The organism is Streptomyces malachitofuscus (assembly GCF_055571035.1).
This window is the reverse complement of sequence record NZ_JBVIGA010000001.1, coordinates 342,222-454,243: the sequence shown is the minus strand read 5'-3', so window position 1 is coordinate 454,243 and position 112,022 is coordinate 342,222. Positions and strand designations below refer to the sequence as shown.

The following is a 112,022-nucleotide window of genomic DNA, read 5'->3' as shown; positions in this document are numbered from 1 at the left end:
CAGTCGGCCTGACCACGGGATCCCTGAGCCTGATCTACCCGATCCTGCTGGTCGCGGCCTGGGCATGACGTGGCGGAGCCCGGGAGTCGTATCCAGCTCCCGGGCCCCTGGGGATGCCACCCAATTGCGCACGCCGGTGGCGTTTAAGAGGACGGATCAGTCATCAAGCCGTCGTGTTCTTCCTTTGAACTACCGCACCGTGAGAGAGGTGCAGACGAGATTCGAACTCGCATCCGATGGCGTTGTCCGTCCCCGGTCGATCCGGCGATCGGCGGCAATGCTGAGACTGGAGCGAGAGTCTGAGATTGACCGCGGCCGCCGTCTCGGCGAGCCGCGTTTTCAGGCTGAACTTCAGTTTCAGCTTGCGCTCCTGGCACGAACCGGTCCTCAATCCGGCCCGTGCCCCGTAGCGCACCCCCGCGCTCGCACGCGGGGGCGTTCTCGGTCGCGGTACCCGCGTCCGGCATCAGCCGAACAGGTACCCGAACACCGCGTCCCCGACCCGCTGGTCGGTGACCTCGGCACTGTTGGCCTCCTCGCGGGCGAACTTCACCGCCTGCTGGAGCTTCTCGACCCGCTCGACGAGCTCGTTGACCCGCCGCGCGGGGAGCGCCCCGGAGAACTTCACGGTCGTCCAGTACCCGATGGGCACGTCCTCGTAGTACACCTCGACCTGCGCCGGGTGCTTGTCGGTCGCCTCCGCCTTGACGTGGTTGCGCGGGACCTTCTTGGTACGGATGGTCCGCACCGGGTCCGTCTTCCACCAGTCCGTGGACGGGTCGTGGGACCAGGACTCGGCGGCGTCGAGGGTGGGGAGCTTCTTGACGAAGGTGTGCAGATCGGTGAGCTGCTTCTCCAGGAAGAGCAGGTAACTGACCGGCACGTCGGCCACGACGGTCCGCCCGTCGACCGTGACGTCCGCCCGGGCCGTGCAGTTCGCCCAGTCCTTGGTCGCCGTCACGTCGAACAGCCGCGTGAGCGAGGCAGCCATCTCCCGCAGCACGTCCTCGGCCTGCACCTGCACCCGCGTGGACTCCGGCGGCAGCTGCTCGCCCTCCTCGTCCTTGGGCTGGTAGGTGCGCGAGATGCCGGCCAGCAGCGCGGGCTTCTGCACCTTGTGGTGCGCGGCGGTGATGTCCTGGAGCGACTTGCTCTTGACACCCTTCTCGACAGCGATGATCTGATTCAGCTTCGCCACGTGGCTCCCCCTTCGAACACCAGGGAACCTACCTGTCCGGGGCCCGGACGTCCGACGAATTTTCCCGCCCCGCCCTCACCGACGGCCGTTGACCGCCAACGGTTCCGCGTGGGTACGGTACCCACGCATCGGGGAACGCCTTAACCTGACAGACCCGGGCAGTGGGGCGGTACGGCACACGGCCCGGCGTACGCGTGAGGGGGCACGTGGACATGGCAGGAGAAGGACCGGGGTTCTCGGACCCGACCGCCCGCGGGGCGGGCAGGGCGCCGTGGCGGATGCGGGTACTGGCCGGCCCGGACACCGCGGAGGCGGGAGAGTTACCGGAGCTGCGGCCGGCCGGCGGGAGCATCGTCGCCGATCCGTCGAGGCCGGGGACCGGCACCGTTCCCCGGCAGCTGACCGGGCCGGCCCGGACCGCCGTCGCGGGCGCCGCCGTACTGCTCACCGACCGGCTGGCCGTGACCTGCGCCCATGTCGTGGAGAGCGCGCTGAGGTGCCGTCGGCTGGAGGAAGCCCCGAAGGGTGCCTTCCCGGTGGACTTCCCGGCGTCCCCCGGACACCGCGTGACCGCGCGCGTGGCCCCGGGCGGCTGGTTCCGGCACCCGCCCGCCGGGGACCTGGCCGTACTGGTGCTGGACGGCGCACCGCCCCCGGGCGCCGGCCCGACGCCCGTCGCGGACGGCCCGGCCGGTGACGGCGCGGCGGTCCTCGTGTACGGGCACCCCGCCACCGTGCCCGACGGAGTGTGGGCGCGGGCCAGGACGGTCGCGGTCGGCGGGACGCATCCGGGCTGGATGCAGCTCGAGGGCGACGACGGCCGGGGCGCCCGCATCGAACGCGGTTTCAGTGGGGCGGGGGTGTGGGACGAGGCCCGGGGCCAGGTCGTCGGCGTGGTGGCGTCCGTGCTGAACGCGGTCGGACCGGCCCCTACGCGCGTCGCGTGGATGATCCCCCTCGGGCTGCTCTCCGGCACCCCCTTCGCGCCACCGCCCCCGGCCGCTCCGGCCGGGCCCGTGTCCGTGGACGCCTGGGACCTCGTCGACACGCTCATGACCACCGGGTCCGCCGCCGCCGACGCCCGCCGCCTGCTGTCCGTACTGCCCGTCGGCATCTCCGGCACGGTGCCCCGTGACGACGTACCGCGGTTGCAGCTGTTCCACCTGGTGCGCCGATGCGGTGACTATCCGGACGGACCCGCCGAGCTGGTGCGTGCCGTGCGCAGGCTCGAGGGCGACTCCGTCACCGCACGGGACTTCGCCCGGGCGGCACACGCCCTCTGGCCGGACCGGTTGGGCGGCGATGCCTGACATGTCGGAACGCCCCTGGTGGAGCCCGGGTGCGGGTGACCCGGTCTCCCGCACCGAACGTGCCGCACAGCTCGTCGACGCGCTCATGAAGGTGCCCGTGCTGGACACCGTGCGCTCGCGCCGGCTGTGCGTCGAAACCGCCCTGGAGCGCCTGGGACAACGGCTCTCCGTCGCGGAGTTCGACGAGAAGAAGCCCCATCTGGTCGAGATGGTGAAGGTCTTCGGAGGTGTCCCCGAGGGCTGGCGGGAACTGACGGGTGCGGTGCGGTTCCTGGCCCACTACGACCTGCCCTCGGAGCAGGCGGCCGCTCTGGCCGGCGGCCCCGCCCCGCACCTGGGCGACTCCAAGCAGCGGCGCGAACTCGCCTCGCTCCTCGCCGGACTTGACCGGCAGAACGTCCCCGAGCTGGACCGGATCTTCGCCTTCGCCGCCGGGGACGGCTTCGGACCGCTGCCCGCGAGCGTGCGCACGGCCTGGGAGGCGTACGAGCTGCTGGAGAACTGCAATGTGCCACCCGACGGCGTCTCCCGGAGCGTGCGCTTCGTGCAGGAAGTCGCCTACGTCGTCGGCCCCGAGCCCGGTGACGCGCTGCGCCAGTGGCTCAGCCGGGACGTACGCGCCTCGGTGGACGAGGGCGTGGAGGCCATGCGTCTGCTGGACAACGTCCGTCGCACCACCGGTCGTTGGCGGGATGCGGCGGACGGGACGGCCTATCTCGTGGTCCGGCTGCATCCGTGCGAGGACTCCGCCGAGCAGGTGTGGCTCACCTGCTGGACCAGTACGGGAGGCTCCTGGGAGCCGCGTCAGCGCGACGACCGGAGGCTGTCGCTGAGCGACGTGCCGGCCCGGGTGGCCGCCCTGGTCGACCAGGAGGAGGCACGGCTGCGGCATCACCGGGGAGGCGTCGTTCTCGAGTTCATCCTTCCGGTGGACATGGTGAACACCCCCGTGGAGGAGTGGCCGCGCGCGGCTCCCTTCGGCTCGGTGGCGGAGGACGCGGCTTTCGCCGCGCCCTTCGGGATGGAGTACAAGGTCGTCATAAGAAGCCTGGAACGGATGGACGCCCTGCATCTCCACCGCGTCTGGAACGAGCGCTGGCAGGTGCTCACCGGTGACGGCGGGGCGAGCGTGCACCGCTGCGAGCAGGGCGACGGCGACCAACGTCGGCTTCTGTACACGAAGTTGAAGCAGAACCCGTCCATCGCCCTGATGACCCTCGGCTCCCCGCCCGACGACGAGGCGGGCCGCCGAGAGCTGGTACTGGGGTTGCAGGTGGGCCTGCCGGTACTGCTGTGGGCGCACGAGGGGGCGCTCAGCGACCGGGAGCACGCCGTGGTGCACACACTGTCCGACGCGGGCGGCTGGGATGCCCTACTCGACCATGTGACGCGCTTGCACTTCTCTCCCGGAACACGGGACGATGGGCGCGAGGGTGCCATGCGCTCTCGCATAGCTGTGCTGTGGGACGATCCGAGCCGCCTCCCCGAGGTCCCGGAATCGGCGGGTTGAGCTCCCCGTGCGTCCGGGTGGTACGTCAACTCGCGGCAGTGCGGGGGGTGTTGGACGGGAGGTGGCTCGGTCGTACGGATGTGCACCGCTCCGCGCACGACTCAGGTTTGGGGGGACGGTCGATGGCCGACAGGGGTCTGCACGATCCGGCAGCGGCCGACGGCACCGTCGTCGATCCCGGTGCCTGGCACATCTACCGGGGCACGGGCCGGCCACGCGAGGACACACCGGGAATCGACCTGCTGCCGCCTCCCCCGCCGTGGCGGCGTTTCTCCGGCGGACCGCTCATCGAGGAGCCGGCGCCGCAGGACGAGGCGGAATTCACCCGACGGCTGGGACCGGCTGACGGCCCGGTGCCGCGCAGCGCCTCCGTGCAGGAGAAGGACCTGGTCAACGCCGCACTGATGCTGCGCCGCCCGTTGATCGTCGCGGGCCCGCCCGGCATCGGGAAGTCCAGCCTCGCCCATTGCGTCAGCCGTGAGCTGGGCCTTGGCCGAGTGCTGCGGTGGAACATCACCAGCCGCAGCACCCTCAAGGAAGGCCTCTACTCCTACGACGCCATCGGCCGGGTCCAGGAGGCCGCCGCCCGCGGAGCCCTGCTGGGTCCCGCCGTCGGGGCGTTATCCGGCGAGGCTGCCGGGAAACCGCCCGCCGAGCTCGGCGCCGACGGACTGCACAACATCGGCGACTACATCCAACTCGGGCCTCTGGGAACGGCGTTACTGCCTCGCGTCGTACCGCGGGTGCTGCTGATCGACGAAATCGACAAGGCCGACGTGGATCTCGTGGGCGACCTCCTGAGCGTCTTCGAGGAGGGCGAGTACCGGATTTCCGAACTGGCCCGCATGCGCGCCCGGATGCCGGACGCCGAGGTGCACACCGACGACCCGGACGGCACGGCGTTCGTCCACCACGGGCTGGTGCGCTGTGCGGCGTTCCCCGTCGTCGTGATCACCAGCAACGGCGAGCGGGTCCTGCCGCCGGCCTTTCTGCGCCGCTGTCTCTACCTCGAACTCCCCCCGCCGGACGCGGACCAGCTCGCGGCGGTGCTCTCCGCCCACCTGGCCGCCGGGGACGACGAGCACCGCGCCGTCATGATCCGGGACTTCCTGGCCCGCTCCCGCACGGGCGGCACACTCGCCGCCGACCAGTTGCTGAGCTCGGAGTTCCTCCGCACCACCCCGTCCGGTCCCGGCCGGCATTCCTGGAACGAGCTGCTGCACGCCCTGTGGCGGCGGCTCGACGGGGCAGGGACTGGAGGATGAGCCACTCGCCCTTCCAAGGCGGCGGGGCGCGTGACGGTGTCAGGCCGGGTGCCGCTTCGCGGTCCGGGCTGCGCGCCGGCCAGGATCGTACGACGCCGCTCTGGGACGAGGCCGGGGACGTCGTCTGGCTGGCGGTGCAGCGCGAGCGGCTGATCCTCCGGGCCGCCGCGGCACCCCCGCCCGGGCCGCCGGCGGGTGACACCGGACCGGCCCCCTCCCCGCCCACCGACGACACACGCCCGCCCGGTCCGGTCCCGGGGCCGGACCCCGGCCCCGCTCCACGGGAGACCGCCCGTCCCGACGGCCCCGACCCGTCCGAGGAGGCCGGCCCCGCGCCCGCTCCCGTGGGGAGCATCGCGGAGCCCTACGGCACCTCCCCCCGGCCCGATCCCGGATCCGCCGGCCGGCCGGCGGAGCGGCTGGAGAGTCTGCTGGTGGAGCTGGGCAGAAAACTGGCCCTCGACGATTCCCGGTCCATCGAGAAGTCGGTGCTGCCCCTCAAACAGCGGGTCGGCTCGCTGCACCGGCAGGAGCTGGACGAGGAGCGCACCGCCGAGAGGGCCGCCGAGCAGGGAGTCTGGCTGCCGTTGCAGCGTCCCGCCGAGGAACGCTGGCTGACGCTGACGCTGCTGGTCGACTCCGGGGAGTCGATGCGGCTGTGGGCGCCGACCGCCGAGCGGCTCCAGGAGACACTGCACGGCTCCGGCGCGTTCCGGGACGTCCGTCTGCTCCACTGGCCGACGGGACCGCGGTCCGCCGGTCCGATGCCGCCGGGCGACGGGCGTCACGTGTTGCTGGTCCTCACCGATCTCCAGGCCGCCCGCTGGGCCGACGGCAGCGCCCACCGCGCGCTCGCCCGGTGGGCCCGCGCCGCTCCCACGGCGATCGTGCACGTCCTGCCCGGCCATGTGTGGGCCCGTACCGGCACCCGCACCCACCGGCTCCGGATCACCGCGCCAGGTCCGGCAGCCGCCAACGGCACCTGGTCCGCCCGCCACGACGACCTCGCCCTGGGCCCCGCCGACTTCCCGGACGGCCCGGCGAACGGTCTCGCGGACGGCTTCACGCCGGGGCCGGGTCCGGGACCCGGCGCTCCCGGGCAGGGCATCGCCGTACCGGTGGTGACGCTGACGGCCGAGGGGCTGGGCCGGTGGGCACGCTTCACCGCGGGCGAAGTGACCGGGGCGTGGGCCACCCGGGCCCTGTGGGTGTCCCCGACGGCCGGCGGCCCGCCCCTGGCGGCACGGCAGGACCCGGCGCACCTCATCGCACCGCCCGAGGTGGCGGCCCGCACCCTGCGGGCGCAGCTGTCCCCCACCGCCTACCGCCTGGCCCGGCTGTGCGCGGCGCTGCCGCTGCTGAACCTCGCGGTGCTGCGCATGGTGCAGGCCCGGCTGCTGCCCGAGGCGCGCACCTGGCACGTGGCCGAGCTGCTGCTCTCCGGCATCCTCCGGCGGGTCCCCGGCGATCCCGAGACACCGGCCCTGGCCCGGTCCGAGCTGGAGCTGGGCACCGAGCTGCGCAGGGAACTGCTGTCCGAGGGGACCAAGGGAGAGACGGCATGGGCGATGACCCTCATGTTCGATTCCCTGGCCGCCGCGGTGCAGGGCCCGTTGGGCCAAACCTTCGGTCAGCTCGGGGGAATCGTCCGCGATCCGAGTCGCGCTTCCCGTTTTCCCATGGAAGCTTTACCACCATGGATTTCCTCTGTTTTACCCGCATTCGCGGCCATGTCCGGCCCCTATGCGACGGCCTTGAACGAGCTCAGTCGCCGCCTTTCCGCGGCCGCTGAGCCCTCCTCGCCATCACTCGCCGAGGTGTCGGAGAACTCGGAGAACGCAACCTCCGACGACAACGCCCCGTTGGTCGTGGCGGCCGATGTACCGGATCCCGAAGAAGAGAGGAACGCCGAAGTGACCGGCTTGCAGTCCGCCGAAGTCGGGCAAAGGAGTGACGGGCTGCAGAAGCCGCCACCCGTCTGGGGCAATGTCCCTCCCCGAAACCGGGCCTTCACCGGCCGTGTCCAGCTCCTCGAGGATCTCCACCGCAGGTTGCAGGAGGGCACCACGGCAGTGCTGCCCGAAGCACTGCAGGGAATGGGCGGCGTCGGCAAATCCCAGCTGGCGGTCGAGTACGTTTATCGCCACCTCCACGAGTATCAGGTCATCTGGTGGATTCCCTCCGAGCAACCGCAACAGATCCGCCAGTTCCTGGTGATGCTGGCCGCCCGGCTCGGAGTGAGCGTCGGCAGCGGGGAGGCGAACAGTGCCGTTCCCGCGGTGATAGAAGCACTGCGTATCGGCGAACCTCACAAGAACTGGCTTCTTGTCTTCGACAACGCAGAAAATCCCGAGGCCGTGCGCGAATTCTTTCCGACAAACGGACCGGGCCGTATTCTCGTCACCTCCCGCAACGCCCAGTGGGCCGCCTCGGCGCGCCCGCTGGAGGTCGATGTGTTCACCCGCGAGGAGAGCAGGGCACTGCTGCAGCTGCGTGCCCCCACACTGGACGACGAGACAGCGGACCGGCTCGCCGAGACACTGGGCGACCTGCCCCTGGGCATCGAACAGGCGGCCGTGTGGCTGTCCGAGACCGGTATGCCCGCCGACGAGTACCTCCGCCTGTTCGAGCAACAGGCCAACGAGCTGATGAACAGCGACCCCCCGGCCGACTACCCGCTGACCGTGGCGGCCGCCTGGAACGTGTCGCTGGAACGGCTGCGCCGCAACCACCCCGCGGCCCTCCAGCTCCTGCAGGTGTGCGCGTTCTTCGCCCCCGAGCCGATCTCCCGGCGGCTGCTGACCGGCGTACGGGACGCACCCGTACCGGCGGAACTGAGCGCGGCCCTCAGCGACCCGATCAAACTGGGCCGGGCCATCCGCGAGATCAACCGCTACGCGCTGGCCCGCATCAACCACAACACCAACACGGTCCAACTGCACCGCTTGGTCCAGCGGGTGCTCATCAACCAGATGTCGGATCCGCTGAAGCGGCAGATGCGCGAGGGCGCCCACCGGCTGCTCGCCAAGGGCGACCCGGACGAGCCGGAGGCCTCGCACCAGTGGCAGCAGTACGGCGATCTGCTGCCGCACGTCCTGCACAGCCGCGCCGTCGAGTCGACCGACCCCTGGGTGCGCCAACTCGTCCTCAACGAGGTGCAGTACATGTTCTCGTGGGGCGACCACCAGGGCTGCGCCGATCTGGCGAAGCTGACCTACGACACCTGGCGGGCCCAGGACGGGGAGAACGCCGAGCACGTCTTCGCCGCCGCCAAGCCGTACGCCGACGCGCTGCGCATCCTGGGCCGCTACTCGGAGGCGTACGAACTGGACCAGCGGACCCTGTCCGGCATGACGGAGGTACTCGGTCCCGAGCACGAGTCCACCCTCGAGGTCACCAGCATGCTCGCCTGGGACCTGCGTCTGCGCGGTGACTTCTCCCGGGCCCTGGAGCTCGACAAGCACGTCTTCGACACCTGCACCCGGCTGTTCGGGCCGAACGACGTGACCACACTCGTGGCGGCGCACCGGCACGCGCTCAACCTGCGGTTCATCGGCGAACTGGGTGAGGCGCTCGCACTGGACCGGGAGACGTACCGCCGCAGAGTGGAGGAGTTCGGCGAGAATTCCCTGAACACCTTGTCCACCATGGCGGCCGTCGCCCTCGACCTCCAGGAGGGCGGGCAGTACCTGGCCGCCCGCGACCAGGCGCGGGACGTGGCGGACCGCTACCAGTACAACTACGGCGAGGCCCACCCGCACACCATGGCCGCGCTGCGCCTGCTGTCGGTGACCGAGCGCCGGGCCGGCAACCACTCCCGGGCGCTGGAACTGTCCGGCCGTGCCCTCAACCTGTTCCGGACCCGGTACGGCGACAAGTACCCGCTGACCGTCTCCACCCTGGTCGCCCACGCCATCGACGTACGGCAGAGCGGTGATCTGGACCGGGCGCTGCTGCTCGGGCAGCAGGGGTACGAAGGGTTCGAGGCGCTGCTCGGCCACGACCACCCGCACACCGTCGCCGGGCGCGTCAACCAGGCGATCTGTCTGCGGCTGTCCGGCCAGGTCGAGGCGGCGCACGCGATCAACACCCAGGCGCGGCAGCGTCTGGTGGAGACACTGGGCGAGGACCACCCCAACGCGCTCGCCTGCTCCTCCAACCTCGCCGTCGACCTGTACGAACTGGGCGAGGTCCAGGCGTCGGTGGACCTCGCTCGGCGCAGTCTCGAACAGGGACGGGCCCGCTTCGGCACCGACCACGACCACCCGGTCGTGCTGGCCACCGCCCTCAACCTCGCGCTCGGACTGCGGCAGTTGGGCCGGCACGAGGAGGTGGAGGAGCTCTACACCGACACCCTCACCCGCTACCGGACGTCCCTGGGCGAGGACCACCCGGCCTGTCTGGCGGCGGAGGAGAGCCGCACCGCCAACTGCGACATCGACCCGCTGCAGATCTGATGCCGGGGCCGGCACCGGGGCCGCGCGCGTGCGGTTCCGGTGCCGGGCGCCCGGCGGGCGTCACTCACTCAGCCAGGCGCACAGCTTCACCGGATCCACCGGGGAGGCACCGTCCGCGTGGAGTTCCAGCGCGAGGGCGCGGACCAGTTCCGGCCTGCCCAGCAGACAGGGCGTGGCGGCGGTGGCGTCCGCCGCCCGCAGGGCCAGCGCCAGCCCCGCCCAGGCGGCGTGCGCGCCCGGGTCGTCGGCGAGAACCGCTTGGTACCCGCGCAGTGCGTCGGCGGTGTCCCCGCCGACGAGGCCACGGTCGGCGGCCAGCAGATCGGCACGTCGGTCGTGGTCCAGGCGCGCCGCCTTCAGGGAGCCGTCGGCGAGGAGCACCCGGCGCAGTTCACCGCGCGGCTCACGCCCGCCGCCGCCGGACGCCCGCGGCACCGGCTCCGCGTCACCGCCGACCCCCCGCGCCGACAGACCCGACCGCCACCGCTCCGCCAGCGCGCGGACCTCGTCCGGGCGGGCGGGCACATGGTGCAGCCGCCAGGTGATGCGCAGGTCGGCGCTCTCCTCCCGGGCCAGCGCGAGCGGGTACGGCGGCACCCGCTCGCGTGCCCAGGGAGCGGTCCAGGAGGCGAGCCGGTCGACGAACCGGCGCCCCCAGTCGGTCAGCCACGCCTGGGGACCAGGGGCGCTCAGGGAACGCAGTGCCTGCGCGACCGCGTCCCGCCACACCGCGAACTCGAAGTGGGCGAGATCGGCGCGGTGTCCGCTCAGCGCGTGCCGTTCGACCCGCCAGAAGTCGGCGACCCCGGCGAAGGCGTACACCCCGTGCACCAGACCCGGGGTGGGCCGCGGGTCACTGCGCCACGGCGCGTACAGCAGCGGTTCGCCCGGCTCCCTCCCGGCCGGATCCGGATCCGGCCGCCGGAACAGCCCGACCTGGTGGACGAGGCTGTTGAGGACGGAGTGCCGGGCCTCGTGCACCAGTGTCGCCGCGAGTTCGGTCGCGTCGTGCGGCTCGGACAGGACGACACCGCCGACGGCCTCCGAGTACGAGGCGCTCTCGGCGCGGAAGCGGGGCGTGCGGGGCAGCGGCGCGAGGGTGCGCAGCGAGAAGGACAGCAGTCCGGCGGCACCGCGATGGCGTGCGGCCAGCACCTGCCCGGCCTCGGCGAACAGCCTCCGCCACGTTTCCTCCTCGGCGCCGGCGAGGGGTCCGCGCGTGGGGTGGAGCTCCCGGAAGTCCCGGTACGGGTCGCAGTCGTCGAGAGCGAGGGTGTGCGGCCCCCCGTCACCTCCCGGGTGCCAGACGAGCGTGCGCACGGGGTGCCAGCGCTCACCGGGCAGCCCTGGCTCCCCGGGCAGCCGCAGTACGCGCGTACCGAGCGTCAGCGTGGCCCCCGCGCCCGGGGCCGTGTCGAGTACGGCGGTGGCGTACTCCATGTGCGGGCCGGGGAACTCGGCCCGTCCCAGGGTGGGCAGGCACACCGTGCCGGCGTGGGCCGGCACCCGCACGAGGGCACCCACTCCCGCGCGTACGGCCGCGGCGCCCGCCAACGCGTGCAGATACCCCGTGTCCTGCCACAGGGGCCGCCCGCCGGGCGCGTCGGCCGCCCCTTCAGAACGGAGCCGGGCCAGCAGACCGACCGCCCACACCCCGACCGCGGGATGCGTGATGATCTCCGACACGACCCGGGCATCGGCGGCCTCCGCGCGCAGCAGCAGTCCGACCGCCTCGGTGACGGGCGGCAGCGGCCCGGGATCCCCGGCGGCGACGACCGCCGCGGTCACCCCGCGCAGCATCAGCATCCGCCGGCTGCGCTCGCCGAGGCTCAGCCGCCCGGCCGTCCCCTCTCCCACGCGTCCGGCCGCCACGGCATCGAGATCGGCCACCGGAAGGCGATGCCGTGAGGTACCGCCGGCCTGTCCCGATGTCGTCCCGGACATCGAGCGCTCAGTCCTCGGGGGCGTCGCACCGCGCAGGGGAGAACGGGCTGGGGTACGGGCCGCCGGCGCTCTGTCCTGCCGCTTCCCTGGCGAGCTCCGCGAGCAGTGCCTCCTGCGCCTTGGCCATCGGATCGCCGGACAGGGCCATTGCCTCCCGAAGACCACAACCGCTGAGATCGACAAGTCCGCTCTCTATGTCGGTCGTAGAAGTCCTCACGTCAGGCTTCCCCCTGTCGGCTCCTGCTGGTGACCCGGCGCGCGCGGACGCACCTCTTCCCATAGTGGCGGGCCCGCAGCCATGCCGAAAGGGCTCCTGGCGGCCACGAAGGCCGGAATCTTTCGATCAGCCGCCGCCGTGCGGCCGACGGTGTTCCCGTCCGGTCCCCCTGATCGCTACGGTGGGCCCCGGCGCGCCCGGCGGCCGAGGGGGAGGCAGCATGCTGGTCCGATTCGACCTGGGTGACGGCGACTTCGTCATCGCGGACATCACACGCGCCGACGGCGGAGTGGTGGACGCGGCCACCCCTTCCGACCTGGTGGCCCGCGCCACCGGCTCCTTCACCACGGCCCTGGAACAGGTCCGCAGCGCCGCCGCCCTCACGGTCCACCGCATGCGCGACCTCCCCGAGCGCCCCGACGAGGTCACCGTGGAGTTCGGGATCCAACTGGACGCGGAGGTGGGCGCGGTGCTGGCCCGGACGGGGGCGCAGGGGCATCTGCAGGTGCAGCTGACGTGGCGGAACGAGGACCGCGGCTGAGGCACTGGCACTGGCACGCGAACCTTGTCCGCCCTGCGATTCACTCACCGTCGTCCTCGTCGAAATCAAAGGCCAGCTGCATGGCGGCAGGCTCCGCCGGCACCTGGGGTGCCGTCGCATCCACGGCGGGCCGACCGGCGGCGGGCCGTGTCGGGGTTGTCGTAGGACTCCAGGCACAGGTGCCGGGCGGAGGGGCGTTGCCAGGTACCCCGGGTCACCTTGCCGGGCAAGGCGGCCGCGGGGCCGGACGGGTTTCTGATGTTGGTGACTCGGTCAACTTGCGTGCGTATTATGCGGGTTCAATCCGCGTGTTTCGTGGGACAGGAGTCAAGCGACATGATGATGCCCTCATCGGGGCCGGCCCGGCCGACGCCGGATATCGACGCCTCGGTACCGCACTCGGCGCGGATGTGGAACTACTGGCTGGGCGGCAAGGACAACTACGTGGTCGATCAGGAGGCCGCCGAACAGTTCCAGGAAGCCTTCCCCCAGATCGCCGAGAACGCCCGCGCCTTCCGGGCGTTCCTGGGCCGTGGTGTCACCTACCTCGCGGCGGAGGCGGGGATACGGCAGTTCGTGGACGTCGGTACCGGCCTGCCCACCGAGAACAACACCCACGAAATCGCCCAGCGGGTGGCGCCGGAGTGCCGCATCGTCTATGTCGACAACGATCCGCTGGTCCTGGCCCACGCCCGAGCCCTGCTGATCGGCGCCCCGGAGGGAGCCACCGACTACCTCCACGCGGACCTGCACGAACCCGAGACCATCATGCAGGCCGCCCGCCGGATCCTCGATTTCGAGCAGCCGGTCGCCGTCATTCTCAGCGGTATCCTGGGCCACGTCATGGACGACGACGAGGCCCGCGACCTGGTCCGCCGCCTGCTCGCCCCGCTCCCGTCCGGCAGCTACCTGTTGGTCTGCGACGGCACGGACACCAACGAGGAACTGCGCTCCGCCCAGCAGGAGCACAACGACCGTACCCCGGTCCAGTACCGCCTCCGCAGCCCCGAGGGGATCGCCTCGTTCTTCGAGGGCCTCGACCTCGTCGCCCCCGGCGTCACCCCGTGCACCCAGTGGCGCCCGGAACCCGGCGCCCCGGCCCCGCACGTCGACTCCTACGGAGCCATCGGGCGCAAGCCCTAGCTCGGGGTTCGACCCCGCCGGCTTTGGGTGGTGGCGGCAGACGAGTCGGGCTGTACGCCGGGTTCTGTTCCCGGGGTTCCTCGCGGAGCCCCGGGCGACGGCCATCCATCTAGGGCCGGTGTTGCCACCGGCCTCCTGCGGTCTACCCGCGGACTCGGGCGGGCAGCCCTCGAACGTCCGCGCAGAGACGCTTCCGAAGAGGCGTCTCCTCTTGACCTTGCTCCGGGTGGGGTTTACCTAGCCGCCTGAGTCACCTCAGGCGCTGGTGGTCTCTTACACCACCGTTTCACCCTTACCCAGCGCCTGAGCACTGGGCGGTTTGCTTTCTGTGGCACTGTCCCGCGGGTCACCCCGGGTGGCCGTTAGCCACCACCCTGCCCTGTGGAGCCCGGACGTTCCTCGGGAAGTCCCGTGAGGGACTCCACGCGGCCGCCCGCCCGGCTCGTCTGCCGTGTGGACCATGGTACCCGGCGGCCGGCGGGCTTCCGTTCCGCGTTGGCGAGGACCGAGCCGGTGAGGATCGGGGCGAAGGCGGCCAGGACGGTCGCGGTGAGGGGTTCGTCCAGGAAGAGGGCACCGGCCGCGACCGCGATCGCCGGGTTGACGTAGATCCACCCCCGCCCACCGGGGATCAGAGGAAGTCGGCGGTGTCCAGGTCGAAGGCGAAGGGCTCGGGGAGGGTCAGCGGCTTGCCCAACGGGCGGGTGCACCGCTCGCGGTACTCGTCCTTCTCCGGGTCGCTGAACAGCGTGATCGCGGAGGCTTCGCGGTCGATGAGGAGGTAGAGGGGGATGCCGGCACGGGCGTAGCAGCGGCGTTTGGTCTCGCGGTCGGCCTTCGGTTTGGTCGACGTCACTTCCAGGACCATGGCAACGCCGTCGCAGGGCATCCAGGAGTCGGCGCCTCGGTAGAGCCGCAGCTCCCTGGGGGCGAAAGTGCCGTCCGGGATCACGCGGTCCTTCGGGCATGCCCCGCCACTTTTCAGTTGCAGCCCTTTGTTTCCGGAGAACTGCATCCTCCTGCGGGAACGCTCGTACACCTGCTCCACGATCAACCCGATGTAGTCCTCGTGATCCCCGTCCGGCGGCGGCGTCACAACGATCTCCCCCTCGATCAGCTCAGCCCGGAAACCCTCCGGGGTGTCCAGGGCGAGAAAGCCCTCGAGCAGGACATCCGCCTGCGAGAGCGGCTCATGGGCCATGGCAGTCATGTCACGCCCCTCCTTCGATCGCTCGCCAGACTGGGACATCGGGTGATCACCTGTCCGTGAGATCGGGAATCCTTCCCTCGATCGTGGCACAGGGACACGAGTCCCGGCAGGCGCCACGACATCTGCTTGACCCTGTCGCAGCGGCAACGTTTCTACTGGGGGCATGCGGATCGGAGAACTCGCCGGCGCCGTCGGTGTGACCACGCGGGCGGTGCGGCACTACCACCATCTGGGGCTGTTGCCGGAGCCGGAGCGGCTGGGGAACGGGTACCGGGACTACACGCTGCGGCACGCCGTCGTGCTGGCGCGGATCAGGCGGCTGACCGAGTTGGGGCTTGGGCTGGCCGAGGTGCGGGACGTGCTGGCGGACGACGCCGGCAAGGACCTCGCCGAGGTGCTGACGGAGCTGGACGAGGATCTGGCACGGCAGGAGGAGGCGATCCGGGAGCGGCGGGCGCGGTTGCGGATGTTGCTGGAGTCGGAGGACGGGCTGACCGCCGAGGGACCGCTCTCCCCGGAGCTGGCCGCGCTCTTCCGGGACACCGGCGGGCTGTCGGACTCCCCCATGGCCGCCAAGGACCGTGAACTGCTCGCGCTGATCGGGACGTCGGCGCCGCCGGAGGAGCGGGAGCGGATGACGCGGCTGATGGGCGAGGTGGTCGGGGGTCCGGGCGGGGCGGAGCGGACCGTGGCCGTGTACCGCCTTCTCGATGAGCTCGCGGACGCCGGACCGGAGGACCCGCGGGTGGAGGAGGCCGCCCGTGCCCTCGCCGCGTGCGTGCCGGCGGAGCTGGTGCCGGAGGGGGCGGGGCTCGACGGGAACGGCAGCTTTCTGCGGGCCTTCTACGCCGACTTCGCCCCGGCGCAGGCGGAGGCGATCCGGCGGGCGCTGCGGATCGTGGCGGAGGGCCGGTCGTGAGGGCGGACCGGTGGTGAGGGGCAACCCGGTCGTGAGGGGCGTGCGGGTGGGATGGGCGCTGGCCCGGCACGAGCTGCGGCTGATGGCGAGTCTGGGGCTGTGGCTGGCGCGGCGGACGCACGGCACCGGCGGGGGTGCCGCCTTCGGGTACGCGGGCGGGCAGGCGGCCGTGATGTTCGGGTTCGCGTTCGTGTGCGCGGTCGAGACGGTCGCGATGTCCGTGCTGCTGAGCGACCGGCCGACGGTGCACGCGGTGGTGCTCCTCCTGGACGTGTACACCGTCGTCTTCGTCATCGCGTTGCACGCCGCGTCCGTCGTCCGTCCCCATGTCCTGGACGCGGGTGTGCTGCGGGTCCGCCGGGCCGTCCACGTGGACCTGCGGATACCGCTGGAGCGGATCGCCTCGGTCCGGCGTGAGCTGCGGATGACCCACGAGAAGACCGAGGGCGAGCTCGACCTCGCCATCGGCTCGCAGACGACCGTCACGGTCGAGCTCACCGAGCCGGTCGTGCACGTCACCTTCCTCGGCCACCGCCGCGAGGTCCGCGTGGTCCGCTTCCACGCGGACGACGCCGACGGCCTCGTACGTGCCCTCGGCGCACGGCCCGCTGCAGGCCCTCTCTTCGGTGATAGCGTCTAACCGGACAGCTGTCGAAGGGACACGGCACGTGACGGCCAGGAGCAGGGAGGGGCGCACGCCCCGCGAGCGGTACCGGAGCCAGGTGCGCGCGGAGATCAAGGAGCGCGCCTGGGAGCAGATCGCCGCATCGGGGGCGCCAGGGCTGTCACTGAACGCCATCGCCAAGCAGATGGGCCTGAGCGGCCCCGCGCTCTACCGGTACTTCTCCGGTCGCGACGAACTGATCACCGAGCTGGTCCGGGACGCCTACCGCAGCCTCGCCGACGCCTTCGGGGCCGCCGTGGAGTCGGGCGCGGACCTCGCGGGGCTGGGCCGCACCCTGCGCGCCTGGGCGCTCGACGACCCGCAGCGCTACTTCCTCGTGTTCGGCACACCCGTCCCCGGCTACCACGCCCCCGACGACATCACCGTGATCGCGCGGGGCGTCATGGCGCACATGCTCGACGCCGCCCGGCTCGTCGAGGGCCCGGCGGACGGCACCGTCCTCGAGGCGCATCTGGCGCAGGAGGAGCACCGGCGGTGGGCCGGGGACCACCCCGCGGACCCGGCCGCCCTGCGCCGCGCGCTGACCTTCTGGACCCGGCTGCACGGCGTCCTCTCCCTGGAACTGGCGGGCCACTTCACGGGCATGGCCTTCGACCCCGCCCTGCTCTACGGCGCCGAACTGGACACGCTGACTCACGCCGTACCCTGACTGGCGAGCTCTACCGAAGGAGTACGTGTGCTTGTCCTGCTGCCACCGTCCGAAGGCAAGGCCGCTTCCGGCCGCGGTGCACCGCTGAAGCCCGAGTCGCTGTCGCTGCCCGGGCTGACCGCCGCGCGGGAGGCGGTTCTCGCCGAGCTGGTGGATTTGTGCGCCGGTGACGAGGACAAGGCACGCGAGGTGCTCGGGCTGAGCGAGGGACTGCGCGGTGAGGTCGCCAAGAACGCGGAGCTGCGGACCGCCGGGGCGCGGCCCGCCGGGGAGATCTACACCGGTGTGCTGTACGACGCCCTGGACCTGGCGTCCCTCGACACGGCGGCGAAGCGGCGGGCCGCGAAGTCGCTGCTGGTCTTCTCCGGGCTGTGGGGTGCGGTCCGGGTCACCGACCGGATCCCGTCCTACCGCTGCTCGATGGGGGTGAAGCTGCCCGGTCTCGGTGCGCTGAGCGGGCACTGGCGCGCGCCGATGGCCGAGGTGCTGCCCGAGGCCGCGGGGAAGGGGCTGGTCCTCGATCTCCGGTCGGCGGCGTACGCGGCGGCCTGGAAGCCGAAGGGCGAGGTGGCGGCGCGGACGGCGACCGTACGGGTGCTGCACGCGCCGACGCGGAAGGTGGTCAGCCACTTCAACAAGGCGACCAAGGGGCGGATCGTACGGAGCCTGCTGGCGGCCGGGGCGGCGCCGAAGGGGCCCGCCGAACTGGTGGAGGCGCTGCGCGACCTCGGTTACGAGGTGGAGGCGGCGGCGCCGGCCCGGGCGGGGACGGCGTGGTCGCTGGATGTACTGGTGAACGAGGTGCACTGAGGCACGCCGAGGCGCATCTCGCATATTGCAACATACGCAACACCCTTTGCGCGCTCTGCATCGATGAGGGCAGGATGACGGCATGAGTTCTTCCCTGCCCTCGTCCCCCTCGCCCTCGGTCCTCGACCTCGCGCCCGTCGTGCCCGTCGTCGTCGTCGAGGACGCCGCCGACGCCGTACCGCTGGCGCGTGCGCTGGTGGCCGGGGGGCTGCCGGCGGTCGAGGTGACGCTGCGGACGCCCGCCGCTCTGGAGGCGGTTCGGCGCATCGCCGGTGAGGTGCCCGAGGCCGTGGTCGGCGCCGGAACGGTGATCACGGCGGAGCAGGTGGGCGAGGCGGTGGCGGCCGGGGCGCGGTTCCTGGTCAGCCCGGGGTGGACGGATGCGCTGCTGGCGGCCATGCGGACGTCCGGGGTGCCGTTCCTGCCGGGGGTGTCGACCGCCTCGGAGGTGGTGGCGCTGCTTGAGCGCGGGGTGCGGGAGATGAAGTTCTTCCCGGCCCGGGCCGCGGGCGGGACGGCGTATCTGAAGTCGCTCGCCGGGCCGCTCCCCCAGGCCCGCTTCTGCCCGACCGGAGGGATCGGCCCCGACTCGGCGCCGGACTATCTCGCGCTGCCCAACGTGGGCTGTGTGGGCGGGAGCTGGATGCTGCCGGCCGACGCGGTGGCCGCCCGTGACTGGGCCCGGGTGGAGGCGCTGGCCCGCGAGGCGGCCATGCTCAGGGTGTAGTGCCTAGCGCAGGTGCGAGGTGTCGTTGAACAGGCGGACACTGGCGTTGCCGTCGGCGTAGTAGGCCACCGCGGAGAGTGAGGCCGCCGACAGCTCCATGCGGAACAGAGCCTCGGGCGGGGCGCCCAGGGCCAGCCGTACGAACGTCTTGATCGGTGTCACGTGGGTGACGAGCAGGACCGTACGGCCGGCGTACGCGGCGATCAGCTTGTCGCGGGTGGCGGCCACACGGGCGGCGGTGGCCGCGAAACTCTCGCCGCCGCCGGTGGGTTCGGCGTCCGGGGACGCCAGCCAGGCGTTCAGGTCCTCGGGGTGGCGTTCGCGGACCTCGCCGAAGGTGAGGCCCTCCCAGGCGCCGAAGTCCGTCTCCCGCAGACCGTCGTCCACGCTGACGTCGAGACCGAGGCGGGCGGCGACGATGCCGGCGGTCTCGCGGGTGCGGGCGAGGGGGGAGGCGACGACCGCCTGGACGGTGCCGCGCCGGGCGAGCGCGGCGGCGACCCTCTCGGCCTGCTCCCGCCCGACGGCGGAGAGGGAGGGATCGCTTCCGCCGCTCCCCGAGAAACGCTTCTGCGGAGTCAACGGCGTCTCTCCGTGCCGCAACAGCACGAATGTGGCCGGCTGCCCCATGTCGGGCCCCGCCCAGCCGACCGCGGGCGTGGCCACGGCCTGAGCGGCCCGCACATCCGCGGCCGCCGCACCGGCACGGGTGGTCTCGACGGCCCGGGCGCCGTCCGCCGCGCCCGCTGTCGCGCCTCCGGCCGCACCTGCCGCCTGCGCGGGCCGGAGGTCCGCGTCACCCCCGGCACCGGCGTCCCCCGCAGCTGCCGCACCGGCACCCGCGGTCTCACCACCCCGAGCGCCGCCGCCCGCGCCCGCCTGCGCGTCACCGGCCCTGCCCGCCGCGGACAGGGCCGCGCGGGCTCGGGCCGCGCCTGCCTTCGCGTCGCCGGGTGGGCCCGACGGCTCGGGCGTCGCCGGGCGCGTCGCCGGGGTGTCCAGGTCGGCGCGGGAGGTCGTGGGCGACCACTGCTCGCCCCGCTTGCCCGCGTCCATCGCCTCGTTGGCCAGGCGGTCGGCGTGCTTGTTCCGCTCGCGCGGGATCCACTCGTAGGTGACCCGCTCCGGCGGGAGGACGCGGGCCGCCTCCGCCGCGAGCGGCTTCATCGCCGGGTGCTTGATCTTCCAGCGGCCCGTCATCTGCTCGATGACGAGCTTGGAGTCCATCCGGACGTGCACCCGCGCCCCCGGGTCCAGTTCGCGGGCGGCGGTGAGGCCGGCGAGCAGGCCCCGGTACTCGGCCACGTTGTTCGTGGCGACGCCGATGTACTCGGCCGCCTCCGCCAGCGTCTCCCCCGTCGCCGCGTCGCTCACCACGGCCCCGTAGCCCGCCGGGCCCGGGTTGCCCCGCGACCCGCCGTCCGCCTCGACGATGAACTCCCGCACTGCCGGACGCCCCCTACAGCCCCGACTCCGACGTACGCACCAGGATGCGGCGGCAGTTCTCGCAGCGCAGCACCGCGTCGGGGGCGGCGGACCGGACCTCGTTGAGCTCGGTGATGGCGAGCTCCTGGCGGCAGCCCTGGCAGGTACGGGCGTACAGCTTCGCCGCGCCGATGCCGCCCTGCTGCTCGCGCAGCTTGTCGTACAGGCTCAGCAGCGGGGCGGGCACGGAGCCGGCGACAACCTCGCGCTCCTTCGTGATCGAGGCGACCTCGCCGTCGATCTCCTCGACGGCGGAGTCCCGGCGCGCGGTCGCGTCGTCGATCTTCCCCTGCACGGAGCCGACCCGCTCGGTCAGTTCGGCGACCCGCTCCTGCGCGGACTCGCGGCGCTCCATGACCTCCAGGACGACGTCCTCGAGGTCGCCCTGCCGCTTGGCGAGGGAGGCGATCTCGCGCTGGAGGTTCTCCAGGTCCTTGGGCGAGGAGACGGCACCGGAGTCGAGGCGCTTCTGGTCGCGGGCGGCGCGCTGACGCACCTGGTCGACGTCCTGCTCGGCCTTGGTCTGCTCGCGGGCGCAGTCGCTCTCCTCGGTCTGCGCGGCGACGAGCAGGTCGCGCAGCTGGGCGAGGTCCCGGTTCAGCGACTCGATCTCGGCGTGCTCGGGCAGCGACCTGCGCCGGTGGGCGAGCTGCTGCAGCCGGACGTCGAGGTCCTGGACGTCGAGGAGTCGGATCTGGTCGGCGGGCGCGGCGTTCAGTTGGGGGCTCCAGAGGGTTCGGTGGTGGCGGTGGACGCCGCGTGGGCGGTCCAGGGGTCGGTGACCGTCCTCGAGACATGGACCCGCAGGCCCCATCCATGGCGGTCGGAGATCTCGTCGAGCTGGGCTGCCGCCAGCTCGCACCAGGGCCATTCGGTGGCCCAGTGCGCCGCGTCGAGCAGCGCGAGGGGACTGTGGGCGCGCGCCTCGGACACCGGGTGGTGGCGCAGGTCCGCGGTGAGGAAGGCGTCCACGCCGGCGGCCCGGACGTGGTCGAAGAGGCTGTCCCCGGAGCCGCCGCTGACGGCGACCGTGCGCACCAGCGCCTCGGGGTCGCCGGCCACGCGGATGCCCTGCGCGGTGGCGGGGAGCCGTTCGGCGGCGCGGGCGGCGAGGTCGCGGACGGTCAGCGGGTGGTCCAGTTCGCACACGCGGCCCAGTCCCCGGCGGCCTTCGGGGTCGGCGGGGTCCGGGACGAGGGGCCGTACGACCCTGAGGTCCAGCGCGCCGGCGAGGGCGTCGGAGACACCCGGGTCGGCGGTGTCGGCGTTGGTGTGGGCGACGTGCAGCGCGATGTCGTTCTTGATGAGGGTGTGCACCACGCGGCCCTTGAAGGTGGAGGCCGCCACCGTGGTCGTCCCGCGCAGATAGAGCGGATGGTGGGTGACCAGCAGGTCGGCGCCCAGCTTCACCGCCTCGTCGACGATCTCCTGGACCGGGTCGACGGCGAACAGGACCCGTGCGACCTCCTGGTCGGGGTCGCCCACGACGGTGCCGACCGCGTCCCAGGACTCGGCCCGCTCGGCGGGCCACAGGTTCTCCAGCGCGGCGATGACTTCTGACAGACGGGGCACGCCTGCAAGGCTACCTGGCCGTTTCGTACGACAGTACCGGCTCCGTGGAGCACACCTCCCTCCCCCTCCTCAGGAGAATCGTTCCTGGAGCACCCTTACGTGTGAAGCGGGGGCCCACCCGTCCACCGTCCGGGCAGGCGAAAACTACCGTTCGTCACCGGAGGTGACCGAACGATGACGGTCTGTGCCATCGAACCTGCGGCGGGACACGAGGACGGAGCCGGGCGGGCGGGCTGCACCATCACCGCGGACGGCTGCTACGCCGCACGCCTCGCCCTCGCCGGTGAGTCCTTCTTCCCGGAGCGCTGGACCCTGGACGGCCCCGAGCCCTACGCCGTTCCGCTGCCCGGCAACCAGCCCGAGGAACCCGGCACCGAGGTGCAGCCGCTGAACGACGGGCGGGTCCTCATCCACCGGCTGACGGACGGGCGGCACGCGTTCTCCCTGCTGTATCCGGCCGGTCCCGGCACCGGCGAGCTGCCGCTGGGCGCGGTCGAACGCCCGGACGAGGCCACCCGGCTGCGGCTGCTGCCGCCCGCCCCGGACGGGGAGCGGGCGTACGCGCTCGCCGTGGGCCCGCGCTCGAGCACGGTGTGGCGGGTGGCGGGCGGCGCGTTCGGGCCCGAGCCGGTCGCGGAGGTCCCGGGCCGCTGCTCGGGCGGGGCGTGGCTGGACCGGGCGGGGCGGATGCTGGCGCTGGACCGGGAGAGCGGCGGGCGCACCAAGGCGGTCGTGGTGGATCTGGAACGCGGCGGGGAGATGTCTCCGCTGCTGCAGATCACCGAGGGGAGCGACGACCGGGTGCTGCTCGCCGACCCGGACAGCGGGCTGCTGCTGCTCCGCTCGGACGCGCCCTCCCCCGGGCAGGACCGGCTGGGCTGGGGGGTGCTGGGCAGCACGCTGCCGGTGCGTTTCCCGGAGTGCCTGCGGCTGCCGGACTGCACGGTGACGCCGTTCGCGATCCAGCCGGGGCAGATGCTGACCCCGGAGGGCTGCGCGGTGGCGCTGCGCATCGACGGCGCGCTCGGCAGCTGGGTCGGGGTGTGGCGGCCGGCGGAGCGGCAGGTGCTCCACTTCCCCGCGCCGGCCGGGTGGTTGACGGGTTCCGGGCTGTGGACGGCGGACGGGGAACTGCGGCTGCCGTATGCCGACCGGTCGGTGCCGTGCGGTGTGGCCGTCCTGAGGATGCCGGGGCGGGAGCGGCAGCCGGAGGGTCTGGACGTCCGTCCGCGTCCCGGTCGCGTCCCGGAAGCCCGGGGCGCCGGTCAACCGGCCTTGGGCAGCGGCGAGTCGACGACCCCTCCGGGTGAACTGCCGCCCGCCGAGGGGACCGAGGCGGCGGACGACCTTCCCGAGGACTCTTCGGCGACGCGTCCCGTGCCGTTGCAGCAGGCACCTCTGGGGCGGCTTGTAACGAAGTAGTGGCGGTCGGCGTGGCCGCCTGGATTCGGGGCGTGGTGCGCCGGTTAGACTCGCCCGGCTGTAGGAAAGATCATGTTTACGGGGTGAATTCCTTCCGATGAACGACGTCAGGACGAACGAGGCGCAGTCCGTCGAGGACGGGCAGGCCGCTGCCGGGCACGGCAGGCACCGGGGACCGGTTTCCACGCAGGATGCCGAAACGTCGCCGCGTGGCCGTCACCGCAGGCCGGCGCAGGAGAACCAGCCTGCGGAGTCGGCTGCCTGACGCTCCGTCAGGCAGCGGTTCGCGCCGCACCGCACCATGAACGGCCCCGCCCGTCGCACGTCGACGGGAGGGGCCGTTCGCCGGTTCAGGAGAAGCCGACGACGGTGTCCGTGAGCACCGGGGCGTGCCCCCGCTCGACCGCGCTCACGGCCACGCGCACCTCGCCGTCCCCGCGCCACATCCCGACCCGCAGCGTCTCGCCCGGGTACACGACCCCGGCGAACCGGGCGGCGTAGGAGCGCACGCGGGTGACGTCACCGTCCAGCAGCGTGTCGACGACCGCCTTGAGTGTCATGCCGTAGGTGCACAACCCGTGCAGGACGGGCCGGTCGAATCCGGCGCGGGCCGCGAACTCCGGGTCGGCGTGCAGGGGGTTGCGGTCACCGGTGAGGCGGTGGAGCAGCGCCTGCTCCTCCCGGACGGCGAGGTCGAGGGTGCGGTCCGGCGGGCCGTCGGGCGGCTCGCGGCGCAGGGACGGGCCCCGGTCGCCGCCCCAGCCGCCCTCGCCGCGTACGTAGATCTCCGCGTCGCAGGACCACAGCGGGCCGTCGGCGTCGACGGCCTCGGTGCGCAGGACGAGGACGGCCGCCGTGCCCTTGTCGTGCACGGCGACGATCCGGTCGGTGGTGGTGGCGGTGCCCTCGGCGGGCAGGGGGCGGTGCACGGTGAGCGACTGGCCGCCGTGCAGGACACGGGCGAGGTCGACGTCGACACCGGGCATGGACAGTGCGCCGATCACCCCGGGCGGTCCGCCGCCGGCGACGGTGGCGAAGCTCGGCAGGACGTGCAGGCGGGACTCCAGGGTGTAGCGCAGTTCCCGTGGGTCGGTGGCGGAGCGGCCCGCGCCGACGGCGAGGTGGTAGAGCAGGACGTCGGAGGCGGTCCAGGAGACCGCGCCGGTCCGGGGCGGGGCGGCGAGCGCCTTGGCTGCGTCGACGGGCATGTCCCTCCTGGTCACCGGCGGGCGCGGACGCGCAGAACGGCCCCGGTCCACACGCCGGCCCGGGACATTTGTCCTGCCGGAGACCGTACAGGCAGCTCTGTCGGGCCGTGCGGCACCGGCCGTACCGTCGGGTGGGACGACGGACGAAATGGGGAAAAGCATGTCGACGTCTTGCGACACACACGCGTGGTGGCACTTCGCGCGGCGCGGATCCGGGAAGGAGAGGGGAAGCGCGCCGGGCGGATCCCGGCTGCTGCCGTGGCTGCTGCTGGGGATGGGCGCGTTCTCCAACCTCTTCCAGGGCACCACGCCGAACCCGTGGATCGGCGCCGCCGGTCTGCTGGCCTTCAACTCGCTCTACGTCTTCCTGGCGTTCAGCGCCCACCCCTGCCGGCGGTACGACGTGCGCTCCACCCGGGTCGCGCTCGGTCTGCTGGCCGCGGTGACCTGTGCGCTCGCCATCGGGTACGGCGGCAACTGGCTGCTGTTCTTTCCCCTGCTCGGGCTCGCCACCGGCGTGGTCCTGAGCGGGCGGCAGCTCATGGTCACCGCGGCCGCCGTGACCGTGGTCGCCGGGGCGGTCTCCTTCGCCCACGACGGCTGGGGCGGCCTGACCATCCTCTACGTGACCGCGATCTCGACGACGGTGTCGGCCACGCTGCTGCGGCTGGCGGAGACGGTGCGGGAGCTGCGTGCGGTGCGGGAGGAGCTGGCCCGCCGGGCCGTGGAGAAGGAGCGGCTGCGCTTCTCCCGGGACCTGCACGACCTGCTCGGGCACACCATGTCGGTGATCGTCGTGAAGTCGGAGGCGGCGCGCCGGCTGGCGCCGCGTGACCTGGACGCCGCGCTGGCCCAGGTGACCGACATCGAGTCGGTCGGCCGGAAGGCGCTCACCGAGATCCGCGAGGCCGTGACGGGCTACCGGGAGGGCGGCCTGGACACCGAACTGGACCGGGCGCGCTCCGCTCTGACGGCGGCGGGCGTCACCGCGGTGGTGCGCCGCTCGGGCCCGCCGCAGGGCCCGCGTACGGAGGCGCTGCTGGGCTGGGTGGTCCGGGAGGCGGTCACCAACGTCGTACGGCACAGCGCGGCGGGCCGCTGCGAGATCACGGTCGCGGCGTCACCGGAACGGGTCCTGCTGACCATCACCGACGACGGCGACGGCGCCCGCGGGGCGGACACGGGCGGCACGGGTCTGCGCGGCCTGGCGGAGCGGCTCGCGGCGGCGGGCGGCACCCTGCGGACCGGCGTGGACGGGGGCGAGCCGGTGCGCGGAGGCCCTGACGGGGTCGCGGCCCCGAGCAGGGACGCCGCCGAAGGCGCGGCCCCTCAGGCAGGCGCCGGTGAGGGGGCCCGTCCGTGGCGCGGGAGCACCGGCGAGAGCCGCCCGCACTTGGATGCCGACGGGGGCACGGGCCCGCGCGGGGTCGACGGCCAAAGCGCGCGGGCGGGATTCACGCTCCGCGCCGAGCTTCCGGTGGACGCCGGGGAGGACACGTTCGCCGCGGGCGCCACGACGGACGGCGGAACGCGCCCGGTGCCCGTGGGAGCGGGCGCCGGGGCGGCGGACGGTGATCCCGCCGGCTTCGCGAAGACCCCGGTCTGAGCGGCCGTGACCGCACCGGCCGGGCGCATTCCGCCCTGCGCGCCCTACGCTTCAGACGTGAACGACATGCCCCGTGACCACCGGCCCGCCACGTCCGTCCGGGTGCTGCTCGCGGAGGACCAGGGGATGATGCGGGGCGCGCTCGCGCTGCTGCTCGGGATGGAGCCCGACATCGAGGTGGTGGCCCAGGTGGCCGCCGGTGACGTGATCGTGGACGCGGCGCTCGCCCACCGCCCCGACGTCGCCCTCCTCGACATCGAACTGCCCGGGATGAGCGGCCTGGACGCCGCCGCCCAACTGCGCGAGCAGGCGCCGGACTGCCGGGTGCTGATCCTCACCACGTTCGGCCGTCCCGGCTATCTGCGGCGGGCCATGGACGCGGGGGCCGCCGGTTTCCTCGTCAAGGACGGGCCCGTGGAGGAACTGGCCTCCGCGATCCGGCGGGTGCTGACCGGGGAGACGGTGGTCGATCCCGCGCTGGCCGCGGCGGCGCTGAGCGCGGGGCCGAGCCCGCTCTCGGCCCGTGAGTGCGACGTCCTGCGGGCCTCGGCGGACGGCGCGACCGTCGCCGACGTCGCGGCCCGGCTGCACCTGTCCGAGTCCACGGTCCGCAACCACCTCTCGGCCGCGATCGGCAAGACCGGCACCCGCAACCGCACGGAGGCCCTCCGCGAGGCCCGCCACCAGGGCTGGCTGTGACCAGGGGGCCTGGTCCTGGAGGACCTGAGGACCTAGTGGGCTTCCGCCGCCCGGCGCGGCAGCCACACCCACATCAGCGCCGCCCCGGCCGCCAGCACGACGGTCCCCACGCCGAAGACCACGGCGTATCCGTCCGTCAGCGCCTGGGGTGTTCCGACTCCCCCGGTGTGGGACGCCGCGATGGTCGACATGACGGCGAGGCCCAGTGAGCCGCCCATCGTGCGGGAGGTGTTGACCAGTCCGGAGACCAGGCCGGCCTCCTCCGGTGCCGCGCCGGAGGTGGCCAGTGCGGCGAGGGGCGTCGCGGCGAGGCCCGCGCCCAGCATCATCAGGATGCCGGGGAACATGATCGCGGTGAGGTACGCGCCGTCCGCGGTCATCGTCGACTGCCAGCCGAAGCCGGTCATCGCCACCACCGTGCCGAGCACCGCCACCGTGCGCGGTCCCGCCGTACGCATCAGGCGGGGCGCGAGCTTGGAGCCGAGGATCACGGCCAGTGAGCTGGGCACCAGGGCGAGGCCCGCCTCCAGCGGGGTGTAGCCGAGGACGTTCTGCGCGTACAGGGTCATGAAGAACCACATGCAGAACATCGCGGAGCCGCTCAGGAACATCGCCACGTTCGCCGACGCCACCGACCGCAGCCGCAGCAGCCCGAGCGGCATCAGCGGGGCCTTGGAGCGGGCCTCGACGAGGAGGAAGAGCGCGATCAGGACGAGCCCCGCACACAGCGGCACCAGGGTGGCACCCGCCGTCCAGCCCTCGGCCTCGGTCTGGGAGATGCCGTACGCCAGCGTGGCGAGACCGGCCGTCACCAGCACCGCACCCGGCAGGTCGAGCCGCCGCCCGTCCCGGGCCCGGCTCTCCGCCAGCCACCGGGCGGCCCCGGCCAGCACGACCGCTCCGACGGGGACGTTGATCAGCAGCACCCACCGCCAGGACAGCGCGTCCACCAGCACTCCGCCGACGAATCCGCCGGCCGCGCCGCCGCCCGCCCCCACGGCCGTCCAGGTCGCGATCGCCCGGGCCCGCGCCGCGCCCTCCGGCACGGCCGAGGTGACGATGGTGAGCGTGGAGGGCGCCAGCACGGCCGCGCCCAGCCCCTGCACCGCCCGCGCCAGCAGCAGCTGCCAGCCCTCCTGGGCCAGCCCGCCCGCCAGTGAGGCCAGCGTGAACAGGCCGAGGCCGACGAGGAACATGCGCTTGCGTCCGTAGAGGTCGCCGGCGCGTCCGCCGAGCAGCATGAATCCGGCGAAGGCGATGGCGTAGGCGTTCACCACCCACTGCAGGCCCTGCTCGTCGAGCGCCAGGCCGGTCCGCATGGACGGCAACGCGACGTTCACCACCGAGATGTCGAGGACGACGAGGAACTGTCCCGCACAGGCCAGCGCCACCACCAGCCACATGGGGGGCGAGGTGCGTCGGCCGGCTATGGGGGTGGTGTCGGTGGCATCGAGCATGGGCGCCATGCTCTCAACCGGCCCGCGTCCCCCGCATCGGCATTTCGGCCGACGCGGCCTCGGTCGCCCGGCTTAGGCGGTGCCGTGAACGCCAAGGAACGGTCAAGAATTCGTTAGTGTGCCAAAGCATCGGAATAGTTGCCTCGGTGTACGGGGTTCGATGTGCACGTATCCGCTGGAACGGCCCGCCCCGGAGGCACCCTTCATGACGCACACGACGCCCGACCGTCCCTCCGGCAGAGCGGGCGGAAGCGTGGTCCCGGTGCTCGCCTTCGCGGGCATCGTCGTCGCGGTGATGCAGACCCTGCTGGTGCCGGTCGTCAAGGACCTGCCGCACCTGCTGGACGCCTCCCCCGCCGACGCCACCTGGGTACTGACCTCGACCCTGCTCTCCGGCGCCGTGGCCACCCCGATCATGGGCCGGCTCGGCGACCTCCACGGCAAGCGGCGCCTGCTCGTCGCCAGCCTTGCGGTGATGGTGGTCGGTGCGCTGATCAGCGCGTTCACCAGTGATCTGCTCCTGATGATCACCGGTCGCACGCTCCAGGGTGTCGCGATGGGCGCCATCCCGCTCGGCATCGGCCTGATGCGCGACATGCTGCCGCGCGAACGGCTGGGCTCCGCGATGGCCCTCATGAGCTCCTCCATAGGCGTCGGCGGCGGTCTCGCCCTGCCCGCCGCGGCGCTGGTCGCCCAGCACTCCGACTGGCACGCCCTCTACTTCGGCGCCGCCGGGCTCGGCGTCCTCGCCATCGTCCTCACCCTGGCCGTCGTACCGGAGTCCCCGGTGCGTGCGAAGGGCACCTTCGACCTGCCCGGGGCGCTCGGGCTGTCCGCCGGGCTCGTGCTGTTCCTGCTCCCCGTCTCCAAGGGCAGCGACTGGGGCTGGACCTCCGGCACCACGCTGGGCCTGCTCGGCGCGGCGGTCGTCGTCCTCCTCCTGTGGGGCGTGATGGAGCTGCGGGTCGCCGCGCCCCTGGTGGACCTGCGGACCACCGCCCGCCGCGAGGTCCTGCTCACCAACCTCGCCTCGATCATGGTCGGCGTCTCCTTCTTCGTCGTCTCCCTGGTTCTCCCCCAGCTGCTGCAACTTCCCACCGCCACCGGCCACGGGCTCGGGCAGTCCATGGTCGTGGCGGGCCTGTGCGTGGCGCCGCTGGGCCTGACGATGATGTTCACGGCCCCCGTCTACGCCCGTCTGTCCGCCCGGTACGGCCCGAAGACCACCCTCATCATCGGCCTGCTGGTCATCGGCGCCGGCTACGGCGGCGGCCTCGGCCTGATGGACGCAGCCTGGCAGACCGTCGTCACCTCGGTGGTCCTCGGCGCGGGCATCGGCCTCGCCTACTCGTCCCTGCCCGCGCTGATCATCGGCGCGGTCCCGGCGTCGGAGACCGGCGCGGCGAACGGCCTCAACACGCTGATGCGTTCCATCGGTACGTCGGTGTCGAGCGCCGTCATCGGCATGGTGCTGGCGAACACGGCGGACACGGTGGGCGGGGTGGAGATCCCGACCCTGCACGGCTTCCGTCTCTCCTTCGTGATCGCGACGGCGGCGGTGGCCGTGGGCCTGGTCCTCGCCCTGTTCCTCCCCGCCGGGCGCCCGTCGGCGCACCCGCAGCTGCGCGCGAGCAGCGAGGAGGACGCCAACCTGGAACGCGCGGAGGCCGCCCTGCGGGTGGGCGGTTTCCGGGGCCGGGTCCTGGACGCGTCGGGGGTCCCGGTCGCCCGCGCCCGGGTCACCCTGACCGACCGCCACGGCCGCCGCGCGGACACCACCGTCTCCGCCGACGACGGCAGCTACGCGCTCACCGTCCCTGCACAGGGCCCGTACGTCGTGACCGCCCACGCCCCCGGCCACGCCCCCCTCACCGCCCCGGCGACCCACCCCGGCGAGCACCACCCGGTCGACCTGGACCTGCCCCTGCCGGGCGAAACGGTTTCCGCCTGACACCGGGCACGCGGGCGGCGCCCGGCACTCGGCGCATGGCGCCACCCGCACGCCGGGCCGCTCCGGCGACTCGGACACGGACCCGCCTCGCCCACACGCCGACGCTCCCCGGCAAAGAACACCCGGTCGACCTCGACCGCCCGCCCGCGTCGTCCGCGCGCCGGTGTGAGCGCCGCGCCCCCCGTGTGCTTCCCGCTCCGGTTACCCGCCGGTACCCCCGTCGCGGGGCCCCGCGGGCCGTACGGCAGCATGGGTGCGTGGACACACGTACGGCCTCGGGAGAGGCGCGCCCCATGTCGATGGTGCCGGAGCCGGGGATTCTGGCCGCGTTCGAGGCGGCGAAGGGTTTCATGCCCGTGGACGAGGGCCTCGCCCTCTACGCGGCGGCGGCCGAGGCCGGGCGGCTGGGTCTGCCCCTGCTGGAGATCGGCACCTACTGCGGCCGCTCCACGCTCCTGCTCGCCGACGCGGCCCGCTCCGCCGGAGTCACCGCGCTCACCGTGGACCACCACCGCGGCAGTGAGGAGCAGCAGCCCGGCTGGGACTACCACGACCCGGAGACCGTCGACCCCGAACTGGGTCTGATGGACACCCTCCCCACCTTCCGCCGCACCCTGCACCGGGCGGGCCTGGAGGACCACGTGGTCGCCCTGGTCGGCCGCTCCCCCCGCATCGCCGCCCTCTGGGCCGCCCCGCTCGCCCTCGTCTTCATCGACGGCGGCCACACCGACGAACACGCCACCGCCGATTACGAGGGCTGGGCCCCGCACGTCGCCGAGGGCGGCCTCCTCGTCATCCACGACGTCTTCCCGGACCCGGTGGACGAGTTCACCGGCCAGGCCCCTCACCGCGTCCACCAGCGCGCTCTGGCGTCCGGCGCGTTCACCGACGTCTCGGCGACCGGCTCGCTGCGCGTACTGCGGCGCACGGGCGCGGGCATCTGACCGCCGACGCTAGGGTGACTGCGTGTCGTACACAGGTCCCGGCTTCGATCCGCCCCCGCCCCCAAGGTCCCGGCGTCGCCTCCTGACGGTGGCGCTCGCCGCGCTCGTGCCCGGGGCGCTGCTCGGCTGGGCCGTGTACGCGGCCGTGGGCGGGTCGGGGGACGCCGAGGACGCGGGGAGTGGCGCGGCCTCCTCGTCCGCCGCGTCACGCACGCCGTCGCCCTCGTCCGCGACGTCCGGGAGCACGTCGCCGTCGGCCGGTTCCAAGGACAAGGAACCCGGCGCCTCCGCCACGGCGACGTCCCCGCCGGCCTCCGCGCCCGCCGCGGCCGGCCCGCTCAAGGGCAAGGTCGTCGTCATCGACCCGGGCCACAACCCGAGCAACTTCCAGCACACCTCCGAGATCAACCGCCAGGTGGACATCGGGACCAACCGCAAGGCGTGCGACACCACCGGCACCTCCACCAACGACGGTTATCCCGAGGCCAAGTTCACCCTCGACGTCGCCCACCGGATGCGCACGCTCCTCGAAGAGCAGGGCGCCACCGTGAAACTGACGCAGGACGCCGACCGTCCGTTCGGGCCGTGCGTGGACGAGCGGGCCCGGATCGGCAACAAGGCGCAGGCCGACGCCGTCGTCTCGATCCACGCGGACGGCTCCGGCACCGGGAACCGGGGCTTCCATGTGATCCTCCCGGGCGCCGTGAACGCCGGGGCGGCCGACACCCGGCCCATCGTCGAGCCCTCACGCGAACTCGGCGAGCGCATCGCGGGCAACTTCGTGCGCGTCACCGGCAGCGCGCCCTCCAACTACACCGGCGGCGGTACCGGTCTCGTCACGCGTAAGGACCTGGGCGGTCTCAATCTGTCAACGGTTCCCAAGGTGTTCATCGAGTGCGGCAACATGCGCGATAGCAAGGACGCGGCACTGCTGACCAGCGGTGCCTGGCGGCAGAAAGCGGCGCAAGGGATTTCCGAGGGAATCGTGAGTTTCCTGCGCGGGTAGGGATCAGCGCGCTGATCCGGGCGGACAGCCCGATCCTGCGGACGATAGTGTCGTCCGTACGATGAGGGGCCACCCCCGCGCTTCACACCGGACGCTTCGGGCGACATGGTGACAGCGACGCCTCTTCCGACGACGAGACGACCTACGAAGGACCTGAAGTGAATATCCGCTCCCTCACTCGAGGCGACGGCGTGGTGATCGGAGCAGCGGTATTGCTGTTCATCGCGTCGTTCCTCGATCTCTACTCGATCGATGGTGCCCCGGACAGCGCGGACATCCCCAGCCTCTGGGACAGCGGGCCCGTGGTGCTCGGCATCGTACTGGCGGGGATCATCGGTGCCGCGCTCGTCGTCGTGGCCCGGGGGCTGCCTCAGCCGCACAAGATCGCCGGCCTCGACCTCGGCCAGTTCGGCGTCGCCTTCACGGTCTTCGCCGCCTGGTGCGCGCTCGGCAACATCTTCGACCCGACCGGTGGTTTCGACGGCGAGGGCGGCTTCTCCGACGACATCGGCGCCGGCACGGGGCTGATCCTCGCCCTCATCGCCACGCTCGTCATGGCCGCCGCCGCCATCGCCACCCCCCTGGTCCCCGCCCTCAAGGGCGCCCTGCTCCCGGCCGCCCGTCCCGCTGCCGCCCCGCAGCCCTACGGCGCCCAGCCGCCCGGTGGTTACGGCTACCCGGGTGCCGGTGCGCAGCAGGCCTCCTTCGGCGGTCAGCCACAGCCGGGCCAGCCGGGGCAGCAGCCCTTCCCGGGCCAGCCCCAGCAGGGCCAGCCCGCCGCTCCGGCGCCCGCCGGTGACTTCTCGCCGTTCTGGTTCGCCGTTCCGGTGCCGCGCCCGCTGTTCCCGGAGGACGGCTCGCCCACGCCGATCGCCGAACTCGCCCCCGGCACCTGGTACCTGGCGGTCGAGCAGCGCGGTCCGTCGCTCATCGCGCAGACACAGGACGGCCGTCGCGGCGTTCTGCAGGACACGTCGGGCATCCAGCGCGGCTGATCCCGGCCTCTTCCTCGTCACGGCCTCCGCCCCACCGGGCGGGGGCCGTTGTCGTGTTCCTTCGGGTCAGCGCACGCGCAGGACGCCGTGCGCGCCGCGTTCCGCGTCGGTCATGACGTGGGTGACGAACGGGTAGTTGCCGGGCTCGGGCAGGGTCAGCTCGACGAATCCGCCCGACGCGGGGGCGAGATCGAGGACCTGAGCGCCGCCGTGCTCCGGGCCGCCCGGCCGCAGGTCGTACGCGCCCTCACGGAACACCGTGTCGAACTGCCCGCCCACGACATGGAAGGCACTGGGCACGTTGGGTCCCGCCGTCAGCACCCAGATCCGTACGCGCTCGCCGGTTCGTGCCGTCAGGGGGTCGTGGTCGTACTGGTTGGCGTACCCGTTGAAGGCGACCAGGTCGGGTTCCTTCGCCTTCAGCTTGCCGGCGTCGGCGGTGCCGTTCTGCTCGCCGAGGTAGAACTCCGACTGGACCAGCAGGTATTCACGGTCCACGCGCGGCAGTCCGGGCGGGTCGATGACGACGGCGCCGAACATGCCGTTGGCGATGTGCAGGGACATCGGCATGGTCGAGCAGTGGTACATCCACACCCCGCTGCGGGTGGCCTTGAAGCGGTACGTCAGTGACTCGCCGGGCCCGATGGTGCGCATCGGCTCGTCCGGGGCGAACGCTCCGGCGTGGAAGTCGACGGAGTGGCCGATCGTCCCGTCGTTGACGAGGGTGATCTCGAAGGTGTCCCCGACGCGGCCGCGCAGCACGGGCCCGGGGGCCGTTCCGTCGAAGGTCCACAGCGTCTGCCGTACGCCGGGGGCGACGTCGGTCTCCGTCTCCTTCACGGTGAGGGTGCGCCGGTGCAGGCGGGGGCCGGTGGCGGACGGCAGGCGGGCGTCGCGGGCGGTGAAGCCGTCGGCCGGTTCGGCCATCGGGTCGAAGGCGTCGGCGGCGGAGGTGCCCTTGCCGTCGGGGAGCGTCCGGCCGTGGTCGTGCGCGGTGCCGTGATCGCGGGCGGCCGGTCGTCCCTGGTCACCGGTGACCCGTACGCCGAAGACCATGCCCATCTGCCGGTGCCCGACCACCGAGCACCAGCCGTCGAGGTCCCGGCCGATGACGCCCGCGTCCAGCGTGGCCCGCTTCCCCGGGGCGATCCGGTCGGTGCGGACGCCGGTCTCCAGCACCAGGTCGTGGGTGTCGTCACCGGTGTTGCGCAGCTCGATCACCAGGCGGTCGCCCACGGGTACGTCCACGGTGGCCGGGGAGAAGCGCATGTTCCGCACGGTCACCTCGACGGTGGTCGTACGGCCGGTCGGCGTCACCTCCCCGCCGTCCGCGCTCGTCGCCGCGGACCGTTCCAGGATCGGCAGCGACCGCACGTCCGCCGCGCCGCCGCCCGCGACGGCCAGCAGCACCACGGCGAGCCCGAGGGCCACGCCCCCGAGCACACGATGCGCCGGAGCGGGCCGGGGCGCCGGCTCGGCCGCCGCCCCGTTCCGCCGGTTCCGTAGGCCCCGAACGACGGTGAGCAGCAGCAGGACGAGGAAGTACAGCAGCATCACCAGCAGCAGCACCGAGCAGACCACCCGGACCATGGACGGCACCGGCAGGACGCAGAGCAGCAGCGCGGCGTTGGTGATGGTCAGCCGGGCGGGCCAGGCTCGTTCGAGTCCGGCGGTGGCCGCCCGTACGGCCAGGGGGCCGCCGCCCAGGACCACGGGGACGAGGAAGCTGAGGGCGCCGAGCAGCACCTGGGCGATCCAGCCGGCGGCGAGCGGCGCGGTGAGCAGCGAGGTGCGCTCCCCCACCGTGACCCACGAGGTGGTGGAGAGGAGGATGCCGGCCAGGGCCAGCAGGGACCCGGCGAGCCAGAGGCTGCCCGCGGCCACCGACCAGGCGGCGAAGGAACGCGGGGCCTTCGCCCGGGCCTCGCGCACCCACGGGATGCCGGCGACGACGAGACCGGCGGCGTAGGCGGCCACGCCCGGGGCGGCCAGCGGCGGGGGGCCGAGCAGCGCGGCGGCGACGGCCGCGCCGAGCCCGGCGAGCAGGACGGGCAGGGCCCGGCGTCCGGCTCGTTCCGCGCCGTCGGCGACGCGGGTGCGCAGCATCGTCGGCCACAGGGTGATCAGGGTTCCGGCCACGGTGAGGCCGACCCAGCCGAGCAGGTTGACCATCTCGTGGGCGAGCAGCAGCCGTTCCGGCAGATCACCGCCGAGGTCGCCGCGGGCCATGACGACGCCCAGCGCGGCACCCACGGGCAGCAGGGCGGCGGCGGCCATGTAGTAGCGCACGGTCATGGTGAACCGGCCGGGCAGTGCCCGGCGCAGCAGCCGTACCAGCCAGACGGCATGGGCGGTGACGGCGGCCGCGACCAGGCAGGCGCCGACGAGCACGACGGGCCACCGGTCGGTGTACATGCCGCCGATCACGGCGACGGCTCCGGCGTTCAGGCAGAGCAGTCGCAGCGCGGCGGGGGCGCCCCGATTCGCCTCGGGCAGCCGCAGCACGGACGCGGCGAAGTGCCCCGACCAGATGACGACGGCGTTGGTGACCGCGCCGAGGAGGAGGGTGTGGACCAGCAGCCAGGAGGCGTGCGGCAGGAAGTGGTGGGCACTGCCGACCACGGCGAACAGCGCGAGCCAGGCCACCACGATCGCGTTCACGCCGAGGTGCCACAGGGCGCGCGGGGAGCGGCCGGGCGGCTTGGGGGCGGGTCCGGGCGCGGTGGGGGAGGACAGTTGGGTGCTCACCGTGGGTTCCTGGGGTCGGCGGGTGCGGGTGAGGCCGGTGCGGCGGCGCGGCGGGTGGCCGCCACCGAGGCGGTCGCCGCCGTCAGGACGAACAGCAGCACCGCGGCGATGTTGAGCGCCCCGCCGAGCTGCCAGGCGCCGCGGATCTCCCGCAGGTCGCCGACGAGGACGCGCAGGGCCAGGGAAGCGTGCAACAGCCAGGCCGCCACCGCGAGTCCGGGGTGGTAGGGCAGCGGGCGGCGCAGTACGGCGGGCAGGATCACCGGGGCGTGCGCCATGATCATCGACATCACGAAACCGAGGAACACGGCGTGCACCACGGCGTCGTAGCGGCTCCCCTCGGCGACGGGGCCGCCCAGCAGCCAGAGGGCGCCGGCGAGGCCGAGCCACGCGTATCCGGCGAGCAGGCAGGCGGCGGTGAAGCGGGGCAGTCCCGTGGAGCGCAGCAGCCGGCGGGCGACGTCGTGGACGGCGAGCCAGGCGACGAGGGCGAGCAGGGCGGCGCCGAGAAGGAGGGTGCCCGTGGCCGGCCACATCAGGGTGGTGGCCACGCCGGTGACGACGGCGCCGACGCAGGCCAGGAACGCCGGCTCGGCGTGCGGTGTCAGGGCCGCCACGCGCGCCAGTTCCAGCCGCTCGCCCGCAATGGTCAGGACGAGGAAGGCGACCAGCCAGGGCAGCATGCGGGGCACGTCGAGGCCGCCCAGCCACAGCAGTGCCGCACCGAGCGCCGACACGGCTCCGGCGGCCTGGGCGAGCAGGGCCGCGCTCGGCTGCCGTTGCCAGAACCGCACGTACAGCGCGGTCAGTACGGCGGCCCCGGCGACGAGCATCAGCCGCGGGACGGCCAGGTCCAGGGGGGTGAGCAGCAGCAGGCCCCCGGCGCCGAGCGCTGCGGGGGCCAGGAAGGGCCAGCGCCCGCCCAGGGCGACCGCGCGTTCCAGCGCCACGAGCGTGCCGGCGAAACCGAGGACCAGCAGCACTCCGTGCACCTGGGGCAGACGGTCACTGGTGACCGGCGCGGGGAGCCCGAGCAGCACGAGCCCGGCATCGAGCCCGGCGAGCAGACAGGCCCCGGCGGCGATGAGCAACGGCGCCCGCCGGGCACCGGCCCGCCGGGCATCGGCACCGAGGGGGGTCACGGGGTCACCCCCGGTACGACACCACCGCCCGGCCGGCAACAGCCCACCGGCCACGTCCCGCCGCCCGACGCCACCGGCGCAGGCCGCCCACCCGCGCACCCGGCGGGGACCCGGTGCCCGACAGCACGGGCGCACGACGACCGCACCGCCGCGGCAGCCGTCCCGTCCGTCGGTGAGGTGCCGCCGGAGGCCCGGGAGCACCCACCCGGCAGCGTGCCGGTGCCTCGACGTTCACGAACCCCCGACCAGGTGCCACCAGCCGGGCGGAGACCGCCCTCGAGGAGGACGTCCGCGCCCGAACGCACCGCGCCGCGACCACCCGCACACCGGGCGACCAGGGCGATCGCAGTCACGACGCCTCCCCCGGATCGGCGTCGGCGCTGTGGCCCCGCCCGGCCGACGGCGGGCCCGTGTCCAGGTGGAGGCGGCAGGCGTGGGCTTCGGCGAAGGGGAGGAGTTCGATCTCCTGGGGGTTCTCGCCCAGCGCGGCGAGCGCGGCCCTCGCCAGTCCTTCGTGGACGCCGCAGATGACGCCGGGGTGCTCGCGGGCCGTCTCGACGAAGGGGCAGCGCGGCAGCCGGACCTCGCGTGCCTCCGCGTCGGGCTCCGGGGCGAAGCCGATCTCGCCCAGAAGGTCGAGCAGCCGTTCGCGTGCCTCCCGCGGATCGGCCGACGGCTCCTGCCCGGCGGTCAGGACGCGCCCCCAGTCCTCGCCCGCCGCGAGCGCGTCCCCGCGCGGATCGGCGCTGGTGCGGGCGATGCGGGCGGCCAGGACGGCGGCGAGCCCGGCGTACTCCCGGGCGGGGGACTCCTGCGGCGGGCGGGCCCGGTAGCGCCAGGCGGGGCGGCCGCGTCCGGCGGGGGCGGAGCGCTCGCGGGCCGCGAGGCCGTCGTCCACCAGGGCGTCCAGGTGCTCGCGGACGGTGTTGACGTGCAGCGCGCACACCTGGGCGAGGGCGGTGGCGGTGACGGGACCGGACTGGCCGCGCAGGTACTGCAGGACACCGCTCCGCTGCCGGGACAGCGGGTCGCGCTGCGCTCCGCTGCCGGGAAGCGGGCCGTTATTTTCCACGGTCATGTCCGTACTATATTGCAGACATCGGCCCGCACCGTTCGGACGGGTCGTCGACGGCTGGAAGGAACGGCCCCCTGATGAGCACTCTCACCCTCGCATCGGACCCGAAGGACGCGGCGGCCGTCGAAGCCGTCGAGGCGCATCACGCGCAGCTGGCCGGTGAGCTCGCCGGACGGGTGGCGATGCTGATCGCCGCGGCGGACCGCGACCCGGTCGAGGCCGACGAGGTCCGCGCCGGACTGGTCGCCTTCTGCGACCGGGACCTGGTCCCGCATGCGGTCGCCGAGGAAAGCACCCTCTACGCCGCCGCCCGCGACCTGCCCGAGGCCCGTCTCCTCATCGACGGCATGCTCGCCGAGCACCGCAGGCTCACCGCCCTGGTCGACGCGCTGCGCGAGTCCGGGCCCGCCGTGCGGACGGCGGCCGACGCCCGGGCGCTCCAGGTGCTGTTCGAGGAGCACCTGGACAAGGAGAACGACCTCATCCTGCCGCTCCTCGCCGGTGCCCCGGACATCTCACTGTCCGATCTGCTGGGCGGCATGCACGAACTGCTCGGCGGCGGCGAGGAACCCGAGGGCGAGCCCTCGGGCGGTGGCTGCGGCGGCAGTTGCGCATGCGGCGGCTCGGACGACGCCGACGTGCCCGAACTCGACGTCCGTGAGGTCCCGCACGCGCTGCGGCACGCCACCGTCTTCGGCGCGCTCGGTGCCGTACCGGCCGGGCGGGCCATGCTGCTGGTGGCGCCGCACGACCCGCTGCCGCTGCTGCGGCAGATCGAGGACCGGCACCCCGGGGTCTTCGCGGTGGAGTACCAGGAGCGCGGCCCGGAGGCGTGGCGGCTGCTGCTGACCCACCGCTGAACTTCCGTCCCGGCCCCGGACGTTCCGGGTTTCAAACCGCCGTTCGGGGCCAGTCGGAAGGTATGTCCCCTCGATATCGCACTGGTTCCAACTCCGCGGGGACGGTCGTCGCGGTGATCGCGGACATCATGGCCGTCATCCTCGGACTGTGGATTCTGATGTATCTGCTGGACGCCAACCGGGCCAACGATCTGGTCCAGTTCGTCCATGACGCGGCCAACTGGCTGGCAGCCTGGTCGCGTGACCTGTTCACCTTCGACGAGGAGTGGGCCCGGGTCGTCGCCGGCTACGGACTCGCCGCCGTCGTCTACCTGTTCATCGGCCACGCCATCGCCGGCCGGCTGCACCGGCACTGACCCGGGCCCGCTCCGGGACGGTTCAGGCGAGGGCGCAGCAGTCCGGGTCCAGGCCCGTGGGTAGCCGGTCGCCGCCGAAGACCGCGCAGGTGGGCTCGTGGCCGCCGAGGGCGGCGACGGCCAGCAGCAGCGAGCCTGCCGTCCACGTCGTCAGCTCGCGCGGCCAGATCGCCTCGTCGTCGAAGACGTACCCCGTCCAGTACAGGCCGCTGGCCGGATCGCGCAGGTGCTGGATCGACTGGAGCACCTCCAACGCACGGTCGGACTCGCCCATCGCCCAGAGGGCCAGGGCGAGTTCGGCCGACTCGCCGCCCGTCACCCACGGGTTGGGCACCACACAGCGCACCCCGAGGCCGGGCACGACGAACCGGTCCCAGCCGTCCTCGATACGGGCCTTGGCCTCCGCGCCGGTCAGCGCGCCGCCGAGCACCGGGTAGTACCAGTCCATCGAGTAGCGGTCCTTGTCCAGGAACCGCTCCGGGTGACGCCGTATCGCGTGCCGCAGCGCGCCTGCCGCCAACTCCCAGTCGGGCTGGGGCTCTTCGCGCTGCTCGGCGATGGCGAGGGCGCAGCGCAGCGCGTGATGGACGGAGGAGGAGCCGGTGAGCAGGGCGTCCGCCGTGGGCGTGCCGTCGTCGTCGCGCCGCCAGCCGATCTGCCCGCCGGGCTGCTGCAGCCGCAGCACGAACTCCACCGCCGCGCACACGGTCGGCCACAAGCGGTCGAGGAACGTGTCGTCGCCGGTGGAGAGGTAGTGGTGCCACACCCCGACCGCGATGTAGGCGACGAAGTTGGTCTCCCGGCCCCGGTCGGTGATGTCGAGCGGGTCGCCGTCGGCGTAGGCGGCGTACCAGGAGCCGTCCTCCAACTGGTGCCGGGCCAGCCACAGATAGGCCCGCTCGGCGGCCTCGTGCTCCCCCGCCGTGTCCAGGGCCATCGCCGCCTCGACGTGGTCCCACGGGTCGAGGTGGTGACCCCGGAACCACGGGATCGCCCCGTCCTCCCGCTGCACGGCGAGGATGCCGGCGACGGTCGCCGCGGCCTGGTCGGCCGTCAGGACGCCGGGCAGGACGAGGTGTTCGGTCCGGGGCGACCGGGGGGACCTGGAGGTGGTCACGCGGCGTCCGCCTCGGCGCGCGGCAGGTGCGGCTTGGTCGCGTACGCCACGAAGCTCTTGCCGATCAGCGGGTTGAGCGCCTGCTCCGCGACCCGGGTGGCCAGCGGCTTCTTCATGATGTCCCAGACCAGCAGCTTGTGGTACGCCCGCACCGGCAGCGCCTTGTCGTTGTCCACGCCGAACGCGCACTTCAGCCACCAGTACGGCGAGTGCAGCGCGTGCGCGTGATGGCTGCCGTACGGGCGCAGGCCCGCCTCACGGATCTTCCCGAGCAGTTCGTCCGCCTTGTAGATGCGGATGTGGCCGCCCTCGACCTCGTGGTAGGCGTCGGAGAGGGTCCAGCAGACCTTCTCCGGGCCGTAGCGCGGCACGGTGATCGCGATCCGGCCACCGGGCTTGAGCACGCGCACCATCTCGGCGAGTACGCCCTTGTCGTCGGGGATGTGCTCCATCACCTCGGAGATGATGACGACGTCGAAGGACTCGTCGGGGAAGGGCAGGGCGAGGGCGTCGCCCTCCATGGCGGTGGCGGTGGCCCCGGCGGGGGCCTCTCCGGCCTCCTTCATCGCCGCGAACCACTTGGCGACCTCGCGGATCTCCTCGCCGTTCTGGTCCAGCGCCACGACCTGCGCACCGCGCCGGTAGCACTCGAAGGCGTGCCGGCCGGCCCCGCAGCCGAGGTCCAGAACACGGTCGCCCGGGGCGAGCGGGAACCGGGAGAAGTCGACGGTCAGCACGTGGCCCTGCTTTCGCGGTCGGAGCGGTCGGGGGTGTGGGCTGGGGCCGAGGCGTCGGCCGCGTTCACCGGGACGGCGTCCGCGTCGGCGAGGGTGTCGGGGACGACAGGCGGGTCTGCCGGTCCCGGGCGGCGGACCGCTTGCCCGGCGGCTGCGGTGTCCCGGCCTGCCGTGCGGGCCATCGCCTCCCGGTAGTGGGCCACCGTGCCTTCGGCCGCGCGGGCCCAGGTGAAGTGCCGCAGCACCCGCTCGCGCCCGGCCGCGCCGAGGCGGGCGCGCAGCTCGGGGTCGCCGAGCAGCCGGGTCAGCGCGGCGGCCAGCGCCCCCGGCTCCCCGGGCGGTACGGCGAGACAGGTCTCCCCGTCGCGCCCGGCCACCTCGGGGATCGCGCCGCCGGTGGTGGCGACCAGCGGGGTGCCGGTGGCCATGGCCTCGGCGGCGGGCAGGGAGAAGCCCTCGTACAGCGACGGCACGCACGCGACCTGCGCCGACCGCACCAGGTCGACCAGTTCGGCGTCCGAGATGCCCTTGACGAACTCGACGGCGCCCTCGAGGCCGTACCGCTCCATGGCCTGCGCGACGGGCCCTTCCTCGGGCCGCTTGCCGACCACGACGAGGTGGGCGTCGGGCTGCTCGGCCCGTACCTTCGCCAGCGCCTCGACGAGGAAGACCAGCCCCTTCAGCGGCACGTCCGCGCTGGACGTGGTCACGATCCGGCCGGGGACGACCGCCACCGAGGGATCGGGCGAGAACAGGTCGGTGTCGGCGCCGATGTGGACGACGTGGATACGGTCCTGGCGTACGCCGAGATCGTCGATGATCTCCTGGCGCGAGGTGCCGGAGACGGTGAGCACGGACGGCAGCCTGCGCGCCACCCGCTTCTGCATCCGGGTGAAGGCGTACCAGCGGCGCACCGACCAGCGCCGCTGCCAGTTCTCGGCGGCGTCCAGCTCCAGCCGCCGGTCGACGGTGATGGGGTGGTGGATGGTGGTGACGAGGGGGGCGCCGATGTCGCCGAGGAGGCCGTAGCCGAGCGTCTGGTTGTCGTGGACGACGTCGAAGTCGCCGCGCCGGGCGCGCAGATGGCGGCGGGCGCGCAGGGAGAACGTCAGCGGCTCGGGGAAGCCGCCGGTCCACATGGTGCCGACCTCGAGGGCGTCGATCCAGTCGCGGTACTCGTCGCGCCCGGGGGTGCGGAAGGGGTCCGGCTGGCGGTAGAGATCGAGGCTGGGCAGCTCGGTGCGGCTCAGCCCGTCGTATCCCTCGTCGAGTACGGCGTAGGGCTGGGCGCCGATGACCTCGACGCGGTGTCCGAGGCGGGCGAGTTCGCGGGAGAGGTGGCGTACGTAGACGCCCTGGCCGCCGCAGAACGGGTTTCCCTTGTAGGTGAGGAGTGCGATCCGGAGCGGTCGCAAGCCGTCGGATGCGGGGCCCGCCGAGGGCCCGGCCTGACTGGCCTCAGCGGTCACTCTGGGCCCCCTTCTCCCTGCACTGTCCCGCGAGATTACGCCGGGACGCTAACCTAGAACAAGTTTCAGAGTTGATCGTTCGGAGGATCCGAATCTACCGGCAGGTAGGGATGCTGTGAGCAGTGGATCAGGTGATTCACGCCACGGCGGACGGCGTGCCATGCTGTCCGATCATCCACCCTCACCGATTGTCACGGACGGGACCCATGCCCGACGCAGGCGCCGCGCGCACCGACCCCGCCTCCCCGCTCACCGAGCGGCAGGAGGCCCGTCGGCGCCGGATCCTCCAGGCGTGCACGCAGCTCGCCGTCCGGGGCGGCTTCGACGCGGTGCAGATGCGCGAGGTCGCGGAGTCCTCCCAGGTGGCGCTCGGCACGCTGTACCGCTACTTCCCCTCCAAGATCCACCTTCTGGTCGCCACGATGCAGGACCAGTTGGAGCATCTCCACGCGACGCTGGGCAAGAAGCCGCCGGCCGGTGAGACCCCGGCCGAGCGGGTCGCGGAGACCCTGATGCGCGCCTTCCGCGCGCTCCAGCGCGAGCCGCATCTGGCGGACGCGATGGTGCGGGCGCTGACCTTCGCGGACCGCAGCGTGAGCCCGGAGGTCGACCAGGTCTCCCGGCTGACCACGAGGATCATCCTGGACGCGATGGAACTCACCGACCCCACGCCGGAGCAGCTGGCGGCGGTCCGGGTCATCGAGCACACCTGGCACTCGACGCTGATCACCTGGCTCTCGGGCCGCGCCTCCATCGCCCAGGTCAGGGTCGACATCGAGACGGTGTGCCGGCTGATGGACCTGACGGCGGCACCGAGCCCCGACGCCAACTGAGTCGAAACTTTCGACACTTTTCCGTTCACGCAGGTGACACACCCGGGCCATGACACCCTTCGACCAACTCCCGTCCCTTACTGCGCACATGGTTGACCCCGCCCCTAGGGGCCCGTATCTTCTCCGCAGCAATTCGGAGCCGAGTCCGAAATTTTCGTTCGACCGCACGGCACAGCATTCCCGCCCGATCCGCATCACGGGCCCCACCGGAGAAGGGATGACATGCGCATGATCAGGAAGCGAACGAGAACGAGAGCCGGAGGCGCCGGCCCCCGCACCCGGCGCCGCCTCCGCGCCGGCCTCGGCGCCACGACCACCGCACTGCTCACCGTCACCGCCCTCGCGGCGCTCCCCCAGACCACCGCCCACGCCGCCGACACCCTGGGCGCGGCGGCAGCCGAGAAGGGCCGCTACTTCGGTGCCGCCGTCGCCGCCAACCACCTCGGCGAGGCGCAGTACGCCGCCACGCTGAACCGCGAGTTCAACTCGGTGACGCCCGAGAACGAGATGAAGTGGGACGCGGTCGAGCCGAACCGCGGCTCCTTCAGCTTCAGCCGCGCCGACCAGATCGTGAACCACGCACAGAGCCGGGGCATGGACGTGCGCGGCCACACCCTGGTCTGGCACTCCCAGCTGCCGGGCTGGGTCTCCGGACTCGGCGCGAGCGACCTCCGGTCGGCCATGAACAACCACATCACCGAGGTCATGACCCACTACAAGGGGCAGATCCACTCGTGGGACGTGGTCAACGAGGCGTTCCAGGACGGCGGCAGCGGCGCCCGGCGCAGCTCGCCCTTCCAGGACAAGCTCGGCAACGGCTTCATCGAGGAGGCCTTCCGCACGGCCCGCGCGGCCGACCCCGCCGCCAAGCTCTGCTACAACGACTACAACACCGACGGCATCAACGCGAAGAGCACCGCCGTCTACACCATGGTCCGCGACTTCAAGTCCCGTGGCGTACCCATCGACTGCGTCGGCTTCCAGGGCCACTTCAACAGCAACTCACCCGTCCCCTCCGACTTCCAGGCCAACCTCCAGCGCTTCGCCGACCTCGGGGTCGACGTGCAGATCACGGAGCTGGACATCGAGGGCTCGGGCCAGGCCCAGGCCACCAACTACGGCAATGTCGTCCGCGCCTGCCTCGCCGTGTCCCGCTGCACCGGCATCACGGTGTGGGGCATCCCGGACAAGTACTCGTGGCGGTCGAGCGGCACTCCCCTGCTGTTCGACGACAACTACAGCAAGAAGCCCGCGTACGACGCCGTACTGAGCGCCCTCGGCGGCACACCGGGCGACGGCGACCCGGGCGGCCCCGGTGAGCCGGGCGACCCGGACGCCGCCTGCACCGCCACCTACACCACCGCGGAGCAGTGGGGCGGCGGCTACAACGGCAGGGTGACGATCACGGCCGGCAGCTCGCCGATCACCGCCTGGAGCGTGGACGTCACCCTCGCCTCCTCGCAGCGGGTCGTCTCCGTGTGGAACGGCTCACCCACCACGAACGGCAACGTCATGACGGTCCGTTCCACCTGGAACGGCTCCCTGGCGGCCGGAGCGTCCACCAGCTTCGGCTTCACCGTGAACGGCGGCAGCACACCCCCGCCCCAGGTCGGCGCCTGCACGGCCTCCTGACCGGACCACCCCCCGCGAGCCCGCACCCGCGGCCCCAGGGGAGCCGCGGGTGCGGGCCATGTCTCATCCCCGCCGTGACCCCGGTCACGGCGGGGCCCTCTCCCTCTCCCACCTCGCGATGCCACTCCTTACGCCGCTCCTACGGGCGGGTAGAGTGGCGGCGTCGTCATCACACCCGTACGGGGGGAAGCCGGTGCAATTCCGGCGCTGACCCGCAACCGTGAACCGTCCGCCGAGACGGTGAGCCGGACTGCCCCGCACGGTTCGTGACCGGCTCACGTGCCCGGCAGCCCGCCGGCGCACGGGCACCGTCGAGGTATACGGAGCCGAGCCGCCGGGGTGTCCCGCGCTGCCCGGCCCCTCTTCAGGGAGAGGCACCCGCCGATCATGAATGTCCGCCGCAGCGCCGCGGTCCTGGCCGCCGTCGCCGTGATCGGCGCCGCCGCACCGGCCGCCGCCGACTCGTCCCCGTCGCCGTCCCAGGCGCCGCTTCCCTCCGCCCTGTACGGCGACGGCGACCCGCAGTACGACGGCGTCTGGCGCCAGTCGCTCGCCCTCCTGGCCCAGCACACGGTCGGCGTCGAGCCGCCGAAGAGCGCCGTCGACTGGCTGGCCGGCCAGCAGTGCGCCGACGGCTCCTTCGCCCCGTACCGCGCCGACCCGGCGAAGGCGTGCGACGCGAAGACGATGGTCGACACCAACCAGACCGCCGCCGCCGTCCAGGCCCTCGCCGCGCTCGGCGGCCACGACGACGTGACGAAGAAGGCCGTCGGCTGGCTGACGTCCGTGCAGAACAAGGACGGCGGCTGGGGTTACACCGCGGGCGGCGCCAGCGACACCAACTCCACCTCCGTCGTCATAGGCGCGCTCGCCGCCGCGGGCGAGAAGCCGGCCGAGGTGACGAAGGGCGGCAAGTCCCCCTACGACGCCCTGCTGAAGCTGGAGCTGCCCTGCAAGGGCGACGGCGCGGGCGCGTTCGCCTTCCAGCCGGACAAGAAGGGCACGCTGATCGCCAACGCGGACGCGACGGCGGCGGGCGTGCTCGGTTCACTCGGCGCGGGCCTGGTGGTCGAGCCCGGAAAGGCCGGTGCCGCCAAGGACGCCTGCGAGAAGGCGGACACACCCGAACAGGCCGCCGCCAACGGCGCCGCGTACCTGACGGACGCCCTGGCCGAGGACGGCCACCTCGTCTCCGCCCTCCCCGGCGCCGAGGACCAGCCCGACTACGGCAACACCGCCGACGCGGTCGTCGCCCTCGCCGCGCAGGGCGCGAAGGAGCAGGCCGACACCTCCCTGGCCTGGCTGCAGAAGAACGCCGCCGACTGGGCCACGCAGAGCGGCCCCGCCGCCTACGCCCAGCTGATCTTCGCGGCCCACGCCACGGGCGCGGACCCGCGCGCCTTCGGCGGCACCGACCTGGTGAAGCAGCTGACGGCGACGGGCCCGACCCCCGAGAAGACGTCTCAGGCTCCGACGGACAAGGAGAAGAAGGAGGACTCCGAATCCGACTCCGGCTTCGGCGTCTGGTGGTTCGTCGGCGTCTGCCTGGTCGCCGGTATCGGCATCGGCTTCCTGATCAGCGGCCGCAGGAAGCAGCAGCCGTGATCCGCCGGGCCACCGTACTGTTCCTGGCCGCGCTCCTGCCCCTGCTGGCGGGCGCGGGCCAGGCCCAGGCCGTCGGCTACCGCTACTGGTCCTTCTGGGAGCGCAACGGCACGGCATGGACGTACGCCACCCAGGGTCCGTCCCTCGCCCGCCCCGCCGACGGCGACGTCCAGGGCTTCCGCTTCTCCGTCAGCGAGAACTCCGCGGACGCGGCCAAGCCCCGGGGCACGGCGGACTTCGACACCATCTGCGCGAAGACCCCGGCCCGGGACGGCGAGAAGCGCGTGGCGCTGGTCATCGACTTCGGCACCCCCGCCGACGCCCCGTCCGGCGAAACCCCGCCGGCCGGCCGCACGGCCTGCGCGCAGGTCGCCGAGGACGCCACGACGGCCGAGGCCCTGGCCGCGGTGGCCAAGCCCCTCCGCTACGACACGAACGCCCTGCTGTGCGCGATAGCGGGCTACCCGAAGAAGGGCTGCGGAGAACAGGTCTCAGCGGAGAAGCCGTCCGCGTCCGCGGAGAAGGAGCCCGAGCCGGACGACTCCGGCCCGTCAGTGGGCCTGATAGGCGGAATAGCGGCGGTGGCCCTCCTCGCAGCAGCAGCCCTCCGGCAGGTACGCCGCCGTGCGTAAGTCACACGCACGCAACTGCGGGCAGTCGTGCCGCCCCAGCTGCGGGCAGTCGTGCCGCTGGGGCGGCACGGGTGGGCGCAGCGGCACTCGGCAATCGCCGGCAGAGCACCCCACCCCCGCCCAGCCAAAGCCGGCGCACGCGTCCCTGCACCCCGGCGCATGGTGGCTCTGGTCCCTCGCCCTCGGCACCGCCGCCACCCGCACCACCAACCCCCTCCTCCTCACCCTCCTCATCACCACCTCCGCCTACGTGGTGGCGACCCGCCGCCCGAACACCCCCTGGTCCCGCTCCTACGGCGCCTTCGTCAAGCTCGCCGCCGCCGTCCTCCTCATCCGCCTCGCCTTCGCAGTGATCCTCGGCTCCCCCATCCCCGGCACGCACGTGCTCGTGCACCTCCCCGAAGTCCCCCTCCCCGACTGGGCCCAGGGCATCCGCCTCGGCGGCAAGGTCACCGCCGAGGCCCTCACCTTCGCCCTCTACGACGCCCTCCGCCTCGCCACGCTCCTCATCTGCGTGGGCGCGGCGAACGCCCTGGCCAACCCCTCCCGCCTCCTCAAGTCCCTCCCCGGCGCCCTCTACGAGCTCGGTGTGGCGGTGGTCGTGGCGCTCACCTTCGCCCCGAACCTCATCGCCGACGTCCAGCGCCTCCGCGCCGCCCGCCGACTGCGCGGCCGCCCCGACAAGGGCATCCGCGGGCTCCTGCACGTAGGACTGCCGGTCCTGGAGGGCGCGTTGGAGCGCTCCGTCGCCCTCGCCGCCGCGATGGACGCGCGCGGATACGGCCGTACCGCCGAGGTCCCGCCCGCCGTCCGCCGTACCACCGCCGCCCTCACCCTCGGCGGTCTGCTCGGCGTCTGCGCGGGAACGTACGGACTCCTGACCGCCGAGGGCGGCACCTACGGCGTCCCCGTCCTCCTCGCCGGCCTGGCCTCCGCCCTCGCGGGCCTCTGGCTCGGCGGCCGCCGCACCCTGCGCACCCGCTACCGCCCGGACCCGTGGGACGCCCGGGCCTGGCTGGTCACCGCGTCCGGAGTCGCCGTGGCGGCCCTGCTGACCCTGGCGGCGTCCCGCGACCCGGCGGCCCTGCACCCCGGTGTGGTCCCGCTCGTCGCCCCCACCCTCCCCCTGTGGCCGGCGGCGGCCGTCCTGATCGGCCTCCTCCCAGCCTTCGTCACCCCCGCCCCCGTGCTCACCCACAAGGAGCCGACGACGTGATCCGCTTCGAGAACGTGTCGGTGACGTACGACGGCGTGCCGGAACCCGCCGTCCACGACGTCGACTTCGAGGTCCCGGAGGGCGAACTGGTCCTGCTCGTCGGCCCGTCCGGCGTGGGCAAGTCGACGATTCTGGGCGCGGTGAGCGGCCTGGTCCCGCACTTCACCGGCGGCACCCTGCACGGCAGGGTCACCGTCGCGGGCCGCGACACCCGCACCCACAAGCCGCGCGAACTCGCCGACGTCGTGGGCACGGTGGGCCAGGACCCGCTCTCCCACTTCGTGACGGACACGGTGGAGGACGAACTCGCGTACGGCATGGAGTCGCTGGGCCTGGCCCCCGACGTGATGCGCCGCAGGGTCGAGGAAACCCTGGACCTCCTCGGCCTCGCCGATCTCCGCAACCGCCCCATCTCCACCCTCTCCGGCGGCCAGCAACAGCGTGTCGCGATCGGCTCGGTCCTCACCCCCCACCCACGGGTCCTGGTCCTCGACGAACCGACCTCCGCACTCGACCCGGCGGCGGCCGAGGAGGTCCTGGCGGTCCTCCAGCGCCTGGTCCACGACCTCGGCACCACGGTCCTCATGGCGGAGCACCGTCTGGAACGCGTCATCCAGTACGCCGACCAGGTGGTGCTGCTGCCGGGCCCCGGCGAGCGCCCCTGGCTCGGCACCCCGGCGGAGGTGATGGCGGTCTCCCCCGTCTACCCCCCGGTGGTCGGCCTGGGCCGCCTGGCCGACTGGTCCCCCCTCCCCCTGACGGTCCGCGACGCCCGCCGCAAGGCGGCCCCGTTGCGCACCCGCCTGGCCGGCCACGAGCCCGAGCCGCAGCACAACCCCACGCCCCCACCCCCCACTCGCCGCCTGTTCAAGCGCACCAAGCCGGACCACGCCATGACTACTGCCCCCGTGGCCGAGGTCCGCTCCCTGGCCGTACGCCGCGACCGCGTCCAGGCCCTGCGCGATGTCGACCTCACCGTCACCCCCGGCGAGACGATCGCCCTCATGGGCCGCAACGGCGCGGGCAAGTCGACGCTGCTCAGCGCCCTGGTGGGGCTGGTCGCCCCCGCCTCGGGCTCGGTCCGCACCGGCGACGCGATACCGCACCGCGCCCGCCCCCGTGATCTGGTCCGCCGGGTCGGCCTGGTCCCCCAGGAGCCCCGCGACCTCCTCTACGCCGACACGGTCGCCGCCGAGTGCGCGGCCGCCGACCGCGACGCGGAGGCACCCCCCGGCACCTGCCGCGCCCTCCTCACCGAGCTCCTCCCCTCGGTGGCCGACGACACCCACCCCCGCGACCTGTCCGAGGGCCAGCGCCTGACCCTGGCCCTGGCGGTGGTCCTGACCTCCCGCCCACCCCTGCTGCTCCTCGACGAACCGACCCGCGGCCTGGACTACGCGGCGAAGGCCCGCCTGGTGAAGATCCTCCGCGGACTGGCCTCCGAGGGCCACGCCATCGTGATGGCCACGCACGACGTGGAACTGGCGGCGGAACTCGCGCACCGGGTGGTCCTCCTCGCCGAGGGCGAGGTGATCGCGGACGGCCCGTCGGCGGAGGTGGTCGTGGCGTCCCCGTCCTTCGCGCCCCAGGTGGCGAAGATCCTGGCCCCGCAGCGCTGGCTCACGGTCTCCCAGGTCCGGGAGGCTCTGCGATGACGACGCTCACGACGCGCACGGACCGCCAGGCCCGGGCCATCCGCCTGGGCCCCCGCTCCTGGCTGGCCCTCGCCCTGGTCAGCGCGGTGGGCGTGGCCGGCTTCGGCTGGCCCTTCCTGGCCCCGCCCAGCTCCACCCTGAACGCCCACGCCCAGGACGCGCCGTGGCTCTTCGCGGGCCTCCTGGTCCTCCTCGTGGCCGTCGTGGCGGCGACGATCTCGGAGTCGGGCCTCGGCCCGAAGGCGGTGGCGATGCTGGGCGTCCTCGCGGCGACCGGCGCAGCCCTACGCCCCATCGGCGCGGGTACGGCCGGCCTGGAACCCATGTTCTTCCTCATGGTCCTCAGTGGCCGGGTGCTCGGACCGGGCTTCGGCTTCGTCCTCGGCTCGGTGACGATGTTCGCGTCCGCGCTGCTCACGGGCGGTGTCGGCCCCTGGCTGCCGTTCCAGATGCTGGCGATGGGCTGGTTCACGATGGGCGCGGGTTTCCTGCCGGGCGCCGACCGCCTGCGCGGCCGCGCGGAGGTCTGGATGCTCGCCGCGTACGGCTTTCTGGCGGCGTTCGCCTACGGCACCGTGATGAACATGGCGGGCTGGCCCTTCATGTCGGCCCTGGCCTCGAACATCTCCTTCTCCCCCGACGCGTCGCTCCCCACCAACCTGGCTCGCTTCCTCGCGTACTGCCTGGCGACGTCCCTCGGCTGGGACCTGGGCCGCGCCCTCGTCACCATCGCCCTGACCCTCACCCTGGGCACCCCCGTCCTCAAGGCCCTCCGCCGAGCCACGCGCAGGGCGGCGTTCGAGGCGCCCGTCACATTCAAGGACACCCCTGCGTAACCCCTCACGCACACCCCGTGCCCAAGACGGTGAAGCACCCCACATGACCCGCATCACATACGACGCGGCACCGTAGAAACCACCCAAGGCACCCCAAGGCACCCCCATACCTCGAACCACTCCCTCCGACCTTCGGTAGTAAAAGGGACCTTTGCGGGCAATCCCGGGATTTGTTTCCGTGGAGCAGTCGCCAGGCGCCGACGTACCCACCCGGGTCGCGGCGCCGACGCATGCCCCCGCCGCACACCACGGCTTCCGGCACGGCGTAGAGCGACCGACCTACTCCCGACCGAAAGGCCGCCTGTGTCCGCCGCTTCCTTCCTCCGCACCGTCTCCGCCCCGAAGAAGACCCTCGCCGGTGCCGCCCTGGTCGCCGCCACCTGCGGCACCCTGATCGCCGCCGCGCCCGCCCAGGCCGCGGCCCCGACGAGCGCGTCCTCGGCCCAGGCGACCGCGAAGAAGATGATCGGCAACTCGGCCGAGTTCCAGTGCTTCTCGAAGATCGTCCAGCACGAGAGCGGTTGGAACCCCACCGCCACCAACGCATCCAGCGGCGCCTACGGCCTGGTCCAGGCCCTGCCGGCCTCCAAGATGGCCTCGGCCGGCTCCGACTGGAAGACCAACCCCGCGACCCAGATCAAGTGGGGCCTGGACTACATGAAGGACCGCTACGGCAGCGCCTGCGACGCCTGGTCCTTCTGGCAGGCCAACCACTGGTACTGACAGTCCCACACCCCCCCATACCGAAGGCGGCGACCCCAAGATCCCCGGGGCCGCCGCCTTCGCCATGGGAGATGACTGCTACTCGGCGCCGAGGACGCGCAGGCCGTGATGCAGCCGGAAGTCCTCGTCATCCTTGACGTTGAGAGTGGCCGGCGGCAGGTCGTACGTAAGCGCGATCGCGGCGATCCACATGTCGTTGGTGGGGCGAGGCCGGCCACGCTGTATCCCTGCCGCGGAGAGCCGTCCCCAGGTGGACGGCTGCGGCGATGGGGGCCACCGGATTACGGACTGCGCGAACTGCGCCACCGACACCTGTGGGGCGGGTCCGGGTCTGGTTACGGCTCGCGGGCGTCGGGCGGTTCGTCGTCGGTTTCGGCCGCATCCGCCGCGCTTCCCCGCCCAAGGGCAAGGCGGTCGCGGGCAGCCAGGGTGTGCGGGTGCTCCGGGCCCAGCACCCGCGTCAGATCGGGCAGCAGTTCGGCAAAAACGGTTGCCGCACCAGACTCATCGCCCGCTCTGCCCTGCCAGACGGCCATATCCGCCCGGGTGAGGAGGGTGTCGGGGTGGTCCGGACCCTGTACCCGCTCGCGAAGCGGCAGCAGTTCGGCCAGGGTGGCCCTGGCACCGGCCGCGTCCCCGGCTTCGCCCTGCCAGTGGGCGAGGTTGTGCCGGGTCGCGAGGGTGTGCGGGTGATCGGGGCCCAGTACCCGCTCGCGTACGGGGATCAGCTGCGCGAAGATCTTCGCGGCCTCGGCCGCATCGCCGCTGTATCCGAGCAAGGCAGCCAGGTTGTTGCGTGTGACGAGGGTGGCGGGGTGCTCGGGGCCGAGGGTCTGATGCTGGAGCGACACAAGTTTGAGGGCGGCGGCCGAGGCACTGGCCACATCGCCCGTCTGCCCTAGCCAGTGAACGAGATTGTTGCGGGCCATGAGGGTTGTGGCGTGTGCTGGACCCAGTACACGGTTCATGTCGGCCACCAGGTCCGTGAAAAGGCGTACGGCGGTGGATTCGTGCCCTGCGTACCCCACCCAGACGCTGAGGTGGTTGCGGGCCACGAGGGTGTCAGGATGGTCCCGGCCGAGTCGGTCCAGGGCCTGCTCAGTCACCTGGGCAAAGTGGTTCATGGCGGCGCTGGCCTGACCCGTTGTCCCCAGACTGTTCCCAGTGCGGAACAGAACGTCGTGAATGCCTTCCTTGTACAAGGAGTCCCCGGCGTGCTGGGTGAGGGCGTCGGTGTTGGCGCGCAGGGCCTGGATGAGGACGGTGTCGCGGTAGATGGCGGGCCAGGCCGCGAGCAGGGCATCGGCAGCGGTGCGGGCGAGCCGGTCGCGCTGGTCGGCGGGCATCCGGTCGCGGACGGCGCGCTGGATGAGCTGGTGGACGTGCACAGCCTGGTGGGGGATGTCGGGGGCATGGTCGATCAGACTGAGGCGGCGCAGGGCCCCCAGCGCACCTTCCGCCTCCTCGGCTGTCACCTGCGTCCGGTCGGCATCAGATGCCTGTGCGGAGTGTTCAGTGAGGTAGGTGAGGACGGGCGAGCTGGTCAGGACGGTGTGGGGGATGCCGTTGGGATCGAGCAACGCGGCGAGCTGGAGCATCGGACGGGCCAGCCTCACGGGGCGCATCGTGTCGGCGCGTTCGATGGACAGGGACCAGGCGGCGGCCACGGTGGTGGCCTGGTCGTCGGGCAGCCCCGAGGAGTCGGGAAGCACGTCGGCGAGGGTGCGGTCGGCCAGCCGGGTGCGGTAGGTGGCGCAGTCAAGCCCTGCCTCGATGAGATAAGCGGCCGCTTGGGACAAGGCCAGCGGCAGGTGTCCGAGGTCGCCGGCCAGGGCGGCGAGCTGCTCGGCGGGCTCATGGCGGCCGTGGGCTACCAGGGTCGTGGTGAGATAGGCGGTGGACTCCTGCGGGGTGAACAGACCGACCTGGATCAGACGGCGTCCGGGACCGGTGAGGGAGGCATCCCGGCGGCGGGTGGTGATCAGGGTGTTGCCGCTCGGGCTGGTGGGCGGCCAGAGACCGCGCAGGTCGGCGGGGTCGGCAAGGTCGTCCAGAACGACAAGCCACCGGGGGCTGCGGCTGCCCTCGTCGCCGAACTGTTTGGGTTCCAGCCAAGCTAAGAAGGTTTGCGCGGCCTGCTCCGGGCGGGCGGGATCGACATCGAGGATTTCCACAGCGGCCTGAGCGTAAGCTCCGATGATCGCTTCACGGGTGGTGGCGGTCACCCACACCACCAGATCCACCGCGCTCTTGGCCCAATACTGACGGGCGTAGTGGGCGGCGAGCTGGGTCTTGCCGACCCCGCCAGTGCCGACCAGTACCTGGCTCGGCGCCGCCGCGCCCCCGTCGGCCATCGCCTCCTGCAGTTCCTCGGCCGCTCCGCGGTGCTGGAAGCAGTCGGCCTGCCGGGGGATGACTCCGACCTGATGCGGCCACGCCACCGCGGTCGTTTCACCGGTAGGGGTGGTGATGTCGTCGGCGGTGGGCCGGGTGCCGGGGAAGCCGTGCTTGGCCAGCGCAGCGGCGAGCCCGGGGTCGTTGAGGAGCCGGTGGACGGGTTCGGCGGTGAGGCGTCGTTCCCCCATACCGGTGCCGTACTCGACGGCGACACCGACGAGGTGCCTGCGGATGAAGATGGCGGCGCCGGAGGCACCGGCCCAGGGGCGTTCCTTCTGCTGCGCGGCGGCGGGCCAGACCGTGCAGTCGAGGACCCAGCGTCTGCCCGCGGTGGTCAGAGGAGCGAGTTCTCCGCGGAGGTTCTCGTACTGCACGGCACCATCCGCGCTGGAAGAGAATGCCGGAATCCCGATCCCGGAGTAGACCAGGGGAGTGCCGCCCTGGGGCCGGCCCCACTGCACCGCCGTAGTCAGGCCCGCATCGGCGTCCTGATCGAGATGCAGCAGCGCGACGTCCGGCACTCCCGGACCGTCGAGGCCTGCGTCCCAGGCTGGCCAGATGACCGTGGCGGAGCGCTTGTGGACTCCGGTGTCGGTGCGGGGGTGTCCGACCCACACGGTCGCGCCGGCCGCACGAACACCACCATCGTGGACAACGTGGAGTGCGGTCAGCACCAGCCGAGGCCCGATGAGGTAACCCGATCCCGACCCGCCTACGGGCTGATCGGGCTTGATGTAGACCGCCCTTTGAGCATCCATCGTCGTTCTCCCGTACCCCGTCTGTGTCTCGCCTCCTGGGTGGTTGCCGGGTCAGGAGTCGCCGCCGGGCGGGGTGTCGGCCCCCGGCTCCCCGCCGGGCACATCGTGCCGGCGGATACGGGCGGGCTGTCCGCCGAGAGCCTCGTCGCGGACATGCAGGGTCAAGGTCAGTGTCTGCCGGTGCGTGCTCCCGCCCCCGCCCCCGGCCTCCACGCTGCCCTTGGTGCCGAACGCGCCTACCTCGACGTTGACCTTGCCGTTACTGTCCTTGCGGAACTCGACCTCAAGACAGAGCTCAACCTGCTCCACGTCGAACCGGAACTGCTCATTGGGGCCGGCGTCCGCAGCCTTGTACAACTCGGTACGGAGCTCCGCCAACGCCTCGTACAACGTCACCTTCGCCACGATCTCCCCCTCCACCCCCGCCCCCCAGGCGGCAGCGTTCGATCCATCTGACCGGCAGTGTTCCCGAGGACACCTCTCTTGCGCAGGCGAAGCCCGAATCTCAAGGGCGTACCACCCAAGGCGGTTCTGCACCCTGACGTATGAGTGCGGCGGTGGCACCGTACGTCAATCGCCGCAGCCGTCCTCACCCTGGAGAGGCAACGCTGAAAACGTTCAATGATATATGGCTCCGATGTTATGAGCCCGGGGTCGACAGACCGGCAGTCCAGACCCATCCCCCCTCCGAGTGATCATTTTCTTCCTCTTGCTTGTCCGGACGGGCCGGCGCTGCGGGGATGCGTTGTCCTTGCGGTATGAGCTGCATGGAGAAGCAGGTGATGTCACCGAAGAGACGCACATTCCTCCCCTTCGGTCGGTACGGCGTTGCGGTGGTGGTCCTGTGGGCGGCCGTGCTTGGGGGCTCTGCCCAGGCAGCCGATCCGGCCCATGTTTGTGCCGTGGCGGAGGAGCTTGCAGAGAAGGGGAATCTGGCTGAGGCGGCGAACCTATACAAACTCAAGGTGAACGGCGAGCCCTTGTCGTGCATGGCCGACGGTCTGAAGATGGTCGACGATCGACTACGTCAGGCGAGGACGGACGTTGCAGACGGGCGGCAACTCCTCCGAGAAGGGGATGTCTCTGCTGCTCAGGAGAAGTTCACGGATGCGTTGCAGCAAGATGTAGGTAACGCTGCGGCGCTCGAAGAGTTGGCAAAAATTGAGGAACTCGACCGCAATGCAGGCGCCAAGTTGAGATGGAAGAACTTCTACGACAACTGGCTGCTTCTAGCTGTGCAGCTCATGGTGCCCACCCTCATTTCTCTAGCTGTTTCAGTGTCCGCCAGCGGCCTCTTGTCCGGATTGCTGGTCAGGGTGGACGCGGTGGAGTGGCCCTCATGGCTGCGATGGACAATGGGGCTCGCTGGTCTAGTTATGCTCGTGGGTAACTCGGTCATGCTTCCGGTCTATCCAATGCTCCGCCCATTCGACGCACAGGAGGCCGTGCCAGAGCCCGCAATCTGGGTAGGCTCCGTTCTCTTCGGCCTGACTGTCCTTGCAGTGGCATGGGTTGCCGTCACGGGCTACCTCCGTGATCGGTGGGAGACCGGAAATCCGTTGAAACACTGGTACCGCCTTTTGGGGTCCATGGGTTTCATCGGCGGCGCAGGGCTGACCGTCGCCGCCTTCCTCCCGAACGACCCAGATCTGGAAATCCTGCTTGCGTACGCGGTTCTGACGCTGTACGGAGTGCTGCTGACAGGAGCCGTACTGGGGCAGAACTTGCGTCTTCAGGTCGCTGTACAGACGCCACAAGGGGAGACGGATGCCGCAGCGACCGACTATCTACTGGCCCGTTTGCAGACCCTGGGAGCCGAGTCACCACGCCACCTTCTCACTTCCGCCAACCGGACGCCTCTGGGCAGTGCACTATCAGGCGAAGCACTGAGTGCACTGCCCGCAGGACCCGTCATTGGTACGTTGTCCAGCCTGTTCTTCGCCGTACGACCTGACATGACGTGGCGTGCCCGGGCGAACATCGTTGATGTCAACCGTGTGGCCATCACTCTGTCGCGCAACGGCATCCATGCGGAGAGCACCATCTTCAGTCGTCAGGACCTCGGACTCCCCCTCGTGGAGGAAGAAGCACAAAGGGATCAGGCCAAAGCTCAACTACTGACTGGGGCAGCAGCCTTCATTCTCGTGTACCTGAGCCGGAGACACCTGCGCATTGGCCGTGATGGGGTGTATGGGGCGCGGAGCTGGAAAAGCGTCACGCTTCAGGTCATCGCCACGACCAAGTCGCTGATTGACGACGCCGATCTACGCACAGGCCTTCTGGCCCAAGCGGTCAACGAAGACCCCGGTAATGCGTTGGCCCGCTTCGAGTACCTACTCGCACTCCAAGAAAGAACTGCGCGTGGCGACCCGGCCTACGCACAGTTTGCGGATGACCTGGATCGGGAGATCGAGAATCTGCCACAGATGCAAACTCCCACGCCGCTCCGCATCCGTGCCTTGTATCGCAGCACGGCTCATTGGATCAACCTGCACACACACAAGAAGTACCCGAAGCCGAGGCCCGGCGATGAACTCACCAAGGCTCGGAGGCAGGTGCAATTGCTTCAACAAGATCTGGAAGCGGTCAAAAAGAAACGCAATCCGAGGCTGACAGTATTCGTTGAACAGATGAAGCAGCTCGCCGACGTGCTTGAATCAGACGTCGACGCTTTGCAGAACTCGACTCGCCCCAAGTATCCGGAAAAAAGCCTCGTCCCCCGGGTCGCCTACGAGAACGCATGCCTCGAGTGTTTCATCGAACGGCAATGGTCCGGCCGGATTACAGAGGCAATCCGCCACCTAAGGTATGCACTGCCGACCGAGCATGACAAGGAGGAGGCGCGGAACGAGGATTGCCTGGCGGTGCTGCGTGAGGTGCAAGAGTTCAAGGACTTGATGGCAGGGCGTACTACGCCGACGGCGGTAGAGGCCCCGCCGGGCAACGGCCCTTCCTCCGGCTTGGCATAGATTCGGGAAGGCAACAAAGCTGCCCCGCTGACGCAGACCTGCGTTCACTCGGTTATGCAGCGACCCTGCCCAGGCCGGAGCTCAGCCGAGGATGAGCGGGATCCTCTCGGCCAGGCCACCCAGCGCGGTTCTCTCCTCGACGGTCGCCGTACGGCGTCCGGTACCGATCAGGAGCACGTCCGTGTGGAACTGCAGCAGGGCCGGGTCGCCGTACGCGGCTGCCAGGCGGGGGATCAGTGCGAAGGCCTCGTCCGGGAGGTCGGCGACTGCGGTGAGCAGGGCCGCCCAGGAGCGTGAGAAGTGGTCCATCAGGGCCGTTTCGCGGTGGCCGTCCAGTTGAGGAACGCGGCGAAGGCGGCGGGGGTGGCCGTGACGGTCGCCTCCGTCGGGGTCTTGGAGTCGCGAAGGGCTATGTGGGTGGGGGTTGTTGCCACTTCGACGCAATCGCCGCCCTGGTCACCGCTGTAGCTCGACTTACGCCACAGGACCCCCACCAGGTTGCTCTCCATAGCGCTCCTCCATCACCCGTCGGATCAGCCCGGCCGACTCCCTGAGGGAGAGAGCAGCGGCCTGGAGGTGATCGTAACGGAGCGAGCAGTCCCTGACGGTGTCCGGGTTGGCGGTCGGATGCCCGCTGCCGTACCCCTCGGTGTAGACGATGGCCGGGTCCCGATCGAAGCGGTAGAGGTTGAATGAGCCTTGCAGGCCGGCGTGTACTCCGGCCGAGAAGGGCAGCACCTGGACGTTGATCCAGCGACTGCCCTCGCACGACAACAACCTGGTCAGTTGCTCCCGCATGACCCCGGCGCCGCCGACTTCCTGACGAAGCGCGGCCTCGCTGACGACCATCCAGAGGACCGGGGGCTGCTCCCTCTTGAAGATCCGTTGTCGAGCCAGTCGTACAGCCGTCCTGTCATCGAGATCGGTGTGGTCCAGAGCCCCGAGCACCGCACGGGCGTAGGCCGTGGTTTGAAGGAGGCCGTGGATCATGTGCGTCTGGAACGTACAGATTTCGATGGCCCGTGACTCCAGCTCCGCCACCTGCTGAAACCACCCGGGAAGTTGGCTTCGCATCACCAGCGTGACCAGCCGGGACAGCAGTCCACCCGTGCCCAGCGCCGCGTCCACCCGCTCGCTGAACTCCTGCGTCGGCAGCTTCCGCGCCGTCTCGATCTGGCCCACCAACGAGCCCGTGTAGTTCACGATGTCCCCCAGTTGCCGCTGTGTCAGGCCGGCGGCCTCTCTGTGGCGGCGGAGTTCGAAGCCGTAGTAGTCCAGCGGTGACGCGCCCGGGTCGAGGACGTTGATGTGGGTCACGGGGAGCCCCTCTCGCGCAACTCGGCCCACAGCGGGACCGGTTGTATTCGTTCCGTAGCCGAGCGTAGTCAGCGGAGGTCAGCCTTGAGGTGTGAACGCACACATTCCCCTCAGCGCCCTCGCTCCCCTCACCGCCCTCGCCCCGCGCAGCGACCGGTACACGATGCGGCTGACCGTCGGTGAGCACTCGGCGCGGCATGTCCGGCGCATCGTGCGGTCGTTCCTGGGCGAGTGGGAGATGGCCGAGCTGTCCGACGCCGTGGAGCTGGGCGTGACCGAACTGCTCGCCAATGTCGTACGCCATGTTCCCGACCGGCGCTGTGCGCTGCTGTTGCTGCGGCAGCCGGGCGGAGTGCGCGTGGAAGTGGCGGACGGGAGCAGTCAGTTGCCGCGTGTCCCGATGGCGTCGGCGCCCTGTGCCGAGAACGGGCGCGGACTCGTGCTGCTCGCTGCGGTTGCCGATAAGTGGGGTGTTGATCCTGAGCCTTGCGGTGGCAAGACCGTGTGGTTCGAGTGTGCGGTGGAGGCCGATGAGTGAGGTGGCCGTCGGGCCACTTGGTCGCAGCGAACGGGAGACCCCGTACGGGCGGCAGTAAACGCCCCACCACCGTTCCACGTCTACGTGATCGTGCCCCCTGCCGAACTCGCCCTGATCCAGCACGCGGACACGACCCTCGAGCGGGGGCGCCCCCTCCGTGCCTTCTGCCGGCGCCATCGCGTTCCGCTCCTCACCACCCTCTCCACGCTTCCCCTCTACGCCCTCTGGTGGGCCTTCCTCGCCACCGGCGGCGGGGACCTCGCGGCGCAGGAGGCATGGGCGGACTTCGCGACGCGGCACGGGAGTTCGGCGTACAACCTGTTCTGGTACGGCGGGATGCACACGGCCAACTACAGCCTCATATCCCCGTACTTGATGGCGGCGCTGGGAGTGCGGGGGCTCACCGTCGCCTCCGGGGTGGCCGCCACCTGGATCGCGGCCGTACTCGTACGGCGGGCCGAGCGGCGAAGACCCCTCGCGCCCGCCCTGCTCGCCGCACTCGCGCTGTGGTGCAACGTCGCCTCCGGGCGGACCACCTTCGCCCTCGGGGTCGCCTTCGGGCTCGCCGCGTTTCTCTTCCTGAGCCAGGAGAAACGTCTCGTCATCGCCGGTTCCTACGCCGCCCTCGCCACCATGGCGTCCCCGGTCGCCGGGCTGTTCCTCGCCGTCGTCGGCGGCGGGTACCTGCTCGACCGGCGGCCCCGCCGCGCCCTCGCCCTGCTGCTGCCGCCCGCCGCCGTCGTCGGGGCGACGAGTCTCCTCTTTCCTTTTCACGGTGAGCAGCTGATGCCCGCGGCCCGCATCTGGCCGCCCGTGCTCCTCGGGGTCGCGGTCGCGCTGCTCTCCCCGCCCTCCTGGCGCGTAGCCCGGTGGAGCGGCGTCGTCTACGCCGTCGGGACCGTGGCCGTGTATCTCGTGCCGTCCCCCATCGGCACGAACGTCGAACGGTTCGCCGAGTACGCCGCGCCCGTCGCCCTCCTCGTCGCGCTGCTCGCCCAGCCGCGGATGCGCGCGCTGCGGCGCGGTCTGCTGGTGGCCGTTCTCGTGTTCTCCGTCGCGTGGACGGGCGAGAAGACCGTCGACGACCTGAAGGTCTCCACGACCGTACCCGCCTGGGCCGCCCAGACCCGGGGCGTCGTCGAGGCCCTCGAACGGCTCGGTGCCGACACCACCCGCGTCGAGGTGGTCCCCGCGCGCAACCACCGGGAGGCGTCCGCCCTCGCGCCGCATCTCCATCTCGCGCGCGGCTGGAACCGGCAGCTGGACATGGAGCGGGCGCGGCTGTTCTACGACGGGTCCTTCTCCGCCGCCTCCTACCGGGCGTGGCTGGACCGGTGGGCGGTGGGGTTCGTCGTGCTGCCGGGCGGCAAGCCCGACGGGTTCGCCGAGGAGGAGGCGCGGCTGATACGGCACGGCCGGCCCGACTGGCTGCTGCCCGTCTGGCACGACGCCCATTGGCAGGTGTTCCGGGTCCGCGACGCCGTGCCGCTCGTCTCCGCGCCAGGGACCGTCGTGCGGACGTCCAGCGCCGATCTGGTGCTGCGCGTGTCGCGGCCGGGCGCGGTGACCGTGCGGGTCGCCCACTCGCCCTGGCTGCGCGCCGACGGCGGCGGGTGTCTGAGCCGGGAGGGCGAGTTCACCCGGCTCACGGTGTCCGCGCCCGGCGAGTACCGGATCAGCTCGGAGTACGGTCCTTCTCCGGCACCGGCGGCTCGCTGCTGACCTCGGCGGCGGCCGCCGCCGTCGTCGTACGGGCGCGTGGGCCCTGGAGGAGGTACGTCAGGCCGAAGCCGGCGCCGACGACGACCGCGCCGCCGACCGCGTCCAGGATCCAGTGGTTGCCGGTGGCGACGATCGCGGCGACCGTGAAGAGGGGGTGGAGGAGGCCGAGGGCCTTCATCCACAGCTTCGGCGCGAGGATCACGATCACCAGTCCGCACCACAGGGACCAGCCGAAGTGCAGGGACGGCATCGCCGCGTACTGGTTGGTGAGGTGGGTGAGGGTGCCGTAGTCCGGCTGGGAGAAGTCCTGGACGCCGTGGACCGTGTCGATGATGCCGAGGCCCGGCATCAGGCGTGGCGGGGCGAGCGGGTAGAGCCAGAAGCCGACCAGGGCGAGGATCGTGGCGAAGCCGAGTGCCGAGCGGGCCCAGCGGTAGTCGACGGGGCGGCGCCACAGGAGCAGGCCGAGGACGGTCAGCGGGACGATGAAGTGGAACGACGTGTAGTAGAAGTCGAAGAACTCCCGCAGCCAGCCGATCTTCACCACGGCGTGGTTGACGGCGTGCTCGATGTCCATGTGGAGCAGGCGTTCGAGGTCGAGGATCTGTTGTCCGTGTTCCTCGGCGCGGGCGCGGCCCGCCGAGTTGCTGCCGCCGGTCGCGGCGAGGCGGACCTTGGCGTACGCGGCGTAGGTGACGCGGATCAGCAGGAGCTCGAGGAGGAGGTTCGGGCGCAGGAGCACCCGGCGGAGGAAGGGCAGCAGGGGGACGAACGCGAAACGGGCCGGCACGGGGTCGGCGTACCGGGTGGGGATGGGGGTGCGGAAGTACGGCGAGGTGCGGGAGAGGAAGGGGACCGCGGTGGCGGCGGCCAGGGCGGCGAGGAGGACGACGTTGTCGCGCACCGGGTAGAGGAACGCCATGTTCGGCAGCATCATCTTGGCCGGCAGCGTCATCGCCAGGATGACGGCGACGGGCCAGACCATCCGGTCGCGGGCGCGTTTGCCCACCCTGCCGACGGCGGTGAGCAGCACCCACAGCAGTTGGTGCTGCCACGCGGTCGGGGCGACCGCTATGGCGGCGCAGCCGGTGACGGCGACCGCGAGGAGCAGCTGGCCGTCGTGGGCGTAGCGGACGGCGCGTCTCAGGGCGAGGGTCACGACGGCGGCGCCGAGGAGGAGGAAGAGACCGATCTCCAGGGGGCCTTCGAGGCCGAGGCGGAGCAGGGCGCCGTGCAGGGACTGGTTGGCGAGGGCGTCGGCGGGGCCGCCGAGGCCGGTGCCCGCCAGATGGTGCACCCAGTAGGTGTACGAGTCCTGCGGCATCGCGGCCCAGGCGAGCGCGGTGGTGGCGGCGAAGGTGACGCCGGTGGCGGTGGCGGCCTGGCGGCGGCCGGTGAACCACAGCAGCGGGGCGAAGAGGAGGAGGGTGGGCTGGAGGGCGGCGGCGACGCCGATGAGGGCGCCGCTGGTGCGCTGCCCGTGGGCGACGAAGCAGCCGAGCAGGACGAGCAGGACCGGGATGATGCTGGTCTGGCCGAGCCAGAGGGTGTTGCGGACCGGCAGCGACAGCATCAGCAGGCTGATGGCGACCGGTGCGGCGAGGAGCGCGGTGCGGCGGCCGACCGGCTGGGGCAGGGCGCGGGCGGCGATCAGGCCGAGGGCGACGACCAGCAACAGGGTGCCGAAGGTCCAGCCCCAGCCGAGGGCCTGTTCGGCCGGGCGGGTGAGGGGTTTGAGGACGAGCCCGCTGAACGGGGTGCCGGTGAACTCGGTGGAGTCGTAGAGGGAGCCGCTGACGTGCAGGACGCCCTCGGGGCCCACCCAGGTGTCGAGTGCGGTCAGCCGTTCCGTGCTGGGGGTGGTCAGGACGACGGCGACCTGGCGTACGGCGAGGACGGCGGCGAGCAGCCACAGTCCGAGGCGCGCGGCGCGCAGCCGTGCCCGGGTGCCGCCGACGGCGGTCGCCCCGAGAGCCTCCGTCGGTCGCCCACTGTGCTCCGCGTTCGCCACGCCTCGTCGGCCTCCCGCCCCGTTTCGCCCCTCGCGTCCCATGCGCGGGGGTTTGCTCTGCGCACCCTATGAGGCTCGCATCACCCCTGGACAGGGACGCAGGAAACCGCGGCTTCACCTGACGGCCCTCTCACTTTTGTCCGAATGACGATAGTCCGCGACGTGTGGCGTTGCCTCGGGACGACGCGAGAAGGATCACAACCGGCCATGGGAGCGGGCGGCTCGGCGCACCGCTGCATGCCTGCACACACCACATTTCGGTGCAGTATGCAGCTCTTCGCATACCGCCCGTAGAGGGTTCAACGGCGCCTATCGTCGCCTCTTCGGCCCGCCCGACAGCGCCGCCGCGCGGATCCGTGTCCCTGTCCCCGTCGAAAGGAGGCGAGCGGAGTCTTGTCGACTGCCCCCGTCGCCACTCCCCCCGTCGCCCCTGGTCCGTCCGCGTCCGGCCCGGCCGGTTCCCCGGCACCGGAGAACGGCGGTTCCGCACCGGCGCCCGGTGCCGCCCCCTCCCCCACCGTCACCGATCCCGCGCTGGTCCGGCGTGCCGTGAAGGCGGCCGCGCTCGGCAACGCGATGGAATGGTTCGACTTCGGTGTCTACAGCTACCTCGCGGTCACGCTGGGCCAGGTCTTCTTCCCCTCGGGCAACGCCACCGCCCAGCTGCTGTCCACGTTCGGCGCCTTCGCCGCGGCCTTCCTGGTCCGTCCGCTCGGCGGCATGGTCTTCGGCCCGCTCGGCGACCGCGTGGGGCGCCAGAAGGTCCTCGCCCTGACCATGATCATGATGGCCGCGGGCACCTTCGCGATCGGCCTGATCCCGTCCTACGCCGCGATCGGCGTGGGCGCCCCGATCCTGCTGCTGGCCGCCCGTCTGGTGCAGGGCTTCTCCACCGGCGGCGAGTACGCGGGTGCCTCCACCTTCATCGCCGAGTACGCCCCCGACCGGCGGCGCGGCTTCTTCGGCAGCTGGCTGGAGTTCGGCACGCTCGCCGGGTACATCGGCGGTGCGGGCCTGGTCACGCTGATGACCGCCCTGCTCTCCTCGGACGACCTGCTGTCGTGGGGCTGGCGGATCCCGTTCCTGATCGCCGGACCGATGGGCGTCATCGGCCTCTACCTGCGGATGCGCCTGGAGGAGACCCCGGCGTTCGCGGCCGAGGTGGAAAAGGCCGAGAACGAGCGGCCCAAGGTGCCGCTGCGGGAGATGATCACCGGCCAGTGGCGTGCGCTGCTGCTGTGCGTGGGCCTGGTGCTGGTCTTCAACGTCACCGACTACATGCTGCTGTCGTACATGCCCAGCTACCTCACCGGCGAGCTGGGGTACGACGCGACGCACGGCCTGGTCGTCGTGCTCGGCGTGATGGTGCTGATGATGATCGTCCAGCCGTTCGCCGGCGCGCTGACCGACCGGGTCGGGCGCCGTCCGGTGATCGCGGCGGGCTGTGCCGGTTTCCTGCTGCTGTCGGTGCCTGCGCTGCTGCTGATCCGGGACGGCGGTCTGCTCGCGGTCGCCGCCGGCATGGGCGCGCTCGGTCTGCTGCTGGTCTGCTTCACCGCCGCCATGCCGGCCGCGCTGCCCGCGCTGTTCCCGACCCGGGTGCGCTACGGCTCGCTGTCGATCGGCTTCAACGTCTCGGTGTCCGTCTTCGGCGGCACGACCCCGCTGGTGGTCACGGCCCTGATCGGCGCGACCGGCGACGTGATGATGCCCGCCTACTACATGATGGCGGCGGCCGTGATCGGCGGTTTCGCGGTGTGGCGGATGGCCGAGTCGGCGGGACGCCCGCTGCCGGGTTCGCCCCCGTCGCTGGAGCCCGGCACGGCCGAGACCGCCGGGACGGCCGGAACACACCGGAAATGCGCCTGACGGGGAGCGGACGCGCGGCGTATCTTCTCAGCGTTACTGGTTAGACAGGCTAACTAGTCGTACGGAAGGTGCAGTCGCATGAGCGATTCGCAGGTCTGGCGCACGGTGGACGACTACTTCGCCGACCGCCTCCTGACCGATGCCCCCGACGACGCCCTGGCCGCGGCGCTGCGTGACAGCGACGCGGCCGGGCTTCCGCCCATTGCGGTCTCCGCGCCCGCGGGCAAGCTGCTGCAGCTCCTCGCCCAGGTGCAGGGCGCCCGGAACATCCTGGAGATCGGCACGCTCGGCGGTTACAGCACCATCTGGCTGGGCCGGGCCCTGCCCGCCGACGGGCGGCTGGTCTCCCTGGAGTACGACCCCCGGCACGCCGAGGTCGCCGTCCGCAACATCGCCCGCGCGGGACTCGACAAGCAGGTGGAGGTGCGGGTGGGGGCGGCGCTGGAGTCGCTGCCGCGGCTGGCGGACGAGAACCCGCCGCCGTTCGACCTGGTCTTCATCGACGCGGACAAGGTGAACAACCCGCACTACATGGAGTGGGCGCTCAGGCTGACCAGCGCGGGCAGCCTGATCGTCCTGGACAACGTCGCCCGGGGCGGCCGGGTGGCCGATCCGGACAACACCGACCCGGACGTGGTGGGCACCCGTGCCGCCCTCGACATGATCGGCACGCACCCCAGGCTGACGGGTACGGCGATCCAGACCGTCGGCACCAAGGGCTACGACGGGTTCGCGCTGGCACGCGTGCTGGCGTGAGCGCCGTGTCCCCGGGCCGGGCCGCTTCCGCCTTCCACCAGTGAGGGGCGCCGCTGTTAGGGTGCGGTGCCGCACGGGGCGGAGGAGGGCGGGGAGCCAGGTTGAACACCCGGGAACGGATCGAACAGGTCGCGGACCTGCCACCCGCGTTGGCGGCGGTCCTCGGGATCTTCGCGATCGCCCTGCTCGTCGGAGTGGTGTGGGGGCTGCTGCGGCTGCCGGACCACACCGGGCTCAGGAGCCCGGAGGCCCGCGAGCGCGCGCAGCGCCGCAAGGAGAGCCAGAAGCGGCAGAAGCGGCTCCGCTCGCGCCGGGAGGCCCTGCAGCGCAGGGCCTCCCGGCGCTGAGCCACCGGATCGGCGGCTGAGCCACCGGATCGGCCGCTGGTTCAGACCTCGTGGTAGAAGCCCACGTTGACGCTGCGCGGGGCGGCGCGGTCGTGGATGACGACCTCGCCGCTGCCGCCCCGGGGCAGCGGGACGGTACCTCCGTAGGCGACCGGGTGGGCGTACTCACCGATGGTCAGCCGGACCTCGGAGGAGGGCTCGGGCAGGGAGCCGCGCAGCCAGGTCAGGTGCCAGGTGCCGTCCTGCGCGCAGCTGAACTCCAGGTGGACGCGCGAGACGAACAGCCAGTCGTCCGGCGTCGACAGGCGGCACAGCGACGTGTCCCGGCCCACCCGCAGCACGGCGCCCGGTTCGCTGGGCGCGTCGGCCATGAGCATGCCCGCCGTGGCACCCGCTTCCGCCGCGGACACCGCGGCCATGGTGAGTTCGAGCACCCTGCTCCTCCTGAGACGTCCTGCGGGCCGAGGAGGCCCGGGCCCGGCGGTGACCGGAACGGCCGTGCACGGCGGCCGGATCGGCTCGCCGCCGCCGAATGATAAAACGCCCGGCTGGGCGGCGTCCGGCACAATGAACTCATGACCGAGCGAAAGCCACCCGGCGTCGACTTCGAGAGCTGGGTCGACAAGCAGATCCGCGACGCCGACGCGCGCGGCGAGTTCGAGCAGCTGACCGGGGTGGGCAAGCCGCTTCCCCGCGAGGTCGAGAGCACCTACGACGAACTGTGGTGGGTCAAGCGGAAGATGGCCCGCGAGGGGTTCTCGGTGCTGCCGCCGACGCTGGCCCTGCGCAAGGAGGTGGAGGACGCGCTGGAGGCGGCCCTCGCGGCTCCGTCGGAGCGGATCGTCCGGAAGATCCTCACGGAGATCAACGCCAAGATCAGCGACATGATGTTCAAGCCGCCGCCCGGCCCCCCGCTGGGCAAGAAGCCGTACGACGTCGAGGACGTCGTACGGCAGTGGCGGGAGCGCCGGGCCGGCTGAGACCGCCGGGACGGCCCCGGGCTTCAGACGCGGAGCAACCGTTCCGCCAGCTCGCGGTAGTCCCGCAGGGCGAGGCGCAGTTGCTCGGTGTCGGTCGCCGCGACGTGCTGCCCCGCGCCGGGATCCGTGGTGTCGGGGGTCTGCCAGGACCGGCGCAGGGTGCGGCGCCGTTCGCTCATGGCGTCCGTGAAGCGTTCGGTCAGCTCCCGCAGGACGTGATCGGCCTCCTGTACGGCATCACGCGGCGCGTCGACGAACCCGGCCACGGCGTGCTGCAACTGCGCGGCGAGCTTGTCGGTGTCGTCGTGCGGGAGGAGCCGGTGCTCCCCGCCCGTACCGTGACCGGTGCCGGTCCCTGCCGGGGCGGGCTCGTCCATGCCCGTGGCGGGCAAGGCGTCACCGGCCCGGGAACGCGCGCCGGACGACGGGCGCTCGGTGCCGAGGCCGGTGTCGGGGGCGGTGCGGCGCGTGTCCACGCCGGGGTCCCGGGTGCCCGTGTCCTCGCGGATACCGGAGGCGCTGCCCCGGGCGTCCGGGCCGGGCGCGGTCGCGGTGCCCTCGGGATGCGCGGCGGCCGACGCGCTGTCGGTGCCGAGGCCGGTTTCGGGGGCGGTGCGGCGCGTGTCCGCGCCGCGGGTGCTCTCGACGGGCGGGGTGTCGTCGGGGCGTCGGGTCAGGTCGGACATGTCGTTCAGCTCTCCTTCGCCTGGCGCCGGTGGAGCAGGGACGGTGTGCGGTGGCCGCGCCGGGCGGCCGGGGCCGTGCGGTCGCCGTCGGTGCGGTGGTGGTGGCCGCCGTCGTGCCGGGACGGACGGACCAGTTCCTCGAACAGGGCGCGGGCCTCGACCATGGCCTCGCGCATCTCCTCGGTGCCCGCGCCGCCGTCCTGCGCGCCGTTCGCGCGCGCCTGGGCCACCCGGTGCACGCGCCGGTAGCCCTCGACGTGGTGGGCGTGGTGCACGGACAGCGCGGCGAGCTGGTCCTCGTAGTGGCCGTCGGCGGGGAAGCCCCGGGCGCCGGCGAGTTCGGCGATCAGCCGGTCCGCCTCGGCGACGGCGTCGCGCGGCGCGTCGACGAACCGCTCCTGGGCGGCCGTCCAGCGCGCCTCGTACCGCTCGCGCTCGGCGGGCTCCAACGGCCGTTCGCGCAGGTCGCCGTGGCGCTCCACGCGCTCGGCGAGCTCCCGCTCGGCGGCCCTGGTGTCCCCGTCGTGGCGGGCCACGGCACGGTCGTACTCGGGCCCGAAGCGCCGCTTCAGGCTCGTGCCGTGCCGCGGGCCGCGGGCACGCAGGGTCAGCACGGCCGCGACGGCGACAACGACCGCGACAATCACGATCAACGCAATGATCAGGCCAGTGGACATGGATGCCTTCCGCGTTCTCAACCGGACCGGCACTCCTCGCGAGCCGGTTCCCCCTCCGTGTTGCCCGTAGCCCCGCACACAAACTGCACGACGCAGGCGTCCCGCCGGACGCCCCCTTGTTCATGCCGGGCTGGACGACTCCCTCAGGGGCGCGGGGAACTGCGCGACCGGCCGCACCCGGCACTCAACAGGACTCGGCAGACGCGTGGCCGGGAGGGGCTGCGCGAACCGGCGCCCCGGACATCGCTTGCGCCTCCCCCGTACGGGTCGTCGAGAATGCGCGGATGGCCTGGACCGTCACCCCGGAACCGTACGACTCGCCCGTCGCCGTCGCGCTCTGGCGGGCGTACTACACCGAGGTCAGCGACCGCTGGTATCTGCTGCACGAGGGGCGGCGGACCGACCCGGAGGAACTGGAGCGGGAGATCGCCGCCGGGACGGGGGCCGACCTCGCGCCGCCGCGGGGGCGGCTGCTGGTCGCCCGGTACGGTGGTGAGCCGGCCGGGAGTGCGGGATTCCGGCTGCTGGACGGCGCCACCGCCGAGCTGACCCGGGTGTTCCTGTACGAGGGGATGCGGGGCAGGGGCGGGGCCGGGCTGCTGGTGCGGGCCGCCGAGGACGCGGCGCGGGCGGCGGGCGCGACCCGGATGATCCTCGACACGCGCGGTGACCTCGTGGAGGCGCGGGCCCTGTACGCCCGTCTGGGTTACTCCGAGACCGCTCCGCACAACGCCGAGCCGTACGCCGAGCACTGGTTCGCCAAGCGGCTCGGCTGAAGGGACTTCAGGTGGCCGGCGTCACCGCGCGCTCGTCCTGGGGGCGTTCCCCGCGGGAGCCGCACAGCTCGTCGTTCAGCTCGTGCACCAGCTGCACCAGGTCCGTCGGGCGGTCCGGCCCCCACCAGTCGCCGAGCAGCTCGGCCAGGGACTCCTCCCGGGCGCGCGCCAGCCGCTCGGCGGCCTCGCGGCCCTCGTCCGTCAGCACCATGTCGACGCCCCGGCGTACGGCGAGGTGCCGGATCTCCACCTGACGGGTGGCCTCGAGGACGACGCTCAGCGGGACCGGGTTGCGCTCCGCCAGCCGGGCCGGTTCGACCGAGCCGTGCCTTCTCATCCGCAGCAGCAGCCAGCTCGCCGCGGGCAGCAGGTCGTAGCCCGCGCGGTCGGTGATCTTCCGGTAGATCTCGCGCCGTCCCTCCCGGGTGCCGAGCACCGACAGCGCGCGGCACACCTCGTCGTACGAGGAGCGCTCCACGGGGTTGCTGGCCAGCGTCTCGGTCACGTCGGGCGCGGTGACCGAGGCGCGCAGCCGGTCCTCCTTGAGGAACCAGGCCAGCGCGAAGCCGAGGAGGGCGACGGGCACGGCGTACAGGAAGACGTCGGTGATGGCGGTGGAGTAGGCGTCGAGCGCCGGCGGGCGCAGCGCGGCCGGCAGGGCCTCGATGCCGCGCGGGTCTGCCTCCAGCGTGTCGGGGGACACGCCCGGCGGAAGGTCCGTGCCCCGCAGGGCCGCGGTGAGTTCGTCGCCGAGGCGGCTCGCGAAGATCGTGCCGAAGATGGCGACGCCGAACGAGGCGCCGATGGAGCGGAAGAAGGTCGCGCCCGAGGTGGCGACGCCGAGATCCTCGTAGGGGACGGCGTTCTGCACGATCAGCACGAGGACCTGCATCACCAGGCCGAGTCCGATGCCGAAGACGAAGAAGAAGGTGCTCATCAGCGCGGTGGAGCTGTGCGCGTCGAGCTGGTGGAGCAGCAGCAGTCCGAGGGTGGTGACGGCGGTGCCCGCGATCGGGAACACCTTCCAGCGGCCGGTGCGGCTGACGATCTGGCCGGAGCCGGTGGAGGACAGCAGCATGCCGGCCACCATCGGCAGCATGTGCACACCGGACATGGTGGGGGTGATGCCGTGCACCACCTGGAGGAACGTCGGCAGATAGGTCATCGCGCCGAACATGGCGAAGCCGATGATGAAGCTGATCACGGCCGAGAGGGTGAAGGTGCGCACCCGGAACAGCTTCAGCGGCAGTACGGGCTCGGCGGCCCGGCGTTCCACGGCCACGAAGGCGACGACGAGTACGGCGCCGAGCACCGCGAGGCCGACGACCTGGAGCGATCCCCAGCCCCAGGTGGTGCCGCCGAGGGAGGCGACCAGGACCAGGCAGGTGGCGACGGAGGCGATGAGGAAGGTGCCGAGGTAGTCGATGACGTGCTTGGTCTTCCGGCGCGGGATGTGCAGCACCGCCGCGATGACGGCGAGCGCGACGATCCCGACGGGCACGTTGATGTAGAACACCCAGCGCCAGCTCAGGTGCTGGGTGAACACTCCGCCGAGCAGCGGCCCGAGCACGCTCGTCGTGCCGAACACCGCGCCGAAGAGGCCCTGGTAGCGGCCGCGTTCCCGGGGCGGGACGAGGTCGCCGACGATCGCCATGGACAGCACGATGAGTCCGCCGCCGCCCAGTCCCTGGAGCGCGCGGAACCCGATCAGCTGCGTCATGTCCTGAGCGGCACCGCACAGCGCCGAGCCCACCAGGAAGATGACGATGGCGGTCTGGAAGAGCTTCTTGCGTCCGTACTGGTCACCGAGTTTGCCCCACAGCGGGGTGGCGGCCGTGGAGGCGAGCAGATAGGCGGTGACCACCCAGGACAGGTGCTCCAGGCCGCCCAGGTCGCTGACGATGGTGGGCAGCGCGGTGGACACGATGGTCTGGTCGAGGGCGGCGAGCAGCAGGCCGAGCAGCAGGGCGCCGATCGAGAAGAGGACGTTGCCGGACACCGGTCCGTGGTCACCGCCGACGGCGGCCGGCGGGCCGGTGCGGGGTGCGGGCTGCGCGTCGCTCGCCTTCGGCGCCGTACCGTGCGCGTCGCCGGCCATGAAGACCTCCACAGTTTCTGGTTCCCCGTCCATCGTGATCGGTGTGACCTGTTATGGCCTGTTGAGTCCTGCCGGAAGTTCGCATTCCGGGGGCGCGCGGCCCGGGCTGTGAAGAAGATCTGCATAATCTCTGGAGTTCGCGAGGGGAGGGACCACACGTGGAACAGCCGAACGGAAACCCGTGCCCGGAGTGCGGTGCGCCGAGAAACCCGGACAACACGCCTTCCTGCGCGTGCACGACGCGTGCGTCCGACGCCCTCCGCGACGCGCGTACGGCGGAGGCCGCCGCGGCGGAGGACTTCGACCCGTTGCGCATCCGGCCGTATGTGGAGCTGGACGGGGGGACCGCGCGGAGTACGCCGGACGGGTCGTCAGAGGCGGAGGATGCGGCGGAGGGGTCCGCGGAGGCCCCCGGGCGGCCGGCGGAGTCCGCGCCCCGGCCCGCCCCTGCCGCGGACGGTCCCGGCGCCGCGGGGGCGGCCGATGAGACGATGCCGCTGCGGGCGGTGACGGCGGAGGAGGCATCCGGGGCGGCGGACGCGACATCCGTGCTGCCGACGCCGCTGGGACCGTCGACGACGCGGCCGAACGCCACGGACCTGGACCTGTTCGACACGACCCGGCCGATCGCGCCGGTGACCGACGCGCCCGGTCCCGAGGGCCTCGACGAGGTGCCCCCGGGGCGGCGTCGCCGGGGCGCGCTGCTCGCGGTCGCCGGGGCCGTCGTCATCGTGGTGGGCGCGGCGGGCTGGGCGAGCGGGATGTTCTCCTACGAGACGCCGTCCCGGAACAGCGCGGCGCCGGAGGAGGTCCGGGCGAGCGTCCCGGCCCCGTCGTCCGACGCGCCGTCCGCCGAGCCGACGGCCAGTGGGTCCTCCGCCGCGCCGACGCCGTCCGCCTCACCGTCGGGTTCCCCGTCCGCGAGCGCGAGCGCGTCGGCCTCGCCGTCACCGTCGGCGTCCAGCGCCTCGCCGACTCCGTCGGATGCGGCCGAGCCGTCCCCGACCCCGACGTCCTCGGCTCCTGCGGAGGCCCCCGGGGACGTGGGCGAGGACGATCGCGACGACACCGCGCCGGTGCTGCGCCGGGGCGATCGGGGCGGGGAGGTCGTCGAGCTCCAGCAGCGGCTGCATCAGTTGTACTTGTACAACGACGACATCAACGGCCAGTTCAACCGTCGGCTGGAAGACGCCCTGCGCAATTACCAGTGGTCCCGTGGGGTCCGCGAGGAGCTGGGCGTGTACGGCCCCCAGACCCGTGCGCGGTTGGAGTCGGAGACCCGGGAGCCGTAGGGGTTCCGGTTCGTCGACGGCTGCGGGCCGGTGGGGGCTGGTCGCGCAGTTCCCCGCGCCCCTGGGGTGGGTGCGGTGGACGCCCCGTCCAGGGGAACCGGTGACCCCGGCCGGTCAGTTGCGGCTGCGGGACGGTGGGGGCTGGTCGCGCAGTTCCCCGCGCCCCTGGGGTGGGTGCAGTGGACGCCCCGTCCAGGGGAACCGGTGACCCCGGCCGGTCAGTTGCGGCTGCGGGACGGTGGGGGCTGGTCGCGCAGTTCCCCGCGCCCCTGGGGTGGGTGCAGTGGACGCCCCGTCCAGGGGAACCGGTGACCCCGGCCGGTCAGTTGCGGCTGCGGGCCGGGGGGAGGTGGGTGAGCCCGGGCGGTTACTGGGTGATGTGGAGGTGGATCGTGCCGTCGGGGGCGGGTTGTACGCGTACCTGGGTCAGGTCGCGGACGACCACGTCGGGGGCGTGGAAGCCGGCGCGGGGGCCGATGCCCACGACGCGCATGCCGGCCGCGCGGCCCGCGGCGATGCCCGCGCCGGAGTCCTCGAAGACCACGCAGTCGGCCGGGGCGACGCCGAGTTCCGCCGCGCCCTTCAGGAACCCCTCGGGGTCGGGCTTGCTGGCGCCGACGGACTCCGCCGTCACCCGCACCTGAGGCTGTTCCAGGCCGGCGGCGGCCATCCGCGCCGTCGACAGGGCGACGTCGGCGGAGGTCACGAGGGCGTGCGGCAGGCCCGCGAGGGAGGCGAGGAAGTCACGGGCGCCCGGGACCTCGACGACGCCCTCGGTGTCGGCGGTCTCCTCGGCGAGCATGCGCGCGTTGTCGGCGTGGTTCTGCTCCATGGGCCGGTCGGGCAGCAGCAGGGCCATCGAGGCGTAGCCCTGACGCCCGTGCACGACCTTCATGACCTCGTCCCCGTCGAGCCCGTTCCGGTCGGCCCAGCGCCGCCAGACGCGTTCGACGGAGGCGTCGGAGTTGACGAGGGTGCCGTCCATGTCCAGCAGGAGGGCGCGGGCGGTGAGTACGGCGGTGGCCGTCATCGGCAACTCCAAGGAGCGTGGGGCGGTGCGGGCGGGACAAGGCGGCCCCGCCCGCCGGTCAGGGAGAACGGGCGGGAGCCACTTTGTTCAACCACGGTACAAAACAACCGGGGCATCCCGCCACCCCGTCAGCCGGCGATCGCCTCCCACAGGCTCCACACCCCCAGGCCCAGCATCAGCAGCGCCGCGATCTGCGTGATCAGCTTCAGCGGAACCCGCTTCATCAGCGCCTTGCCGCCGACGATGCCGAGCGCCGCCACCGACCACAGGGCAAGCACCGCACCGAGGCCGACGGAGAGCGGGTCGTCGTAGCGGGCGGCGAGGTTGGCCGTCATGATCTGCGTCAGATCGCCGAACTCGGCGACGAGGATCAGCATGAATCCGGCCCCGGAGACCTTCCAGAAGGACTGGTTCTCCGGCCTGCGGACCTCCTCCTCGTCCTCGTCCTTCTTGAACAGCAGCATCGCCGCGCCACCCAGGAAGAGCACACCGGTGAGCGCGTGCACGAGCTGCTGCGGCAGCAGTGTGAGCACACTCCCGGCGGCCACGGCGAGCGCGACGTGCAGCGCGAACGCGGCGGCGACACCGGCGAAGACGTACGAGGCGCGGTAGCGGGTGCCGAGGACGAGACCGGCGAGCGCGGTCTTGTCGGGCAGTTCGGCGAGGAAGACGACGCCGAAGACGACGGCCGTCACGGTCAGGCTGATCAACGGATCCTCAATCGGTCGGGGCTGCCCCACCGAGAGTGCTGTGCGTTTCCACGGGACACCTCGGCACGGCAGCACACGCGGCACCCGTGCCGTACGGCACGGGCGTGCACTGCTTGCCGAAGGTCTCGCCGGCCGGCCCCACGTCGTGGGACCTGCCTCCGGGCGCCGGCTCAGGCGGGCTGAGCAGTATGTCGACGGTCCGGCGAAGAGCTACTCCCCTTCTGCACCGCCCATGGTACGCGAGGCCCGCGCGGACCCTCGTACGCGGAAACTTCACACCCGAACCATAGACGTGTCATGAGCGCGTCATTAGCTTCTTACCGGATCCACCCCTCCCGGCAACGCGGCGTGGCGAGCATTCCCCTGCCCGCACGCCAACGACCCCACCCCACAAGGGAGTTCGCATGTCGAAGTTCTACGCGCGTCGACGGCTCAGCATAGCCGCGGCGCTCACCGGACTCATCGCCTCCGTCGGCCTGTTCAACGGCCCGACCGCCTCCGCCGCCCTCCCCACCCCGGTCAGCGCCGCCACCGCCCGCGGCTACCTCGCCACCCTGGACGTGCGCACCGAGGACCGCACCGGCTACGACCGGGACCTGTTCCCGCACTGGATCACGATCAGCGGCACCTGCAACACGCGCGAGACGGTCCTCAAGCGCGACGGCTCCAACGTGCGCACCGACTCCTCCTGCTACGCCACCAGCGGCAGCTGGTACTCCCCCTACGACGGCGCCACCTGGTCCGCCGCCTCCGACGTCGACATCGACCACCTCGTGCCGCTCGCCGAGGCCTGGGACTCCGGCGCCGACGCCTGGTCCACCTCGCGGCGCCAGTCCTTCGCCAACGACCTGACCCGCCCGCAGCTGCTCGCGGTCACGGACAACGTCAACCAGTCCAAGGGCGACCAGGACCCGGCCACCTGGATGCCGTCGCGCTCGGCCTACCGCTGCACGTACGTGAGGGCCTGGGTGCAGGTGAAGTACTACTACGACCTGTCGGTCGACTCGTCCGAGAAGTCCGCCCTGCAGGGGTACCTGGCCAACTGCTGACGCACCCCGCGAACTGCCGGGTGCACAAATCTCCCCGGCGGCCTCCGTCGCTGCGTACCGTACGGGGCGACGGAGGAAGGGGTCACCATGGCCGGACTGCGGCTCGGACCACTGCTGAGGTACGTCGACGGCTCGTCCGCGACCGTCTGGGTCGAGACCGGCCGCCCGGGCACCGTGGAGGTGCGCTGTCCGGACGGGCCCGGCGGAACGGCCGGCACCTTCCAGGTCGCGGGCCACCACTACGCGATCGTCCGCGTCACCGGCCTCACCCCGGGCACGTCCACCCCGTACGAGGTGTTCCTCGACGACACCCGGGTGTGGCCGCTGTCCCAGGACCCGTTCCCGTCGTTCCCGCCCTCCGTGATCGCCACCCCGGGCCCCGACGACCGGGCGCGCATCGCCTTCGGCTCCTGCCGCTGGGCCTCCCCGCCCACCGGCGAGCCCGACCCCGTCGGACCCGACGCCCTGGACGCGCTGGCCAAGCGCATCGCCGCCGACCCGGACGGCGAGCGGCCGGACGTCCTGTTGCTCCTCGGCGACCAGGTGTACGCCGACGAGACCTCCGAGGCCACGCGGAAGTGGCTCGCCGCCCGCCGCGACCTGAAGGACCCGCCGGGCAGCCAGGTGGCCGACTACGAGGAATACACCCACCTCTACTACGAGTCCTGGCTCGACCCCCAGGTGCGCTGGCTGCTGTCCACCGTGCCCACCTGCATGATCTTCGACGACCACGACGTCATCGACGACTGGAACACCTCCGCCTCCTGGGTCGAGGACATGCGGGCCACGTCGTGGTGGCGGGAGCGGGTGCTCAGCGGTCTGATGTCGTACTGGGTGCACCAGCACCTGGGCAACCTCTCCCCCGCCGACCTGGAGGCCGATCCGCTCTACCGGTCCGTCAGGGAGAACCCCGACGGCACCGACGCGCTGCGCGCCTTCGCCGCCGCGGCCGAGGCGGACGCGACCGCTTTGCGCTGGAGCTACCGGCGCGACTTCGGCCGGGTACGGCTGCTCATGGTGGACAGCCGCGCGGCCCGCGTCCTGGAGGAGGGCCGGCGCTCGATGCTGGACCGCTCGGAGGCCGCCTGGCTGCGCGAACAGGCCCTCGACGACCGCGGCTCGTACGACCATCTGCTCATCGGTACGTCCCTGCCCTGGCTGTTGCCCCATCTGGTGCACGACGTCGAGGCGTGGAGCTCCGCGCTGTGCCGGGGCGACAAGGGGCCGCGCTGGGCCCGGCTCGGGGAGAAGCTGCGGCGCGGGGCGGACCTGGAGCACTGGTCGGCGTTCCCGGAGTCGTTCGACGAGCTGGCGGAACTGATCGCCGAGGCCGGTACGGGACCGGAGGCGCCGGCGACGGTGTGCGTGCTCTCCGGAGACGTCCACCACGCGTATGTCGCCGAGCCGGACTGGCCGGGGCGTGCGGCACCGGACGCCCGGGTCGTGCAGCTCACCTGCTCGCCGGTGCACAACTCCATCCCCCTGTCGATCAGGCTCGGCTTCCGCTTCGGCTGGAGTGCCGCCGCCCGGGGGTTCGGGCGCGTGTTCGCGCGGCACGGCGGTCTGGGGCGGCCCGCGGTCGGCTGGCGCAAGACGGGCGGGCCGTGGTTCGGCAACCAGCTCATGACGCTGGCCACTCAAGGGCGCTCGGCGGTGCTGCGGCTCGAGCACGCGCAGCGTGAGGAGACCGGAGTGCGGCTCAGAAGGGTGACGGAGACCCGGCTGAGCGGGTGAGTCCCACGGCAACCTGTGAGCCGCCTGTGAACCAAGGGGTGGATTCGGTCACCCCGTTGGACATGAAGGCGGGACGAGGGCCCGGCTGACATGCGGCGGCAGGCGTGTGACCAGCGAAATCGGGCTGAATCCATGGCCGAATGTTGAACTTGCAAGTAATGCTGGGGCGCTCCTAGCGTGGGACTCCGACTCGGTTCCGCCCCCCGGACCGGCCCCGTCCGGGGGCCGGCCTGACCGAAGGAGACCCCCCGCATGACCGGACGCCTCAACAGCGCCCAGCCCTACGTCATGGGCCTGTTCCGCATGGTCGTCGGCCTGCTCTTCGCCAGCCACGGCGCCGTGTCCCTGCTCGGCGTGCTCGGCGGCGAGGACGGCAACGGCGGCACCGTCGAGACCGGCGCCTGGCCCAGCTGGTACGCGGCCCTGATACAGCTCGTCGGCGGCAGCCTCGTCCTGCTCGGTCTCGGCACCCGGGCGGCCGCGTTCGTCTCGTCCGGCTCGATGGCGTACGCGTACTTCAAGGTCCACCAGCCCGAAGCCCTGTGGCCGATCGAGAACAACGGCGAGAGCGCGGCCATGTTCTGCTGGGCCATGCTCCTGCTGGTGTTCACCGGCTCCGGCGCCTTCGGCGTGGACCGGCTGCTCACCAGGCGCGCGTCCGCGGACGGACGGGCGACGAAGCGGACCCCCGTGACGGCCTGACCGTCCCGACCGCCCTGCCGCACCGGCCGCACGTGGGCCCTCCCCGCCTCCCCCGGGGAGGGCCCACGTCGTCGCGACGGGCGGGGAAACTCCGGGCGCCGGACGCGCGAACCCCCCGTGACCCTTCCGTCACTTACCGGGCGTACGCTGTATGGCTGTCATCGGCCACTCCTGCCACCTCTGCCGCCCCCTCCGCGACAGCGCGGCACGGCTGGCCCACGGGGGCGTAACGGGGAGTTCGGGTGGAGAGTCTGGGGTCGCTGGTCGGCAGCCCATGGATCTATGCGGTGGTGGCCCTGTCGGTCCTGCTCGACGTGTTCCTCCCGGTCCTGCCCAGCGGAGTGCTGGTGATCACGGCGGCCACGGCCGCCGCCGCGGGCACGGCGACCGATGTGCCCGACATCCTGGTGCTGACGCTTTGCGCCGCCACCGCGTCCGTCCTCGGCGATCTGGTCGCCTACCGGCTCGCCTGGCGCGGCGGCCCCCGTCTGGACCGGGCCATCGCCCGCTCCCGGCGGCTGAGCAGGGCGCAGGAACGTCTCGGCGCCGCGCTGGCCCGGGGCGGTGGCGCGCTGGTCGTCCTGGCCCGGTTCGCCCCGGCCGGCCGCTCGGTCGTCTCCCTCGGCGCGGGCGCCGCGCGTCATCGCGCACGCGACTTCCTGCCCTGGTCCGCCGTGGCGGGGCTGTCCTGGGCCGCGTACAGCGTGGCTCTCGGCTACTTCGGCGCGCAGTGGCTGGGGGCGACATGGCTGGCGACGGCGGTGTCGGTGGGTGCGCTGTTCGCGGCGGGCGCGGGGGCGGGGTTCCTGATGCGACGGAAGCCTCAGCCTTCGCAGGCTTCGTAGGGCGCTCGTGCCGGTGCCGGGCGAGGGTGGCGCGCAGCCCGGCACTGCCCGCAGCTATGTCACGAGGCCGCCTGGCGCGTAGTCGCTCCGCGGATCTCCAGGCCGTCCAGCAGGTCCGCCGTCGCCTCCGCGATCGCCTCCACCGCCCGGTCGAACACCTCACGGTTGTGGGCCGCCGGTGCCCGGAACCCGGACACCTTTCTCACATACTGCAGGGCGGCGGCCCGGATCTCCTCCTCCGTGGCCTCCTCGGGCAGTACGGGCGGACGCAGCGTCTTGATACTCCGGCACATGTCCCCAGTCTGACGCGGCCGGCCACCGTACGGCCACGATCGGATGAAGCCCGGGCGGAGACCCCCCGAGCAACTCGCCACCCAAAATCGAACAGGCGTATCATTGAGCCGTGGCTGCGACCTATGACTTTCCGAGTGACCTCCTCGCCGGTCAGGAGGAACTGCATCAGGTCCGGGCCGAGTTGTCGGCCCTGCTGAAGCGGCTCCCGTGGTCGGTCGAACCCCTCGACGGGTTCAGCGACGACAACGGCTGGCGCAAGGTCGAACGCCCCGCCTCGCCCGGCTGGACCGAGGACGAACAGGCCGAGGTGGAGAAGCTCCGACGGCGGGAGCACGAGCTCGCCGTGTTCGTCAGCACCCACCGCTACTGGTCCGAACTCACCGGCTCCGACCGGATCCACGCCCGCTCCGGACTGAAGCACGCCCACGAGGAGGCGGCGGAGGGCGCGGAGGGCTCCCCGTAGGGGAGAAGAAGGGACGGCGACGGCACGGCAAAGGCCCCCGGAGAGAATCCGGAGGCCTCGTCCCACGGTGGGCGCGGACGGTTTCGAACCGCCGACATCCTGCTTGTAAGGCAGGCGCTCTACCCCTGAGCTACGCACCCGAGGCCCGGGCCGCTCGCCCAGGTCGAGTCGACAGCCTACATGGCCAGGGGCGCGGTCCGGCAAACCCGTATCGGGGGATATCCCCACCCCGGATCCGGTAGCGGCCCGGATCCCCCGCCGGGGCCCCCGTCCGTACGGTTCGACGTGCGCTCGAACACGGCTGGGAGCGCCACCGTCCGTCCCAGGGGGAGACCGTCATGACCCGCACGTCCCGCACCGCCACCGGCACCACCACCCCGGCAGGGAGCACACGACGCCCGCTCGCCCTGGCCGGGGCGGTCGTGGTGCTCGTCGCCGGCCTGAGCGCCTGCGGGGCGTCGGCCGCCGAGGACGACGATCCCGACCACCGGAGCTTCGACCTGCCCGGCACCACCCTCACCATCGACTCCGACGACTCCGCCCTGGAGATCGTCGCGGCGGACGACACCCCCTCGGGGAAGATCGAGGTGACCCGGTGGTTCCGGGGTACCGTCGCCATCGGCACCGATCCGGAGGTCACCTGGTCCATGGACGGCGCCCGGCTGGTGCTGCGCGAGAAGTGCTCGGGCATCGTCGCCGACTGCTCCACCAAGCACCGCATCGAGGTGCCCCGCGGTGTCGCCGTCAAGGTCGAGGAGAAGGACGGCAGCGTGCGGGCGCGTGGTTTCCGCGACGCGCTCAGCATCCGCACGACGGACGGTTCGGTCCGGGTCACGGACTCCAGCGGACCGCTCGAGCTGCGCACCGGCGACGGTTCGGTGCGCGCCGAGGTCTCCTCGCGCACGGTGCGCGCCCGGACCGGCGACGGCTCGGTCCACCTCGAACTCGGCGCCGTACCCGACCTGGTGGAGTCCCGCACCGGTGACGGTTCCCTGACCATCGACCTGCCCCAGGCCGGTTACCGCGTGGACACCGAGACCGGTGACGGCGCCGAGGACGTGTCGGTGCCCCGCGACGATTCCAGCTCCCACCGGGTGACCGCGCGCACCGGCGACGGGAAACTCACGGTCCGCACGGTGAACTGACGGGCCCGTGTGTTCGTCCTTCACCGGTGGGAGAATGGCACCGGGCAGGGCGAACGACAGTACGGGAGAGGGATGTGACGGCGACACCAGCGCGGCCGTACTCGCCGTCGGAGCCTCGTGTGCCTCGCATACGTCGTGCCGTGTCCCTCGCTCCGCCGGGGCGACGCCCGCGCCGGGCTCCCGGCCCCCTGCGGGACGCGCTCGCGCTCGTGGGGCTGCCGCTGGTGGCCGCGCTGGTGCTGCCCGTCGCGTTCGCCGGCGGCGGCACCCGGCGCTGGTTCGGCGGACGGGCCGAGAACCAGCGGGCCGAGGCGCAGGCCGCCAAGGACGCGGCGGCGGCGGCGTTCTACGACCTCGACACCGCCCAGCGCGACCTGCGGATCTCCATCGAGACGATCAGCGCCGTCGACTCCTCCCCCGCCGCCCGCCGCGCCGTCTCCGACTTCGAGGCGCTCGGCCGGCGCATCGACGAGGCCAGCCACCGGTACATCAGCGCCGTCGACGCCCATGACCTCGACCGGGACGATCTGGAGGCCTCGGCGGCCTCGCGGGCCCGGACCGAACTGACCGCCGCCAAGGAGGAGCTCGGGCGGGTCAGGCAGGAGCTCGACCGGTTCACCGAAGGACTCGGCTCCCTCCTCGGCAAGGCCGAGAACCAGCTGGCCCGGCTCGCGCCCTCCGTCGAACGCGCCCGGCAGTCGTTGCTCGCCGCCTCGAACGCCCTCGACACCGCGCGCGGCTCGGGGCTGCGGGCCGACGACCTCGCCGCCCGGCTCGCCGCGCTCTCCCCGGAGCTCACCAAGCTGAACCAGGGCGCCGGGCAGCACGGCGTGCCCCAGACCCTGGAGCGGGCCGAACGGGTCACGCGCGAGGCCGAGGCCGTACGCGTGGAGGCCGAGCGGCTGCCGGAGCGGGCCGCCGAGATCGACCACCGGCTGGTCTCCCTGCGCACCCGCGCCCAGGCCCTCACCACCCGCTCCGAACAGGTCGAACCGGTGCTGAGCGAGCTGCGCCGCCGCTTCACCGTCGCCTGCTGGCAGGACCTGCAGAACGTGCCGGAGGTGGCCGCCGAGAACGTGGGCCAGGCCGAGGCGCGGCTCGCCGAGGCCAGAGCCGCCCGCGAGGAGCAGCGCTGGGCGGACGCGACCGCGCTGCTGTCGACCGCGCGGGCGCTGCTGAACACGACCGACGAGGCCGTGTCGGCCGCCGGTGACCGGCTGCGGCGGCTGAACGCCGTGCAGAAGGACCCGGAGCAGGAGATCGAGCGCACCCGCTTCGCCATCCGGGACGCCCAGCGTCTGGCGATGGCCGGCCGCAACACCCCCGACCCGCGCCACGCCCGTCCCCTGGACGACGCCGTGGCCCGGCTGGAGCGGGCCGTCGCGGGTCTGGAGGGGCGCCACCCCGACTACTGGCACTTCCTGACCGAGACGGAGGCGGTACGGACGGCGGTGAGCCGTGTGGTGGCCCTGATCCGCGAGGAACGGGGCGGCGGCGCCCACTGACCGGCGCGGGCCGGCCCGGTTAACCTGTGCCCATGCCTCGCTACGAGTACCGCTGCCGGACCTGCGGCGACACCTTCGAACTGAGCCGCCCCATGGCGGAGTCCTCCGCACCCGCGGCCTGCCCGTCCGGTCACGACGACACGGTCAAGCTCCTCTCCACGGTCGCGGTGGGCGGCACCGCCTCCGCCGCTGCCCCGGCCCCCTCCGCGGGCGGCGGTGGCGGCGGCTGCTGCGGCGGTGGCTGCTGCGGCTGACGGGCCGCCTTCCGACCGCTTCAGGCTCCCTTCAGCTCGGCGTCCCTAGCGTGGGGGGATGACAGTCGGCGCAGCGCACACCCTCACGGCGGCGGGGAACGGCGGTACCGGGCCCCAGTGGGTCAACGACCTCATGGACGTCATGGGCGCCCCCGGGGCCGGCCTGGCGATCGCTCTGGAGAACCTCTTCCCGCCCCTGCCCAGCGAGGTGATCCTGCCGCTGGCGGGGTTCGCCGCGAGCAGCGGGCGGATGGGTCTGCTCGAGGTCCTGCTGTGGACCACGTTCGGCTCGGTGATCGGGGCGCTCGCGCTGTACGGGGTGGGCGCGGGGCTCGGCCGGGACCGGACCGTGGCACTGGCGGGCCGGCTGCCGCTGGTGAAGGCCGCGGACATCGAGCGGACGGAGGCCTGGTTCCTGCGGCACGGGACCAAGGCGGTGTTCTTCGGGCGGATGATCCCGGTCTTCCGCAGTCTCGTCTCCGTACCGGCCGGTGTGGAACGCATGCGGCTGCCGGTGTTCCTCGGTCTGACCACGCTGGGCAGCGCGATCTGGAACACCGTGTTCGTGCTCGCGGGCTACGCGCTGGGCGACAACTGGGAACAGGTCACGACCGTCGCCTCGGCGTACTCGAAGGCGGCGCTCGGAGCGGCCGCGGTGGCGGTGCTGGTCTTCGTGGCCGTGCGGCTGCGACGGCCGGGTGCCGGGCGCCGGCGGCGCGACGGGCAGGGGGACGCCGGCCGGACACGTCCGACGGACGTCCCGGCAGAGGACCACCCCACCCGCCGGCTCCGCGTCACGGACCCCTACGAGCTCACCGGCCGCGGGCGGGACCGCTAGGGCCTCTCGTCCGGATCGGCCTGGCTGTGGCCGACGGTGCGTCTCGGCCGCCGGGCCGTGCGGGGTCCGGTGCATGCGGCTGCAAGGCGGAGGAGGGAGTCGACGCGGAGCGCCGGCGACCGACGACAACGCGGCGGATGTGCGTGCCGGGCCCCGCGACGCCGGGGTGATCCCAACGACAGGCCCTGGAGCGGGCCTGCCGGCCGACGGTACGCGCCACCCCCACCGCGGCCCGCGGGTCGACGCACACCGGTTCTTCCGCGGTCACCGCGGCCGCCGCAGCCCACGCGGTACACCCGCGGTCTCCGCCACACACCCGCGCTCCCCGCGGTTCTCCCACGGTCACCACGAACCTCGCGGTTCTCCCACCGTCACCACGAGCATCGACGGTGTTCCGCCGGCCACCACGAACATCGCGGCTTCTGCCGCGGTCACCGCGGTGAGCGGACCGTTCGCAGGAACTCGCGGAGGATGCGCTCACCGGCCAGCACGCCCCGCTCGGGCAGGGCCCTGATCGCGGGGGCCGTCCAGTCGGCGTCGGCGAGTTCGCCGTGGCCGGGGCGCCACCCCTGGTCGGCGGCGAGCAGCAGGTCGGCGTCGAGGAGGGAGTCGCCGGCGGCGAGGGTGAGGGCGGCGCCGGTGCGGCGGGCGACCTCGCGCATGGCCGCGCTCTTGGTGAGCGGCTTGGGCACGGCGTAGATCTTCCGGCCCTGGAGGGACACCGTCCAGCCGCGGTTCTCCGCCCACACCGCGAGTTCCTTCACCCACTCCTCACGCAGCAGCTCGCGCTCGACGACGAGGTAGGCGAACAGGTCCTCGGCGACACGGTGCTTGCGCACCCACACCGGGTCGGCGGTCCGCAGCAGGTGCTCCTGCACCTCGGCCAGCGGGGCGCACTCGTCGGCCAGCCGGGCGAGCACCCGGGCGTGCCAGTCCCGGTCCGTCTCGCCGTCGACGAGGAGGTGACCGCCGTTGGCGCAGATCGCGTACGACGGCGGCGGGCCGGGGAGATTGATGCGCTGGTACTGCTTGCGGGTGCGGGTCGTGGTGGGGACGAACACGGCCTCGTCACCGAGGTCGGTGAGGAGCTGGGCCGCCGTCTCCGTCATGTAGGACAGGGGCCTGCTCTCGTGGACCTCCACGCACAGCAGCCTCGGCGCCCGCGCGTCCGGCATGGTCAGGGCGAGGGCCGCGGCGGAGTAGATGAGGGTGCGGTCGAGGTCGCTGGCGACGATGACGGGCATCAGCGGGTCACCGCCTTGCCGTCGGCGCCGGTGGCGCCCCGGGTGTAGCGGGGGTGGATCAGCCCCACGCAGGTGTACGGCAGTCCGTCGACCTCCTCGACGGGGACCCCCCGCTGCCCGGCGAGCAGGCGGACGTGGTCGAGGTCGCTGCCGGCTCCGGTGCGGGCCAGCACCTTCCAGGGCACCCGGCGCAGCAGCACCCGGGTGGTCTCGCCGACGCCCGGCTTGACGAGGTTCACGTCGTGGATGCCGTACTCCTCGCTGATGCGCTCGACGGCGGCCCAGCCCTCCCAGGTGGGGGTGCGGTCGGCGGAGAGGAGTTCCTTGGCCTCGGCGCAGGCCGCGTCGGCGACCTCCGGGAAGCGGGCGGAGACGGCGTCCAGGAAGGCCACGGAGAGGTCCACGCCGGCGAGTTCGCGGTAGAACTTGGCGCCGTGGAAGTCGTCCGGGCCGACCAGGTCGGCGCGGAGGACGGTCCGTGAGATCAGGCCGGAGACGGTGGAGTTGAGGCAGGCGGAGGGGATCAGGTAGTCCTCGCGGGTGCCGTAGGTCCGTACGCAGGAGCCGGGGTCGGCGAGGACCGCGATCTCCGGGTCGAAGCCGGTGACCCCCTCGGTCTTCTCGAACTCCTCGATCGCCTGGGCGAGTTCGCGGGTGATGGCGCCCTTGCCGGTCCAGCCGTCGACGAACACGACGTCTCGGGGGTCGTGGTGGGCGGCCAGCCAGCGCAGCGCGTTGGCGTCGATGCCCCGGCCGCGGACGATGGAGACGGCGTAGTGCGGCAGGTCGAGCCGGTGACGGTACTGGGCCCAGCGGCGCATCAGGATGCCGACGGGGGTGCCCGCGCGGGCCAGGGAGACCAGCACCGGGCGGGGGGACCGTTCGGCCAGGACGGTCTCGGTGACCACACCCACCGCGTGGGCCAGCCGGGCCGCCGACTCCTCCAGGGCCGCGTGGAAGAGCTCCTGGTACTGCTCGCTCGGCTGGTACTCCACGGGCAGCGACTCGGCGTAGTGGGCGCCGCCGCTCTGGATGGCCTCCTCGCGCTCTTCGGTCGGCGCCTCCAGCGTCACGTCCGAGAGGTCCTGGAGCAGCCAGCCGACCTCCTCGGGCGCGTACGAGGAGAAGGCGGGGCCTCTGAGGGGGTCGGGCAGCATGGTGGCGGGCCTTTCGGGGGCGTCCTGGGCCCCGGGTGTGTACGACGGTACGACCGCGAGGAGGACGTGCGGGGTGTGTGCGGCCAGCCGGGCGAGCAGGCCGTCGGGTGCGTGCAGGGCGGGGGTGTCGGCGGCCGAGTCGACGACCGCGACGACGGCGTCGAAGCCGCCGCCCGCGACGTTGTAGGCGTAGCGCTCACCGGGGCCGTCGGCGGGGTCGTCGTGGGCGGGGAAGACCAGGCGGGTGCGTATCGCGTAGCCGGGGTCGTCGACGGCGAGGACGGGTGAGCGGGTGGTGGTGGAGAAGCGCACGTCGGTGCGGGTGGTCCGCTCCAGCTCGGTGGCGAGGCGGAGCGGGGCGTACATCAGCTCCTCGAAGCCGAGGACGAGGACGCGCTGGGCTGTCGCGGGGAGCGCGCCGGCGAGGCTCGCCGCCATGGCGGGGAGGGCGGCTTCGAGGCGGGCCCGGTGGGCGGGGGTGAAGCCGTGGCGGCCGCCGTCGGGGAGGCCGGTGGGCCAGCGGAGGTCCACGCGGGTGACCTGCGTCGGCTTGCCGCTCGGCTGCCGGCCGTCGGTGGCTGATCGCGCAGTTCCCCGCGCCCCTGGGAAGTGCATCCGGGCGTCGGCTTCAGGACTCACGGAAACATCCACACCGTCCAGCGGCGCGGGGAACCGCGCGGCCGGCCCCGGCGCACCCGCGGCCGCCCGAGCAGCCCCCGTGGCGCGCTCGTACCGCGCCACCAGCTCCTGGCCCTTCTCCAGGACCCCGTCCGGCAGCCGGACCGTGCCCGACGCGGTGGTCACCAGGTCGACGCGCGCCCCGATCTCACGGGCGAACGCCTCCAGCCGCCCGGCGTCCGCGGGCGAGCGCATGTCGACGAGGGCGACGACGACGTACCGCGTGCGCGGATACCGGGCGTGCAGCGCACGCACGGTGTTCAGCACCGTGTTGCCCGTGGAGAACTCGTCGTCGACCAGGACCAGCGGCCCGTCCCCGGCGAGCAGCAGCGGGTCCTCCGGGAGCAGCAGGTGGGAGGTGGCGTGCGAGTGGGACTCCTCGAAGCCCCCGGCCGTGTCCGTCCCCGCGACCGGGCGGCGCGTGGAGTGCAGGTACGGCGCCGTGCCCAGACCGTCGGCGACGGAGTGCCCGAGCCCGGTGGCGGTCTCGGCGTAGCCGAGGACGACCGCGTCGGCCGCCGCGTCGCCCAGCAGCTCCCGCACCCTGCGGCCGAGGGCGACACCGTGGCCGTGGACGACGGACGGCGACTGGGGCACGTGCTTGCCGAGGACGTTGGACACCAGCAGGTGGGCCCGCTTGGGGTTGCGGCGCAGCGCCAGCCCCAGCAGGTCGGGCAGGCTCTCGTCGCCGGTCAGCTCGACCCCGAGCCGCCGTGTGACCCAGCTGCCGGACCATGTGTTCACTGCCTTCTCCATCCCGGTCAGTCCGCCAGCCCCGCCGCGAGCAGCTCCACGAAGCCGATGTCCTCGTTGGCCACTCCGAAGACCTCGGCCCGCAGCAGGGTCCGCTCGGCCCAGGCGCGGTGCGGCTTCACCTCGTTCATCTTGTTCGTGTACGCGGACCTGAGTACACCCCCGCCGTCGCGTTCCGGACGCAGGATGTCCTGGGCGTCGCTGTACTCCTCGTGGCTGACCACGGACAGCGCGTGCACGGGCAGCACGTGGGAGGGGTGGATGACGGTCTTGCCGAGCAGGCCGTTGGCCCGGTCGAGGGAGATCTCGCGCAGGAGGCCGTCCATGGCGTGCTCGATCAGCTTCTCGCGCAGCGCGACGGCCTGGACCTCGTGGAAGGGGCTCTGCCGCAGCAACGGTTTGAACATGCGCTCCTGGACCCGGAAGTACTCCCAGACCGGCCCGGTCACGGTGAACCCGGTGCCGTCGGCCCGGCCCAGCATGTTCACCACGTCGGAGATGACGGAGGCGACGACCTGGATGTCGTACGCCGTGATGTCGGGGCCCCTGCGCAGTCCGTAGGAGGAGCAGAAGTCGGTGACGCCGAGGCGCAGGGCGAGGACGCGGTCGCGGTACTTGTCGACGGCGCGGAAGATGCCCTCCAGCGTCTCCACGCGGGATTCCCGGTAGAGCAGCTCGGGCGACTCCAGGACGGGCATGGCGAACAGCCGGTGGCCGGTTTCGGCCTCCGCGGTGGTCAGCGCCTCGAGGAACGGCAGGCCGCGTTCGGCGGTGAACTTCGGCAGTACGAATCCGGACAGCAGCCGGACGGCGGGGCCGAGCCGCCGGGCGAGGTCGGGGATCTGCTCGGGGACCCGGACGCGGATGAACAGCAGCGGCAGGTCCGCGTCCGGCCCGGCGGCCAGCTCGGCGAACTGGCCTACGAGGTTCTCCTCGCCGGCGGTGACGTCGGCGTCGTTGATGGAGTCCTCCAGGCACAGCACCATCGAGACCACCCCGCGTCCGCCCTGCTTGACCACGTCCTCGGCGAGCCGGGGCCGGGTCGCGGGGCTGTAGAGCGTGGCACCGAGGGCGGCGGAGAGCAGGCGGGCCGGGGAGTCGTGCGTGAACTCCCCCGGCTCCCGATAGAAGAGACGTTTCCGCACAGCAGGGGCGATGTGCCCGAAATGACGCATGGAACTCCCCCGTGGCCTCAGTGGAATCAGTGGAATGTGTCGGAAGGTGGCCGGTAATAGTACGTAGAGATCCATGTCGGCGGTTCCCGCCGGACATGAACTTCAAGTAACCCGCCCGTGTCGGCTCCAACCCCCCGCATTGTCGTGACCAGGACGGAGAAGGCAGGATGACCACATGACGCACGCGATGCTGAAGGGGTCGAACGTCCCTCTCGAGGCCACCACCGTACGCGCCGTGCTGCGCTGGTCGCCCGGGCAGGGGGTGCCCGACGTCGACGCCTCCGCACTGCTCCTCGGCCTCGACGGCCGTGTGCGCTCCGACGAGGACTTCGTCTTCTACAACCAGCCCCGGCATCCCTCCGGGAAGGTGTGGCGGCTAGGCAAGAAGCGTGTCGCCGACGGCCTGACCGACACGATCCAGACGGACCTCGCCGGTGTCGAGTCCGGTGTCGGCCGGATCCTGCTGGTCGCGTCGGCGGACGGCGTCACCTTCGACCGCGTACGCGCGCTGCGCATCCTGCTGTACGACGCGCAGGCCGCCGACGGGGAGGCGCTGGCCTCCTTCGACATCAAGCCGGAGACCGGCCAGGAGACGGCCCTGATCTGCGGTGAGCTGTACCGGCGCGGGGACGGCTGGAAGTTCCGTGCGCTCGGTGAGGGCTATTCCAACGGGCTGGAGGGCCTGGCGACCGACTTCGGCATCTCGGTGGAGGAGCCGGAGGAGGCGCAGGAGCCCGACGCCGCCGACGCCACCCAGCAGGCGCCCGCCACGACGGGAACCCAGGACCAGGCCGACGCGTCCTCCTCCGAGGCGCTGACCCAGCCGCAGGCCCCGCTGGTGCCGCCGGCCCCCGAGGTGTCCCGGCCGCTGCCGCCCGAGCAGCCGGCGGGGGTGCCGGCCCAGCCCTCGTACGGCTACCCGCCGCAGCAGCCCCCGGCCACTCAGCCGGCCTACGGCTATCCGCATCCGACGAGCCCGCCCGCCTACGGCTACCCGCCGGCGCCCGCCACGGCCGCCGCCGCGGGAGCGCCGTCGGGCTACGGCTTCCCGCCATCGGCGCCGGCGTCCCCCGACCCGGACTTCCGGCTTCCGCCGCAGGGGCCGCAGTTCATCGGCCGTTAGGGCCTTTCGTTCGGATCAGCCTGGCTGTGGCCGACGGTGCGTCTCGGCCGGGCCCCGCGACGCCAGGGTGGTCCAAACCACAGGCCCTTGCGGACACCGGCGCCCCGGACCGGGGCCCGCTCAGCGCTCGGCCTTGCTCTTGAAGCCCCTGCCCCACTGCAGTCCCCACCCGTACAGCCGGTCCAGCTCCGCCTGGAAGCCGTACACGAACTTCACCTCGCGGCGGACGAGGATCTCGTTCTTCACGTTCTCGATCATCACCACCGCACAGGAGCGGGCCTGGGGATGGCGCTCGTCGAGGCCGATCTCGATCCGGGGGCCGTTGCTCGGGAACAGCGTGACGATGGCGTGCGTCCGGTCGAACGCGGGTGTCTGGTCGTAGATGTACGCGAAGACCAGCAGGCGTTTGATCTGCTCGCGGTGGTCGAGGTTGACGTAGATCGTCTCGCCGGAGGCCGAGCCGAACCGGTCGTCACCGCTGAGCTTGACGTACGGCGGCGCGTTGACGTCGCCGAGGAAGCCGCCGAGGGGCTGGACCACGCCCTTGGTGCCGTCCTGGAGCTCGTAGAGACAGCCGAGGTCGAGGTCGACGTTGACCATGGACTGGCTGTGGCCGACGACCTCCGGGGGCTTGAGCGCCTTCAGGGGGTGGCGCAGCAGGCTCTCCCGCTGAGGGCCGCCGAAGTCGGAGGTGCGCATCCGCCAGCTCAGATTGATCCGCAGATGGCCGGTGGCCGCCCCTTGCTTGGTCAGCGACACCTGAGCGTGCCGTTTGGTCAGCTCGATCGCGTTGGTGGCCGCGTTGCCCGAGTCGAAGGCGCTCTCGCTGCCGCGCCGCAGTCCGTCCAGGAAACCCATTCCCGCCCCAAGTCCGCTTGTCGGCCCCCGCCCCGGCCGCCGGGCACACCCGTGCCCTGGACGGCCGACGGGGCGGCCGGCGAGGAGTGGTCCTCGGTGGCCGCCCCGTCGAGAGCGTTCCTCACCCGGAGGGCTGTCACACCCCCGAGGAGACCTCAGTCTTCTCGTCCGCGTTTCCCTCTGCCGCCGCGAGCGCCCGGTTGCGGCGCACGGAGGACCAGAAGGAGGCGCCGATCAGGACGACGCCGATCAGACCCGTGATGATCTCGTTGATCTCGTACTGGATCGTGACCAGCAGGATCATCGCCAGGGCGCCGATCGCGTAGTGCGCGCCGTGCTCCAGGTACACGTAGTCGTCCAGGGTGCCCTGGCGGACCAGGTAGACCGTGAGCGAACGGACGTACATGGCGCCGATGCCGAGGCCGAGCGCCATCAGCACGATGTCGTTGGTGATGGCGAAGGCACCGATCACACCGTCGAAGGAGAAGGACGCGTCGAGGACCTCGAGGTAGAGGAACATGAAGAACGCGGCCTTGCCGGCGAGGGCGACCGCCGAGCGGGGCTTGCCTTCGCGCTCGGCCTTCTCCTCCTCCTCGTGTTCGCGTTCCTCCTCCTCTTCGAGCTTGTCCTCGAAGAATCCGGAGAGACCGCCCACGATCATGTAGGTGATCAGACCGGCGATGCCGGAGAGCAGGACCGTGGCCGACTTGTCCACGTGCGCGCCGCCGTGCTGGTGGGCGTTGGTGGCGAAGGTGACGGCGGAGATCAGCAGGATGATGAGCGCGATGCAGACCGACAGCATGTCGATCTTGCCGAGCTTGGCCAGCGGGCGCTCCAGCCAGCCGAGCCACTTGATGTCCCGGTCCTCGAAGATGAAGTCCAGGAAGATCATGAGCAGGAACATGCCACCGAACGCGGCGATCGCCGGGTGGGCGTCGGTGACGAGCTCCTGGTAACGGTCCTTGTCGCTGAGCGCGAGGTCGACCGCTTCGATGGGACCGAGCTGTGCGCTGACGGCGACGATGACGACGGGGAAGACCAGCCGCATACCGAAGACGGCGATCAGAATGCCGATGGTGAGGAAGATCTTCTGCCAGAAGGCATTCATCTTCTTCAGGATGCCGGCGTTGACCACCGCGTTGTCGAAGGACAGCGAGATCTCGAGGATCGAGAGGATCGCCACGATTCCGAAGGCGGTCCACCCCCCGAAGAGGATCGCTGCGACCAGGCCGAGCGCGGTGACCGCGAACGACCAGCCGAAGGTTTTCAGAACCACTGGCTACCCCAGGTGTGTTAACGGGTCTCCCCCGCTGCCGTGATCGGCTTTACGAAACGTTGACTCCGAAGTCTAGAGCGATGCCGCGCAGCCCCGACGCGTACCCCTGCCCCACTGCACGGAACTTCCACTCGCCCTGGTAGCGGTAGAGCTCACCGAAGATCATCGCGGTCTCGGTGGAGGCGTCCTCGCTCAGGTCGTAGCGGGCGAGCTCCTGGCCGTCCGCCTGGTTCACCACGCGGATGAAGGCGTTGCTGACCTGGCCGAAGGTCTGGCCACGCTCGTCGGCCATGTGGATGGAGACCGGGAAGACGATCTTGTCGCACTGCTGCGGCACCTTGGGCAGGTCGACCAGCAGGGACTCGTCGTCTCCGTCGCCCTCACCGGTGAGGTTGTCCCCGGTGTGCTCCACCGAGCCGTCGGGGCTCTTGAGCTGGTTGTAGAAGATGAACCACTCGTCCCCCATGACCCGGCCGCCGGTGCACATCAGCGCGCTGGCATCGAGGTCGAAGTCCGCTCCGGTGGTGGAGCGCGCGTCCCAGCCCAGACCGATCATGACCTGTGTGAGGTTGGGTGCGGCCTTGGACAGGGAGACGTTTCCCCCCTTGGCAAGCGTGACGCCCATGATGCTGGTCCCCCTCCGGTTGGTGTCTCTCAGGTGGTCCTGCGCGTCCGGCGCCGCACGTAAACCGTGCGGCGCCGGGCGGTGTGGCCGCGGTCGGCGGCCTGGCTCGGGCGTCGCCGCCCGCGTGACCATCTCAGACGTTCACGCCGAAGTCCTGCGCGATGCCGCGCAGGCCCGACGCGTAGCCCTGGCCGATGGCGCGGAACTTCCACTCCGCACCGTGCCGGTACAGCTCGCCGAAGACCATGGCCGTCTCGGTGGAGGCGTCCTCCGAGAGGTCGTAGCGGGCGATCTCGGCGCCGCCGGCCTGGTTGACGACGCGGATGAAGGCGTTGCGCACCTGGCCGAAGGACTGCTGGCGGTTCTCGGCGTCGTAGATGGAGACCGGGAAGACGATCTTCTCGATGTCCGCCGGGACACCGGCCAGGTTGACCTTGATCTGCTCGTCGTCGCCCTCGCCCTCACCGGTGAGGTTGTCACCGGTGTGTTCGACGGAGCCGTCCGGGCTCTTGAGGTTGTTGAAGAAGACGAAGTTGGCGTCGCTGCCGACCTTGCCCGAGTTGTTCAGCAGCAGGGCGCTGGCGTCCAGGTCGAAGTCGGTGCCGGTCGTCGTACGGACGTCCCACCCCAGTCCGATGATGACCGCGGTCAGGCCCGGCGCCTCCTTGCTCAGCGATACGTTGCCGCCCTTGCTGAGGCTGACTCCCACGAGTCCTCCATTGGTGTCCAGGGGCGGGGTGCCCCGTAGTGCGTTGGATGTCGGATCAACGAGTAGATCCTAGTGACGGGTTCCCGGAGCTCGCAGGCCCTGGAAGCGAACAATCACAGGGTGTCGAGCGCCTTGACGTACTCGTTCAGGTCACGGGCGTCCGGCAGACCGTTGACGACGGTCCAGCGCACGACGCCCTCCTTGTCGATGACGAAGGTCCCGCGCACGGCACATCCCTTGTCCTCGTCGAAGACGCCGTAGGCGCGGGAGACGTTGCCGTGCGGCCAGAAGTCGCTGAGCAGCGGGTACTCCAGGCGCTCCTGCTCGCCGAAGACGCGCAGGGTGTGGATGGAGTCGTTGGACACCGCGAGCACCTCGGTGTCGCGGTCGGAGAACTGCGGCAGGTGGTCGCGGACCTCGCACAGCTCGCCCGTGCACACGCCGGTGAAGGCGAACGGGTAGAAGAGCAGCACCACGTTCTTGCGGCCGCGGTAGTCGGAGAGCCGCACAGTGGCCCCGTGGTTGTCCTTGAGCTCGAAGTCCGGGGCCTTGTCGCCGGCCTGGATCGCCATCGTCGTGTTCATCCCTTCGGGGTGGTTCGCTCCGATCCACCCTACGCAGGGAGTACGACAGGCCGACGAACGGGCCGACGCCTGTGGCGACCGACCCGTCCGGGGTGATTCACCGCTTCGACTTGGCCGCCTTCGGGGTGGCCAGCCGGCTGCCGCTCCAGTCCTTGCCGACGCTGACGCTCTTGGACGCCGTCAGACCCGCCGTGGTGGCGGCCTCCGAGATGTCGCTCGGCTCGACGTAGCCCGAACGGCCGGTCTTCGGCGTGAGGAGCAGGATCGCGCCACCCTCTTCGATGTACGTGCCGGCATCCACCAGCGCATCCGTCAGGTCGCCGTCGTCGTCGCGGAACCACAGCACAACGGCGTCAGCCACGTCGTCGTAGTCCTCGTCGACCAGGTCACTCTCGATGACGCCCTCGATGGCCTCGCGGAGCTCCTGGTCGACGTCGTCGTCGTAGCCGATCTCCTGGACCACCTGCCCGGGCTGGAACCCCAGCCTGGCGGCAGGGTTCGTCCGCTCCTCCGCGTGGTCCGCGGTCGCGCTCACGGGTTGCCTCCTGATCATGTCTTGGGAAATAACTCAGCCACGCGCGTGCGCGAAGCATTGGCCGTAGTCCACACGGGCGGGACGGATCGCGCAAGTACCCGGCCGTGCTGACCGCCGAAACGGTGACGATCCTGGCCGGGTCACCGCAACTCCAGGCACACCATCATGGCCCGCAGTGATGCACACCACACCTTTGTGCCCCGTTTGGCCCTTTGGGAACCGTCCATGTGTACGAAGACTCGAATGGACGAGCCCTGTGCACACCGTACTGGTCGCGCCCGCGGATTACCTCCCGGTAGAGATGACGTCGGCGGCCCCGAGGTGGACCATGGGGAGCGGCGCAAACCGGGCCGTAGCAGCGAAACGCGGCCCTTTCACGGCCCTCTGACAGGTAAGGAACAGCGTGGCTTCCGCATCCGATCGCAACCCGATCATCATTGGCGGCCTTCCGAGTCAGGTTCCTGACTTCGATCCCGAGGAAACGCAGGAGTGGCTCGACTCCCTCGACGCCGCGGTCGACGAGCGCGGCCGGGAGCGGGCCCGCTATCTGATGCTGCGACTGATCGAACGGGCCCGCGCCAGGCGCGTGGCCGTCCCCGAGATGCGCAGCACGGACTACGTGAACACGATCCCGACCCGGGCCGAGCCGTTCTTCCCGGGCAACGAGGAGATCGAACGCAAGATCCTCAACGCGACCCGCTGGAACGCCGCCGTGATGGTCTCGCGCGCGCAGCGGCCGGGAATCGGGGTCGGCGGCCACATCGCCACCTTCGCGTCGTCCGCCTCGCTGTACGACGTGGGGTTCAACCACTTCTTCCGCGGCAAGGACGGGGGCGACGGCGGCGACCAGGTCTTCTTCCAGGGCCACGCCTCGCCCGGCATCTACGCTCGCGCGTACCTGCTGGACCGGCTGAGCGAGCGGCACCTGGACGGCTTCCGGCAGGAGAAGTCCAGGGCGCCGTACGCGCTGTCGTCGTATCCGCACCCGCGGCTGATGCCGGACTTCTGGGAGTTCCCGACCGTCTCGATGGGCCTGGGCCCGATCGGCGCGATCTACCAGGCGCGGATGAACCGCTACATGCACGCGCGCGGCATCGCGGACACGTCGCAGTCGCACGTGTGGGCGTTCCTCGGCGACGGCGAGATGGACGAGCCGGAGTCGCTGGGCCAGCTGACCATCGCCGCGCGCGAGGGGCTGGACAACCTCACCTTCGTGGTCAACTGCAACCTGCAGCGGCTGGACGGGCCGGTGCGCGGCAACGGCAAGATCATCCAGGAGCTGGAGTCGGTCTTCCGGGGCGCCGGCTGGAACGTGATCAAGCTGGTCTGGGACCGCACCTGGGACCCGCTGCTCGCCCAGGACCGCGACGGTGTGCTGGTCAACAAGATGAACACCACGCCGGACGGGCAGTTCCAGACGTACGCCACCGAGTCGGGTGCGTACATCCGCGACCACTTCTTCGGCGACGACCACCGGCTGCGCGCGATGGTCGAGGGCATGACCGACGACCAGATCCTGCACCTGGGGCGCGGCGGCCACGACCACCGCAAGATCTACGCCGCGTACAAGGCGGCCCTGGAGCACAAGGGCCAGCCGACGGTGATCCTCGCGAAGACGATCAAGGGCTGGACCCTGGGTCCGAACTTCGAGGGCCGCAACGCCACGCACCAGATGAAGAAGCTGACGGTCGACGACCTGAAGCACTTCCGGGACCGGCTGCACCTGCCGATCGCCGACAAGGACCTCGAGTCCGGTCTGCCGCCCTACTACCACCCGGGCCCGGACACGGAGGAGATGCAGTACATGCACGACCGCCGCAAGTCCCTGGGCGGTTATGTGCCGACGCGGGTGGTGCGGTCGAAGCCGCTGCGGCTTCCCGAGGACAAGACGTACGCGACCGTGAAGAAGGGCTCCGGTCAGCAGTCCATCGCGACGACCATGGCCTTCGTGCGGCTCCTGAAGGACCTCATGCGGGACAAGGAGATCGGCAGGCGGTTCGTGCTGATCGCGCCGGACGAGTACCGCACGTTCGGCATGGACTCGTTCTTCCCGAGCGCGAAGATCTACAACCCGCTCGGACAGCAGTACGAGTCCGTGGACCGGGAGCTGCTGCTCGCCTACAAGGAGGCGCCCAACGGGCAGATGCTGCACGACGGCATCTCCGAGGCCGGCTGCACGGCCTCGCTGATCGCCGCCGGATCGGCGTACGCCACGCACGGGGAGCCGCTCATCCCGGTGTACGTCTTCTACTCGATGTTCGGTTTCCAGCGCACCGGTGACCAGTTCTGGCAGATGGCCGACCAGATGGCCCGCGGGTTCGTCCTCGGCGCGACCGCGGGGCGTACGACGCTGACCGGCGAGGGGCTCCAGCACGCGGACGGCCACTCGCAGCTGCTGGCGTCCACGAACCCGGCGTGTGTCGCGTACGACCCGGCCTTCGGCTTCGAGATCGCGCACATCGTGCAGGACGGACTGCGCCGGATGTACGGCGGGGACGAGCAGCATCCGCACGGCGAGGACGTCTTCTACTACCTCACCGTGTACAACGAGCCGATCCAGCACCCCGCCGAGCCCGAGAACGTGGACGCGGAGGGCATCGTCAAGGGCCTCCACCGCTTCAGCGAGGGCACGGCGGGTTCGCTCCCGGCGCAGATCCTGGCGTCCGGGGTCGCGGTCCCGTGGGCGATCGAGGCGCAGCGCATCCTCGCCGAGGAGTGGAACGTCCGGGCGGACGTCTGGTCGGCGACCTCCTGGAACGAACTGCGGCGCGAGGCGGTGGACTGCGAGCGGCACAACCTGCTGCACCCGGAGGAGGAGCAGCGGACGCCGTATGTGACGCGGAAGCTGGCGGCGGCGCGGGGGCCGGTGGTGGCGGTGTCCGACTGGATGCGGTCGGTGCCGGACCAGATCGCGCGGTGGGTGCCGGGGACGTACCAGTCGCTGGGCGCGGACGGGTTCGGGTTCGCGGACACGCGGGGGGCGGCGCGGCGGTTCTTCCACATCGACGCGCAGTCGATCGTGGTGGCGGTGCTGACGGAACTGGCCCGCGAGGGGCACGTCGACCGTTCGGTCCTGAAGCAGGCGATCGACCGCTACCAGCTGCTGGACGTCGCGGCGGCGGATCCGGGGGTCGCGGGCGGCGACGCGTAGCGCCTCCGGCGGGGCGCGGGAAGCGGGCACGGGCGGGTAACGGTGCGGTGCCCCTGTGGGCGCACCGCACCGCCCCGTTTTCTACGATGCGGGACATGAAGCAGCACTCGGCCCAGGTCCGCTGGGAACACCGCACCCAGCGGCCGCTCCTCGGCCTGTCGCTGGCCTTCGCCCTCGCGTACGCCGTGCCGATCGTCCGGCCCGACGCGAGCCGGCAGCTGGTCGCCCTGTGCACGGCCGTGGAGTGGACGGTGTGGGGAGCGTTCGCGGTCGACTACGCCGTCCGGCTCACGCTCGCCGATCGGCGCCGGGCGTTCCTGCGGACGCACTGGCTGGACCTGTGCGTCGTACTGCTCCCCCTGATCCAGCCGCTGCGGCTGCTGCGGCTGGTGTCGACGCTGCTGCTGGTCGGGCAGCGCGCCCGGCTGGCCTCGCAGATCAGGCTGACGACGTATGTCGCCGGGTCGGTGGTCGGACTGCTGATGTTCGGCTCGCTCGCGGTGCTCTCGGTGGAGCGGGATTCGCCGGACGGCAACATCCGCACGCTGGGTGACGCGGTGTGGTGGTCCTTCACGACGATGACGACCGTGGGCTACGGGGACCACGCGCCGACCACCGGTCTGGGGCGCGTGCTGGCCGTGGGGCTGATGCTGTCCGGGATCGCGCTGCTCGGTGTGGTGACGGCGAACATCGCCGCCTGGTTCATCGCCCGCTTCGAGAAGGACGACGCGGAGGAGCGGCGGCAGACGGAGGCCATCGAGGCGCTCGGTCTGGAGGTGCGGGCGCTGCGCCGCGAGGTGGCGGCGCTGAAGTCGGCGGCTGTGGAGCCGCAGCCCGAACGTGGGTGAGCCCCCGGCGCCGTGCCGAGGGCTCACCGTGTGCTTCTTCGGGCCTCCAGGTCAGAACATCCCGTAACCCGGTGTGCCCGCTCCGGCCAGAAGGACGAGGGCCAGGAGCGTGTCGATCGCGCCCAGGATCAGGGCGACCAGGGCCGGGACCGAGCGGGAACCCGCCCAGCTGCGGCCCATGGCGAGCCACCCGCAGACCATCGCCACCGGGCCGAGGACGATCCCCAGCACGAAGAAACCTGCGACCGCGCAGATGGCTCCGATGATCCCGAGCGTCGCGCGATCCGGCCCGGACCGTGACCACGTCCGGCCACGTGTGCGGGGGTGCCTGCGCGTTCCGTGTCCGAAGCTCGCCATCATCAACTCCCTGAAGGGTTGGTTGACATGGCGGGTACCCCCGCATCCGCGGTCAATTCACGCCGGACGAACGGCCGCTGAGCCGCTGCATGCGCGCTGCCCCCCTCCAGCAGCGCGCCCGCAGCCGGTGCCCTCCATGCCCTGCGGAGGACGTGACCCCATGTGACCTGCGGCGCCCGGCGAGGGGCGGGATCACCGCAACGGTTCACCCTGACGAGCGAAACCGGGTCACACGACGGCCCGTCAGATGTGGCCGACGCCCGCGCCGGCCTCCGCGTTCGCACCGCGCTTGGTGAGGAAGGCGACCAGGACGGCCACCACGGCGACTCCGGCGGCGACCAGGGACGCCAGACTCATGCCGGAGAGGAAGGTATCGTGGGCGACGTCGGTGATCTTCGCGGCGAGCGGGGCGGGGGTGTCCTCCGTCACCGGCGGCACGCCGACCTGGACGGCTTCGGACGCCTTGCCGGCCTGCTCGGGAGTGAGCGGCGGGAGCCCGGCCTTCGCCCAGTTGCCCTCCAGGTCGCTGTCCACCTTCGAGGCCATCACGGCGCCGAGCACGGCCGTGCCGAGGCTGCCGCCGACCTGCATGGCGGCCTGCTGGAGGCCGCCGGCGACTCCGGACAGCTCCAACGGCGCGTTGCCCACGATGACTTCGGTGGCACCGACCATGACCGGGGCGAGCCCGAGGCCGAGGAGCGCGAACCAGACGGACATGACACCGCTGCCGGTGCCCTTCTCCAGCGTCGACAAGCCGTACATGGCGAGGGCGGTGCACGCCATGCCGCCCGCCAGCGGGATACGCGGCCCCACCTTGGTGATCATCACGCCCGCCAGCGGCGAGCCGACGATCATCATCCCGGTGAGCGGCAGCAGGTGCAGTCCGGCGTCGACCGGGCTCATGCCGTGCACGTTCTGCAGGTAGAAGGTGACGAAGAACAGGCCGCCCATGAAGGCGATGGCCATCAGGACCATCAGCACCACACCCGCGGACAGCGGGACCGAGCGGAACAGGGCCAGCGGGATCAGCGGCTCCCTCACCTTGGTCTCCCAGAAGGCGAAGAGCGCGAAGCCGACGAACGAGCCGACGATGAACGACCAGGTCTGCACGTCGCCCCAGCCCCACTCCGGAGCCTTGATCAGGGCCCAGACGAGGCAGAACATCGCGGCGGACAGCAGGGCTATGCCGAGCACGTCGAACGAGCGCGGCGCGTTCTCCGCGCGGTGGTCGAGCAGGATCCACACGCCGAGCGCGACGGCGAGGACGCCGACCGGCACGTTGATGAAGAACACCGACTGCCAGTTGACGTGCTCGACGAGCACACCGCCGAGGATCGGGCCGCCCGCGGTGGAGGCGCCGATGACCATGCCCCAGATGCCGATCGCCATGTTGAGCTTCTCGGCCGGGAACGTGGCCCGCAGCAGGCCGAGCGCGGCCGGCATCAGCAGGGCGCCGAACAGGCCCTGCAGCACACGGAAGGTGATGACCAGCGCGATGCTGTCGGACAGGCCGATGGCACCCGAGGCGGCGGCGAAGCCGACGACACCGATGAGGAAGGTCTGCCGGTGGCCGAACCGGTCGCCGAGCTTGCCCGCGGTGATCAGGGAGACCGCGAGGGCGAGGAAGTACGCATTGGTGATCCACTGGACCTCGGCGAAGGTGGCGCCCAGGTCGCTGGCGATGGCCGGATTCGCGATGGCCACGATGGTGCCGTCCAGGGCCACCATCATGACCCCCACGGCGACGGTCACGAGGGTGAACCAGGGGTGTCCGCGCAGCCCCTTGCCCGGCGTCGCGCCCGAAGGAGCGGCCGGCGGCCCGTCGCCCGGCCCCGCCTTGTCGATGGTGGTCTGACTAGTCATGCGTTCGAGGCTAATGTCAGCGACTGACAGTTGACAAACCAATTCACTAGTCGGTAACTGACACGACACTCGCGTATAGCCTGAACTGGGGAAACGGTTCGAGGAGGAGCACATGGAGACGGTCGGGACCGCCGTGGGCGCGCTGTCGCGGCCGGGACTGCGGGAGCGCAAGAAGCAGCGCACCCGGGACGCGCTGGTCAGGGCCGCGCTGGAGCTGATCGCCACGCGCGGGTACGAGGGGACGACCGTCGACGACATCGCCGCGGCCGTCGACGTCTCGCAGCGCACCTTCTTCCGCTACTTCGCCAGCAAGGAGGACGTGGCGTTCTTCGTCCCCCGGCTCGCGGAGGCGCACGTCGTCGACGCGGTGCGCGCCCGCCCGCCGGGCGAGGCGCCGCTGGACGTGCTGCGCCGGGCCGTGCTGGACAGCTGGGACGGCATCAACGAGGCCGTGGAGCAACTGGTCCCGCTGGAGCTGCACATGCGCGTCTACCGGGTCATCGAGTCGACGCCCGCCCTGCTCGCCGCGCATCTGCGCCGCGCGACCGAACTGGAGGAGGAGCTGGCGCGGATCATCGCCGAGCGGGAAGGGCTCGACGTGGACGCCGATCCCCGGCCGCGCGTCCTGGTGGCGGCGTTCGGCGGCGTGGTCCGCGTGGCGGAGCGGCGCTGGTCCGCAGGCGACGACCTCAGCGTCACGGCCATGCGGGATCTGATGACGACCTGCCTGGACCATGTGGGCCCGGCGCTGGCGGGGAACTGGCGTACGGATTGATCCCCGAAGCGGCTCACCGAAACGTGATACCGGTCACTTGATTCACGCGAGACACTCCCGTTCTCCTAGTGTGTCCTTCCAGTGACTTCCTTCGACACCTCCCCGCAGCTGAACGTCTGGCGCGCGCTGCTCGCGCTCGCCGTCGTCTTCGTGATGCTGGCGACCACCGGCTGGACGGCGTCGCGCCATCAGCGCCACCCGGCCCCGCTCCAGGCGTCGCTCAGCGCGTGGGAGGAGGGCCGCATCGCCGGTCACCGGCTCCCGGACCCGCAGTCGGCGCCCGCGCGGCTGGCCCGGTTCTTCGCCTCGCTCACCGAGGGACAGCGCGCGCAACTCGCCCACCGTTATCCGCTGGCGGTCGGCAACATGAACGGCGCGCCCGTCGAGCTGCGCTACCGCGCCAACCGCATCGCATTGGCACAGGCCCGCGAGGTCGAGCTCAAACGGGTGCACGACAGCCGTCTCACCCCCTCCGGCCAGCGGTACGCCGCCCGCAGACTGGACCGATTCGGGGCGCTGATGCGCCCGGGCCGGCACATCCTCGCCTTCGATCCGGCGGGTCCGGGCCGGGTCGCCGAGGTCTTCGGCGACCTGCGGGACGCCGAGCGGGTCTCGGTCGTCGTTCCCGGTGTCGACACCGACCTGCTCACCTTCCAGCGCACGCACCGCAGGTACTCGGCCCCCGTCGGCATGGCGAAGTCCCTGTACGCGGCCGAACGCGACGCCGACTCCGCCACCCGCACCGCCGTGATCGCCTGGGCCGACTACACCGCCCCCAGCGGGCTCGGCATGGACGCGGCCACGGCGATGCGCGCCGAGGACGGCGCCCTGCGGCTGGACGCCCTGGTGCGCGCACTGCCCGGGACCTCACCGGTCTCGCTGTTCTGCCACAGCTACGGCTCCGTGGTGTGCGGGATCGCCGCGCGCTCCCTGCCGGACCGGGTGGCCGACATCGCGGTGGCGGGCAGCCCCGGCATGCGGGTCGAGAAGGCCTCCCAGCTGCACACGAGCGCGCGAGTGTGGGCCATGCGTGACGCCGACGACTGGATCCAGGACGTGCCGTATCTGGAGCTGGGCGGGCTGGGCCACGGGGCCGACCCGGTGGCCGACGGCTTCGGGGCGCGGGTGCTGTCGGCGCGGGACGCGAAGGGTCACGCCGGGTATTTCGTGCCGGGCACGGACAGTCTGCGGAACTTCGCCGAGATCGGCGTTGGCGCATACGGCGCGGTGTCCTGTGCCAAGGAGGACGACGTCTGCCGGACGGGTTTGTCCGGTACGACCACTACCGGACGCGCGTAGAGACGGAGATACTGCGGTATGCGCGGGGAGGGGACGGAGAAGCTCGTGCCGCATACGATGAGCCGCATGGGTGACGTACTGGCCGGATTTCATGCCGCCTGGGAGTTCGAGTCCGACTCCGTACTCATCCGTTACGAACGGGGGATTCGAACACCCAAGCTGTTCCAGGCACTCGGGGAGCGCCGTGTGCCGCTGGAGGCGATCGAAGGGGTGACCCTCGCGCCGGGGAAGCGCGGCACCGTGGTTCTGCGTGCCGCGCTCCGGCCCGGTGCGGATCCGCTGATGGAGGCTGCCGCCGGGCAGTTGAAGGAGAGCAGCGACCCCTACCGGCTGGTGCTGCCGGCCGAGCGCGAGACGCTCGCGGAGTACTACGCCGACGAACTGCGCGCCCGGCTCACCGAGTCCGGTCCCGCCGAACGCCATCTGGTGGCCGCGCCCGAGGTGCCGCTGCAGTTCAAGGCGTACGACGGGAAAGCCGCCTTCGACGGTACGGCGGTGTCCTTCCGGTGGTTCTGGACGGGCGCGTCGTCGGCGAAGTGGAAGGCCGGGGACCAGCGGTTCGCGGTCGGTGAGCTGAGCGGGGTGGAGTGGCGGTCGCCCGAGGTGTTCGAAGGGCATCTGCGGCTGTTGCGGCGGGACGCGGGGGCTCCGCCGGCGCAGGCCGACCAGGATCCGGCGGCGGTGGTGTTCGGGCTGGGGTACGGGCCCGTGCACGAGTCCCTGCCGTTCGCGGCGGCCGTGCTGGCGGCGGTGCGCAGCTGCGCGCCGGTGCCGGCGATACCCGCGGCGCGTGCGCGCCGGGACCCCGCGGACATCGCCGAGCGGATCCGGCACTTGGGGGAGCTCCATCAGGCCGGCCTGGTGACCGATGAGGAGTTCTCCTCCAAGAAGGCGGAGTTGTTGGCGGAGCTCTAGCGTCTGCCGGGGACGGTTGTTCCTCCGCTGCGGGCCGTGTGTGGCCGGCCGCGCCGTTCCTCGCGCCCCTGGGTGGGCCGTTCTACTCCCTGCCCGCGGAAGTGAACGTCATGTCCGCGTAGCGGGGGCCCGCCACCTGGGCGGCGATGGGGTCCAGGAGGGCCAGCTCCCCTTCCGTCAGGGTGATGTGGGTCGCCGACGTGTTCTCCTCCACACGGCCCGGCTTGCGGGTGCCCGGGATGGGGACCACCTGCAGGCCGTGGACGGCCGCCTGCTGGTGGACCCAGGCCAGGGCGATCTGGCCGAGCGTGGCGTCGTGGGCCTCGGCCACCGTGCGGACCGGGTCCAGCAGGGTCACGTTGGCCGCCGCGTTGTCGCCGGTGAAGCGGGGCATCCGGCGGCGGAAGTCGTCGGACGTCAGGTCCTGGCCGGCGTCGGCGAAGGAGCCGGTGAGGAAGCCCCGGCCGAGCGGGGAGTACGGGACGAGGGTCACGCCCAGTTCGTGCGCGGCCGGTACGACCTTCGCCTCGATGTCCCGGCTGAACAGCGACCACTCCGACTGCACGGCGGCGATCGGGTGCACCCCGTGGGCGGCGCGCAGTTCGTCGGCCGTGACCTCGCTCAGGCCCAGCTGCTTGACCTTGCCCTCGCGCACCAGCTCCGCCATGACACCGACGGTCTCCTCGATCGGCACGTTCACGTCGCGCCGGTGCATGTAGTAGAGGTCGATGACATCGACGTCCAGGCGCTCCAGGCTCGCCTCGACACAGCGGCGGATGTACGGCGGGTCGTTGCGGATGATCCGCCGGGTCGGGTCGTCCGGCGGGATGGCCAGGGCGAACTTGGTGGCGATGACCACCTCGTCCCGGTGGGCCTTGAAGAACGGGGCGAGGAACCGCTCGTTGTCGCCCGCGCCGTACGCGTCCGCCGTGTCGTAGAGCGTGACGCCCAGTTCGAGGGCGCGCTCCAGGGTCGCCCGGGAGGCGTCGGCGTCCACCGGGCCGTACGCGAAACTCATGCCCATGCAGCCGAGGCCCTGTACACCCACCTCCGGGCCGCCGTCGCCCAGTGCCGCCGTGCCGATCCTGCTGTTCGTCATCGTGTCCTCTCAGACGCCAGGGCCCGCCCCGCGTCCGCGTAGAAGCTGATCTTGCGGTCGAGCACGGCGAGCGTGCCCTGGAGCTCGGCGATCCGGGACAGCACGTCCTCGCGGGTCTCCTTGAGCAGCTCGAAACGCTCGGTGTACGTGTGATCGCCCGCGCGCACCAGTTCCGCGTACCGCACCATGTCCGCGACCGGCATTCCGGTCAGGCGGAGCTTGCCGACGAGGGCGAGCCAGTCGAGGTCGCGGTTGGTGTAGCGACGCTGCCCGGTGTGCGAACGGTCGATGTGCGGCATCAGTCCGATGCGCTCGTACCAGCGCAGGGTGTGCGCCGTCAGCCCCGTGAGGGCGGCGACCTCGCTGATCGTGTACCTGTCCGCGCCGTCCGGCCGCCGGTTCCCCTGCGGGGGCCCGGCGCAGGTGTCGGCACTGGTGTCCGTGCTCTCCGTCTCCGTCACCGTCATGACCCCCACGCTAGAACGCTGGAGTGCACTCCAAGCAAGCGGCGCGGGCGGGAAACGGCCCCTCGGTCCGGGACGAGCCCCCGGGCGGTGCCCGTACCGCGAACGCTTAGGCTCGATGGCATGTCGCTGAAGAGCCTCGCGCTGATCGAGAACTGGCCGGTTCCCACCGTCGCGGCGGGTGTCGTACGGGCGGACGGCACCGTCCTGGGCACCCACGGGCCGGCGGCCCACCGCTTCCCGCTGGCCTCGGTCACCAAGCCGCTCGCCGCGTACGCCGTGCTGGTGGCGTACGAGGAGGGCGCGATCGAGCTGGACGAACCGGCGGGCCCGGACGGCTCCACGGTCCGGCACCTGCTCGCGCACACCTCGGGGCTGGCGTTCGACGAGCACCGGGTGACCTCGGCGCCCGGGGAGCGGCGGCTGTACTCCAACGCCGGTTTCGAGCAGCTCGGCGACCACGTCGCGAAGGCGACGGAGATCCCGTTCGCGGAGTACCTGCGGCAGGCGGTGCTGGAGCCGCTGGGGATGACGGCGACCTCGCTGGACGGCTCCCCCGCCAAGGACGGCGTGTCCTCGGTCGACGACCTGCTGCGGTTCGCCGCCGAGGTGCAGGCCCCGCGGCTGCTGGACCCGCGCACGGTCGCGGCGGCGATGACCGTGCAGTACCCGGGGACCAAGGGTGTCCTGCCGGGCTACGGCCACCAGAACCCCAACGACTGGGGCCTCGGCTTTGAGATCCGCGACGCCAAGTCCCCGCACTGGACGGGCGCGTCGTCCTCCCCGCGCACCTTCGGCCACTTCGGCCAGTCGGGCACGTTCCTGTGGATCGACCCGGACGCGGGCGCGGCGTGCGTCGCCCTCGCCGACCGCGCCTTCGGCCCCTGGGCGGCCGAGGTGTGGCCGCCGTTCACGGACGCGGTGCTGGCGGAGCTGCGCGGCTGACCGTCACGAAACGGACAGGCACTCAGGGGGAACGGCATGGGATCGACCGAGTTACTCATCGCCCTGGACCGGGAGGGCGGCGCGACCCTGCAGCAGCAGGTGTGCGACCAGGTCACCGCCCTGGTGCGCTCGGGGCGGCTGCGTCCCGGGGACGCCCTGCCCGCCTCACGCGAACTCGCCCAGCAGCTGGGCGTCTCCCGGACGGTGATCATCCGGGCCTATGAACTGCTGCGCGCGCAGGGCATCCTGACCGCGCGGCGCGGCTCGGGCACCCGGGTCGCCGAGCTCCCGGCCGGCGGCGCGGCGGAGCGTGCCGCGAGCGGTGCGGTCCGCTCCGGATCCGTGCCGCCGGTCCCCGCCCCGCCGCGGCCCACCGACGAGGGCAACCCGCTCTGGCAGCCGTGGGAGCCGCCGCCCGTGCTCCGGCAGCCCGGCAACGTCCTCGACTTCCGGCACGGCACGCCCGCGCTCGCCGCCTTCCCGGTGGCCCGGTGGCGCCAGTCCCTGCACGAGGCGTACGGGCGGGCCGACGCCGCCACGCTCGGCTACGGACCGGCCGAGGGCTCGGCGACCCTCCGCGCGCAGATCGCCGCGCTGGTGCGGCAGAGCCGGGCCGTGGACGCCGCGCCGGAGAACATCATGGTGACCGGCGGCGCCACCCAGGCGCTGGACATCCTGGTGCGGATGCTGGTCGGGCCGGGCGACGTCGTGGTCATCGAGGACCCCAGCCACACCGTCCTGCGGCAGGTCTTCGGATGTTCCGACGCCGCCGTCGTGCCCGTCCCCGTCGACGAGGAGGGCCTGCGGGTCGCGGACATCGACGCCCGGGTGCGCGCCCACGGGCTCGACCCGGAGCAGGTGAAGCTGGTGTACGTGACGCCGTCGCACCAGTTCCCGACCGGCTTCATCATGTCGCAGCCACGCCGCCGCGCGCTGATCGCCTGGGCGTACGAACGCGGCGCGACGGTGCTGGAGGACGACTACCACAACGAGTTCACCTTCACCGACGAGCGGCTGCCCGCGCTCGCCGCCGAGCGGCACCGCGGCACGGTCGTCTACGTCGGCAGCTTCAGCAAGACGCTCTTCCCGGCGCTGCGGATCGGCTACGCGGTGCTGCCGCCGCACCTCGTCCAGCCGTTCCTCGGGATCAAGTGGATCACCGACCGGCTCACCCCGGCGATGACCCAGGAGGCACTGGCCGACTTCATCGCGACCGGCGCCTACCCCCGGCACATAAGCCGGATGACGCGGCTGTACCGGCAGCGCAGGAGGCGGCTGCTGGAGGCGCTGTACGAACACTTCGGCGCCGAGGTGCGCATCTCCGGGGAGGCGGCGGGGCTGCACGTCCTGGTCACCTTCACCGGGGCGCGCGGCGTGCCGGAGGAGGAGATCGTGAAGCGGGCCGCCGCACGCGGGGTACGGGTGTACCCCGCGTCCGGCTACTTCGTCCTCGACCCGCCGGCCGAGCCGACGTTCCTGGTGGGCTACGCCGCGCTGACCACCGCCCGCATCACCGAGGGCGTGGCGCTGCTCACCGCCGCGGTGCGTGAGGCGACGGGCCGGCGCCGATCCGCACCGGGGGCGGCGCCACCGGCCCCGGTGCCGCACCGGGTTCGGTGAAGCGGGGCCGGCGGAAGCGGGCGCGCTGCGCGTACGGCACCGTGCAGTCGAAGTGCGCCTTCGCGGTCCGTCCGTCGGCGGAGAGGGCGGCCGAGTAGGCGGTGGACTGCGTGGGGTCGAGCGGAAAGCCCTCGCGGTCGGGCAGGACGGCCAGGTCCCGGTCCGCCTGGAGCCGGGTGGTCATCGCCCACCACAGGTCCGCGTCCGACTCCGGGTCGACGTCCTCGTCGACGGAGACGACCAGCTTGGCCATCCGGAACTCCTCCAGGACCGAGACGGCCGTCTCCCGGACCAGCCGGTCGTCGGCGGACGACCGCTTCGCCCGCCACTGGACGACGACCATCAGCTGGCCGCCGCCCGCCGTGTGGCAGTGCACCGCCTCGACCGGCGCCCCCGCGCGGCGCAGCCGGCCCAGTACCGCGGCCTCCATGCCGAAGCCCAGCAGCACCGACTGCTCGTGCCCGGGGCCGGAGACCGTCTGCAGGATCGCCCCGTCGCGTGCGGTGATCCCGGTCACGCGCACCGTGGGCAGTGCGGGGTGGGCGCGCCCCTGGTAGCCGAGGAACTCGGGGGTGGCGGCGGGCCCGTCCGGGTTCTCCGGGACCAGGTCCGCGGTGAGTTCGCCCTCGATGACGTACTCGGCGTGGGCGACGCACTCCGCGTCGACGGTGCGGCACGCGGTGAGCTCGACCGGTGCGCCGCCGAGGGCGCCCGCCACCGCGAGCTCGTCGACGCCCGCCGGGACCAGGGAGGTCGGGCAGCAGGACGCGAGCATCAGGGCCGGGCCCAGGCCCAGGTGGATGGCGACGGGCAGGTTCTCGCCCCGGCGGCGGGCCGCCCGGTGGGCCGCCTCCAGGTCCCGGCCCGGCACCATCCAGATGGTCAGCCGGTCGGGCCCCTGGACACACATCCGGTGCACGGACAGATTGCGCACACCGGTGTCGGGGTCGGTGGCCAGCACCGCGCCGAGGGTCAGATACGGTCCCGCGTCCTCGTCGGTGAGGACGGGGACCGGCAACGCCGTCAGGTCCGGCGCGAGCAGGTCGCGGGGCTGTGCCCGCCGGGCCGGGACGCGCGTCGGGGGCACCGGCGAGGCCACGGCGTCGAGCAGCCGGTGCGCCATGGCGCCCGGGGTGAGCCCGAGCAGGCCCGCGGCGCGCCGGCGGCTGCCGTACAGGCCGATGAGCACCGAGCGGGCCGCCCCGCCGCCGTCGGGCGCCACCCGCTCGAACAGGACGGCGGGGCCGGGGCCGGTGGGCGGCGGGGCGGGTGTCCCGGCCCACTTGGCGTACCGGGCACCGACCCCGTACCGGGCCGGGACCTCCTCCCGCACCCGCACCAGCTCGCCGGGCAGCGGGTCAAGACCGGCGAGCGCGGTGCGCAGATCGGCGAGCCCGCGGCGCGTCATGCCGCCCCGTTCGCGGCGGCCGGGGGCGCGGCGGCGCGGCGCTCCTCGAGCCGGCGCAGCTGAAGGGCCGTCAGCTCGTCGATGAGCGTGCGGTACACGGCCTCCGCGACGGCGGGCGGCATGCCGTGCGCGTCGGCGAGCGCGCGCACCTTGGCGATCACCTGCTCCACCCGGCGGGGCGAGCGGACCGTCTCCTCGTCGTGCTTGAACTCGGTCAGCTCGCGGACGACGGCGGTGCGTTCGGCGAGCAGGGCGACGATGCTCCGGTCGAGCGCGTCGATCGAGACGCGCAGCTCCTCGATCCTGTCGGTGCCGCTCATGGCGCGGGCACCTCGTCGACGACGTAGACGACGGTCGGCTCGGTGTCGGAGCCCTGGGAGCGGTGCCGTTCGTCGCCGGGGATGACGAAGCCCATGCCGGGGCGGCAGGGCACCGAGCGGTCGTCGAAGTGGATGGTGAACTCGCCCTGCAGGACGTACCCCTGGTGGCCGCGCTCGCACCAGTGCAGTTCGTTGAAGCCGGCGGGGAGCTCGAGCAGGCGCACCCGCAGCCCCTGGGTGTACGCGATCTTCACCCGGCCGTCGGCGCCGGGCTTGTGCCACTTCTCCCAGGGGATGGTGTCGAAGTCGACGCCGACGACGGCGGGGGTGACGGTGGACATGGGGACTCCTGATCTGCGGTGGGTGGGTGTACGGGGCGGTGCGGGGCCGGTCGTCAGGCGGGACGCCGGTCATGGTCGACGAGGAGCGGGCGCGGGCGTACGACGCGCTCGTTCTGGTCGTCGATGGGCAGCACGGGCTCTCCGGTCGCCGCCTGGTGACGGCGCAGCAGCAGCGTCATGTCCACCATGCGGTGGGCCATGCGCTCCAGGGCGTCCACGCCCTCGGGGTCGTCGAGGCCCGGTTCCTTCGACGTGTTGCGCAGCAGGGCCGGGAAGCCGCTGCCCACCAGGATCATCCGGTTGAGCAGCAGGTTGTCGACGAGCTGGTTGTGCACGGAGGCGTCGCTGTAGCGGCGGGCGGTGACGATGATGCCGCCGACCTTGTTGGCGAGCGGCCGTTCGAAACGCAGGTAGCCGACGCCGGCCCGTTCGATGAAGATCTGCATGAGGTGGGCGAGGCCGAACCCGTGCACCGGCACGGCGTAGATGATGCCGTCGGCCTGCCGCATCCGGTCGATGACGGCGGGCATGTCGTCGCGCAGCGTGCACGGGCTGGTGCGGTTGTTGCAGTCACCGCACGGGCTGCACGGCGAGATGCGGTGCTCGCGCAGGTACACGGCCTGGAACTCGGCGCCGCGTTCGCGCACCAGTTTCCCCGCGTACTGGAGCGCCAGGTCGGTGTTGCCGCCGGCCCGCTCGGACCCCGAGATGCCGAGGATGACGGGCCGGTCCCCTCGTATGACCTGCGGTGTTCCCTGTGCTGTGAGCATGGTCTCCCCCTGTGGTGGTAGCGGGGCGGGGCGGGCTCCCCGTCCCGCCCCGCCGTCGTCGCCATGGCGTCAGTCGGTCAGCTTTCCGCCGAAGTAGTCGATGTAGGCCTGCATGTCGAAGTGGCCGTGCCCGGAGAGGGAGAACAGGATGGTCCTCGCCTCGCCGGACTCCTTGCAGGCGAGCGCCTCGTCGATGGCGGCGCGCACCGCGTGCGTGGACTCCGGGGCGGGCACGATGCCCTCGTTGCGGGCGAAGGTGACGCCCGCCTCGAAGCACGCGGTCTGCGGCACCGCACGCGCCTCCAGGTAGCCGAACTCCTTGAGCTGGCTGATGATCGGCGACATGCCGTGGTAGCGCAGGCCGCCGGCGTGGATGCTCGGCGGCACGAAGTCGTGGCCGAGGGTGTGCATCTTGGTCAGCGGTGTCATGCCCGCGGTGTCGCCGAAGTCGTAGTCGAAGCGACCCTCGGTCATGGTCGGGCAGGACGCAGGCTCGACGGCGACGGCCCGCACCGGGCGCCCGCCGCGCAGCTGCTCGCCCAGGAACGGCAGCGCCAGACCGCCGAAGTTGGAGCCGCCGCCCGCCGCGCCGATCACGATGTCCGGGTAGTCCTCGGCCAGCTCCATCTGGAGCTGCGCCTCCTTGCCGATGATCGTCTGGTGCATCAGGACGTGGTTGAGGACCGAGCCGAGCGCGTACTTCGCGGTGCCGCCGCTGCTCACCGCGGCCTCCACCGCCTCGGAGATGGCGAGGCCGAGGCTGCCCGGGGAGTCGGGGTCGGCGGCGAGGGCGGCGCGGCCGGCCTCGGTGCGCTCGCTGGGGCTGGCGGTGACGGTGGCGCCGTAGGTCTCCATCAGGCCGCGGCGGTAGGGCTTCTGCCGGTAGCTCACCTTGACCATGTAGACCTCGCAGACGAGGCCGAAGTACTGGCAGGCGAGCGACAGGGAACTGCCCCACTGTCCGGCGCCGGTCTCCGTGATGAGGCGTTCCACGCCGGCCTGCTTGTTGTAGTAGGCCTGCGGGACGGCGGTGTTGGGCTTGTGGCTGCCGGCCGGGCTGACGCCCTCGTTCTTGAAGTAGATGCGGGCCGGGGTGTCGAGGGCCCGCTCGAGGCGGCGCGCCCGCACCAGCGGGCTGGGCCGCCACTGCCGGTAGACGTCCAGCACGGCGCCGGGGATGTCGGTCTCGCGCTCGGTGGAGAACTCCTGGGCTATCAGTTCCGCGGGGAACAGCGGTGCGAGGTCCTCCGCGGTGACGGGCTGCCGGGTGCCGGGGTGGAGCATCGGGTCCAGCGGCTTGGGCAGGTCCGCCACCACGTTGTACCAGGTGGTGGGCAGCTGGTCCTCGGAGAGCAGGAACTTCGTCTGCGACATGGGTGCTTCCCCCTGTGTTCGTCGGTGCTTCGGGACGGGTGGTCTAGGTGCCGGCCGGAGCCTCGGCGGGCTTCGGCTCGGATGCGGCCGTCGCGGCGGCCGAGGGCCTGATCCGCAGTACGGCGTAGGCGGCCATGCCCACGAGCGGGGCCGCGAGCATGGTGAGGAAGACGGGCTGGTGGCCGTGGGCGGTCCACAGGACGCCGAGCCCCGCGGGCACCGCGAGACGGGCGAGGCCCAGGACGAAGCCGTTCAGCGCCATGAAGGTGCCGACCCTGCGCTCGTCGACGTGGTCGGCGACGTAGGTGGGCACGACTACCGAGACGATGATCTCGCCGAGTGTCCAGATCACCGTGGACAGCAGGATCGCCGGCAGCGAGAAGGCGACGACGATGACGGCGAGGCCCAGGGCCCACAGCGCTCCGCTG

101 protein-coding genes, 1 tRNA gene, 1 other RNA gene and 1 pseudogene (2 of these 104 cut by a window edge) are annotated in these 112,022 nt (G+C 72.1%); 55 read left to right on the top strand and 49 right to left on the bottom strand.

Features of this window, described 5'->3' with window-relative positions:
• Nucleotides 1-68, top strand: partial view of a hypothetical protein gene (locus ACZ44S_RS02020; protein WP_466923360.1) — the 3' end only. It extends 190 nt beyond the left edge of the window; only the last 68 of its 258 coding nucleotides appear in the window; its start codon lies beyond the left edge, outside the window; its stop codon occupies nucleotides 66-68.
• 398 nt (nucleotides 69-466) lie between these two features.
• On the opposite strand, the gene ACZ44S_RS02015 is transcribed toward ACZ44S_RS02020, so the two are convergent.
• The gene (locus ACZ44S_RS02015) at nucleotides 467-1,198 is read right to left on the bottom strand and encodes a DUF7873 family protein (protein ID WP_466923358.1); all 732 of its coding nucleotides are present in this window, start codon (nucleotides 1,196-1,198) and stop codon (nucleotides 467-469) included.
• A 212-nt stretch (nucleotides 1,199-1,410) separates the two neighbouring features.
• Here ACZ44S_RS02015 and ACZ44S_RS02010 point away from each other — a divergent pair, with 212 nt between their 5' ends.
• The 4 genes from ACZ44S_RS02010 to fxsT all read left to right on the top strand — a co-directional run bounded on the left by ACZ44S_RS02010 (nucleotide 1,411) and on the right by fxsT (nucleotide 9,740).
• Entirely contained in the window at nucleotides 1,411-2,508 is a 1,098-nt protein-coding gene (locus tag ACZ44S_RS02010; protein ID WP_466923356.1) for an effector-associated domain 2-containing protein, read from the top strand.
• A 1-nt stretch (nucleotide 2,509) separates the two neighbouring features.
• On the top strand, nucleotides 2,510-4,018 hold the full coding sequence (locus ACZ44S_RS02005; protein WP_466923353.1) for a VMAP-C domain-containing protein: 1,509 nt from the start codon (nucleotides 2,510-2,512) through the stop codon (nucleotides 4,016-4,018).
• Nucleotides 4,019-4,140: 122 nt separating this feature from the next.
• Entirely contained in the window at nucleotides 4,141-5,283 is a 1,143-nt protein-coding gene (locus ACZ44S_RS02000) for an AAA family ATPase (RefSeq protein ID WP_466923350.1), read from the top strand.
• Nucleotides 5,280-9,740: an FxSxx-COOH system tetratricopeptide repeat protein gene (gene fxsT, locus ACZ44S_RS01995; protein ID WP_466923348.1), complete on the top strand. Its 4,461-nt coding sequence runs from the start codon at nucleotides 5,280-5,282 to the stop codon at nucleotides 9,738-9,740. Before ACZ44S_RS02000 ends, fxsT begins: the two co-directional genes overlap by 4 nt.
• Before the next feature lie 60 nt (nucleotides 9,741-9,800).
• Here fxsT and ACZ44S_RS01990 read toward each other — a convergent pair whose 3' ends face one another.
• Both ACZ44S_RS01990 and ACZ44S_RS01985 read right to left on the bottom strand, forming a co-directional pair.
• On the bottom strand, nucleotides 9,801-11,630 hold the full coding sequence (locus ACZ44S_RS01990; protein ID WP_466923346.1) for an aKG-HExxH-type peptide beta-hydroxylase: 1,830 nt from the start codon (nucleotides 11,628-11,630) through the stop codon (nucleotides 9,801-9,803).
• Between the two features lie 61 nt (nucleotides 11,631-11,691).
• The gene (locus ACZ44S_RS01985; protein ID WP_466923344.1) at nucleotides 11,692-11,832 is read right to left on the bottom strand and encodes a hypothetical protein; all 141 of its coding nucleotides are present in this window, start codon (nucleotides 11,830-11,832) and stop codon (nucleotides 11,692-11,694) included.
• Between the two features lie 289 nt (nucleotides 11,833-12,121).
• Here ACZ44S_RS01985 and ACZ44S_RS01980 point away from each other — a divergent pair, with 289 nt between their 5' ends.
• Together ACZ44S_RS01980 and ACZ44S_RS01975 are read left to right on the top strand one after the other, a co-directional pair.
• The gene (locus tag ACZ44S_RS01980; protein WP_466923342.1) at nucleotides 12,122-12,442 is read left to right on the top strand and encodes a CU044_2847 family protein; all 321 of its coding nucleotides are present in this window, start codon (nucleotides 12,122-12,124) and stop codon (nucleotides 12,440-12,442) included.
• Between the two features lie 336 nt (nucleotides 12,443-12,778).
• Nucleotides 12,779-13,585: an SAM-dependent methyltransferase gene (locus ACZ44S_RS01975; protein WP_466923340.1), complete on the top strand. Its 807-nt coding sequence runs from the start codon at nucleotides 12,779-12,781 to the stop codon at nucleotides 13,583-13,585.
• 37 nt (nucleotides 13,586-13,622) lie between these two features.
• Here ACZ44S_RS01975 and rnpB read toward each other — a convergent pair.
• An RNA gene (rnpB, locus tag ACZ44S_RS01970) (RNase P RNA component class A) lies at nucleotides 13,623-14,030 on the bottom strand.
• Between the two features lie 186 nt (nucleotides 14,031-14,216).
• Nucleotides 14,217-14,795, bottom strand: a complete 579-nt coding sequence (locus ACZ44S_RS01965) for a Uma2 family endonuclease (protein ID WP_466923338.1) — start codon at nucleotides 14,793-14,795, stop codon at nucleotides 14,217-14,219.
• A 163-nt stretch (nucleotides 14,796-14,958) separates the two neighbouring features.
• Here ACZ44S_RS01965 and ACZ44S_RS01960 point away from each other — a divergent pair, with 163 nt between their 5' ends.
• The 5 genes from ACZ44S_RS01960 (at nucleotide 14,959) to eda (ending at nucleotide 18,585) form a co-directional block, all read left to right on the top strand.
• Nucleotides 14,959-15,714 carry a MerR family transcriptional regulator gene (locus tag ACZ44S_RS01960; RefSeq protein ID WP_466923336.1) on the top strand — a complete coding sequence of 252 codons (756 nt, stop codon included), beginning with the start codon at nucleotides 14,959-14,961 and terminating at the stop codon, nucleotides 15,712-15,714.
• Between the two features lie 82 nt (nucleotides 15,715-15,796).
• On the top strand, nucleotides 15,797-16,354 hold the full coding sequence (locus tag ACZ44S_RS01955) for a hypothetical protein (protein WP_466923653.1): 558 nt from the start codon (nucleotides 15,797-15,799) through the stop codon (nucleotides 16,352-16,354).
• 28 nt (nucleotides 16,355-16,382) lie between these two features.
• Entirely contained in the window at nucleotides 16,383-17,048 is a 666-nt protein-coding gene (locus tag ACZ44S_RS01950) for a TetR/AcrR family transcriptional regulator (RefSeq protein ID WP_466923333.1), read from the top strand.
• Nucleotides 17,049-17,075: 27 nt separating this feature from the next.
• Nucleotides 17,076-17,858, top strand: coding sequence for a peroxide stress protein YaaA (yaaA, locus tag ACZ44S_RS01945; protein ID WP_466923330.1), 783 nt, complete (start codon nucleotides 17,076-17,078; stop codon nucleotides 17,856-17,858).
• 82 nt (nucleotides 17,859-17,940) lie between these two features.
• Entirely contained in the window at nucleotides 17,941-18,585 is a 645-nt protein-coding gene (gene eda / locus ACZ44S_RS01940) for a bifunctional 4-hydroxy-2-oxoglutarate aldolase/2-dehydro-3-deoxy-phosphogluconate aldolase (RefSeq protein ID WP_466923327.1), read from the top strand.
• Nucleotides 18,586-18,588: 3 nt separating this feature from the next.
• Here eda and ACZ44S_RS01935 read toward each other — a convergent pair whose 3' ends face one another.
• From ACZ44S_RS01935 to ACZ44S_RS01925, 3 genes are read right to left on the bottom strand one after another with little or no spacing between them, the layout of a single operon-like run.
• Nucleotides 18,589-20,031 carry a bifunctional RNase H/acid phosphatase gene (locus ACZ44S_RS01935; protein WP_466923324.1) on the bottom strand — a complete coding sequence of 481 codons (1,443 nt, stop codon included), beginning with the start codon at nucleotides 20,029-20,031 and terminating at the stop codon, nucleotides 18,589-18,591.
• Nucleotides 20,032-20,044: 13 nt separating this feature from the next.
• Nucleotides 20,045-20,788, bottom strand: coding sequence for a zinc ribbon domain-containing protein (locus ACZ44S_RS01930; RefSeq protein WP_466923651.1), 744 nt, complete (start codon nucleotides 20,786-20,788; stop codon nucleotides 20,045-20,047).
• Entirely contained in the window at nucleotides 20,785-21,642 is an 858-nt protein-coding gene (locus tag ACZ44S_RS01925; protein ID WP_466923321.1) for a Nif3-like dinuclear metal center hexameric protein, read from the bottom strand. Before ACZ44S_RS01925 ends, ACZ44S_RS01930 begins: the two co-directional genes overlap by 4 nt.
• 174 nt (nucleotides 21,643-21,816) lie before the next feature.
• Between ACZ44S_RS01925 and ACZ44S_RS01920 the strand changes: the two genes are divergently transcribed.
• Nucleotides 21,817-23,064 (top strand): hypothetical protein, encoded by a 1,248-nt coding sequence (locus ACZ44S_RS01920; RefSeq protein WP_466923318.1) that lies wholly within the window; start codon nucleotides 21,817-21,819, stop codon nucleotides 23,062-23,064.
• 350 nt (nucleotides 23,065-23,414) lie between these two features.
• Here ACZ44S_RS01920 and ACZ44S_RS01915 read toward each other — a convergent pair whose 3' ends face one another.
• Nucleotides 23,415-24,272: a MaoC/PaaZ C-terminal domain-containing protein gene (locus ACZ44S_RS01915; RefSeq protein WP_466923315.1), complete on the bottom strand. Its 858-nt coding sequence runs from the start codon at nucleotides 24,270-24,272 to the stop codon at nucleotides 23,415-23,417.
• A gap of 160 nt (nucleotides 24,273-24,432) precedes the next feature.
• Between ACZ44S_RS01915 and ACZ44S_RS01910 the strand changes: the two are divergent.
• Together ACZ44S_RS01910 and ACZ44S_RS01905 are read left to right on the top strand one after the other, a co-directional pair.
• Nucleotides 24,433-25,629, top strand: a pseudogene (locus tag ACZ44S_RS01910) (sensor histidine kinase); the annotation flags it as partial.
• A gap of 315 nt (nucleotides 25,630-25,944) precedes the next feature.
• Nucleotides 25,945-26,577: a response regulator gene (locus tag ACZ44S_RS01905; RefSeq protein WP_466923649.1), complete on the top strand. Its 633-nt coding sequence runs from the start codon at nucleotides 25,945-25,947 to the stop codon at nucleotides 26,575-26,577.
• A 32-nt stretch (nucleotides 26,578-26,609) separates the two neighbouring features.
• Here ACZ44S_RS01905 and ACZ44S_RS01900 read toward each other — a convergent pair whose 3' ends face one another.
• Complete coding sequence (locus ACZ44S_RS01900; RefSeq protein WP_466923312.1) at nucleotides 26,610-28,043, bottom strand: MFS transporter; 1,434 nt, start codon at nucleotides 28,041-28,043, stop codon at nucleotides 26,610-26,612.
• 196 nt (nucleotides 28,044-28,239) lie between these two features.
• On the opposite strand from ACZ44S_RS01900, the gene ACZ44S_RS01895 reads away from it, so the two are divergent.
• The 4 genes from ACZ44S_RS01895 to ACZ44S_RS01880 all read left to right on the top strand — a co-directional run bounded on the left by ACZ44S_RS01895 (nucleotide 28,240) and on the right by ACZ44S_RS01880 (nucleotide 32,930).
• Entirely contained in the window at nucleotides 28,240-29,985 is a 1,746-nt protein-coding gene (locus ACZ44S_RS01895; RefSeq protein ID WP_466923309.1) for an MFS transporter, read from the top strand.
• A 293-nt stretch (nucleotides 29,986-30,278) separates the two neighbouring features.
• Nucleotides 30,279-30,929 carry a class I SAM-dependent methyltransferase gene (locus ACZ44S_RS01890; RefSeq protein ID WP_466923646.1) on the top strand — a complete coding sequence of 217 codons (651 nt, stop codon included), beginning with the start codon at nucleotides 30,279-30,281 and terminating at the stop codon, nucleotides 30,927-30,929.
• 22 nt (nucleotides 30,930-30,951) lie between these two features.
• Nucleotides 30,952-31,935: an N-acetylmuramoyl-L-alanine amidase gene (locus ACZ44S_RS01885; protein ID WP_466923306.1), complete on the top strand. Its 984-nt coding sequence runs from the start codon at nucleotides 30,952-30,954 to the stop codon at nucleotides 31,933-31,935.
• A gap of 158 nt (nucleotides 31,936-32,093) precedes the next feature.
• Nucleotides 32,094-32,930, top strand: a complete 837-nt coding sequence (locus ACZ44S_RS01880; RefSeq protein ID WP_466923304.1) for a hypothetical protein — start codon at nucleotides 32,094-32,096, stop codon at nucleotides 32,928-32,930.
• A gap of 66 nt (nucleotides 32,931-32,996) precedes the next feature.
• Here ACZ44S_RS01880 and ACZ44S_RS01875 read toward each other — a convergent pair whose 3' ends face one another.
• The 3 genes from ACZ44S_RS01875 to ACZ44S_RS01865 all read right to left on the bottom strand — a co-directional run bounded on the left by ACZ44S_RS01875 (nucleotide 32,997) and on the right by ACZ44S_RS01865 (nucleotide 37,898).
• The gene (locus ACZ44S_RS01875; protein WP_466923301.1) at nucleotides 32,997-35,678 is read right to left on the bottom strand and encodes a multicopper oxidase domain-containing protein; all 2,682 of its coding nucleotides are present in this window, start codon (nucleotides 35,676-35,678) and stop codon (nucleotides 32,997-32,999) included.
• Nucleotides 35,675-36,820 (bottom strand): hypothetical protein, encoded by a 1,146-nt coding sequence (locus tag ACZ44S_RS01870; RefSeq protein WP_466923298.1) that lies wholly within the window; start codon nucleotides 36,818-36,820, stop codon nucleotides 35,675-35,677. Before ACZ44S_RS01870 ends, ACZ44S_RS01875 begins: the two co-directional genes overlap by 4 nt.
• 349 nt (nucleotides 36,821-37,169) lie before the next feature.
• On the bottom strand, nucleotides 37,170-37,898 hold the full coding sequence (locus tag ACZ44S_RS01865) for a helix-turn-helix transcriptional regulator (RefSeq protein WP_466923295.1): 729 nt from the start codon (nucleotides 37,896-37,898) through the stop codon (nucleotides 37,170-37,172).
• A 74-nt stretch (nucleotides 37,899-37,972) separates the two neighbouring features.
• Between ACZ44S_RS01865 and ACZ44S_RS01860 the strand changes: the two genes are divergently transcribed.
• Both ACZ44S_RS01860 and ACZ44S_RS01855 read left to right on the top strand, forming a co-directional pair.
• Nucleotides 37,973-38,755, top strand: coding sequence for a DUF2249 domain-containing protein (locus tag ACZ44S_RS01860; protein ID WP_466923292.1), 783 nt, complete (start codon nucleotides 37,973-37,975; stop codon nucleotides 38,753-38,755).
• A gap of 62 nt (nucleotides 38,756-38,817) precedes the next feature.
• Nucleotides 38,818-39,111 carry a hypothetical protein gene (locus ACZ44S_RS01855; protein WP_190162245.1) on the top strand — a complete coding sequence of 98 codons (294 nt, stop codon included), beginning with the start codon at nucleotides 38,818-38,820 and terminating at the stop codon, nucleotides 39,109-39,111.
• A gap of 22 nt (nucleotides 39,112-39,133) precedes the next feature.
• Here the strand turns inward: ACZ44S_RS01855 and ACZ44S_RS01850 are convergent, their stop codons facing one another.
• Genes ACZ44S_RS01850 through ACZ44S_RS01840 form a run of 3 tightly spaced genes read right to left on the bottom strand, consistent with a single transcriptional unit; the run spans nucleotide 39,134 to nucleotide 42,434 of the window.
• Nucleotides 39,134-40,228 (bottom strand): glucosidase family protein, encoded by a 1,095-nt coding sequence (locus ACZ44S_RS01850; protein ID WP_466923289.1) that lies wholly within the window; start codon nucleotides 40,226-40,228, stop codon nucleotides 39,134-39,136.
• Nucleotides 40,225-40,965, bottom strand: a complete 741-nt coding sequence (locus ACZ44S_RS01845; protein WP_466923286.1) for a class I SAM-dependent methyltransferase — start codon at nucleotides 40,963-40,965, stop codon at nucleotides 40,225-40,227. The genes ACZ44S_RS01850 and ACZ44S_RS01845 overlap by 4 nt, the downstream gene beginning before the upstream one ends.
• Nucleotides 40,959-42,434 (bottom strand): glycosyltransferase family 4 protein, encoded by a 1,476-nt coding sequence (locus ACZ44S_RS01840; protein WP_466923283.1) that lies wholly within the window; start codon nucleotides 42,432-42,434, stop codon nucleotides 40,959-40,961. The genes ACZ44S_RS01845 and ACZ44S_RS01840 overlap by 7 nt, the downstream gene beginning before the upstream one ends.
• A gap of 206 nt (nucleotides 42,435-42,640) precedes the next feature.
• On the opposite strand from ACZ44S_RS01840, the gene ACZ44S_RS01835 reads away from it, so the two are divergent.
• From ACZ44S_RS01835 to ACZ44S_RS01800, 8 genes are all read left to right on the top strand, one after another.
• Nucleotides 42,641-43,267, top strand: coding sequence for a TetR family transcriptional regulator (locus ACZ44S_RS01835; protein WP_466923281.1), 627 nt, complete (start codon nucleotides 42,641-42,643; stop codon nucleotides 43,265-43,267).
• Between the two features lie 222 nt (nucleotides 43,268-43,489).
• Nucleotides 43,490-44,899 (top strand): glycoside hydrolase family 10 protein, encoded by a 1,410-nt coding sequence (locus ACZ44S_RS01830; protein WP_466923278.1) that lies wholly within the window; start codon nucleotides 43,490-43,492, stop codon nucleotides 44,897-44,899.
• A gap of 387 nt (nucleotides 44,900-45,286) precedes the next feature.
• Nucleotides 45,287-46,504: a prenyltransferase/squalene oxidase repeat-containing protein gene (locus tag ACZ44S_RS01825; RefSeq protein WP_466923275.1), complete on the top strand. Its 1,218-nt coding sequence runs from the start codon at nucleotides 45,287-45,289 to the stop codon at nucleotides 46,502-46,504.
• The gene (locus ACZ44S_RS01820) at nucleotides 46,501-47,136 is read left to right on the top strand and encodes an SCO2322 family protein (RefSeq protein WP_466923273.1); all 636 of its coding nucleotides are present in this window, start codon (nucleotides 46,501-46,503) and stop codon (nucleotides 47,134-47,136) included. The genes ACZ44S_RS01825 and ACZ44S_RS01820 overlap by 4 nt, the downstream gene beginning before the upstream one ends.
• A 145-nt stretch (nucleotides 47,137-47,281) precedes the next feature.
• Complete coding sequence (locus tag ACZ44S_RS01815) at nucleotides 47,282-48,352, top strand: energy-coupling factor transporter transmembrane component T (RefSeq protein ID WP_466923643.1); 1,071 nt, start codon at nucleotides 47,282-47,284, stop codon at nucleotides 48,350-48,352.
• Nucleotides 48,349-50,007, top strand: a complete 1,659-nt coding sequence (locus ACZ44S_RS01810) for an ABC transporter ATP-binding protein (protein WP_466923270.1) — start codon at nucleotides 48,349-48,351, stop codon at nucleotides 50,005-50,007. Before ACZ44S_RS01815 ends, ACZ44S_RS01810 begins: the two co-directional genes overlap by 4 nt.
• Nucleotides 50,004-50,843: an ECF transporter S component gene (locus tag ACZ44S_RS01805; RefSeq protein WP_466923267.1), complete on the top strand. Its 840-nt coding sequence runs from the start codon at nucleotides 50,004-50,006 to the stop codon at nucleotides 50,841-50,843. The genes ACZ44S_RS01810 and ACZ44S_RS01805 overlap by 4 nt, the downstream gene beginning before the upstream one ends.
• Nucleotides 50,844-51,146: 303 nt before the next feature.
• Entirely contained in the window at nucleotides 51,147-51,566 is a 420-nt protein-coding gene (locus ACZ44S_RS01800) for an aggregation-promoting factor C-terminal-like domain-containing protein (protein WP_466923264.1), read from the top strand.
• A gap of 335 nt (nucleotides 51,567-51,901) precedes the next feature.
• On the opposite strand, the gene ACZ44S_RS01795 is transcribed toward ACZ44S_RS01800, so the two are convergent.
• Nucleotides 51,902-54,721, bottom strand: coding sequence for a tetratricopeptide repeat protein (locus tag ACZ44S_RS01795; RefSeq protein ID WP_466923261.1), 2,820 nt, complete (start codon nucleotides 54,719-54,721; stop codon nucleotides 51,902-51,904).
• 51 nt (nucleotides 54,722-54,772) lie between these two features.
• Nucleotides 54,773-55,126 carry a trypco2 family protein gene (locus tag ACZ44S_RS01790; protein ID WP_466923258.1) on the bottom strand — a complete coding sequence of 118 codons (354 nt, stop codon included), beginning with the start codon at nucleotides 55,124-55,126 and terminating at the stop codon, nucleotides 54,773-54,775.
• Between the two features lie 362 nt (nucleotides 55,127-55,488).
• Here ACZ44S_RS01790 and ACZ44S_RS01785 point away from each other — a divergent pair, with 362 nt between their 5' ends.
• The gene (locus ACZ44S_RS01785) at nucleotides 55,489-57,690 is read left to right on the top strand and encodes a hypothetical protein (protein WP_466923255.1); all 2,202 of its coding nucleotides are present in this window, start codon (nucleotides 55,489-55,491) and stop codon (nucleotides 57,688-57,690) included.
• A gap of 81 nt (nucleotides 57,691-57,771) precedes the next feature.
• Here the strand turns inward: ACZ44S_RS01785 and ACZ44S_RS01780 are convergent, their stop codons facing one another.
• From ACZ44S_RS01780 to ACZ44S_RS01770, 3 genes are read right to left on the bottom strand one after another with little or no spacing between them, the layout of a single operon-like run.
• Complete coding sequence (locus tag ACZ44S_RS01780) at nucleotides 57,772-57,999, bottom strand: hypothetical protein (protein WP_466923252.1); 228 nt, start codon at nucleotides 57,997-57,999, stop codon at nucleotides 57,772-57,774.
• Nucleotides 57,999-58,199 carry a DUF397 domain-containing protein gene (locus tag ACZ44S_RS01775; protein WP_466923249.1) on the bottom strand — a complete coding sequence of 67 codons (201 nt, stop codon included), beginning with the start codon at nucleotides 58,197-58,199 and terminating at the stop codon, nucleotides 57,999-58,001. Before ACZ44S_RS01775 ends, ACZ44S_RS01780 begins: the two co-directional genes overlap by 1 nt.
• Nucleotides 58,165-59,007: a helix-turn-helix domain-containing protein gene (locus ACZ44S_RS01770; protein ID WP_466923246.1), complete on the bottom strand. Its 843-nt coding sequence runs from the start codon at nucleotides 59,005-59,007 to the stop codon at nucleotides 58,165-58,167. Before ACZ44S_RS01770 ends, ACZ44S_RS01775 begins: the two co-directional genes overlap by 35 nt.
• 163 nt (nucleotides 59,008-59,170) lie before the next feature.
• Between ACZ44S_RS01770 and ACZ44S_RS01765 the strand changes: the two genes are divergently transcribed.
• Nucleotides 59,171-59,545, top strand: coding sequence for an ATP-binding protein (locus ACZ44S_RS01765; protein WP_466923640.1), 375 nt, complete (start codon nucleotides 59,171-59,173; stop codon nucleotides 59,543-59,545).
• A 90-nt stretch (nucleotides 59,546-59,635) separates the two neighbouring features.
• Nucleotides 59,636-61,267, top strand: coding sequence for a hypothetical protein (locus tag ACZ44S_RS01760; RefSeq protein ID WP_466923638.1), 1,632 nt, complete (start codon nucleotides 59,636-59,638; stop codon nucleotides 61,265-61,267).
• Here ACZ44S_RS01760 and ACZ44S_RS01755 read toward each other — a convergent pair.
• Nucleotides 61,221-63,278, bottom strand: a complete 2,058-nt coding sequence (locus ACZ44S_RS01755; protein ID WP_466923243.1) for a bifunctional glycosyltransferase 87/phosphatase PAP2 family protein — start codon at nucleotides 63,276-63,278, stop codon at nucleotides 61,221-61,223. The genes ACZ44S_RS01760 and ACZ44S_RS01755 overlap by 47 nt on opposite strands.
• 393 nt (nucleotides 63,279-63,671) lie before the next feature.
• Here ACZ44S_RS01755 and ACZ44S_RS01750 point away from each other — a divergent pair, with 393 nt between their 5' ends.
• The 3 genes from ACZ44S_RS01750 to ACZ44S_RS01740 all read left to right on the top strand — a co-directional run bounded on the left by ACZ44S_RS01750 (nucleotide 63,672) and on the right by ACZ44S_RS01740 (nucleotide 66,250).
• Nucleotides 63,672-65,147 (top strand): MFS transporter, encoded by a 1,476-nt coding sequence (locus ACZ44S_RS01750; protein ID WP_466923241.1) that lies wholly within the window; start codon nucleotides 63,672-63,674, stop codon nucleotides 65,145-65,147.
• A gap of 78 nt (nucleotides 65,148-65,225) precedes the next feature.
• Nucleotides 65,226-65,903 (top strand): O-methyltransferase, encoded by a 678-nt coding sequence (locus ACZ44S_RS01745; RefSeq protein ID WP_466923238.1) that lies wholly within the window; start codon nucleotides 65,226-65,228, stop codon nucleotides 65,901-65,903.
• A gap of 101 nt (nucleotides 65,904-66,004) precedes the next feature.
• Nucleotides 66,005-66,250: a hypothetical protein gene (locus ACZ44S_RS01740; RefSeq protein ID WP_466923235.1), complete on the top strand. Its 246-nt coding sequence runs from the start codon at nucleotides 66,005-66,007 to the stop codon at nucleotides 66,248-66,250.
• Between the two features lie 41 nt (nucleotides 66,251-66,291).
• On the opposite strand, the gene ACZ44S_RS01735 is transcribed toward ACZ44S_RS01740, so the two are convergent.
• Nucleotides 66,292-66,684 (bottom strand): hypothetical protein, encoded by a 393-nt coding sequence (locus ACZ44S_RS01735; RefSeq protein WP_466923233.1) that lies wholly within the window; start codon nucleotides 66,682-66,684, stop codon nucleotides 66,292-66,294.
• 141 nt (nucleotides 66,685-66,825) lie between these two features.
• On the opposite strand from ACZ44S_RS01735, the gene ACZ44S_RS01730 reads away from it, so the two are divergent.
• The gene (locus ACZ44S_RS01730; protein WP_466923230.1) at nucleotides 66,826-67,230 is read left to right on the top strand and encodes a DnaJ family domain-containing protein; all 405 of its coding nucleotides are present in this window, start codon (nucleotides 66,826-66,828) and stop codon (nucleotides 67,228-67,230) included.
• Nucleotides 67,231-67,253: 23 nt separating this feature from the next.
• Here ACZ44S_RS01730 and ACZ44S_RS01725 read toward each other — a convergent pair whose 3' ends face one another.
• Entirely contained in the window at nucleotides 67,254-67,916 is a 663-nt protein-coding gene (locus ACZ44S_RS01725; RefSeq protein WP_466923227.1) for a hypothetical protein, read from the bottom strand.
• 5 nt (nucleotides 67,917-67,921) lie between these two features.
• Nucleotides 67,922-68,593, bottom strand: coding sequence for a hypothetical protein (locus ACZ44S_RS01720; protein WP_466923224.1), 672 nt, complete (start codon nucleotides 68,591-68,593; stop codon nucleotides 67,922-67,924).
• A 284-nt stretch (nucleotides 68,594-68,877) separates the two neighbouring features.
• On the opposite strand from ACZ44S_RS01720, the gene ACZ44S_RS01715 reads away from it, so the two are divergent.
• Nucleotides 68,878-69,369 (top strand): GNAT family N-acetyltransferase, encoded by a 492-nt coding sequence (locus tag ACZ44S_RS01715; protein WP_466923221.1) that lies wholly within the window; start codon nucleotides 68,878-68,880, stop codon nucleotides 69,367-69,369.
• A 7-nt stretch (nucleotides 69,370-69,376) separates the two neighbouring features.
• Here ACZ44S_RS01715 and ACZ44S_RS01710 read toward each other — a convergent pair whose 3' ends face one another.
• Entirely contained in the window at nucleotides 69,377-71,467 is a 2,091-nt protein-coding gene (locus ACZ44S_RS01710) for an MDR family MFS transporter (RefSeq protein ID WP_466923218.1), read from the bottom strand.
• 158 nt (nucleotides 71,468-71,625) lie between these two features.
• On the opposite strand from ACZ44S_RS01710, the gene ACZ44S_RS01705 reads away from it, so the two are divergent.
• Nucleotides 71,626-72,759, top strand: a complete 1,134-nt coding sequence (locus ACZ44S_RS01705; RefSeq protein WP_466923215.1) for a peptidoglycan-binding domain-containing protein — start codon at nucleotides 71,626-71,628, stop codon at nucleotides 72,757-72,759.
• A 367-nt stretch (nucleotides 72,760-73,126) separates the two neighbouring features.
• On the opposite strand, the gene ACZ44S_RS01700 is transcribed toward ACZ44S_RS01705, so the two are convergent.
• The gene (locus ACZ44S_RS01700) at nucleotides 73,127-73,789 is read right to left on the bottom strand and encodes an HAD-IA family hydrolase (RefSeq protein WP_190165976.1); all 663 of its coding nucleotides are present in this window, start codon (nucleotides 73,787-73,789) and stop codon (nucleotides 73,127-73,129) included.
• 128 nt (nucleotides 73,790-73,917) lie between these two features.
• The gene (locus tag ACZ44S_RS01695; protein ID WP_190165977.1) at nucleotides 73,918-74,499 is read right to left on the bottom strand and encodes a TMEM165/GDT1 family protein; all 582 of its coding nucleotides are present in this window, start codon (nucleotides 74,497-74,499) and stop codon (nucleotides 73,918-73,920) included.
• A 404-nt stretch (nucleotides 74,500-74,903) separates the two neighbouring features.
• Between ACZ44S_RS01695 and ACZ44S_RS01690 the strand changes: the two genes are divergently transcribed.
• The 4 genes from ACZ44S_RS01690 to ACZ44S_RS01675 all read left to right on the top strand — a co-directional run bounded on the left by ACZ44S_RS01690 (nucleotide 74,904) and on the right by ACZ44S_RS01675 (nucleotide 78,829).
• Entirely contained in the window at nucleotides 74,904-75,548 is a 645-nt protein-coding gene (locus tag ACZ44S_RS01690) for an HNH endonuclease family protein (protein ID WP_466923212.1), read from the top strand.
• Between the two features lie 87 nt (nucleotides 75,549-75,635).
• On the top strand, nucleotides 75,636-77,282 hold the full coding sequence (locus tag ACZ44S_RS01685) for an alkaline phosphatase D family protein (RefSeq protein ID WP_466923209.1): 1,647 nt from the start codon (nucleotides 75,636-75,638) through the stop codon (nucleotides 77,280-77,282).
• Between the two features lie 252 nt (nucleotides 77,283-77,534).
• Nucleotides 77,535-77,984, top strand: a complete 450-nt coding sequence (locus ACZ44S_RS01680) for a DoxX family protein (RefSeq protein ID WP_466923206.1) — start codon at nucleotides 77,535-77,537, stop codon at nucleotides 77,982-77,984.
• Between the two features lie 242 nt (nucleotides 77,985-78,226).
• Complete coding sequence (locus ACZ44S_RS01675) at nucleotides 78,227-78,829, top strand: DedA family protein (protein ID WP_466923203.1); 603 nt, start codon at nucleotides 78,227-78,229, stop codon at nucleotides 78,827-78,829.
• A gap of 59 nt (nucleotides 78,830-78,888) precedes the next feature.
• Here the strand turns inward: ACZ44S_RS01675 and ACZ44S_RS01670 are convergent, their stop codons facing one another.
• Nucleotides 78,889-79,122 carry a DUF2277 domain-containing protein gene (locus tag ACZ44S_RS01670; RefSeq protein WP_466923201.1) on the bottom strand — a complete coding sequence of 78 codons (234 nt, stop codon included), beginning with the start codon at nucleotides 79,120-79,122 and terminating at the stop codon, nucleotides 78,889-78,891.
• A gap of 110 nt (nucleotides 79,123-79,232) precedes the next feature.
• On the opposite strand from ACZ44S_RS01670, the gene ACZ44S_RS01665 reads away from it, so the two are divergent.
• Nucleotides 79,233-79,586, top strand: coding sequence for a hypothetical protein (locus ACZ44S_RS01665; RefSeq protein ID WP_466923199.1), 354 nt, complete (start codon nucleotides 79,233-79,235; stop codon nucleotides 79,584-79,586).
• A 68-nt stretch (nucleotides 79,587-79,654) separates the two neighbouring features.
• Here ACZ44S_RS01665 and ACZ44S_RS01660 read toward each other — a convergent pair.
• Nucleotides 79,655-79,726: transfer RNA gene (locus ACZ44S_RS01660), tRNA-Val, on the bottom strand.
• Nucleotides 79,727-79,924: 198 nt separating this feature from the next.
• On the opposite strand from ACZ44S_RS01660, the gene ACZ44S_RS01655 reads away from it, so the two are divergent.
• The 4 genes from ACZ44S_RS01655 (at nucleotide 79,925) to ACZ44S_RS01640 (ending at nucleotide 83,328) form a co-directional block, all read left to right on the top strand.
• A complete protein-coding gene (locus tag ACZ44S_RS01655; protein ID WP_466923197.1) occupies nucleotides 79,925-80,731 on the top strand; it encodes a DUF4097 family beta strand repeat-containing protein in 807 nt (268 codons plus the stop codon).
• A 74-nt stretch (nucleotides 80,732-80,805) separates the two neighbouring features.
• A complete protein-coding gene (locus ACZ44S_RS01650; protein ID WP_466923194.1) occupies nucleotides 80,806-82,236 on the top strand; it encodes a hypothetical protein in 1,431 nt (476 codons plus the stop codon).
• 32 nt (nucleotides 82,237-82,268) lie between these two features.
• Entirely contained in the window at nucleotides 82,269-82,490 is a 222-nt protein-coding gene (locus ACZ44S_RS01645) for an FmdB family zinc ribbon protein (RefSeq protein WP_190165986.1), read from the top strand.
• A gap of 58 nt (nucleotides 82,491-82,548) precedes the next feature.
• Nucleotides 82,549-83,328: a DedA family protein gene (locus ACZ44S_RS01640; RefSeq protein WP_466923191.1), complete on the top strand. Its 780-nt coding sequence runs from the start codon at nucleotides 82,549-82,551 to the stop codon at nucleotides 83,326-83,328.
• Nucleotides 83,329-83,759: 431 nt separating this feature from the next.
• Here the strand turns inward: ACZ44S_RS01640 and ACZ44S_RS01635 are convergent, their stop codons facing one another.
• Genes ACZ44S_RS01635 through ACZ44S_RS01625 form a run of 3 tightly spaced genes read right to left on the bottom strand, consistent with a single transcriptional unit; the run spans nucleotide 83,760 to nucleotide 88,335 of the window.
• Entirely contained in the window at nucleotides 83,760-84,572 is an 813-nt protein-coding gene (locus tag ACZ44S_RS01635) for an HAD family hydrolase (protein WP_466923188.1), read from the bottom strand.
• Nucleotides 84,572-87,163, bottom strand: coding sequence for a phosphoribosyltransferase (locus tag ACZ44S_RS01630; RefSeq protein WP_466923185.1), 2,592 nt, complete (start codon nucleotides 87,161-87,163; stop codon nucleotides 84,572-84,574). Before ACZ44S_RS01630 ends, ACZ44S_RS01635 begins: the two co-directional genes overlap by 1 nt.
• Nucleotides 87,164-87,168: 5 nt before the next feature.
• Nucleotides 87,169-88,335 (bottom strand): HpcH/HpaI aldolase/citrate lyase family protein, encoded by a 1,167-nt coding sequence (locus ACZ44S_RS01625; RefSeq protein ID WP_466923182.1) that lies wholly within the window; start codon nucleotides 88,333-88,335, stop codon nucleotides 87,169-87,171.
• A gap of 175 nt (nucleotides 88,336-88,510) precedes the next feature.
• Here ACZ44S_RS01625 and ACZ44S_RS01620 point away from each other — a divergent pair, with 175 nt between their 5' ends.
• Nucleotides 88,511-89,458, top strand: a complete 948-nt coding sequence (locus ACZ44S_RS01620) for a TerD family protein (protein ID WP_466923179.1) — start codon at nucleotides 88,511-88,513, stop codon at nucleotides 89,456-89,458.
• 120 nt (nucleotides 89,459-89,578) lie between these two features.
• Here ACZ44S_RS01620 and ACZ44S_RS01615 read toward each other — a convergent pair whose 3' ends face one another.
• The 6 genes from ACZ44S_RS01615 to ACZ44S_RS01590 form a co-directional block, all read right to left on the bottom strand.
• A complete protein-coding gene (locus ACZ44S_RS01615; RefSeq protein WP_190165992.1) occupies nucleotides 89,579-90,316 on the bottom strand; it encodes a TerD family protein in 738 nt (245 codons plus the stop codon).
• A gap of 136 nt (nucleotides 90,317-90,452) precedes the next feature.
• Nucleotides 90,453-91,592 (bottom strand): DUF475 domain-containing protein, encoded by a 1,140-nt coding sequence (locus ACZ44S_RS01610; RefSeq protein WP_466923176.1) that lies wholly within the window; start codon nucleotides 91,590-91,592, stop codon nucleotides 90,453-90,455.
• Between the two features lie 49 nt (nucleotides 91,593-91,641).
• A complete protein-coding gene (locus ACZ44S_RS01605; RefSeq protein WP_466923174.1) occupies nucleotides 91,642-92,217 on the bottom strand; it encodes a TerD family protein in 576 nt (191 codons plus the stop codon).
• A gap of 133 nt (nucleotides 92,218-92,350) precedes the next feature.
• Nucleotides 92,351-92,926: a TerD family protein gene (locus tag ACZ44S_RS01600; RefSeq protein WP_037937384.1), complete on the bottom strand. Its 576-nt coding sequence runs from the start codon at nucleotides 92,924-92,926 to the stop codon at nucleotides 92,351-92,353.
• Between the two features lie 113 nt (nucleotides 92,927-93,039).
• Complete coding sequence (locus tag ACZ44S_RS01595; protein ID WP_466923635.1) at nucleotides 93,040-93,498, bottom strand: peroxiredoxin; 459 nt, start codon at nucleotides 93,496-93,498, stop codon at nucleotides 93,040-93,042.
• A gap of 109 nt (nucleotides 93,499-93,607) precedes the next feature.
• The gene (locus tag ACZ44S_RS01590) at nucleotides 93,608-94,045 is read right to left on the bottom strand and encodes a DUF3052 domain-containing protein (protein WP_037937378.1); all 438 of its coding nucleotides are present in this window, start codon (nucleotides 94,043-94,045) and stop codon (nucleotides 93,608-93,610) included.
• A 403-nt stretch (nucleotides 94,046-94,448) separates the two neighbouring features.
• Between ACZ44S_RS01590 and aceE the strand changes: the two genes are divergently transcribed.
• Both aceE and ACZ44S_RS01580 read left to right on the top strand, forming a co-directional pair.
• Nucleotides 94,449-97,196 carry a pyruvate dehydrogenase (acetyl-transferring), homodimeric type gene (gene aceE, locus ACZ44S_RS01585; protein WP_466923170.1) on the top strand — a complete coding sequence of 916 codons (2,748 nt, stop codon included), beginning with the start codon at nucleotides 94,449-94,451 and terminating at the stop codon, nucleotides 97,194-97,196.
• Between the two features lie 95 nt (nucleotides 97,197-97,291).
• Nucleotides 97,292-98,044, top strand: a complete 753-nt coding sequence (locus ACZ44S_RS01580) for a potassium channel family protein (protein ID WP_466923167.1) — start codon at nucleotides 97,292-97,294, stop codon at nucleotides 98,042-98,044.
• A gap of 51 nt (nucleotides 98,045-98,095) precedes the next feature.
• Here ACZ44S_RS01580 and ACZ44S_RS01575 read toward each other — a convergent pair whose 3' ends face one another.
• Together ACZ44S_RS01575 and ACZ44S_RS01570 are read right to left on the bottom strand one after the other, a co-directional pair.
• The gene (locus ACZ44S_RS01575; protein ID WP_466923164.1) at nucleotides 98,096-98,404 is read right to left on the bottom strand and encodes a small hydrophobic protein; all 309 of its coding nucleotides are present in this window, start codon (nucleotides 98,402-98,404) and stop codon (nucleotides 98,096-98,098) included.
• A 240-nt stretch (nucleotides 98,405-98,644) separates the two neighbouring features.
• Entirely contained in the window at nucleotides 98,645-100,264 is a 1,620-nt protein-coding gene (locus tag ACZ44S_RS01570; protein ID WP_466923161.1) for an MFS transporter, read from the bottom strand.
• 112 nt (nucleotides 100,265-100,376) lie between these two features.
• Between ACZ44S_RS01570 and ACZ44S_RS01565 the strand changes: the two genes are divergently transcribed.
• From ACZ44S_RS01565 to ACZ44S_RS01555, 3 genes are all read left to right on the top strand, one after another.
• Nucleotides 100,377-101,039 (top strand): TetR family transcriptional regulator, encoded by a 663-nt coding sequence (locus tag ACZ44S_RS01565; protein ID WP_466923158.1) that lies wholly within the window; start codon nucleotides 100,377-100,379, stop codon nucleotides 101,037-101,039.
• Nucleotides 101,040-101,120: 81 nt separating this feature from the next.
• Entirely contained in the window at nucleotides 101,121-102,338 is a 1,218-nt protein-coding gene (locus tag ACZ44S_RS01560) for an alpha/beta hydrolase (protein WP_466923155.1), read from the top strand.
• Nucleotides 102,339-102,404: 66 nt separating this feature from the next.
• Nucleotides 102,405-103,253 (top strand): DUF4429 domain-containing protein, encoded by an 849-nt coding sequence (locus ACZ44S_RS01555; protein WP_466923152.1) that lies wholly within the window; start codon nucleotides 102,405-102,407, stop codon nucleotides 103,251-103,253.
• Nucleotides 103,254-103,335: 82 nt separating this feature from the next.
• Here ACZ44S_RS01555 and ACZ44S_RS01550 read toward each other — a convergent pair whose 3' ends face one another.
• Nucleotides 103,336-104,352 (bottom strand): aldo/keto reductase, encoded by a 1,017-nt coding sequence (locus ACZ44S_RS01550; RefSeq protein WP_466923149.1) that lies wholly within the window; start codon nucleotides 104,350-104,352, stop codon nucleotides 103,336-103,338.
• Nucleotides 104,349-104,819 (bottom strand): MerR family transcriptional regulator, encoded by a 471-nt coding sequence (locus ACZ44S_RS01545; protein WP_466923146.1) that lies wholly within the window; start codon nucleotides 104,817-104,819, stop codon nucleotides 104,349-104,351. Before ACZ44S_RS01545 ends, ACZ44S_RS01550 begins: the two co-directional genes overlap by 4 nt.
• A 120-nt stretch (nucleotides 104,820-104,939) precedes the next feature.
• On the opposite strand from ACZ44S_RS01545, the gene ACZ44S_RS01540 reads away from it, so the two are divergent.
• Both ACZ44S_RS01540 and pdxR read left to right on the top strand, forming a co-directional pair.
• Entirely contained in the window at nucleotides 104,940-105,761 is an 822-nt protein-coding gene (locus ACZ44S_RS01540; protein ID WP_466923143.1) for a serine hydrolase domain-containing protein, read from the top strand.
• A 36-nt stretch (nucleotides 105,762-105,797) separates the two neighbouring features.
• Complete coding sequence (pdxR, locus tag ACZ44S_RS01535; protein ID WP_466923140.1) at nucleotides 105,798-107,381, top strand: MocR-like pyridoxine biosynthesis transcription factor PdxR; 1,584 nt, start codon at nucleotides 105,798-105,800, stop codon at nucleotides 107,379-107,381.
• Here the strand turns inward: pdxR and ACZ44S_RS01530 are convergent.
• The 6 genes from ACZ44S_RS01530 to ACZ44S_RS01505 form a co-directional block, all read right to left on the bottom strand.
• On the bottom strand, nucleotides 107,293-108,789 hold the full coding sequence (locus tag ACZ44S_RS01530; protein WP_466923137.1) for a UbiD family decarboxylase: 1,497 nt from the start codon (nucleotides 108,787-108,789) through the stop codon (nucleotides 107,293-107,295). The genes pdxR and ACZ44S_RS01530 overlap by 89 nt on opposite strands.
• Nucleotides 108,786-109,109, bottom strand: coding sequence for a chorismate mutase (locus ACZ44S_RS01525; protein WP_466923135.1), 324 nt, complete (start codon nucleotides 109,107-109,109; stop codon nucleotides 108,786-108,788). The genes ACZ44S_RS01530 and ACZ44S_RS01525 overlap by 4 nt, the downstream gene beginning before the upstream one ends.
• The gene (locus ACZ44S_RS01520) at nucleotides 109,106-109,450 is read right to left on the bottom strand and encodes a cupin domain-containing protein (RefSeq protein WP_466923132.1); all 345 of its coding nucleotides are present in this window, start codon (nucleotides 109,448-109,450) and stop codon (nucleotides 109,106-109,108) included. Before ACZ44S_RS01520 ends, ACZ44S_RS01525 begins: the two co-directional genes overlap by 4 nt.
• Nucleotides 109,451-109,503: 53 nt before the next feature.
• Entirely contained in the window at nucleotides 109,504-110,220 is a 717-nt protein-coding gene (locus tag ACZ44S_RS01515) for a flavodoxin family protein (RefSeq protein WP_466923129.1), read from the bottom strand.
• A 69-nt stretch (nucleotides 110,221-110,289) separates the two neighbouring features.
• Nucleotides 110,290-111,594, bottom strand: coding sequence for a TrpB-like pyridoxal phosphate-dependent enzyme (locus ACZ44S_RS01510; RefSeq protein ID WP_466923126.1), 1,305 nt, complete (start codon nucleotides 111,592-111,594; stop codon nucleotides 110,290-110,292).
• A 43-nt stretch (nucleotides 111,595-111,637) separates the two neighbouring features.
• Nucleotides 111,638-112,022, bottom strand: the 3' end of a protein-coding gene (locus tag ACZ44S_RS01505; RefSeq protein ID WP_466923123.1) for an MFS transporter. The gene runs 839 nt beyond the window's last position; only the last 385 of its 1,224 coding nucleotides appear in the window; its start codon lies off the right edge, out of view; the stop codon is at nucleotides 111,638-111,640.

What these genes read in the sequence shown, in the direction of transcription:
- ACZ44S_RS01520 (WP_466923132.1), bottom strand. Translation starts at nt 109,450, where the DNA reads ATGTCCACCGTCACCCCCGCCGTCGTCGGCGTCGACTTCGACACCATC.
- ACZ44S_RS01980 (WP_466923342.1), top strand. Translation starts at nt 12,122, where the DNA reads ATGCTGGTCCGATTCGACCTGGGTGACGGCGACTTCGTCATCGCGGAC.
- ACZ44S_RS01580 (WP_466923167.1), top strand. Translation starts at nt 97,292, where the DNA reads ATGAAGCAGCACTCGGCCCAGGTCCGCTGGGAACACCGCACCCAGCGG.
- ACZ44S_RS01895 (WP_466923309.1), top strand. Translation starts at nt 28,240, where the DNA reads ATGACGCACACGACGCCCGACCGTCCCTCCGGCAGAGCGGGCGGAAGC.
- ACZ44S_RS02000 (WP_466923350.1), top strand. Translation starts at nt 4,141, where the DNA reads ATGGCCGACAGGGGTCTGCACGATCCGGCAGCGGCCGACGGCACCGTC.
- ACZ44S_RS01620 (WP_466923179.1), top strand. Translation starts at nt 88,511, where the DNA reads ATGACGCACGCGATGCTGAAGGGGTCGAACGTCCCTCTCGAGGCCACC.
- ACZ44S_RS01680 (WP_466923206.1), top strand. Translation starts at nt 77,535, where the DNA reads ATGACCGGACGCCTCAACAGCGCCCAGCCCTACGTCATGGGCCTGTTC.
- ACZ44S_RS01615 (WP_190165992.1), bottom strand. Translation starts at nt 90,316, where the DNA reads ATGGGTTTCCTGGACGGACTGCGGCGCGGCAGCGAGAGCGCCTTCGAC.
- ACZ44S_RS01525 (WP_466923135.1), bottom strand. Translation starts at nt 109,109, where the DNA reads ATGAGCGGCACCGACAGGATCGAGGAGCTGCGCGTCTCGATCGACGCG.
- ACZ44S_RS01510 (WP_466923126.1), bottom strand. Translation starts at nt 111,594, where the DNA reads ATGTCGCAGACGAAGTTCCTGCTCTCCGAGGACCAGCTGCCCACCACC.
- ACZ44S_RS01605 (WP_466923174.1), bottom strand. Translation starts at nt 92,217, where the DNA reads ATGGGCGTCACGCTTGCCAAGGGGGGAAACGTCTCCCTGTCCAAGGCC.
- ACZ44S_RS01785 (WP_466923255.1), top strand. Translation starts at nt 55,489, where the DNA reads ATGGAGAAGCAGGTGATGTCACCGAAGAGACGCACATTCCTCCCCTTC.
- ACZ44S_RS01670 (WP_466923201.1), bottom strand. Translation starts at nt 79,122, where the DNA reads ATGTGCCGGAGTATCAAGACGCTGCGTCCGCCCGTACTGCCCGAGGAG.
- ACZ44S_RS01780 (WP_466923252.1), bottom strand. Translation starts at nt 57,999, where the DNA reads ATGGACCACTTCTCACGCTCCTGGGCGGCCCTGCTCACCGCAGTCGCC.
- ACZ44S_RS01550 (WP_466923149.1), bottom strand. Translation starts at nt 104,352, where the DNA reads ATGACGAACAGCAGGATCGGCACGGCGGCACTGGGCGACGGCGGCCCG.
- ACZ44S_RS01985 (WP_466923344.1), bottom strand. Translation starts at nt 11,832, where the DNA reads ATGGCCCTGTCCGGCGATCCGATGGCCAAGGCGCAGGAGGCACTGCTC.
- ACZ44S_RS01515 (WP_466923129.1), bottom strand. Translation starts at nt 110,220, where the DNA reads ATGCTCACAGCACAGGGAACACCGCAGGTCATACGAGGGGACCGGCCC.
- ACZ44S_RS01805 (WP_466923267.1), top strand. Translation starts at nt 50,004, where the DNA reads ATGACGACGCTCACGACGCGCACGGACCGCCAGGCCCGGGCCATCCGC.
- ACZ44S_RS01920 (WP_466923318.1), top strand. Translation starts at nt 21,817, where the DNA reads ATGACGGTCTGTGCCATCGAACCTGCGGCGGGACACGAGGACGGAGCC.
- ACZ44S_RS01640 (WP_466923191.1), top strand. Translation starts at nt 82,549, where the DNA reads ATGACAGTCGGCGCAGCGCACACCCTCACGGCGGCGGGGAACGGCGGT.
- ACZ44S_RS01655 (WP_466923197.1), top strand. Translation starts at nt 79,925, where the DNA reads ATGACCCGCACGTCCCGCACCGCCACCGGCACCACCACCCCGGCAGGG.
- ACZ44S_RS01540 (WP_466923143.1), top strand. Translation starts at nt 104,940, where the DNA reads ATGTCGCTGAAGAGCCTCGCGCTGATCGAGAACTGGCCGGTTCCCACC.
- ACZ44S_RS01975 (WP_466923340.1), top strand. Translation starts at nt 12,779, where the DNA reads ATGATGATGCCCTCATCGGGGCCGGCCCGGCCGACGCCGGATATCGAC.
- ACZ44S_RS01685 (WP_466923209.1), top strand. Translation starts at nt 75,636, where the DNA reads ATGGCCGGACTGCGGCTCGGACCACTGCTGAGGTACGTCGACGGCTCG.
- ACZ44S_RS01835 (WP_466923281.1), top strand. Translation starts at nt 42,641, where the DNA reads ATGCCCGACGCAGGCGCCGCGCGCACCGACCCCGCCTCCCCGCTCACC.
- ACZ44S_RS01965 (WP_466923338.1), bottom strand. Translation starts at nt 14,795, where the DNA reads ATGACTGCCATGGCCCATGAGCCGCTCTCGCAGGCGGATGTCCTGCTC.
- ACZ44S_RS01900 (WP_466923312.1), bottom strand. Translation starts at nt 28,043, where the DNA reads ATGGCGCCCATGCTCGATGCCACCGACACCACCCCCATAGCCGGCCGA.
- ACZ44S_RS01700 (WP_190165976.1), bottom strand. Translation starts at nt 73,789, where the DNA reads ATGACGGCCACCGCCGTACTCACCGCCCGCGCCCTCCTGCTGGACATG.
- ACZ44S_RS01645 (WP_190165986.1), top strand. Translation starts at nt 82,269, where the DNA reads ATGCCTCGCTACGAGTACCGCTGCCGGACCTGCGGCGACACCTTCGAA.
- ACZ44S_RS01865 (WP_466923295.1), bottom strand. Translation starts at nt 37,898, where the DNA reads ATGACCGTGGAAAATAACGGCCCGCTTCCCGGCAGCGGAGCGCAGCGC.
- ACZ44S_RS01565 (WP_466923158.1), top strand. Translation starts at nt 100,377, where the DNA reads ATGGAGACGGTCGGGACCGCCGTGGGCGCGCTGTCGCGGCCGGGACTG.
- ACZ44S_RS01855 (WP_190162245.1), top strand. Translation starts at nt 38,818, where the DNA reads ATGTCCCCTCGATATCGCACTGGTTCCAACTCCGCGGGGACGGTCGTC.
- ACZ44S_RS01890 (WP_466923646.1), top strand. Translation starts at nt 30,279, where the DNA reads ATGTCGATGGTGCCGGAGCCGGGGATTCTGGCCGCGTTCGAGGCGGCG.
- ACZ44S_RS01955 (WP_466923653.1), top strand. Translation starts at nt 15,797, where the DNA reads ATGGCGAGTCTGGGGCTGTGGCTGGCGCGGCGGACGCACGGCACCGGC.
- ACZ44S_RS01570 (WP_466923161.1), bottom strand. Translation starts at nt 100,264, where the DNA reads ATGACTAGTCAGACCACCATCGACAAGGCGGGGCCGGGCGACGGGCCG.
- ACZ44S_RS01765 (WP_466923640.1), top strand. Translation starts at nt 59,171, where the DNA reads ATGCGGCTGACCGTCGGTGAGCACTCGGCGCGGCATGTCCGGCGCATC.
- ACZ44S_RS01555 (WP_466923152.1), top strand. Translation starts at nt 102,405, where the DNA reads ATGGGTGACGTACTGGCCGGATTTCATGCCGCCTGGGAGTTCGAGTCC.
- ACZ44S_RS02005 (WP_466923353.1), top strand. Translation starts at nt 2,510, where the DNA reads ATGTCGGAACGCCCCTGGTGGAGCCCGGGTGCGGGTGACCCGGTCTCC.
- ACZ44S_RS01830 (WP_466923278.1), top strand. Translation starts at nt 43,490, where the DNA reads ATGCGCATGATCAGGAAGCGAACGAGAACGAGAGCCGGAGGCGCCGGC.
- ACZ44S_RS01725 (WP_466923227.1), bottom strand. Translation starts at nt 67,916, where the DNA reads ATGTCCGACCTGACCCGACGCCCCGACGACACCCCGCCCGTCGAGAGC.
- ACZ44S_RS01860 (WP_466923292.1), top strand. Translation starts at nt 37,973, where the DNA reads ATGAGCACTCTCACCCTCGCATCGGACCCGAAGGACGCGGCGGCCGTC.
- ACZ44S_RS01625 (WP_466923182.1), bottom strand. Translation starts at nt 88,335, where the DNA reads ATGCGTCATTTCGGGCACATCGCCCCTGCTGTGCGGAAACGTCTCTTC.
- ACZ44S_RS01825 (WP_466923275.1), top strand. Translation starts at nt 45,287, where the DNA reads ATGAATGTCCGCCGCAGCGCCGCGGTCCTGGCCGCCGTCGCCGTGATC.
- ACZ44S_RS01545 (WP_466923146.1), bottom strand. Translation starts at nt 104,819, where the DNA reads ATGACGGTGACGGAGACGGAGAGCACGGACACCAGTGCCGACACCTGC.
- ACZ44S_RS01630 (WP_466923185.1), bottom strand. Translation starts at nt 87,163, where the DNA reads ATGGAGAAGGCAGTGAACACATGGTCCGGCAGCTGGGTCACACGGCGG.
- ACZ44S_RS01690 (WP_466923212.1), top strand. Translation starts at nt 74,904, where the DNA reads ATGTCGAAGTTCTACGCGCGTCGACGGCTCAGCATAGCCGCGGCGCTC.
- pdxR (WP_466923140.1), top strand. Translation starts at nt 105,798, where the DNA reads ATGGGATCGACCGAGTTACTCATCGCCCTGGACCGGGAGGGCGGCGCG.
- ACZ44S_RS01915 (WP_466923315.1), bottom strand. Translation starts at nt 24,272, where the DNA reads ATGCCCGTCGACGCAGCCAAGGCGCTCGCCGCCCCGCCCCGGACCGGC.
- ACZ44S_RS02010 (WP_466923356.1), top strand. Translation starts at nt 1,411, where the DNA reads ATGGCAGGAGAAGGACCGGGGTTCTCGGACCCGACCGCCCGCGGGGCG.
- ACZ44S_RS01720 (WP_466923224.1), bottom strand. Translation starts at nt 68,593, where the DNA reads ATGTCCACTGGCCTGATCATTGCGTTGATCGTGATTGTCGCGGTCGTT.
- eda (WP_466923327.1), top strand. Translation starts at nt 17,941, where the DNA reads ATGAGTTCTTCCCTGCCCTCGTCCCCCTCGCCCTCGGTCCTCGACCTC.
- ACZ44S_RS01595 (WP_466923635.1), bottom strand. Translation starts at nt 93,498, where the DNA reads ATGGCGATCCAGGCCGGCGACAAGGCCCCGGACTTCGAGCTCAAGGAC.
- ACZ44S_RS01635 (WP_466923188.1), bottom strand. Translation starts at nt 84,572, where the DNA reads ATGCCCGTCATCGTCGCCAGCGACCTCGACCGCACCCTCATCTACTCC.
- ACZ44S_RS01745 (WP_466923238.1), top strand. Translation starts at nt 65,226, where the DNA reads ATGAGCGATTCGCAGGTCTGGCGCACGGTGGACGACTACTTCGCCGAC.
- ACZ44S_RS01795 (WP_466923261.1), bottom strand. Translation starts at nt 54,721, where the DNA reads ATGGATGCTCAAAGGGCGGTCTACATCAAGCCCGATCAGCCCGTAGGC.
- ACZ44S_RS01905 (WP_466923649.1), top strand. Translation starts at nt 25,945, where the DNA reads ATGCCCCGTGACCACCGGCCCGCCACGTCCGTCCGGGTGCTGCTCGCG.
- ACZ44S_RS01730 (WP_466923230.1), top strand. Translation starts at nt 66,826, where the DNA reads ATGACCGAGCGAAAGCCACCCGGCGTCGACTTCGAGAGCTGGGTCGAC.
- ACZ44S_RS01715 (WP_466923221.1), top strand. Translation starts at nt 68,878, where the DNA reads ATGGCCTGGACCGTCACCCCGGAACCGTACGACTCGCCCGTCGCCGTC.
- ACZ44S_RS01530 (WP_466923137.1), bottom strand. Translation starts at nt 108,789, where the DNA reads ATGACGCGCCGCGGGCTCGCCGATCTGCGCACCGCGCTCGCCGGTCTT.
- ACZ44S_RS01960 (WP_466923336.1), top strand. Translation starts at nt 14,959, where the DNA reads ATGCGGATCGGAGAACTCGCCGGCGCCGTCGGTGTGACCACGCGGGCG.
- ACZ44S_RS01710 (WP_466923218.1), bottom strand. Translation starts at nt 71,467, where the DNA reads ATGGCCGGCGACGCGCACGGTACGGCGCCGAAGGCGAGCGACGCGCAG.
- ACZ44S_RS01575 (WP_466923164.1), bottom strand. Translation starts at nt 98,404, where the DNA reads ATGATGGCGAGCTTCGGACACGGAACGCGCAGGCACCCCCGCACACGT.
- ACZ44S_RS01775 (WP_466923249.1), bottom strand. Translation starts at nt 58,199, where the DNA reads ATGGAGAGCAACCTGGTGGGGGTCCTGTGGCGTAAGTCGAGCTACAGC.
- fxsT (WP_466923348.1), top strand. Translation starts at nt 5,280, where the DNA reads ATGAGCCACTCGCCCTTCCAAGGCGGCGGGGCGCGTGACGGTGTCAGG.